The 115,343-nt window shown below is 44.5% G+C and carries 106 protein-coding genes, 22 tRNA genes, 3 rRNA genes, 1 pseudogene and 3 riboswitches (2 of these 135 cut by a window edge); of the genes and pseudogenes, 95 read left to right on the top strand and 37 right to left on the bottom strand.

The features are described 5' to 3' along the window. The 3 genes from nupN to maeL form a co-directional block, all read right to left on the bottom strand. On the bottom strand, positions 1–595 hold the 5' portion of the coding sequence (gene nupN, locus MKX71_RS16220; RefSeq protein ID WP_339231314.1) for a guanosine ABC transporter substrate-binding protein NupN. 485 nt of this gene lie to the left of the window's left edge; the window shows 595 of its 1,080 coding nt (coding positions 1–595); the start codon lies at positions 593–595; its stop codon lies off the left edge, out of view. A gap of 473 nt (positions 596–1,068) precedes the next feature. Further along, a complete protein-coding gene (maeM, locus tag MKX71_RS16215; protein WP_014477821.1) occupies positions 1,069–1,776 on the bottom strand; it encodes a two-component system response regulator MaeM in 708 nt (235 codons plus the stop codon). Next, positions 1,769–3,370 (bottom strand): two-component system sensor histidine kinase MaeL, encoded by a 1,602-nt coding sequence (gene maeL, locus MKX71_RS16210; RefSeq protein ID WP_128738175.1) that lies wholly within the window; start codon positions 3,368–3,370, stop codon positions 1,769–1,771. Before maeL ends, maeM begins: the two co-directional genes overlap by 8 nt. A 177-nt stretch (positions 3,371–3,547) precedes the next feature. Between maeL and MKX71_RS16205 the strand changes: the two genes are divergently transcribed. Next, positions 3,548–4,105 (top strand): YufK family protein, encoded by a 558-nt coding sequence (locus tag MKX71_RS16205; protein ID WP_003228837.1) that lies wholly within the window; start codon positions 3,548–3,550, stop codon positions 4,103–4,105. A 200-nt stretch (positions 4,106–4,305) separates the two neighbouring features. Here MKX71_RS16205 and MKX71_RS16200 read toward each other — a convergent pair whose 3' ends face one another. The 3 genes from MKX71_RS16200 to MKX71_RS16190 all read right to left on the bottom strand — a co-directional run bounded on the left by MKX71_RS16200 (position 4,306) and on the right by MKX71_RS16190 (position 7,885). After that, positions 4,306–4,719 (bottom strand): thiol-disulfide oxidoreductase DCC family protein, encoded by a 414-nt coding sequence (locus MKX71_RS16200; RefSeq protein ID WP_015384506.1) that lies wholly within the window; start codon positions 4,717–4,719, stop codon positions 4,306–4,308. 20 nt (positions 4,720–4,739) lie between these two features. Continuing rightward, a complete protein-coding gene (locus MKX71_RS16195) occupies positions 4,740–6,614 on the bottom strand; it encodes a transglycosylase domain-containing protein (protein ID WP_072175137.1) in 1,875 nt (624 codons plus the stop codon). A gap of 92 nt (positions 6,615–6,706) precedes the next feature. Continuing rightward, positions 6,707–7,885 (bottom strand): multidrug efflux MFS transporter, encoded by a 1,179-nt coding sequence (locus tag MKX71_RS16190; protein WP_072173680.1) that lies wholly within the window; start codon positions 7,883–7,885, stop codon positions 6,707–6,709. On the opposite strand from MKX71_RS16190, the gene MKX71_RS16185 reads away from it, so the two are divergent. Together MKX71_RS16185 and kapD are read left to right on the top strand one after the other, a co-directional pair. Beyond that, positions 7,818–8,021 (top strand): hypothetical protein, encoded by a 204-nt coding sequence (locus tag MKX71_RS16185; protein ID WP_029318498.1) that lies wholly within the window; start codon positions 7,818–7,820, stop codon positions 8,019–8,021. The two genes, MKX71_RS16190 and MKX71_RS16185, sit on opposite strands and share 68 nt — an antisense overlap. Before the next feature lie 75 nt (positions 8,022–8,096). Then, positions 8,097–8,714, top strand: a complete 618-nt coding sequence (kapD, locus tag MKX71_RS16180; RefSeq protein WP_003228846.1) for a 3'-5' exonuclease KapD — start codon at positions 8,097–8,099, stop codon at positions 8,712–8,714. A 26-nt stretch (positions 8,715–8,740) separates the two neighbouring features. Here kapD and kapB read toward each other — a convergent pair whose 3' ends face one another. The 3 genes from kapB to patB all read right to left on the bottom strand — a co-directional run bounded on the left by kapB (position 8,741) and on the right by patB (position 11,749). Continuing rightward, positions 8,741–9,127: a kinase-associated lipoprotein KapB gene (gene kapB, locus MKX71_RS16175; RefSeq protein ID WP_339231313.1), complete on the bottom strand. Its 387-nt coding sequence runs from the start codon at positions 9,125–9,127 to the stop codon at positions 8,741–8,743. A gap of 45 nt (positions 9,128–9,172) precedes the next feature. Then, the gene (gene kinB / locus MKX71_RS16170; RefSeq protein WP_277736665.1) at positions 9,173–10,459 is read right to left on the bottom strand and encodes a sporulation sensor histidine kinase KinB; all 1,287 of its coding nucleotides are present in this window, start codon (positions 10,457–10,459) and stop codon (positions 9,173–9,175) included. 126 nt (positions 10,460–10,585) lie between these two features. Further along, positions 10,586–11,749 carry a cystathionine beta-lyase PatB gene (patB, locus tag MKX71_RS16165; RefSeq protein WP_277736664.1) on the bottom strand — a complete coding sequence of 388 codons (1,164 nt, stop codon included), beginning with the start codon at positions 11,747–11,749 and terminating at the stop codon, positions 10,586–10,588. Between the two features lie 86 nt (positions 11,750–11,835). Between patB and MKX71_RS16160 the strand changes: the two genes are divergently transcribed. After that, on the top strand, positions 11,836–12,096 hold the full coding sequence (locus MKX71_RS16160; protein ID WP_032722422.1) for a YugE family protein: 261 nt from the start codon (positions 11,836–11,838) through the stop codon (positions 12,094–12,096). Positions 12,097–12,121: 25 nt separating this feature from the next. Here the strand turns inward: MKX71_RS16160 and MKX71_RS16155 are convergent, their stop codons facing one another. Further along, positions 12,122–12,943, bottom strand: coding sequence for an alpha/beta hydrolase (locus MKX71_RS16155; protein ID WP_019712492.1), 822 nt, complete (start codon positions 12,941–12,943; stop codon positions 12,122–12,124). A 147-nt stretch (positions 12,944–13,090) separates the two neighbouring features. Here MKX71_RS16155 and MKX71_RS16150 point away from each other — a divergent pair, with 147 nt between their 5' ends. The 3 genes from MKX71_RS16150 to yugI all read left to right on the top strand — a co-directional run bounded on the left by MKX71_RS16150 (position 13,091) and on the right by yugI (position 15,345). Beyond that, complete coding sequence (locus MKX71_RS16150; RefSeq protein WP_009968070.1) at positions 13,091–13,591, top strand: Lrp/AsnC family transcriptional regulator; 501 nt, start codon at positions 13,091–13,093, stop codon at positions 13,589–13,591. Continuing rightward, on the top strand, positions 13,592–14,752 hold the full coding sequence (locus MKX71_RS16145; RefSeq protein WP_003228862.1) for an aminotransferase: 1,161 nt from the start codon (positions 13,592–13,594) through the stop codon (positions 14,750–14,752). A 200-nt stretch (positions 14,753–14,952) separates the two neighbouring features. Next, a complete protein-coding gene (gene yugI / locus MKX71_RS16140; RefSeq protein ID WP_003228864.1) occupies positions 14,953–15,345 on the top strand; it encodes a S1 domain-containing post-transcriptional regulator GSP13 in 393 nt (130 codons plus the stop codon). A gap of 77 nt (positions 15,346–15,422) precedes the next feature. On the opposite strand, the gene MKX71_RS16135 is transcribed toward yugI, so the two are convergent. After that, on the bottom strand, positions 15,423–15,659 hold the full coding sequence (locus MKX71_RS16135) for a DUF378 domain-containing protein (RefSeq protein ID WP_003220771.1): 237 nt from the start codon (positions 15,657–15,659) through the stop codon (positions 15,423–15,425). A gap of 229 nt (positions 15,660–15,888) precedes the next feature. Between MKX71_RS16135 and MKX71_RS16130 the strand changes: the two genes are divergently transcribed. From MKX71_RS16130 to MKX71_RS16110, 5 genes are all read left to right on the top strand, one after another. After that, a complete protein-coding gene (locus tag MKX71_RS16130) occupies positions 15,889–17,052 on the top strand; it encodes an iron-containing alcohol dehydrogenase (protein ID WP_049140572.1) in 1,164 nt (387 codons plus the stop codon). 102 nt (positions 17,053–17,154) lie between these two features. Then, entirely contained in the window at positions 17,155–18,327 is a 1,173-nt protein-coding gene (locus MKX71_RS16125) for an iron-containing alcohol dehydrogenase (RefSeq protein WP_032726782.1), read from the top strand. A gap of 111 nt (positions 18,328–18,438) precedes the next feature. Next, positions 18,439–19,791, top strand: coding sequence for a glucose-6-phosphate isomerase (locus MKX71_RS16120; RefSeq protein WP_003243401.1), 1,353 nt, complete (start codon positions 18,439–18,441; stop codon positions 19,789–19,791). A gap of 58 nt (positions 19,792–19,849) precedes the next feature. Then, positions 19,850–20,221: a hypothetical protein gene (locus tag MKX71_RS16115; protein ID WP_072692815.1), complete on the top strand. Its 372-nt coding sequence runs from the start codon at positions 19,850–19,852 to the stop codon at positions 20,219–20,221. Positions 20,222–20,280: 59 nt separating this feature from the next. Then, entirely contained in the window at positions 20,281–20,685 is a 405-nt protein-coding gene (locus tag MKX71_RS16110; RefSeq protein WP_003228878.1) for a YugN-like family protein, read from the top strand. Here the strand turns inward: MKX71_RS16110 and kbfO are convergent. Further along, positions 20,682–21,668, bottom strand: coding sequence for a potassium channel protein KbfO (kbfO, locus tag MKX71_RS16105; RefSeq protein WP_077671133.1), 987 nt, complete (start codon positions 21,666–21,668; stop codon positions 20,682–20,684). The two genes, MKX71_RS16110 and kbfO, sit on opposite strands and share 4 nt — an antisense overlap. Further along, entirely contained in the window at positions 21,665–21,997 is a 333-nt protein-coding gene (gene mstX / locus MKX71_RS16100; RefSeq protein WP_021480479.1) for a biofilm formation protein MstX, read from the bottom strand. Before mstX ends, kbfO begins: the two co-directional genes overlap by 4 nt. Positions 21,998–22,043: 46 nt before the next feature. Between mstX and MKX71_RS16095 the strand changes: the two genes are divergently transcribed. The 7 genes and pseudogenes from MKX71_RS16095 to MKX71_RS16065 all read left to right on the top strand — a co-directional run bounded on the left by MKX71_RS16095 (position 22,044) and on the right by MKX71_RS16065 (position 27,176). Continuing rightward, positions 22,044–22,307, top strand: a complete 264-nt coding sequence (locus MKX71_RS16095) for a hypothetical protein (RefSeq protein WP_085185954.1) — start codon at positions 22,044–22,046, stop codon at positions 22,305–22,307. A gap of 41 nt (positions 22,308–22,348) precedes the next feature. Beyond that, positions 22,349–23,026, top strand: coding sequence for a zinc metallopeptidase (locus MKX71_RS16090; protein ID WP_003228889.1), 678 nt, complete (start codon positions 22,349–22,351; stop codon positions 23,024–23,026). A 43-nt stretch (positions 23,027–23,069) separates the two neighbouring features. Next, positions 23,070–24,359 carry a hemolysin family protein gene (locus tag MKX71_RS16085; protein ID WP_024571512.1) on the top strand — a complete coding sequence of 430 codons (1,290 nt, stop codon included), beginning with the start codon at positions 23,070–23,072 and terminating at the stop codon, positions 24,357–24,359. Between the two features lie 126 nt (positions 24,360–24,485). Continuing rightward, positions 24,486–26,150 carry an alpha-glucosidase gene (locus MKX71_RS16080; protein ID WP_339231312.1) on the top strand — a complete coding sequence of 555 codons (1,665 nt, stop codon included), beginning with the start codon at positions 24,486–24,488 and terminating at the stop codon, positions 26,148–26,150. Positions 26,151–26,175: 25 nt separating this feature from the next. Continuing rightward, positions 26,176–26,309 (top strand): annotated as a pseudogene (locus tag MKX71_RS16075) (hypothetical protein). Next, positions 26,269–26,667, top strand: coding sequence for a secondary thiamine-phosphate synthase enzyme YjbQ (locus MKX71_RS16070; protein ID WP_227058403.1), 399 nt, complete (start codon positions 26,269–26,271; stop codon positions 26,665–26,667). Before MKX71_RS16075 ends, MKX71_RS16070 begins: the two are co-directional and overlap by 41 nt. A 254-nt stretch (positions 26,668–26,921) precedes the next feature. Further along, positions 26,922–27,176, top strand: coding sequence for a hypothetical protein (locus MKX71_RS16065; protein WP_339231310.1), 255 nt, complete (start codon positions 26,922–26,924; stop codon positions 27,174–27,176). A gap of 13 nt (positions 27,177–27,189) precedes the next feature. Here the strand turns inward: MKX71_RS16065 and MKX71_RS16060 are convergent, their stop codons facing one another. Continuing rightward, positions 27,190–27,927, bottom strand: coding sequence for a protein-glutamine gamma-glutamyltransferase (locus tag MKX71_RS16060; RefSeq protein WP_003228904.1), 738 nt, complete (start codon positions 27,925–27,927; stop codon positions 27,190–27,192). 157 nt (positions 27,928–28,084) lie between these two features. Here MKX71_RS16060 and mcpB point away from each other — a divergent pair, with 157 nt between their 5' ends. The 9 genes from mcpB (at position 28,085) to rhaA (ending at position 42,584) form a co-directional block, all read left to right on the top strand. Next, positions 28,085–30,073 (top strand): methyl-accepting chemotaxis protein McpB, encoded by a 1,989-nt coding sequence (mcpB, locus tag MKX71_RS16055; protein WP_015714604.1) that lies wholly within the window; start codon positions 28,085–28,087, stop codon positions 30,071–30,073. Between the two features lie 176 nt (positions 30,074–30,249). Further along, entirely contained in the window at positions 30,250–32,238 is a 1,989-nt protein-coding gene (tlpA, locus tag MKX71_RS16050) for a methyl-accepting chemotaxis protein TlpA (protein WP_086344247.1), read from the top strand. Between the two features lie 125 nt (positions 32,239–32,363). Further along, entirely contained in the window at positions 32,364–34,349 is a 1,986-nt protein-coding gene (mcpA, locus tag MKX71_RS16045; RefSeq protein WP_029318506.1) for a methyl-accepting chemotaxis protein, read from the top strand. Positions 34,350–34,462: 113 nt separating this feature from the next. Further along, positions 34,463–36,451: a methyl-accepting chemotaxis protein TlpB gene (tlpB, locus tag MKX71_RS16040; protein ID WP_015251357.1), complete on the top strand. Its 1,989-nt coding sequence runs from the start codon at positions 34,463–34,465 to the stop codon at positions 36,449–36,451. Between the two features lie 135 nt (positions 36,452–36,586). Beyond that, positions 36,587–38,656 (top strand): bifunctional rhamnulose-1-phosphate aldolase/short-chain dehydrogenase, encoded by a 2,070-nt coding sequence (locus MKX71_RS16035; protein ID WP_046160782.1) that lies wholly within the window; start codon positions 36,587–36,589, stop codon positions 38,654–38,656. 57 nt (positions 38,657–38,713) lie between these two features. Then, on the top strand, positions 38,714–39,490 hold the full coding sequence (rhaR, locus tag MKX71_RS16030) for a rhamnose catabolism operon transcriptional regulator RhaR (protein ID WP_009968057.1): 777 nt from the start codon (positions 38,714–38,716) through the stop codon (positions 39,488–39,490). A gap of 4 nt (positions 39,491–39,494) precedes the next feature. Then, positions 39,495–40,952: a rhamnulokinase gene (rhaB, locus tag MKX71_RS16025; protein WP_339231308.1), complete on the top strand. Its 1,458-nt coding sequence runs from the start codon at positions 39,495–39,497 to the stop codon at positions 40,950–40,952. Between the two features lie 17 nt (positions 40,953–40,969). Then, positions 40,970–41,284, top strand: a complete 315-nt coding sequence (gene rhaM / locus MKX71_RS16020; RefSeq protein ID WP_264099204.1) for an L-rhamnose mutarotase — start codon at positions 40,970–40,972, stop codon at positions 41,282–41,284. A 25-nt stretch (positions 41,285–41,309) separates the two neighbouring features. Beyond that, on the top strand, positions 41,310–42,584 hold the full coding sequence (gene rhaA, locus MKX71_RS16015) for an L-rhamnose isomerase (protein WP_128993327.1): 1,275 nt from the start codon (positions 41,310–41,312) through the stop codon (positions 42,582–42,584). A gap of 40 nt (positions 42,585–42,624) precedes the next feature. Here the strand turns inward: rhaA and iolU are convergent, their stop codons facing one another. Further along, positions 42,625–43,611 (bottom strand): scyllo-inositol 2-dehydrogenase, encoded by a 987-nt coding sequence (iolU, locus tag MKX71_RS16010; protein WP_003228926.1) that lies wholly within the window; start codon positions 43,609–43,611, stop codon positions 42,625–42,627. A gap of 181 nt (positions 43,612–43,792) precedes the next feature. On the opposite strand from iolU, the gene MKX71_RS16005 reads away from it, so the two are divergent. From MKX71_RS16005 to MKX71_RS15995, 3 genes are all read left to right on the top strand, one after another. Beyond that, complete coding sequence (locus MKX71_RS16005; protein ID WP_014480665.1) at positions 43,793–44,959, top strand: AI-2E family transporter; 1,167 nt, start codon at positions 43,793–43,795, stop codon at positions 44,957–44,959. A gap of 92 nt (positions 44,960–45,051) precedes the next feature. After that, entirely contained in the window at positions 45,052–45,882 is an 831-nt protein-coding gene (locus MKX71_RS16000; RefSeq protein ID WP_014477785.1) for an undecaprenyl-diphosphate phosphatase, read from the top strand. Between the two features lie 106 nt (positions 45,883–45,988). Beyond that, positions 45,989–46,061, top strand: a tRNA-Ala gene (locus tag MKX71_RS15995). A 105-nt stretch (positions 46,062–46,166) separates the two neighbouring features. On the opposite strand, the gene cdoA is transcribed toward MKX71_RS15995, so the two are convergent. After that, positions 46,167–46,652 carry a cysteine dioxygenase gene (cdoA, locus tag MKX71_RS15990; protein WP_015251362.1) on the bottom strand — a complete coding sequence of 162 codons (486 nt, stop codon included), beginning with the start codon at positions 46,650–46,652 and terminating at the stop codon, positions 46,167–46,169. A gap of 518 nt (positions 46,653–47,170) precedes the next feature. On the opposite strand from cdoA, the gene MKX71_RS15985 reads away from it, so the two are divergent. The 3 genes from MKX71_RS15985 to MKX71_RS15975 all read left to right on the top strand — a co-directional run bounded on the left by MKX71_RS15985 (position 47,171) and on the right by MKX71_RS15975 (position 50,087). Next, the gene (locus MKX71_RS15985) at positions 47,171–48,706 is read left to right on the top strand and encodes an MFS transporter (protein WP_339231306.1); all 1,536 of its coding nucleotides are present in this window, start codon (positions 47,171–47,173) and stop codon (positions 48,704–48,706) included. Positions 48,707–48,866: 160 nt separating this feature from the next. Next, positions 48,867–49,715: an exo-glucosaminidase LytG gene (gene lytG, locus MKX71_RS15980; RefSeq protein WP_003228938.1), complete on the top strand. Its 849-nt coding sequence runs from the start codon at positions 48,867–48,869 to the stop codon at positions 49,713–49,715. Positions 49,716–49,823: 108 nt separating this feature from the next. Continuing rightward, entirely contained in the window at positions 49,824–50,087 is a 264-nt protein-coding gene (locus tag MKX71_RS15975; RefSeq protein WP_003222348.1) for a YiaA/YiaB family protein, read from the top strand. A 36-nt stretch (positions 50,088–50,123) separates the two neighbouring features. On the opposite strand, the gene ktrB is transcribed toward MKX71_RS15975, so the two are convergent. The 4 genes from ktrB to gbsR form a co-directional block, all read right to left on the bottom strand. After that, positions 50,124–51,461 (bottom strand): Ktr system potassium transporter KtrB, encoded by a 1,338-nt coding sequence (ktrB, locus tag MKX71_RS15970; RefSeq protein WP_339231305.1) that lies wholly within the window; start codon positions 51,459–51,461, stop codon positions 50,124–50,126. 6 nt (positions 51,462–51,467) lie between these two features. Further along, positions 51,468–52,136: a potassium uptake protein KtrA gene (gene ktrA, locus MKX71_RS15965; RefSeq protein WP_029318513.1), complete on the bottom strand. Its 669-nt coding sequence runs from the start codon at positions 52,134–52,136 to the stop codon at positions 51,468–51,470. Between the two features lie 72 nt (positions 52,137–52,208). Further along, a riboswitch (cyclic di-AMP (ydaO/yuaA leader) is annotated at positions 52,209–52,357 on the bottom strand. Positions 52,358–52,501: 144 nt separating this feature from the next. Then, positions 52,502–53,047, bottom strand: a complete 546-nt coding sequence (bslA, locus tag MKX71_RS15960) for a biofilm surface layer hydrophobin BslA (RefSeq protein ID WP_003243556.1) — start codon at positions 53,045–53,047, stop codon at positions 52,502–52,504. Positions 53,048–53,244: 197 nt separating this feature from the next. Next, a complete protein-coding gene (gbsR, locus tag MKX71_RS15955; RefSeq protein WP_220396894.1) occupies positions 53,245–53,787 on the bottom strand; it encodes a transcriptional regulator GbsR in 543 nt (180 codons plus the stop codon). A 198-nt stretch (positions 53,788–53,985) separates the two neighbouring features. Between gbsR and betB the strand changes: the two genes are divergently transcribed. From betB to MKX71_RS15940, 3 genes are all read left to right on the top strand, one after another. Next, positions 53,986–55,458 (top strand): betaine-aldehyde dehydrogenase, encoded by a 1,473-nt coding sequence (gene betB, locus MKX71_RS15950; RefSeq protein WP_015483611.1) that lies wholly within the window; start codon positions 53,986–53,988, stop codon positions 55,456–55,458. Positions 55,459–55,474: 16 nt separating this feature from the next. Further along, the gene (gene gbsB / locus MKX71_RS15945) at positions 55,475–56,683 is read left to right on the top strand and encodes a choline dehydrogenase (protein WP_003243227.1); all 1,209 of its coding nucleotides are present in this window, start codon (positions 55,475–55,477) and stop codon (positions 56,681–56,683) included. A gap of 87 nt (positions 56,684–56,770) precedes the next feature. Beyond that, positions 56,771–57,349, top strand: coding sequence for an MOSC domain-containing protein (locus MKX71_RS15940; protein ID WP_015251367.1), 579 nt, complete (start codon positions 56,771–56,773; stop codon positions 57,347–57,349). A 5-nt stretch (positions 57,350–57,354) separates the two neighbouring features. On the opposite strand, the gene MKX71_RS15935 is transcribed toward MKX71_RS15940, so the two are convergent. Further along, positions 57,355–57,843: a DinB family protein gene (locus MKX71_RS15935; protein WP_339232049.1), complete on the bottom strand. Its 489-nt coding sequence runs from the start codon at positions 57,841–57,843 to the stop codon at positions 57,355–57,357. Positions 57,844–58,010: 167 nt separating this feature from the next. Between MKX71_RS15935 and MKX71_RS15930 the strand changes: the two genes are divergently transcribed. Genes MKX71_RS15930 through MKX71_RS15920 form a run of 3 tightly spaced genes read left to right on the top strand, consistent with a single transcriptional unit; the run spans position 58,011 to position 60,624 of the window. After that, positions 58,011–58,535: an NfeD family protein gene (locus MKX71_RS15930; RefSeq protein ID WP_029318516.1), complete on the top strand. Its 525-nt coding sequence runs from the start codon at positions 58,011–58,013 to the stop codon at positions 58,533–58,535. Positions 58,536–58,555: 20 nt separating this feature from the next. After that, positions 58,556–60,085 carry a flotillin lipid rafts scaffold protein FloT gene (gene floT / locus MKX71_RS15925; RefSeq protein WP_015384468.1) on the top strand — a complete coding sequence of 510 codons (1,530 nt, stop codon included), beginning with the start codon at positions 58,556–58,558 and terminating at the stop codon, positions 60,083–60,085. Positions 60,086–60,102: 17 nt separating this feature from the next. Further along, positions 60,103–60,624 (top strand): GNAT family N-acetyltransferase, encoded by a 522-nt coding sequence (locus MKX71_RS15920; RefSeq protein ID WP_192857937.1) that lies wholly within the window; start codon positions 60,103–60,105, stop codon positions 60,622–60,624. Between the two features lie 41 nt (positions 60,625–60,665). Here MKX71_RS15920 and thiT read toward each other — a convergent pair whose 3' ends face one another. Then, positions 60,666–61,244 (bottom strand): energy-coupled thiamine transporter ThiT, encoded by a 579-nt coding sequence (gene thiT, locus MKX71_RS15915; protein ID WP_144458965.1) that lies wholly within the window; start codon positions 61,242–61,244, stop codon positions 60,666–60,668. A gap of 99 nt (positions 61,245–61,343) precedes the next feature. Then, positions 61,344–61,445: riboswitch (TPP riboswitch) on the bottom strand. Between the two features lie 464 nt (positions 61,446–61,909). On the opposite strand from thiT, the gene MKX71_RS15910 reads away from it, so the two are divergent. The 29 genes from MKX71_RS15910 to glgP all read left to right on the top strand — a co-directional run bounded on the left by MKX71_RS15910 (position 61,910) and on the right by glgP (position 76,816). Beyond that, positions 61,910–63,459, top strand: a 16S ribosomal RNA gene (locus tag MKX71_RS15910). A gap of 170 nt (positions 63,460–63,629) precedes the next feature. Continuing rightward, positions 63,630–66,557: ribosomal RNA gene (locus MKX71_RS15905) — 23S ribosomal RNA — on the top strand. A gap of 55 nt (positions 66,558–66,612) precedes the next feature. After that, positions 66,613–66,728 (top strand): 5S ribosomal RNA (gene rrf, locus MKX71_RS15900). Together the 16S, 23S and 5S rRNA genes with 21 tRNA genes alongside form the textbook arrangement of a ribosomal RNA operon. A 22-nt stretch (positions 66,729–66,750) precedes the next feature. Beyond that, positions 66,751–66,826, top strand: a tRNA-Val gene (locus MKX71_RS15895). Positions 66,827–66,858: 32 nt separating this feature from the next. Next, positions 66,859–66,934: transfer RNA gene (locus MKX71_RS15890), tRNA-Thr, on the top strand. Positions 66,935–66,971: 37 nt separating this feature from the next. Next, positions 66,972–67,047: transfer RNA gene (locus MKX71_RS15885), tRNA-Lys, on the top strand. Positions 67,048–67,057: 10 nt separating this feature from the next. After that, a tRNA-Leu gene (locus MKX71_RS15880) sits at positions 67,058–67,144 on the top strand. Positions 67,145–67,149: 5 nt separating this feature from the next. After that, positions 67,150–67,224 (top strand) — tRNA-Gly (locus tag MKX71_RS15875). 14 nt (positions 67,225–67,238) lie between these two features. Further along, a tRNA-Leu gene (locus tag MKX71_RS15870) sits at positions 67,239–67,324 on the top strand. A gap of 9 nt (positions 67,325–67,333) precedes the next feature. Then, a tRNA-Arg gene (locus tag MKX71_RS15865) sits at positions 67,334–67,410 on the top strand. Between the two features lie 15 nt (positions 67,411–67,425). After that, a tRNA-Pro gene (locus MKX71_RS15860) sits at positions 67,426–67,502 on the top strand. A 5-nt stretch (positions 67,503–67,507) separates the two neighbouring features. Next, a tRNA-Ala gene (locus MKX71_RS15855) sits at positions 67,508–67,580 on the top strand. Between the two features lie 20 nt (positions 67,581–67,600). Then, positions 67,601–67,677, top strand: a tRNA-Met gene (locus MKX71_RS15850). A 2-nt stretch (positions 67,678–67,679) separates the two neighbouring features. After that, positions 67,680–67,756, top strand: a tRNA-Ile gene (locus tag MKX71_RS15845). Positions 67,757–67,762: 6 nt separating this feature from the next. Next, positions 67,763–67,855, top strand: a tRNA-Ser gene (locus tag MKX71_RS15840). 17 nt (positions 67,856–67,872) lie between these two features. Next, a tRNA-Met gene (locus MKX71_RS15835) sits at positions 67,873–67,949 on the top strand. An 11-nt stretch (positions 67,950–67,960) separates the two neighbouring features. Beyond that, positions 67,961–68,037: transfer RNA gene (locus MKX71_RS15830), tRNA-Asp, on the top strand. 12 nt (positions 68,038–68,049) lie between these two features. Further along, a tRNA-Phe gene (locus MKX71_RS15825) sits at positions 68,050–68,125 on the top strand. Between the two features lie 17 nt (positions 68,126–68,142). Continuing rightward, a tRNA-His gene (locus tag MKX71_RS15820) sits at positions 68,143–68,218 on the top strand. Positions 68,219–68,228: 10 nt separating this feature from the next. Continuing rightward, positions 68,229–68,302, top strand: a tRNA-Gly gene (locus tag MKX71_RS15815). A 15-nt stretch (positions 68,303–68,317) separates the two neighbouring features. After that, a tRNA-Ile gene (locus MKX71_RS15810) sits at positions 68,318–68,394 on the top strand. A gap of 12 nt (positions 68,395–68,406) precedes the next feature. Further along, positions 68,407–68,481: transfer RNA gene (locus MKX71_RS15805), tRNA-Asn, on the top strand. A 3-nt stretch (positions 68,482–68,484) separates the two neighbouring features. Then, a tRNA-Ser gene (locus MKX71_RS15800) sits at positions 68,485–68,575 on the top strand. A 25-nt stretch (positions 68,576–68,600) separates the two neighbouring features. After that, a tRNA-Glu gene (locus MKX71_RS15795) sits at positions 68,601–68,672 on the top strand. Between the two features lie 232 nt (positions 68,673–68,904). Further along, the gene (glgB, locus tag MKX71_RS15790) at positions 68,905–70,788 is read left to right on the top strand and encodes a 1,4-alpha-glucan branching enzyme (RefSeq protein WP_210216127.1); all 1,884 of its coding nucleotides are present in this window, start codon (positions 68,905–68,907) and stop codon (positions 70,786–70,788) included. Continuing rightward, the gene (locus MKX71_RS15785; RefSeq protein ID WP_003229018.1) at positions 70,785–71,927 is read left to right on the top strand and encodes a glucose-1-phosphate adenylyltransferase; all 1,143 of its coding nucleotides are present in this window, start codon (positions 70,785–70,787) and stop codon (positions 71,925–71,927) included. Before glgB ends, MKX71_RS15785 begins: the two co-directional genes overlap by 4 nt. A 23-nt stretch (positions 71,928–71,950) precedes the next feature. Then, a complete protein-coding gene (glgD, locus tag MKX71_RS15780) occupies positions 71,951–72,982 on the top strand; it encodes a glucose-1-phosphate adenylyltransferase subunit GlgD (RefSeq protein ID WP_339231303.1) in 1,032 nt (343 codons plus the stop codon). Beyond that, positions 72,979–74,433, top strand: a complete 1,455-nt coding sequence (gene glgA / locus MKX71_RS15775; RefSeq protein WP_003246015.1) for a glycogen synthase GlgA — start codon at positions 72,979–72,981, stop codon at positions 74,431–74,433. Before glgD ends, glgA begins: the two co-directional genes overlap by 4 nt. Beyond that, the gene (gene glgP / locus MKX71_RS15770; protein WP_033884545.1) at positions 74,420–76,816 is read left to right on the top strand and encodes a glycogen phosphorylase GlgP; all 2,397 of its coding nucleotides are present in this window, start codon (positions 74,420–74,422) and stop codon (positions 76,814–76,816) included. Before glgA ends, glgP begins: the two co-directional genes overlap by 14 nt. Before the next feature lie 30 nt (positions 76,817–76,846). Here the strand turns inward: glgP and MKX71_RS15765 are convergent, their stop codons facing one another. Continuing rightward, positions 76,847–77,314, bottom strand: coding sequence for a TspO/MBR family protein (locus tag MKX71_RS15765; RefSeq protein ID WP_042977507.1), 468 nt, complete (start codon positions 77,312–77,314; stop codon positions 76,847–76,849). A gap of 79 nt (positions 77,315–77,393) precedes the next feature. Then, on the bottom strand, positions 77,394–78,467 hold the full coding sequence (gene cotI / locus MKX71_RS15760) for a spore coat kinase CotI (RefSeq protein ID WP_080265393.1): 1,074 nt from the start codon (positions 78,465–78,467) through the stop codon (positions 77,394–77,396). A 189-nt stretch (positions 78,468–78,656) separates the two neighbouring features. Here cotI and cotSA point away from each other — a divergent pair, with 189 nt between their 5' ends. Genes cotSA through MKX71_RS15745 form a run of 3 tightly spaced genes read left to right on the top strand, consistent with a single transcriptional unit; the run spans position 78,657 to position 81,293 of the window. Continuing rightward, the gene (cotSA, locus tag MKX71_RS15755; protein WP_003229028.1) at positions 78,657–79,790 is read left to right on the top strand and encodes a spore coat protein CotSA; all 1,134 of its coding nucleotides are present in this window, start codon (positions 78,657–78,659) and stop codon (positions 79,788–79,790) included. A gap of 14 nt (positions 79,791–79,804) precedes the next feature. Next, positions 79,805–80,860, top strand: coding sequence for a spore coat putative kinase CotS (gene cotS, locus MKX71_RS15750; protein WP_339231302.1), 1,056 nt, complete (start codon positions 79,805–79,807; stop codon positions 80,858–80,860). Position 80,861: 1 nt separating this feature from the next. After that, a complete protein-coding gene (locus MKX71_RS15745; protein WP_212059402.1) occupies positions 80,862–81,293 on the top strand; it encodes a hypothetical protein in 432 nt (143 codons plus the stop codon). Positions 81,294–81,366: 73 nt separating this feature from the next. Here the strand turns inward: MKX71_RS15745 and MKX71_RS15740 are convergent, their stop codons facing one another. Genes MKX71_RS15740 through MKX71_RS15730 form a run of 3 tightly spaced genes read right to left on the bottom strand, consistent with a single transcriptional unit; the run spans position 81,367 to position 84,826 of the window. Beyond that, positions 81,367–82,590, bottom strand: coding sequence for a glycosyltransferase family 4 protein (locus MKX71_RS15740; RefSeq protein ID WP_033884540.1), 1,224 nt, complete (start codon positions 82,588–82,590; stop codon positions 81,367–81,369). A gap of 2 nt (positions 82,591–82,592) precedes the next feature. Beyond that, positions 82,593–83,543, bottom strand: a complete 951-nt coding sequence (locus tag MKX71_RS15735; RefSeq protein WP_029318306.1) for an NAD-dependent epimerase/dehydratase family protein — start codon at positions 83,541–83,543, stop codon at positions 82,593–82,595. Continuing rightward, positions 83,540–84,826 carry a UDP-glucose/GDP-mannose dehydrogenase family protein gene (locus MKX71_RS15730; protein WP_004398478.1) on the bottom strand — a complete coding sequence of 429 codons (1,287 nt, stop codon included), beginning with the start codon at positions 84,824–84,826 and terminating at the stop codon, positions 83,540–83,542. Before MKX71_RS15730 ends, MKX71_RS15735 begins: the two co-directional genes overlap by 4 nt. Positions 84,827–84,997: 171 nt before the next feature. On the opposite strand from MKX71_RS15730, the gene MKX71_RS15725 reads away from it, so the two are divergent. Continuing rightward, positions 84,998–85,816, top strand: a complete 819-nt coding sequence (locus MKX71_RS15725) for a UTP--glucose-1-phosphate uridylyltransferase (RefSeq protein WP_003229044.1) — start codon at positions 84,998–85,000, stop codon at positions 85,814–85,816. An 8-nt stretch (positions 85,817–85,824) separates the two neighbouring features. Here MKX71_RS15725 and MKX71_RS15720 read toward each other — a convergent pair whose 3' ends face one another. After that, positions 85,825–86,544 carry a yteA family sporulation protein gene (locus MKX71_RS15720; protein ID WP_003229046.1) on the bottom strand — a complete coding sequence of 240 codons (720 nt, stop codon included), beginning with the start codon at positions 86,542–86,544 and terminating at the stop codon, positions 85,825–85,827. 289 nt (positions 86,545–86,833) lie between these two features. Here MKX71_RS15720 and MKX71_RS15715 point away from each other — a divergent pair, with 289 nt between their 5' ends. The 10 genes from MKX71_RS15715 (at position 86,834) to mntD (ending at position 98,474) form a co-directional block, all read left to right on the top strand. Then, positions 86,834–88,249 (top strand): isochorismate synthase MenF, encoded by a 1,416-nt coding sequence (locus MKX71_RS15715; protein WP_339231301.1) that lies wholly within the window; start codon positions 86,834–86,836, stop codon positions 88,247–88,249. Beyond that, complete coding sequence (gene menD / locus MKX71_RS15710) at positions 88,246–89,988, top strand: 2-succinyl-5-enolpyruvyl-6-hydroxy-3-cyclohexene-1-carboxylic-acid synthase (RefSeq protein ID WP_015714576.1); 1,743 nt, start codon at positions 88,246–88,248, stop codon at positions 89,986–89,988. Before MKX71_RS15715 ends, menD begins: the two co-directional genes overlap by 4 nt. Then, positions 89,976–90,800: a 2-succinyl-6-hydroxy-2,4-cyclohexadiene-1-carboxylate synthase gene (menH, locus tag MKX71_RS15705; RefSeq protein WP_339231300.1), complete on the top strand. Its 825-nt coding sequence runs from the start codon at positions 89,976–89,978 to the stop codon at positions 90,798–90,800. Before menD ends, menH begins: the two co-directional genes overlap by 13 nt. 34 nt (positions 90,801–90,834) lie before the next feature. After that, complete coding sequence (gene menB / locus MKX71_RS15700) at positions 90,835–91,650, top strand: 1,4-dihydroxy-2-naphthoyl-CoA synthase (RefSeq protein ID WP_003229054.1); 816 nt, start codon at positions 90,835–90,837, stop codon at positions 91,648–91,650. Positions 91,651–91,740: 90 nt separating this feature from the next. Then, positions 91,741–93,201 carry an o-succinylbenzoate--CoA ligase gene (locus MKX71_RS15695; RefSeq protein WP_134991445.1) on the top strand — a complete coding sequence of 487 codons (1,461 nt, stop codon included), beginning with the start codon at positions 91,741–91,743 and terminating at the stop codon, positions 93,199–93,201. After that, positions 93,198–94,313, top strand: a complete 1,116-nt coding sequence (gene menC / locus MKX71_RS15690; protein ID WP_003229057.1) for an o-succinylbenzoate synthase — start codon at positions 93,198–93,200, stop codon at positions 94,311–94,313. Before MKX71_RS15695 ends, menC begins: the two co-directional genes overlap by 4 nt. 279 nt (positions 94,314–94,592) lie before the next feature. Then, the gene (gene mntA / locus MKX71_RS15685; RefSeq protein ID WP_015251382.1) at positions 94,593–95,513 is read left to right on the top strand and encodes a manganese ABC transporter substrate-binding protein/adhesin MntA; all 921 of its coding nucleotides are present in this window, start codon (positions 94,593–94,595) and stop codon (positions 95,511–95,513) included. Between the two features lie 18 nt (positions 95,514–95,531). Continuing rightward, on the top strand, positions 95,532–96,284 hold the full coding sequence (gene mntB, locus MKX71_RS15680; RefSeq protein WP_339231299.1) for a manganese ABC transporter ATP-binding protein MntB: 753 nt from the start codon (positions 95,532–95,534) through the stop codon (positions 96,282–96,284). 5 nt (positions 96,285–96,289) lie between these two features. Beyond that, positions 96,290–97,597, top strand: coding sequence for a manganese ABC transporter permease MntC (gene mntC, locus MKX71_RS15675; protein WP_032722371.1), 1,308 nt, complete (start codon positions 96,290–96,292; stop codon positions 97,595–97,597). Further along, on the top strand, positions 97,587–98,474 hold the full coding sequence (gene mntD / locus MKX71_RS15670; RefSeq protein WP_069837708.1) for a manganese ABC transporter permease MntD: 888 nt from the start codon (positions 97,587–97,589) through the stop codon (positions 98,472–98,474). The genes mntC and mntD overlap by 11 nt, the downstream gene beginning before the upstream one ends. An 18-nt stretch (positions 98,475–98,492) precedes the next feature. On the opposite strand, the gene MKX71_RS15665 is transcribed toward mntD, so the two are convergent. From MKX71_RS15665 to MKX71_RS15655, 3 genes are read right to left on the bottom strand one after another with little or no spacing between them, the layout of a single operon-like run. After that, positions 98,493–98,651 (bottom strand): DUF1540 domain-containing protein, encoded by a 159-nt coding sequence (locus tag MKX71_RS15665; protein ID WP_003229069.1) that lies wholly within the window; start codon positions 98,649–98,651, stop codon positions 98,493–98,495. A gap of 53 nt (positions 98,652–98,704) precedes the next feature. Then, positions 98,705–99,745 carry a cytochrome d ubiquinol oxidase subunit II gene (locus MKX71_RS15660; protein ID WP_014477746.1) on the bottom strand — a complete coding sequence of 347 codons (1,041 nt, stop codon included), beginning with the start codon at positions 99,743–99,745 and terminating at the stop codon, positions 98,705–98,707. Positions 99,746–99,788: 43 nt separating this feature from the next. Further along, positions 99,789–101,120, bottom strand: coding sequence for a cytochrome ubiquinol oxidase subunit I (locus MKX71_RS15655; protein ID WP_339231298.1), 1,332 nt, complete (start codon positions 101,118–101,120; stop codon positions 99,789–99,791). Between the two features lie 205 nt (positions 101,121–101,325). Here MKX71_RS15655 and MKX71_RS15650 point away from each other — a divergent pair, with 205 nt between their 5' ends. Further along, the gene (locus tag MKX71_RS15650; RefSeq protein ID WP_003219346.1) at positions 101,326–101,574 is read left to right on the top strand and encodes a type B 50S ribosomal protein L31; all 249 of its coding nucleotides are present in this window, start codon (positions 101,326–101,328) and stop codon (positions 101,572–101,574) included. A gap of 93 nt (positions 101,575–101,667) precedes the next feature. Then, a complete protein-coding gene (locus tag MKX71_RS15645) occupies positions 101,668–102,231 on the top strand; it encodes a carbonic anhydrase (RefSeq protein ID WP_014477744.1) in 564 nt (187 codons plus the stop codon). On the opposite strand, the gene yidD is transcribed toward MKX71_RS15645, so the two are convergent. Continuing rightward, on the bottom strand, positions 102,228–102,455 hold the full coding sequence (yidD, locus tag MKX71_RS15640; RefSeq protein ID WP_003229076.1) for a membrane protein insertion efficiency factor YidD: 228 nt from the start codon (positions 102,453–102,455) through the stop codon (positions 102,228–102,230). The genes MKX71_RS15645 and yidD overlap by 4 nt on opposite strands. A 128-nt stretch (positions 102,456–102,583) precedes the next feature. Between yidD and MKX71_RS15635 the strand changes: the two genes are divergently transcribed. Together MKX71_RS15635 and MKX71_RS15630 are read left to right on the top strand one after the other, a co-directional pair. After that, positions 102,584–103,057, top strand: a complete 474-nt coding sequence (locus MKX71_RS15635; protein WP_003219361.1) for an S-ribosylhomocysteine lyase — start codon at positions 102,584–102,586, stop codon at positions 103,055–103,057. 119 nt (positions 103,058–103,176) lie between these two features. Continuing rightward, a complete protein-coding gene (locus tag MKX71_RS15630) occupies positions 103,177–103,614 on the top strand; it encodes a FixH family protein (RefSeq protein WP_014480629.1) in 438 nt (145 codons plus the stop codon). Here the strand turns inward: MKX71_RS15630 and ytzI are convergent. Then, positions 103,608–103,748, bottom strand: coding sequence for a YtzI protein (ytzI, locus tag MKX71_RS15625; RefSeq protein ID WP_003229081.1), 141 nt, complete (start codon positions 103,746–103,748; stop codon positions 103,608–103,610). The two genes, MKX71_RS15630 and ytzI, sit on opposite strands and share 7 nt — an antisense overlap. A 128-nt stretch (positions 103,749–103,876) precedes the next feature. On the opposite strand from ytzI, the gene MKX71_RS15620 reads away from it, so the two are divergent. The 3 genes from MKX71_RS15620 to ytkD all read left to right on the top strand — a co-directional run bounded on the left by MKX71_RS15620 (position 103,877) and on the right by ytkD (position 105,567). Next, on the top strand, positions 103,877–104,314 hold the full coding sequence (locus MKX71_RS15620; protein ID WP_003229083.1) for a Dps family protein: 438 nt from the start codon (positions 103,877–103,879) through the stop codon (positions 104,312–104,314). A 165-nt stretch (positions 104,315–104,479) separates the two neighbouring features. After that, entirely contained in the window at positions 104,480–104,884 is a 405-nt protein-coding gene (locus MKX71_RS15615) for a holin family protein (protein ID WP_042977544.1), read from the top strand. A 206-nt stretch (positions 104,885–105,090) separates the two neighbouring features. Then, positions 105,091–105,567, top strand: a complete 477-nt coding sequence (ytkD, locus tag MKX71_RS15610; RefSeq protein WP_003229087.1) for an RNA deprotection pyrophosphohydrolase — start codon at positions 105,091–105,093, stop codon at positions 105,565–105,567. A gap of 27 nt (positions 105,568–105,594) precedes the next feature. On the opposite strand, the gene MKX71_RS15605 is transcribed toward ytkD, so the two are convergent. The 3 genes from MKX71_RS15605 to MKX71_RS15595 are packed head-to-tail and all read right to left on the bottom strand — an operon-like array spanning position 105,595 to position 108,181. Next, positions 105,595–106,407 (bottom strand): ABC transporter permease, encoded by an 813-nt coding sequence (locus MKX71_RS15605; protein WP_014477740.1) that lies wholly within the window; start codon positions 106,405–106,407, stop codon positions 105,595–105,597. Further along, positions 106,382–107,164, bottom strand: a complete 783-nt coding sequence (locus tag MKX71_RS15600) for an ABC transporter ATP-binding protein (protein ID WP_003229092.1) — start codon at positions 107,162–107,164, stop codon at positions 106,382–106,384. The genes MKX71_RS15605 and MKX71_RS15600 overlap by 26 nt, the downstream gene beginning before the upstream one ends. Before the next feature lie 12 nt (positions 107,165–107,176). After that, complete coding sequence (locus tag MKX71_RS15595) at positions 107,177–108,181, bottom strand: ABC transporter substrate-binding protein (protein ID WP_163131746.1); 1,005 nt, start codon at positions 108,179–108,181, stop codon at positions 107,177–107,179. Between the two features lie 151 nt (positions 108,182–108,332). On the opposite strand from MKX71_RS15595, the gene MKX71_RS15590 reads away from it, so the two are divergent. Next, complete coding sequence (locus MKX71_RS15590) at positions 108,333–109,106, top strand: prolyl oligopeptidase family serine peptidase (RefSeq protein ID WP_339231297.1); 774 nt, start codon at positions 108,333–108,335, stop codon at positions 109,104–109,106. Between the two features lie 51 nt (positions 109,107–109,157). Further along, on the top strand, positions 109,158–109,400 hold the full coding sequence (locus MKX71_RS15585; protein ID WP_004398611.1) for a DUF2584 domain-containing protein: 243 nt from the start codon (positions 109,158–109,160) through the stop codon (positions 109,398–109,400). A gap of 38 nt (positions 109,401–109,438) precedes the next feature. Here the strand turns inward: MKX71_RS15585 and pckA are convergent, their stop codons facing one another. After that, on the bottom strand, positions 109,439–111,022 hold the full coding sequence (pckA, locus tag MKX71_RS15580; protein WP_014480627.1) for a phosphoenolpyruvate carboxykinase (ATP): 1,584 nt from the start codon (positions 111,020–111,022) through the stop codon (positions 109,439–109,441). Between the two features lie 196 nt (positions 111,023–111,218). Beyond that, positions 111,219–111,357, top strand: a riboswitch (SAM riboswitch). Between the two features lie 167 nt (positions 111,358–111,524). Here pckA and metK point away from each other — a divergent pair. From metK to alaP, 3 genes are all read left to right on the top strand, one after another. Continuing rightward, positions 111,525–112,727, top strand: coding sequence for a methionine adenosyltransferase (gene metK / locus MKX71_RS15575; protein WP_003229102.1), 1,203 nt, complete (start codon positions 111,525–111,527; stop codon positions 112,725–112,727). Between the two features lie 149 nt (positions 112,728–112,876). Continuing rightward, positions 112,877–114,775, top strand: a complete 1,899-nt coding sequence (gene asnB / locus MKX71_RS15570) for an asparagine synthase (glutamine-hydrolyzing) (protein WP_004398625.1) — start codon at positions 112,877–112,879, stop codon at positions 114,773–114,775. Positions 114,776–114,910: 135 nt separating this feature from the next. Further along, on the top strand, positions 114,911–115,343 hold the 5' portion of the coding sequence (gene alaP, locus MKX71_RS15565; protein WP_003229105.1) for an alanine permease AlaP. It continues 959 nt past the right edge of the window; 433 of the gene's 1,392 nt are visible here — the first part of the coding sequence; it begins with the start codon at positions 114,911–114,913; the stop codon falls past the right edge of the window.

The following is a 115,343-nucleotide window of genomic DNA, read 5'->3' as shown; positions in this document are numbered from 1 at the left end:
CTACAACGGCTTTAGGGTTAACTGCTTGCACGCCGGCACGGAAGCCGACCTCGAATTTTTTGATTAACTCTGATTCCATGCCGCCTACAAAGCCGATTTTTCCTGATTTGCTTGATAGGGCTGCGGCCACTCCGACGAGAAATGAGCCTTCCTGCTCTTTAAACGTAATACTTGCGACGTTGTCTTTATCGACAACAGCATCTATAATCGCAAAGTTTGTATTTTTGCGCTGGTCAGCAATTTCGCTGATTGAATCCTCCATTAAGTAGCCGACGCCGTAAATTAAGTCAAAATTCTCACGCGCCAATTTATTTAAGTTCGTTGTATAGTCTGCATCTGATTTGGATTGAAGATAGTCGTAACCGTTTTTGCCTTTTTTCAGCCCATTCTCTTTCCCAAAGGCTTGGATGCCTTCCCAGGCTGATTGGTTGAAGGATTTGTCATCCACTCCGCCTACGTCAGTAACCATCGCCACACTGAATTTGTTTTTGCCTTCGCCTGAGCCGTTGCTTTTTTCACTGTTTCCGCATGCTCCTAATATGGTGCTTGCTGCGATCACAAGTGACATCGCCAAGCCGATTTTTCGTTTATTCAAGATATAACCCCCCAGAAAAATTTGGTTCAAAGCTGATCCGGCCAGTCATGTGATGGGCTGTCCTGAACAATTTCTTAGAATCGATAAAATTTTCTGATAATAACAAATGGAATGCGCTGAGACAGTTCTATTCTTCCCTGAATAAGCGTGGTGTGAATATTTCCTTCGAAAGGCGGGGAAGAGAAGGATGCGGAAGGCGTTCCGGGCGGAAAACCGTGACATCGTTTTCTGAAGTAAGACTTATGACTTAGTTTTTCGGGATCAACTTACCAATCATAATTTATCATTTAACTAATAAGAAATAAATAGAATTTCGCATAATTTTTTTAAAAGTATCTATTTTTAGAATTGTTTGCTTAAAAATGTTAAAAGGCCCTTTGTTATTCTTGTATAACTTATCAACAATAGAATCAAGCATCTTGGCAAGAGATATGACAGAAAAACGCACTGCTCAAAGCAAGCAGTGCGTTTTCTTATAGATATTGCTTTATTCCGTTAAGGTTACTGTTGTTGACGTTGTACTGAAACACAGGTCTTCCGATCGTTCCGTACGCCATTTCTACATTCAGAACCTGTATATCTTCAAGAAACTTTAAGTATTTTCGTATGGATACTTGAGAGATTTCTGTGTGCTTTGCCAAGTCTTCTGTCGTAAAAGATTCATTTTCAAATGACTGGATACTGGACCAGATCAGCTTCAGCGTGCTTTTTGTCAGGCCTTTAGGAAGCTGCACTTTTTCTGTTGCTTCTTTCTTTTGAAAAAGCTCGGCGTCCAGTTCTTTTTGGCTCATGTTGCGATGGGTTGAATACACCTTTTGTTTTCGTCTGTAATCAGACAGAGCCGTTTGGAAACGTTCAAATTCAAACGGTTTGATTAAATAATCAACAGCTCCGTACCGAAGTGTTTTCTTGATCACGTCAAGCTCGCTGGCCGCTGAGATGACAATCACGTCAACCGCTTCATTTTGGGCTCTCAATTCCGTCAGCAGTTCCAGCCCGTTTTTTCCCGGCATATAAATATCAAGCAAAATGAGGTCGATATGATGCTCGCCTAAAATGTGCAGAGCGCTTTGAAAGGAAGAAGCGATGCCTTTCAGCTGAAAGCCATCTATTTGGCTTAAGTATCGTTTATTTAATTCACCCACCATGGGGTCATCTTCAACTATTAGTACATTAATCATGATTTTCCTCCTTCGGTTCGTACGGGATGCGAATACTGAATGTCGTTCCTTCATTCTCTTCGCTTGTGAGGATCATTTGGCCTTTTAAATTTTCGATGCTTTGCTGTGTGAAATAAAGGCCGAATCCCCGGTTTTTGCCCTTTGTTGAATAGCCTTGTTCAAATACTTTGGCTTGGTCTTCTTCAGACATGCCTGCTCCAGTATCGGTAATTTCAATATCAAGTATGCTGTTATGGAAGCGCATGGACATGGTGATTTGTTTTTTCGGCATATCGGCAACGGCGTCTAAGCCATTGTTGATGAGATTTCCGATGATTGTAATAAGTTCATGGATGACAGAAGGGTCTGCCGCGTTCGGGATGACGCCGTTGCATTCAATATCAAGATTTGCGCCCTGCTCACGTATAAAGCTTTGCTTTCCGAGCAGAAAACCGGCCAGTACGGAGCTTTTGACATCATTTATAATTTCACTTGTTTCTGATTTTTGCTGAATGGCAATATCTTTAATATAATCTCCAAGATCGTCATACTCTTTCAGCTGGACGAGCCCTAATATCACATGCAGTTTGTTCATAAATTCATGAGACTGCGCTCTCAGTGCGTTTGCATACATTTTAACACCGGATAGCTGTTCAGCTAAATGTTTTACCTCGGTCTTGTCTCGGAATGTCGCAATCGCTCCGACAGTTTGTCCTTTCAGCTGGATAGGAACTTCATTAAACACAAGCTCCAGCCCGTTAATGCGGACGTCTCTGTCTTGAAGGGGTTTTTTTGTCTCAATGACCTTTTTCAAGCGGCTTTTCGGCAAGATGTCATCTACATCCTGATCAATGGGATTTGTGTTGATGCCCATTTTGACGAATAGGCGCTTTGCTTCCGCGTTGGCAAGTTTGATTTTGCCATGTTCATCGACAGCGAGTATTCCTTCCTTCGTCGATTCCAGCATCGCGCTCCGTTCTTCAAGCAGAGTCGCAATTTCATAAGGTTCAAGTCCGTACATGATATTTTTCACTGTACGGGCGACGATAACGGCTCCGATCACACCGACGAAGATGCTGACGCAAATAATAAAGTAAAGCGGCCGTAAGCTATGGCTGATCACTTCATCAATTTCATTTACAGTGATGCCGACCGCGACTGCACCGACTTGTTTTCCATTCTCCGCGTAGACAGGGACGAACGCTCTCTGCGATTTCCCGAGCGTGCCAGAGGCTGTGCTGATATGGACATGCCCTTTTAATACCTCGGACTCATCACCGCCTCTGAATTTTTTTCCGATTTTGCTCGGGTCAGGATGGGTTTTGCGGATACCGTTCATATCCATGACGACAACAAATTCCGTGCCGGTAATTTTCTGAACCCGCTTTGTGTAGCTCTGCAGTTCCTTTTGTTTTTTTCCGCTTTCTAAAGCAGCGGCTGTCATCGGCGCTTCAGCTACCATTTCAGCAGTCTGCAGCGCAGTGGCCTTTTCCTGATCTCTAATTCGTTTGGTGGTTTGGGCACCGACTGTAAAAAACGTAATGAGCAATGCGATTAATACAACGATACAAACAAATATGGTGAGTCTGGTTTGCAGTTTTAATGTTTTTTTCATATAAAACTTCCTTACGTTTTATGATTCCTGCGTACTACTTTACTCTCAAAATGCTGCTTTGTGAAGATTTGGGACCGTAATTCGTAAAAAGGAGAAAAAATGGAATAATTTATCTTGTCAATGTGTTTTAAGTCCTCCATAATAAATGAGGTAGATTATAGAAAGGGACTTTTTTATATGAAAAATACTTATTTGACAGGATATTTTCCGCTGATTGCGATCCTGCTTTTTAGTTCGTCCTTATCCATCTCAACTTCACTTTATGCGTTAAAGATGCTGTCTTCATTTGGAATGTATGATGGAATGCTCGATTATTTTTCAGAGAAAGGAATCAGGCTTGCGTTATTTGCTGCCTTTGCACTTTTATATTTTATGGTTCTGTCCGCTCTGAAATTAATTGCAAATACCGTGACCGAGCTGTCATTGCTGTTTTTTGCTAATGATCCGGAAGGGAACAACCTGAAAAAACTCAGAATGGGTTCCATGATTTATTTGGGCGGCGGGATTTTATCCTTTGTGCTCTTGCAAAATGTCATTTGGATTGTGATCTGGTTTGCGGTCGTCACGCTCGCTTACTTTGTGTTTACCGTGTACCGGATTTATTCGACGCTTTCTCTCATGTCATTAGTCGGATTCATTCTATTGGAACTGCTGTTTTGGTTTACCTTTGTTATCGGTATTCTGTTCATATTTATCAAGCTTTATAATAGCATAATGGCTAGCTTACCTGTGTAGCTAGCCATTTCAGCGTTTGGTGGTCAGATTTGCGCTTCGTGCTCTGTACGCAATGAAACGGCGGTAGATTCTCAGGTTTCCGCCGTTTCACAACTTCAAAAGTTTTCAATCACGCTGAATAGATGACAAAATCCTAAAACGAAGCCGTTTTAGGATTTTGTCAACAATCTGTGATGGCTAGCGTCCTAGCCATTTTTTATTTACGGTAAAAATCTTTTTTTAATAGAAGGGGAGGGGAGCATACATTCATTTTTTTTGCCAAACCACTTATAGCGGTTGTTGGCAATGAAAGAATAGACCATATCTCTGACAGGCTTCGGCACTGCGAAAAACAGGACGAAGAGCCGCCATGGGCCTCGCAGATGCCTGAAAACCTTAATGGCTGCAGTTGACTTTGTGTACACTTGGCCGTCTTCAATAAAGACAAAGCTGTCAAACCGATCAGTCGGAAGCCCGCTTTTTTTCAGCAGGCTCTGTCCTGTTTCCGACTGCAGCGATGTGAAAGAAATCAATCCGTCCGGATCACGTTTAATGATAAACTGCACGGCTCCATTGCATAAATTGCAGACACCGTCAAACAGCAAAACGCGATTTGGAATTTGTTCTGAAGTCACCCCATATCCCCTCCGATCCTTTAATAAGCCGCTTGCAGCGTTCCTTTCCAGATGGAAAGCTGAGGGCTGATGCTGTGAAGATATTCAACGCTGGTCGGTGTATCCTTTCCGACCCAGACACCCATTGTATACGTATCAGTCAGGCCGACAAACCACATATCGTGATAATCATTTGATGTACCGGTTTTACCGCCGATGTAAGGCGCATTGAAATATGCTTTTTTCCCTGTTCCGCTTTTCACAACGGAAGACATCAGTTTTTTCAGCTGCATGTTCGTGCGGACGCTGAATATTTGAGTCGCTTTATCATTCCATTTATAAAGCGTTTTTCCTTTAAGGTCTGTCACCTTTGTAATCGCATGGCTCGGCGTATAGCTTCCGCTGTTGCCGAATGTCGTATAAGCCTTTGTCATCTCAAGAGGCGTCATGCCGTTTGTAAATCCGCCAAGCGCCGCCGGAAGAAGATAGTCACTGTCGACAAGTTTGGCAAAATGATACGGCTCAATATAACTGAATGCCTTTTGGATGCCGACGCGGTCGAGCATTCTAATAGCCGGGGTATTATATGAATTTTTAAACGCCGTATCAAGCGTCACTGTGCCGTAAGTGCGGTTATTGTAGTTTTGCGGACAGTAGTCTTTGCTGCAAAACTTGCTGGCATCAATGGTGCTGCTTGTTGTCGCGCCGGTCTGTTCAATATAAGGGCCGTAATCAAGAAGCGGCTTAATGGATGAACCCGGCTGCCTGTACGCCTGGTAGGCGCGGTTAAAGTCATATTTTTGATAGTTTTTCCCGCCGGATAGAGCGATGATTTGATGCGTCTGGTGATTAATCACAGCCGCTCCGCCCTGTACGTCCGCATACGGGAGCTTGGAATTCATTTGTGCCACAACTTGATTTTGCATGTACGGATCAAGTGCAGTATAAATTTTCACTCCGTCTTTCATCAGCGTGCTGACTCTTGCGGACAGCTCGTTCTCGATCTTTTCTTTTTGTTTTCCTGATGCTTTTTGAAGGCGTTTATCAAAGCCTTCTGATTCAGACACCAGCTGAGTGAATTCATCATTGACGTAGGAAACGTAGTCAGGATATTTGTCTTCTCTTTTTTCAACATCCAGTTTGATTTTTTGTTTTACGGCTTTTTTCAGCTCTTTGTCCGTAATGACCCCGGCATCTTTTAGCCCTTTAAGCAAACGTTCTTGACGGCTTTTCGTGTAGTCAAAATGCTTGAGAGGATCATATAATGTAGGGTTATTAGGTATAGCACAGATAAAAGCCATTTCTCCCACTGTGAGAGATTTCAGCGGTTTGCTGAAATAGAATTGAGCTGCTGAACCGACGCCATAAACACCATTGTTAAAATAAATGGTATTTAAGTAAGCTTCAAGAATTTCATTTTTCGTATATTTTTTCTCCAGCTGATAGGAATACGCGAGCTCTGTCAGCTTGCGGCTGAAGGAGCGTTCGTGGCTCAAATATAAGTTTCTTGAAAGCTGCTGTGTGATGGTGCTGGCACCCTGGTCAATTTTCTTGTCTTTTACGTTAGAAGCAGTAGCCCGCACCATTCCCATAAAGTCAAAGCCTTTATGCTCGTAAAAATGGCGGTCCTCAGATGTTAAGAAAATCTGTTTGACTTCCTCGGGAATCTTGTTAAATGGAACGAGCACACGGTTTTCGTGGTCGCTGACGATTTCCGAGACAAGGGAGCCGTCCCTGTCATACATGTAGCTGTTCTGAACAAGGCTGATATCTTTCAGATTAATATTTTTATCAAGCACCTGATCCAGGGACTTCATTTGTTTTACTTCTTTTCCGGAAGCGATAACTGTAAATGCAAACAATGGGATTATGCAAAGGAGCAAAATCCATCCGATTATTTTTCGTAACATGGTCACTCTCTTTTCTCCTAAATTCTAGCCATATCGTACCATTCTTTTGAGATTACGAGAAGGTTAAATTTAGAAGATTCCTCAGTTTTTTCTCGGAATCAGCTTGCTTTGGCATAAGAATCTTTCCGAAGTTTCTGCATGATCCAAAGCATGCAGGCGCCGGCGAAAAAGAGAAACGCCGTGACGTAAAAGGTGGCCGAAATGGTAAAGTGGCTCGATATGATTCCGCCGAGCAGAGGCCCGAGCACGTTTCCTAAAAAGCGAAAGCTGACATTGTAGCCGAGAACTTCACCTTGAATGCTGCCGGGAGCCTGAACGCGGATCGCTGCCGTAATGCATGGCAGCAAACCGCCCATCGCCATTCCGAATAAAAATCTGAAAACAAGGAGCACGCTGAGTGAGGACGCGAGCGCCTGCGGAATAAAAAAGAAAGAGGCGGCGAGCAAAAGTCCGATTAAAATGCGGCGGTGGCCGTAGCGGTCGCCCAGATCACCCCATTTTCTAGCCAGCAGCAAACTTCCGAGCCCCGTTGCTGAAAATGCCATGCCGGAGAAAAAGGCAAGATTGACAGGTCCGTGCAGCTCATTTACATATAAAGCGAGCAGGGGCTGGATACTGAAATTGCCTGTTTGAATCAGCATGGTTAACAGCATCATGACCCACAGCGCCGGCTGGTGAAAAATATAGGAGAGCACTTCTTTTCTCGAGTAAGACGTACGTTTGGCTGTTTTCTCTGCAAGAGGCTTTTCTTTGACACCAAATAACACGAGAAGAACAGACGAGAAAATCACAAAGGATGTGATAAAAAAGGTATACGTAAAGCCGAAACGATCAGCAAGCATGCCTCCCAAAAGCGGGCCGAACAAGCTTCCGGACACTTGCCCCATTTGCAGCGTGCCAAGCGTTTTGCCGGCTGAGCTCTTCGGAGTCTGTGCCGAAATCATCGCAAGAGATGTTGGGATGAATCCGGTTACAAGACCCATTGCCATACGCAGAAAAAACAATTGGTACACCGATGTAACAAAGCCCATGAAGAAAATGCTGAGGGCAATGCCTGTTCCGGTTGCCATAAGGATTTTCTTATATCCGCGTTTGTCTCCGAACCGTCCCCAAAACGGGGATACCAAAAACGCCATGAGAAATGTAATGCCGAACACATAGCCGCTCCACCTTTGCACAAAGCCGTTTGAAAAAGAGCTGAGCGTCTCAATGTATAAGGAGAGAAAAGGAACGATCATCGTTGTGCTAGCGGAGACAAAAAAGTTCGCCAGCCACACAATGACAAAGTTTTTCTTACGGATAGATATAACATCACCTTCTTATTATTTCGGGTTCCTTACTAATTATAAAGAAACGATTCACAATTTAAAAGAAACGAAGCGGCTGGGAAAATTCATTATTTTTAGAAAATGAAGAAATGTCGAGAAGGGGAATTGATATACTATAAAGATAGCATTTTCTGATCGGAGGAAAGGCAGGTGTAAAAAGGTGACGACAAACAGCTTACTCATTATTGATTTCGAATTTACAATGCCTGATGGAAAGTACAGTCCTCAAAACTTCTTCCCGGAAATCATTGAAGCCGGAATTGTAAAGTCGATTGATGATGAAGTGGTTGAGACGTTTTCTAGCTATGTTAGACCGAAAAAGTTCCCGAAGCTTACGAAACGATGCAAATCATTTTTAAAAATAACCCAAAAACAGGTAGACGAAGGAATGAGATTCGAGGATTTCATCCGTAAACTAAACGAGCTGGATCCTGAGAAAAACAGCACAATTATTACGTGGGGAAACATGGATATGAAAGTGCTGAAGCAAAACTGTATGTTTAACCATATCCCTTTCCCGTTTAAGGGAGAAATGAGAGATTTATCGCTTGAATACAAAAACTTTTTTGGAGACCGGACATTGACGGGTTTATGGAAAGCTGCCGAAGAGTATGGAGATTCCGGAACCGGCACCCATCATAAAGCGCTTGATGATGCTCTTACAGCATATAAACTTTTTAAGCTTGTTGAGCAGGATAAGCAGTATCTCGAAAAGCCAAAACCGCCCACAATCGGCGAGAGAATCGATTTAACCGAACTGTTGAAGCGCGCGACGTAAAAAACCCAATCTTTTGTCAGACTGGGTTATGGCAGGTTAAAATATTCTTTTTCTAAAATGTCCAGATTATGAAGGGAGCGTTTTGCCCACTCCGAACCATCCTCATCCAATTTGGCTCTCAGCTGTGCTGTCGCCTCCCGCAGAGATTCGGTATAATCCGGCACTTCACCGTCATAAGGCTTCACCATATGGTAGGGGATATTGGTCTGTTCACCATGTGCGAGCGCTTTTCTCTCATGAAAAAATGGCACATCCGCCTGTTTTGGATGATGAAGGTCTCCTTGAGCGGGATGGGTAAGAACCGCTTTCACTTTCACTAAATAATGCTGCGGCCTGCAAGCCGTGATTTCTCCTATGTATACACCTGTTTTGTAAAATCCTTTAACGATAGAGCCTGTTTCAAACGTGCTCATCTGTCATCACCTCGCATTTATTCTATTAAAGTTCCAATCGATTTGCTAGTGAGGAAGATCAGCGGGAAGCTTAATGGTCACCGTAGTGCCTTTTTGGAAGCTGCTGTTAAATGAAATGGTCCCGTGATGATGTTCAATAATGGAAAAGGTTACGGTGAGGCCGAGTCCCGTTCCGTTCGTTTTTAAGGAATAATAAGGTTCGCCGAGTTTTTGCATTTGATGGTCTGTCATCCCGACCCCATTGTCTGTGATGTTGATCATGATCGTATGGCCGTTTCTTTTGGCTGATATGTGGATCATCCCCTTACCGTGAGGAACCGCTTCAATACTGTTTTTCATCAGGTTGATGACAGCCTGCTTCAGCTTTGTTGCGTCTCCGTATATCAAAAGGTCCGGTTCTGTTTCAGCCTCGACGGTTACTGACTTGTAATTGGCGTACGACACCATAAGGGAGCTTGTCTCTTTGATAAGGGCAGATAGGTCAAAAACCTCTTTTTCGTATAATTGCTGTTTGGCCATATCGAGATAGTTTGTAATAATGCCTTGCGCCCGGTCAAGCTCTGACAGTACAAGCTTTTTGTAATCTGCACTCGACTTGTTTTGTAAGGTTTCATCATTAAAAAGCAGCTGGACAAACCCGCGGACAACTGTCAGCGGATTCCTGACCTCATGAGCGACGCTCGCTGCCAGTTCACTCACAATCGTCATTTTTTCAGAATGGATAAGCTGTGAGCGCAGGGCGATATTTTCGGCGATGCTTTCGATAATATAGATGCTTAATAGAAGAACACTGGAGCGGAAAAGCCCTGAGACTGCCGCCTCGTAAACGAAAATTCCTGATTTTTGAAAATTTAAAATATTCAAGGCGGAAAGAATCCAGCTTGAGGCGAAAAATAGGAAAATCTCCACGCAGCTGATCAATAAAGACAGCAGCAGTTTTTTCGTTTTGGACATGAATGGCCATTTTTTCTGAAATAAGATTGGGATAATGATAAGAAAAGGCAGCAAAGTGAAAACAAACATTGCGGAAGGTTCGTAAAAAAGCAGTTCAAAACATAGGACAGATGCGGCGACTGTAAGTCCGGAAGCGGTACTAATGTAAAATAAACAAATGATAACGGGAATCATCTGAAGGCCGTATTGTATGTAGTCCATTTCATGAATCGGGAAAATAATGCATAAAACGGAGGCGCCGCAGGCGAAGAGCGTGACCAAACCGCTGTTTATTTTTGGCACAAGAATCGCAGGTTTTCCAAGCCAAAACACTTGGTAAAGAAGAATAGGAAACAAAATAAAGCAGATGTGCAGAAGATAGTCTTTTAGAATTTCCATTCGTGTGAAATCCTTTCGTATAAAATATGAATCTATTATAACACTAAATATTAGAAGTAAAATATAAAATTCCTTTATTAAGAACGCCTTTACAAATGAAGACGTAAAGGCGTTTAACAGCTATATTTACGATAATGCGGCTTTGATGCGGCGCAGGCCGTCCTGCAGGGTTGCAAGAGAGCATCCCGCGTTCAGGCGCATAAATCCTTCTCCGCCAGGCCCGTATTTCGTCCCGGGCTCTAAAATAACTTTTCCTTTTTTTAGCATTCTTTGCTGAAGCTCTGCATCGGACAAGCCGTAAGCGCTGAAGTCGAGCCAAATCAAGTATGATGCATCCGGCTTCATCATTTTGACCTTTGGCAGCTCGGTGCTCAAAAAGGCTTCCGCTTCGTTCATGTTTTTCTCAATGTAAGTGATCAATTCATCAAGCCACGGTCCCCCTTTTGAATACGCGGCTTCGATTGCAGTGACGGCAAATGCGTTCAGTCCGCCTAAACCATTTCGCTGAAGGCTTGCGGAAAACTTGGCGCGCTTCAGGCGATCCGGAATAATGATTGCTGAAGCCTGCAATCCGGCGATATTAAATGTTTTGCTTGGAGCAGCACATGTCACAGAAATATCAGCGAAATCGTCAGAGAGCGAAGCGAACGGCGTGTGTATGTGTCCGTACAGCATTAAATCAGAATGGATTTCATCCGATACAACTGTGACGCCATGCTCAAGGCACAATTCGCCTAGCTTCAGTAAGTCTTCCCGGCCCCATGAACGCCCAGAAGGGTTATGAGGATTGCATAAAATAAACAATGTAACACTTGGGTCACTAAGCTTCGTCTCCAAATCTTCAAAATCCATTGCATATGCGCCGTCTTTTTCTAGCAGCGGATTATGTAAAATGTGCCGGCCGTTTTTCTCCACCATATGGTAAAAAGGCGTATAAACTGGAGGCTGAACAACTACTTGATCGCCCGGCTCCGTAAAAGCTTGTACCGCCATGCTCAAAGCCGTTACAACGCCGGGGCTGAATGTGATGCTTTCCGGATTCACCTTCCAGCCGTGCCTGTTTTGCATCCATCCGCACACAGCATCCCTCGTTTTTTGATCTGGAGTTGTATAACCAAAAATACCGTGGTCAAGACGCTCTTTTAACGCTTCAGTTATCGCTTCTGGCGCGCGAAAATCCATATCCGCCACCCACATCGGGAGTGCGTCTGTCACGCCAAATAATTCGCCTGTTTTGTCCCATTTGACCGATTGGGTGCCAAGGCGTTCTTCTCGTTTATCAAAGTTCATTCTGTTACCCCCTCATGTATGTTTATTCTTCTAAGCTTCACTATGATAAGATAGAACTGCAAATTTTATTATAAGCGGTGATGAATATGGAAGAAAGTCAAGCGGTCAGGGAAATGATTAAGATCATTGCCAAATGGGACCCGTTTAAATATGGAGAAGAGTTTTACGAAACGGAGGCTGTTGATGTCGTGCAGGCAGTCTATGATGAAGACGATCCCGACGTGCTGGCGAAAAGCATTCAGCAAATATTTGAAACTTCTTTTGAACAAACGCTGCCGATCGCCAGCTGCCGGGAAGTGGCTGGCCAGCTTTTATTCATTAAAAACAGCAGCTCCTGCACGCCTTAAAAAAACCGGTTCAGCACCGGTTTTTTTAATTGATAAAATCAGCAATGTGTTCAGAAACAAGTTCAGGCCGTTCTTCAGGCACCAGATGTCCGGTCTGGCCAAGTGAGTACAGCACGGAATTAGGCAAATCTGCGTGCAGCCGTTTACCGATCTCCATTGGGACAATTCGATCCTCCTCGCCCCAAATCAATAGAGCAGGCTTGTTCATTTTCTTCAATTGCTCGGGTTCTAAATCTCCTTCTCTGTGGCGGATAAACCTTGTCATGGCTTTGAAAATCTGCTCGTCCTGAAACGGTCTGCCATAGCCGTCGATCATCTCCTCATCAATCAGCGATTTGTCATGCACCACATTTAATAAATTTTTCATCACGCCTTCTTTCGAGAGCCAGCGTTTGATGTAAAGATGAAAATACGGGATATGGGTCCCGAAAATGATCGTCGGGTGTGAACGTTTTAAATACCCTGAACTGCAAAGCAGCACAACCTTTGAAAAAAGCTCAGGTTTTTGGAGAGCAGCAGACAGCGATATCTGCCCGCCCATAGAATGCCCGACAAGCACAGCCTGTTTCACTTGCAAGTGCTCCAAAATCCCAATGACAAGCTTAGCAAGGTTTTGATAGGTATAGATAAACGTTCTTGATTTTTCAGATTGGCCGAAAGGAGGCAAATCAAGCGCGATGATGTCGTACTTGTCCCGAAGGAGAGGAATTACTTTTCTGAAGCTGAATGCAGATGATAAAAAACCGTGTACGCAGACCAGCGTTTGCCTGCCGGGATTTTGATAATGTTCGTAGTATACATTGACTCCATCGACCATAAACCGCCTTATTGGTGAAACCGCCTCCATTCTGTGTCACTCCCTTTTTTTGATGGTTGTATTATGCCCTGAAATTGTAAATTCTAGCGGAAGTTTCTCCTCGTTTTTTCTTAGCATTCGTCAAAAAACGTGATATAATGTCATGAGATTTCTTGACATTGCAAAGGTGTGAATCAAATGAAATTGACAGAAAAAGAAACAGAAATATTAGAAATTTTAGACGAAAACAGCCGCGCCGATTTAGAAACAATCGCAAAGATGGCGGGCATCCCTGTAAATGAAGTAAAAACAATTATTGACAAACTGGAGAAAGAAAAGGTTATTATCGATTATTCCGCTATGATTGATTGGCGAAAAGTAGACGGACATGAGGGCGTTACGGCCATGATCGACGTCAAAGTAACGCCGAAGCGGGGCGTCGGTTTTGATGAAGTGGCGGAACGGATTTACCGATTCCAAGAGGTTGAATCAGTTTACCTGATGTCAGGCGTATACGATTTGTCTGTCGTGATTCGCGGCAATTCGATGTCTGACGTAGCGCGTTTTGTTTCGGATAAACTGTCAACGCTTGATTCAGTTGTATCTACGACAACCCATTTTATCCTGAAAAAATACAAGCATGACGGCAAAGTGTTTGAAACAGGAGACGACGACAAAAGAATCGTGGTGTCACCGTAAATGACTTCGTATTTATCAGACTATGTACAACAAATAAAACCATCCGGCATCCGCAAATTCTTTGATTTGGCGGCAACGATGGAAGGCGTCATTTCTTTAGGCGTCGGCGAGCCTGATTTTGTTACCGCGTGGAATGTCCGCGAAGCAAGCATTCTCTCTCTTGAACAAGGATATACGTCATACACGGCCAATGCAGGTTTATACTCATTGCGGGAGGAAATCAGCCGTTATTTGAGCAACAGGTTTGATCTTAGCTACTCGCCAGATAATGAGCTGATTGTGACAGTGGGGGCAAGTCAGGCTTTGGATATTGCGATCCGCGCCATTGTGAATCCAGGTGAGGAAGTCATCATTCCTGAGCCGTGTTTTGTGGCGTATGATGCGCTTGTTTCTTTGGCAGGCGGTATCCCGGTTCACGTTCATACAACGGCAGACAAAGGATTTAAAGCAACGGCTGCTGATTTTGAAGCGGCAGTCACTGAAAAAACAAAGGCCATTCTCATCTGCTCACCATCGAATCCGACAGGTTCGGTTTATTCGAAGGAAGAGCTGAATGAGATTGCTGAGTTTGCCAAAAAACATGATGTCATCGTCTTAGCCGACGAGATCTACGCGGAGCTGACATATGATGAGGAATTTACAAGTATAGCGGCATTACCGGGAATGAAGGAACGGACGGTAGTCATCTCAGGCTTTTCAAAAGCATTTGCAATGACGGGCTGGAGGCTCGGTTTTGCCGCGGCACCATCCTTGCTTCGGGATGCCATGCTTAAAATTCATCAATATGCGATGATGTGTGCGCCCGCAATGGCGCAGTTTGCCGCCCTTGAAGGCCTGAAGAACGGCATGGAAGACGTAGAAAAAATGAAAAAAAGCTATCGAAGAAGACGGAATCTGTTTGTAGAATCGCTCAATGAAATCGGTCTCAGCTGTCATCATCCGGGCGGCGCTTTCTATGCTTTTCCATCTATTAAAAGCACGGGAATGAGTTCAGAACAGTTTGCCGAGGAGCTACTGACGCAGGAAAAAGTGGCAGTTGTTCCTGGAAGTGTGTTTGGTCCGAGCGGTGAGGGATATATCCGTTGTTCATACGCAACCTCGATTGAACAGCTTCAAGAAGCGTTAGTCAGAATGAAACGCTTCCTGCACAAAACAACATAAAAAAAGATACGAACCTTTTGTTCGCATCCAATAAAAGGGGGGAATACTAGAAAGCCTTTGGTATTTTCAGTTTACCCCCTTTTTGCTGTGTATAAACCTGATTTTTTATAAAAAGTTTTCTTTGCGGAAATAAGACATGTGTGATATAATTTTAAATTGCGTATAAACAGATATTTAATTTAACTTAGGAGTTGTTATGAATGGCAGCAAAATTTGAAGTGGGCAGTGTTTACACTGGTAAAGTTACAGGATTACAAGCGTATGGTGCGTTTGTTGCATTAGATGAAGAAACTCAAGGTTTAGTACACATTTCTGAAGTGACTCATGGTTTCGTAAAAGATATCAACGAGCACCTTTCAGTTGGCGACGAAGTACAAGTAAAAGTACTTGCTGTTGATGAAGAAAAAGGCAAAATCAGCCTTTCAATTCGTGCGACACAAGCTGCGCCTGAGAAAAAAGAAAGCAAACCAAGAAAACCTAAAGCTGCTCAAGTAAGCGAAGAAGCTTCTACACCACAAGGTTTCAACACATTAAAAGATAAGCTTGAAGAGTGGATCGAAATGTCCAACCGCAAAGACCTTATCAAAAAATAAGCATGAAAAAAGCACCGGACAGGAATGTTCGGTGCTTTTGATTTCATGCAAAATCCTATTTCAGCGTGATTGATATCCTATCGCATTTCAGGATTTGCTGCTTCTTCACGTGATCTTTCCTCGTTTGGCTTAAATAGCAGACCGAGGTTGATTAAGCCGGCGATTCCGACAAGTCCGTAAATGATTCGGGAAAGAGCTGACCCTTGGCCGCCGAAGATAGCCGCTACTAAGTCAAATTGGAAAAATCCGATCAGTCCCCAGTTAATGGCGCCAATGATGGTTAATACAAGACAAATTCTTTGAATGGTACTCATGTTTTGCAACCTCCTCCATGAATTATTAAAACAGTTATAGATTGTGACATATTGGAGAATCTATACATGCATTCTCCATATGAGGGAAGCTGGCCTGCCCTCGCTTATATCAGCTTCTTTCCCAGCGACATGCAAAATAAAACCATCTGGTATGCTGACCGGTGAGAGCTGATTGCTTTACATGTGGTGAGGACATTCTGCATAATAAAAAATCTAAGGAGGAGATGTCATGCAAAACTTTACATACTGGAATCCGACCAAATTAATTTTCGGGCGCGGCGAAGTGGAAAGACTTCCAGAGGAACTCAAACCTTACGGAAAAAACGTATTGCTTGTGTACGGAGGCGGCAGCATTAAACGCAGCGGCCTGTATGATCAAGTGATTGACCAGCTGAATAAAGCCGGAGCGACCGTGCATGAATTAGCAGGTGTGGAACCGAATCCTCGTGTGTCGACTGTTAATAAAGGTGTTGCCATCTGTAAAGAACAAAACATTGATTTCTTGCTGGCTGTCGGAGGCGGAAGCGTAATCGACTGTACAAAAGCGATTGCCGCAGGAGCGAAGTATGATGGTGATGCGTGGGATATCGTTACGAAAAAGCATCAGCCAAAAGATGCTTTGCCATTCGGAACGGTATTGACTCTCGCTGCAACTGGTTCAGAAATGAACTCAGGATCTGTTATTACAAACTGGGAAACAAAAGAAAAATACGGCTGGGGCAGCCCGCTCGTATTCCCTAAATTCTCGATTCTTGATCCGGTGAATACATTCACCGTACCTAAAAACCACACGATCTACGGGATGGTTGACATGATGAGCCACGTATTCGAACAATACTTCCATCATGTATCAAACACGCCGTATCAGGACCGCATGTGTGAATCACTTTTGCGTACAGTCATTGAAACAGCGCCTAAGCTGATCAATGATCTCGAAAATTACGAATTGCGTGAGACGATCCTGTACACAGGAACAATCGCATTAAACGGCATGCTTTCTATGGGGGCAAGAGGGGATTGGGCTACTCATAATATTGAACATGCAGTATCAGCCGTTTATGATATTCCGCATGCCGGCGGACTGGCAATTTTGTTCCCGAACTGGATGAGACACACATTGTCTGAAAACCCTGCCCGCATGAAACAGCTTGCAGTTCGCGTGTTTGATGTTGAAGAAGCAGGTAAAACGGATGAAGAAATTGCCCTTGAAGGTATCGATAAGCTGTCCGCATTCTGGACAAGCCTTGGCGCTCCGAACCGTCTTGCTGATTATGATATTAATGATGAGCAGCTTGACACAATTGCTGACAAGGCAATGGCTAACGGTACATTCGGCCAATTTAAATCACTCAACAAAGAAGATGTGCTGTCAATTTTGAAAGCATCTCTATAAAAAAAGGGGAAATAGCCGTTTGGCTGCTTCCCTTTTTCTTTTTGTCAACTTATGTTACAATGGAAAATCTGTTTTTTACCAGCATCATTTGGAGGTTTTACTATGGAAAATTTCACTTATTATAATCCGACAAAGCTGATTTTTGGAAAAGGTCAGCTTGAACAATTAAGAAAAGAATTCAAACGATACGGCAAGAATGTACTGCTTGTTTACGGGGGCGGCAGCATTAAACGCAACGGCCTTTATGATCAAGTCACAGGCATTTTAAAAGAAGAGGGCGCTGTTGTTCATGAGCTGTCAGGTGTAGAGCCGAACCCGCGTCTTGCAACAGTGGAAAAAGGCATAGGCCTTTGCAGAGAGCATAACATTGATTTTCTGCTTGCTGTCGGCGGAGGCAGTGTGATTGACTGTACAAAGGCAATTGCAGCTGGCGTCAAATACGATGGCGACGCTTGGGATATTTTCAGCAAAAAAGTAACAGCGGAGGATGCGCTGCCGTTTGGCACTGTTTTAACGCTTGCTGCGACAGGCTCTGAAATGAACCCTGATTCCGTGATTACAAACTGGGAAACAAACGAGAAATTTGTATGGGGCAGCAATGTGACTCATCCGCGTTTCTCTATTTTAGACCCTGAAAATACGTTCACCGTTCCAGAAAATCAAACAGTATACGGCATGGTTGACATGATGAGCCACGTATTCGAACAATACTTCCATAATGTTGAAAACACGCCGCTTCAGGATAGAATGTGCTTTGCTGTTTTGCAGACGGTCATCGAAACAGCTCCTAAGCTTCTTGAAGATCTGGAAAACTACGAGCTTCGTGAAACGATTTTGTATGCTGGTACAATCGCATTAAACGGCACGCTCCAAATGGGCTACTTTGGTGACTGGGCTTCTCATACAATGGAACACGCTGTTTCAGCTGTATATGATATTCCGCACGCGGGCGGTTTGGCGATACTGTTCCCAAACTGGATGAGATACACGCTTGATACAAATGTAGGCCGTTTTAAAAACCTTATGCTCAACATGTTTGACATTGATACTGAAGGCAAAACAGATAAAGAAATTGCGCTTGAAGGAATCGATAAACTGTCTGCGTTCTGGACAAGCCTCGGTGCACCTTCCCGTCTTGCTGATTACAATATTGGAGAAGAAAAGCTTGAGCTGATTGCTGATATCGCAGCCAAGGAAATGGAACACGGCGGCTTCGGCAACTTCCAAAAATTGAACAAAGATGACGTGCTTGCCATCCTTCGCGCGTCTCTATAAACTCAAAGGGCGGAATCCAGTCATTCCGCCCTTTCTTCTTGACTTGATTTCACAGATAAGTTCATATAAAGTGAAAGATGAAAACATTATACCGTTATGGAGGGACAAGCAATGACGCATGTACGCTTTGACTACTCAAAAGCGTTGACTTTCTTCAACGAACATGAACTTACATATCTGCGGGACTTTGTAAAAACAGCACACCATAATATCCATGAAAAAACAGGCGCGGGCAGCGATTTTCTAGGCTGGGTGGACCTCCCTGAACATTATGATAAAGAAGAATTCGCGCGCATCAAAAAAAGCGCGGAAAAAATCAAATCTGACTCTGATGTCTTGCTTGTTGTCGGCATCGGCGGTTCTTATCTAGGAGCGCGGGCAGCGATTGAAGCGCTGAATCACGCGTTTTATAACACTTTGCCAAAAGCAAAACGCGGCAATCCGCAAGTCATTTTTATCGGGAACAACATCAGTTCATCTTATATGAGAGACGTCATGGATCTTCTTGAAGATGTTGACTTCTCTATTAATGTGATTTCTAAATCAGGTACGACAACTGAACCTGCAATCGCTTTCCGTATTTTCCGCAAGCTTCTTGAAGAGAAATACGGTAAAGAAGAAGCGAAAGCGCGGATTTATGCAACAACTGATAAAGAGCGCGGCGCATTAAAAACGCTTTCTAACGAAGAAGGCTTCGAATCATTTGTTATTCCTGACGATGTCGGCGGCCGTTATTCAGTTTTAACAGCTGTAGGTCTCTTGCCGATTGCTGTCAGCGGCGTCAACATTGATGACATGATGAAAGGCGCCCTGGATGCGAGCAAAGATTTTGCAACATCTGAACTGGAAGATAACCCAGCATACCAATATGCGGTTGTTCGCAATGTCCTTTATAATAAGGGCAAAACAATTGAAATGCTCATCAACTACGAACCGGCGCTTCAATACTTTGCGGAATGGTGGAAGCAGCTGTTCGGAGAAAGCGAAGGGAAAGATGAGAAGGGCATTTATCCTTCTTCAGCGAACTATTCAACAGATCTTCATTCTTTAGGCCAGTATGTACAAGAAGGCCGCAGAGATTTATTCGAAACGGTCCTGAACGTAGAGAAACCTAAACATGAACTGACAATTGAGGAAGCGGATAACGATCTTGACGGCTTGAACTATTTAGCCGGTAAAACTGTTGATTTCGTTAACAAAAAAGCATTCCAAGGTACAATGCTTGCCCATACAGACGGAAATGTTCCGAACTTAATCGTTAACATTCCTGAGCTGAATGCATATACTTTTGGATACCTTGTATATTTCTTCGAAAAAGCCTGCGCGATGAGCGGTTACCTCCTTGGCGTCAATCCGTTTGACCAGCCTGGTGTAGAAGCGTATAAAGTCAATATGTTTGCGTTACTCGGCAAACCTGGCTTTGAAGAGAAAAAAGCAGAGCTTGAAAAACGTCTGGAAGATTAATGTGAGAAAGCTGACTGGCATTTGCCGGTCGGCTTTTTATAAAATCAGAAAGGTGCTGATGTTCATGAAACAATTGGTTAAACATCTCATCATTGCCGGTTTTTCTGCAGCTATTTTAAGTTTCCTTATCTCCTTTGATGCCGTGTATACAGAGTTTTCTTCAAGCTTTGGCGGCACGCTTTCACATTTTTTCATCCACGCCTTTCTTCTCATTGGTTTGCCGCTTGCCCTTTTTACCGATGCGGTACATCGGATTTTGCATTTAAAACGAACCCATACTCTTTTCACTAAATTAGGACTCTATGCAACGGTTGTTTATGTGTCTTGGGATTCAGCTGTATGGCTTGCAGCGGCAATGGCTGTTTACTTATTAATTGAATGCGCTTTCTTTTCTGTTGGCCGCGCGAAAGAAACAACGATTTCCATGTAGGCGCCTCTGAATGAAGTCTTGTTCGGCGGGACAGGATAAGTGAAAAAAGGGGCATTCTGATGATACCAATACCTTCCGCGATAGATGGGCAGTCTTTTCTGCTTCAAGAACTGGAACAAGTGATGAAGCCGCTCGGTTATGTGATAAACGGCGGCTGGGAATACGATCATGGCTACTTTGATTATAAAATTGATGATAGAGACGGCTATTTATTTTTAAGAATTCCCGTCAATGCGGTACAGGGCAGTCTCGATGAACGAGGGGCGGCCGTCCGGATCGGAACGCCGTTTATGCTGAGACAGGTGTTTCAGGCGGATGTTGACGATCACGCCGAGGGAGGGCCTTTCCAATCACTGTTTAATCAATTTTCCGAACCGGAAAGGCGGGACGCGGAAATTGATCCGGCATTTTTGGATATCGGCGCCTCTCTCGTGAAAGAATTGGAGGATGTTCTGTTACACTAGATGGCAAGGAATTGATCTGTTTCGAGCACCTTGTATGTAAGAGGAGGGGAAAGCATCGGCCCCTCCTCTTTTTGTACGCCTATAATTGTTGTGTTGTGATCAAGGAAATAGAGAACACAGGTTTTGTAAGCCGCTCCCTTTAGTTCGTCAGGAACAGCAAGAAGCTCCACATGCTGATCAAGTGTCAGCTTGATTCCGTTCTGCTGTTTAGACGGCCGTAACTTGACTTGGTAATGCTGCAGCATCGCCCGGCTGATAAATTCTGAAGTTCCGATGATTTGGTTTGCACCTGCCCGCTCCGCATTGGTGACAAAACGGTCAGTCAAAATCTCGACGATGCAGTAAGCAAGGGGATTAAGCCCTTTAACAGATAAAAGAGTCAGCACTGACAGCATATCAGCATCAGTTTCACTTTTATACTGATCGGCAGTAATCATCACTGATTCCGCTTCAGTAATATTGGCCCGTTTCAGTGTCCCATCATCGGCAGCGTGCCCGCGTATGAAATGAACGTTTTCAATAAGCGGGCCTTCTGTTAAGGATTCATCGATTAGTACGACCGTTTTGGAAGGGGCGGCAAGCTGAAGGTCCTTCAAAAGCCGGTTTGTTTTTTCATTCCACCCGATCAGAATGATGTGGTCCCGGCCTTTGTAAGCAACTTTTCCTTCGATGTAGCGATGCTGTCTGCTGAATGCGGCCGCTGATAACGTAGCGAAATATGCTGTGACAAAGCTTGCTCCGCTCAAAATCAGCAGTATTCCGGCTGCCTGTCCCAGCGGCGTGTGCGGCACATAGTCTCCATAACCGACTGTCGAAACCGTAACGACAGCCCACCAAATGCCTTCGAATACCGAAGTGAACTGCTTAGGCTCAAGTATATAAATGATTTGGCCGAACAAAAGAATCAGACATAAAATAATAACCCCGATTCGGATAAATAACGGCCACCTGAGCCATGAAATAAATATCCGATTTGATTTCATTCTTTTTCTCCTTCTTCAGATACTGAGATGGATAAAATCTGTTTAATAATTGTATTTAATTTTTCATTTAGCTTTTCCTGGCCGTACTTATCTCGGGCCTGCTTCATTAACTCGGCTGTATCATCATCAAGCTGAATAAGCGGTTCATCAATTTCCGATTCATTATACAGCTGGATAAACGCGTCCAGTCCTTCATTCATTCGGTCGATTGCTGTGCTCAGCTGTTCCTTTTCCTCACTCGTCACTTTCATAGCTTCCATCACACCCGTGCTTTTTTCTAACAGTATGTCCCACTTCCGGTGATGTTTTTCAAAAAATGTACAAAACATATAAAACCGGATTTCTCCATAAACTAAAACAAAAAGGATGAAAAAGATGACGATCTTTCAAAGAACGATCGTGGTTTTGATCGGTACACAGCTGGCGGCATCCGCGGTGATTTTGTTTATTTTCGATTTGAATTCATATAATCACTTTTCCGGCAGCTTCTCCTGGTTTTATTTTCTGAAAGAACTGGCCGGCGGTTTCGCCTTTTATTTGTTTTCAGCAGGCCTGTTCTTTTTGCTGATTGGATTCTGTGCTCCAAGCCGGAAGAAAAAGCGCATTTCTGTACACGGGAAAGAAAACTCATTAAAATAATCGTAATAGAGAAATGATCATGGAAAAAGGATGATGAAAAAATGCTGTTTATATTTTTAACAATAGCCGCATTGGGATTGTCGTTTTGGGCACAATTTAAAGTAAAGAGCAACTTTGAAAAATATTCAAAAGTGGAAGCCTCAAGCGGACGTACAGGGGCAGAAACGGCAAGACGGATTTTAGATATAAACGGTCTTTACGACGTGCCGGTCGAACCGGTAAGAGGCACTTTAACAGACCATTACGACCCGACAAGACGGGTGGTGCGTTTATCTGAGCCGGTCTATTACGGCCGCTCAATTTCCGCCATATCCGTAGCTTCCCATGAAGTCGGACATGCCTTGCAGCATCAGGAGTCATATGGTGCGCTTGTGCTGAGACATAAAATCTTCCCAGTCGTGAATTTTGCATCCGGTGTAGCTCCTTTGCTTTTCTTAGGAGGCATGCTTCTCGGCAGCCTGAATTTGATCGGGCTTGGCATCATACTGTTTTCAGCGGCAGTCTTTTTCCAGCTGATTACATTGCCTGTCGAATTCAATGCAAGTTCACGCGCCAAGCAGATTATTGTGTCAGAAGGATTCATCCGAAACAATGAAGAAAATGGGGTAAATAAAGTGCTGAGCGCTGCTGCCTTAACGTATGTGGCCGCCGCCCTGGTTTCCCTGTTTGAACTACTTCGTTTTGTGATGATTTTCTTAAACGGTCGTGATGAGAATTAACGTTAAGGAGGTGGCCCCTTACCATTTATGGTAAGGGCTTTTTTTGCTTATTTTACAATTGATCGCCATTTTTGTTTTGATTGGCATTACGGCTGTTTTCGTTGCAGCGGAATTTGCGATCGTCAAAATCAGAGGTTCAAAAATCAATCAGCTCATCGAAAGCGGTGACAGCCGAGCGCTAGCCGCACATAAAATCATCTCCAATCTTGACGAGTATTTATCAGCCTGCCAGCTCGGGATTACGATTACTGCCCTCGGCCTTGGATGGCTTGGTGAACCTACATTTGAACGTTTTCTTCATCCCTTATTTACAATGACAGGCATGCCGGAACCGTTTAACCACATTGTCACATTTGTAGTTGCATTTATCATCGTCACTTTTTTGCATGTGGTGATGGGGGAGCTTGCTCCGAAAACGGTTTCTATTCAAAAAGCTGAAGCTGTAAGCTTATGGATTGCAAAGCCGCTGATCTGGTTTTATAAAATCACGTACCCGTTTATTAAAGCATTAAACGGCTCTGCAAGTTTTCTTGTGAAATTGTTTGGCTTTCATTCAGTAAAGGAGCATCAGGTTGTCATCAGCGAGGAGGAACTAAGACTGATCCTTTCAGAAAGCTATGAAAAGGGAGAAATTAATCAGTCTGAATTCCGTTATGTAAATAAGATTTTTGAATTTGACAACCGGGTAGCGAGAGAGATTATGATTCCGCGGACAGAAATTGCGGTTATCTCTCTGGAGCAGTCGCTTGAAGAGGCAATTCATCACATCATTAATGAACGGTATACACGCTACCCTGTCATCAAAGATGACAAGGATCATATTTTAGGGATCATCAACAGCAAAGATATGTTTAAAGCTTATTTTCTCGGCCAGCCGATAAAGCTGGAGCAAATCATGAGGCCCGTTATCAGGGTCATTGAAAGTATTCCTGTTCAGCAGCTTTTAATCCGCATGCAGAAGGAGCGGATTCACATGGCGATTCTTGTCGATGAATACGGGGGAACGGCGGGGCTTGTCACTGTAGAGGATATTATCGAGGAAATCGTCGGGGAAATCCGCGATGAGTATGATCAGGATGAAACACCGCACATCCTGAAAAAGGGCGAGCACCATTATGTGATGGATGGAAAAGCGCTAATAGACGAAGTGAATGACCTTCTCGACATTGCGATTGAAAATGAAGAAATTGATACGATTGCAGGCTGGCTTCTAACGCAAAAAATGGAGCTGAAAGCAGGGGATGTGATACACGCGGAGGGCTGTGAATTTAAAATCCTCGACGCCGAAGATCACCACATCCGTTTTGTAGAAATAAAAAAAACTGATTTTTGATAAAAAACAGCCGGGGAACAAACGGCTGTTTTTTGTGTCATCAAGTCATTTCTTAAAAAGCAATGCTGTAAAGACCTTTTTCTACATAGGATATATAAGAACGGTACACTGGGAAGGAGTGGCTGTATGAAAAAGGCTTGGTGGAAGGAAGCCGTAGTTTACCAAATTTACCCCCGCAGTTTTAAAGATTCAAATGGCGACGGAATCGGGGATATTCAAGGAATCAGAACCAAGCTTTCTTACATAAAAGAGCTGGGCGCTGACGTCATATGGATTTGCCCGCTGTATGATTCACCGAATGCCGATAATGGCTATGATATCAGGGATTATCAAAACATATTAAGCGAGTTTGGCACGATGGAAGATTTTGATGAGCTGCTTGGTGACATTCATGATCTGGATATGAAGCTGATTATGGATCTCGTTGTGAACCACACAAGCGACGAACATCCATGGTTCATAGAATCCCGTTCATCCATACACTCGGAAAAGCGCGACTGGTATATTTGGAAAGACGGCAAAAACGGAAAAACGCCCAACAATTGGGAAAGCATTTTCGGCGGGCCGGCTTGGGAGTATGATCAAAAGACAAGCCAGTATTATCTGCACCTTTTTGATAAAAAACAGCCTGATTTGAATTGGGAAAATGAAAAGGTGAGGAATGCCGTTTATGACATGATCAATTGGTGGCTTGATAAAGGAATTGACGGATTTCGGGTGGATGCCATTACGCATATTAAGAAAAAAGAAGGGTTTCCTGACATGCCGAATCCAAAGGGACTGGACTATGTCCCTTCCTTTCCTTATTATATGAATGCTGACGGCATTATGGATTTGTTAACAGAACTGAAGGAAAACACGTTTTCCCGCTATCCGATTATGACAGTTGGTGAAGCAAACGGCGTCGCTGCAAAAGAAGCAGCTGATTGGGCTGGAGAAAAAAACGGCATATTCAGCATGATTTTTCAATTTGAGCATCTCGGCCTGTGGGATGTAGAGATCAATGAAAGTATTGATATCGTTGCATTTAAACGAATTTCAACTGACTGGCAGGACAGTCTGGAAGGGATCGGCTGGAATGCTTTGTTTATGGAGAATCACGACCAGCCCCGTTCAGTTTCTGTGTGGGGAGACGACGGAGTGTACCTGAAAGAAAGTGCAAAAGCGCTTTCCGCTGTTTATTTTCTCATGAAAGGCACACCGTTTATTTATCAGGGACAGGAACTCGGGATGACGAACGTGGCTTTTCCATCTATTGATGACTATGATGATGTCGCAATGAAACGCCTGTATGAAACAAAAACGGCGAAAGGCACATCACACGAGGATGTGATGAAGATTGTCTGGAAAAAGGGAAGAGACAATTCAAGAACGCCGATGCAATGGAATGCAGGTCCATACGCCGGATTTTCTGAGGCCAAACCGTGGATCGGAATCAATGAGAATTACAAATGGCTGAATGCCGAGGCGCAAAAAAATGATAAAACATCCGTTTACCATTTTTACAAAAGCTTGATCAAGCTGCGCCAAACATATGATGTTTTTATTAACGGGACATACGAGCTCATTTTATCGGAAGATCAGCAAATCTTTGCATATCTTCGGAAAAACGAGAGCCATACTGCACTGATTGTGGCCAATCTGACAGGAACACCGGCGTTGTTCAAGCACTCTGGCTTGCCATTGTCATCAGATGCACTCGTCTTGTCAAATATTGAAGCAGAGCCGCACAAGCATATGACATCAGCACTCTTAAAGCCGTATGAAGCAAGAATATATCTATGGCGCTAAACTCCAGCCTTAGACTGGAGTTTTTTTGTTTTATAGGGTTTAAGAGAGCGGTTTAACAGGAAAAAAAGAACACAGAACGAATTAAGCGATGAGAGCGGACAAACGGAAGGAGAAACAAATGCTGAAAACACTGCAAATCCAAACAACCAAACGAGATGAAATGATTGATATCACCCGGGAGGTGGAAGCGTTTCTTCAAGAAACAGGTATAACGAGCGGCGCAGCGCTGATTTACTGTCCGCATACGACTGCGGGCATTACAATTAATGAAAATGCCGATCCGGACGTCAAAAAAGATATGCTCAGAAGGTTTGATGAGGTATATCCGTGGGAACATGAGCTGGACCGCCATATGGAGGGCAATACAGCTGCACACATGAAGTCGAGTACGGTCGGAGCTTCACAGCATGTCATTGTGGAAAACGGCCGGCTCATTCTTGGAACGTGGCAGGGCATTTATTTCTGTGAATTTGACGGCCCTCGCACCCGGACATGCTATATCAAAATGATGGGATAATAGGCTGTTTTTTTGACAAAAGCATGATCGCTGAACAAACGCCGATAGCCGGAGGGCTTGTCACACCCGCCCCGGCTGCCGCTTTATCGAATGAAGGCGCGCTTGGCATTCGGCTATCTCAGTCACGACATGCTCGAAAAGCTAATCCCTATGTGAAATAAAAAAAGGAAAGCCTTGCATGAGGGATAGTTAATCAATGGATGTAAACGTACCGAGCTTTGCCGAACGTAACTTGATAAACTGAGGTGACAGATATGAACATTCTTCAATATTCTTATAAAAAAAGAGGGAAAATTGAGTTTGTATTTGAAGGCTGGCCTCACTCAAAAGTTACAATGGCTCCTATCAAAGGCTACTATTTTGTCCGCTTTATCAAATGGAGCAGCCAGGATCCAATCGTAACAAGAAATGACCTTGAAAAAATGGAGTGGGCTGCGAACCAATATCTTGGCACAGCCCCCTTCTATCGAAAACGAAAGACATTTGAAACCCCATCGTCCCGAAAATAGGCGATGGGGCTTTTTAGCGGACGATGCGGAAAAGAGACGGAACATCCAGTCTGGTCGCCTGTGACAGAAGGTAGGCTGACTGTAAGGCTCCTTTTTTCCTAAAAGAATTCAGCTTATCAATAATTTGCTTTCCGTTTAAGATTCCAAGACCATGGGCAAAATATTTATCTTCCCCCAGTAAAATCACATTTTCGCCTCTCCATTGCGCCTTTTGCGGATCAAATTCAGGATTCTTAAAATACAAACAATCTCCAAGGAAAAAGTGGTGTCCTGTTTCCGTATAGATCGGCAATTTCTCATAATGCCAGTCATATAAAATAATTCTGTCAAAGCTGGCATTGAATTTATCTTCACCGATTGTATCGATTAAGGCCAAGTAATAAATGATAACGATTGCGGTTGCGCATTCAAACGCATAAAACGGGCCGTTCTCTGCAATGTCCCGAATCGCTTTTGAAGGCGGCATTCTGTATTTCAGCTCCAAGGCGCCCTCCGGTGAAACCCTCCAATACGTTGTATTCCCGTATGTTTTTAAAAAAGTGGCAAACTTCGCCCCGCTTTTGTGCAGCGTCTTTGCCGCTGCTACAATATTCATCCGCAGTTTAAGCTCAAACATCAGTTCAGCAATTGAATGATAATCAAACTGAACAGGCGTCTCAATCATCTCTTTTAACAGCGGATTCAGATTTTGATCAATCTGCCAATTTTCAATATCCTGGGGACGGAGCAATTGTCCTGATACAATAATCATGTTAAGCCCCCCTTGTTTTTTATAAGATATGCAAAGAGCTTGGGCAATGAAAGTTAAAAAGGCAGAAGACAGCCAAAAAGAACTTCTTCCATTTTTTATTTTAAAACTTTTTTAAGCAGCCGATATATACTGTATCAAACCTGAAGGAGCAAGTGACATGAAGACTTTTATCAATTGGCTGAAGAAACCGTCTATTTCAAAGAAATTAATCGTCTCATTTATTGCGATTCTCATTATCCCTATTCTTATATTAGAATTTAGCTCTTACCGAAGCGCCAGCGGAAAGCTGGATCAGGAAATTATGGGAAATGCGAAAAACAGTGTCGATACATTTAATACAACTGTTACAAATGATCTGGGAGAAAAAGCGAAAGCAGTCACCTTTTTCAGTGAATCTCTTAAAAGATCCGCATTCAAAGGGAAATCGAATCAAGAAGAGATCAAAGCTAAATTTTCACAATATGTATCTATTAATCAAGGAGTAGCCAGAATTTATGGGGGCGCAGATAACGGCACTTATGTACAAGCGCCAAAAGAAAAATTGCCGGAAGGATACGACCCGAGACAACGCCCTTGGTACCAGGATGCGATGAAGGCCGGCGGTGAAATTGTCGTGACAGATCCTTACGTGGCTGCGAGTGACGGAAGCATGGTCATTACCATTGCACAGGAGCTGAAGGACGGATCTGGCGTTGTCGCCATGGATATTACCATTGATAAATTGTTAGAACAAATGAAACAAATCAAGGTCGGAAAAGAAGGTTATGCTTTCATTGCAACAAAAAACAAAACCTATGTCGCTCACAAGAACCATAAGGCTGGAGAAAAGCTTTCAGGCGACTGGGTAGCCAAAATGTATGCGAATGACAGCGGTGAACTCCAGTATACTCTTAATAACGAAGATAAAAAGATGACCTATACTACAAACGAACTGACTGGTTGGAAAATAGCCGGCACAATGTATATGGATGAAATTAAGGATGCCTCAAAGTCTGTGCTGACAACAGGAATGATTGTGCTGATTGCTTCCATTGTGGCAGGCGGAATTTTAATTCTGTTTATCGTTCGTTCGATTACAAAACCGTTAAAACGTCTTGTTCAATCATCGAAAACGATCAGCAGGGGGGATCTGACCGAAACGATCGAAATTCATTCAAAGGATGAGCTTGGGGAGCTTGGGGAAAGCTTCAATGAAATGGGACAATCTCTCCGCTCTCTGATCAGCGCTATTCAGGACTCGGTGAACAATGTGGCCGCATCTTCCGAACAGCTTACCGCATCTGCCGGGCAGACGAGTAAAGCCACCGAGCATATTACGATGGCGATTGAGCAGTTCTCAAACGGAAACGAGGAGCAAAGCGAAAAGGTTGAATCCAGCTCTCATCAGCTGAACTTAATGAATGAAGGACTCCAGCAAGTCTCACAAACATCGTCAGATATTACAAAGGCATCTATCCAATCAACGGAAATCGCCGGAACGGGTGAGAAGTTTGTGCAGCAGACAGTCGGACAAATGAACTCGATTAATCAATCTGTTCAGCAGGCTGAAGCTGTTGTCAAAGGCTTAGAAGGAAAATCAAAAGACATCACAAGCATTTTGAGAGTCATCAACGGAATCGCTGACCAAACAAATCTGCTTGCACTAAACGCAGCCATTGAAGCGGCGCGTGCCGGAGAGTCAGGACGCGGCTTCTCTGTCGTAGCGGAGGAAGTGCGCAAGCTGGCTGTCCAATCAGCCGATTCAGCGAAAGAAATCGAAAAGCTGATCCAAGAAATCGTCGCAGAAATCGAAACCTCTCTTCACATGTTTAAAGAGGTCAATCAGGAAGTACAGTCCGGACTTGTTGTCACAGACAATACAAAAGAAAGCTTCCAGAGCATTTTCAGCATGACAAACGAAATCGCGGGCAAGCTGCAGACGATGAATTCCACCGTCGAGCAGCTGTCAGACCGTTCACAGCATGTTTCAGCAGCAGTCAGCGGCATTGCAGACGTGTCGAAAGAAAGCTCGGCAAGCATCCAGGACATTGCCGCATCAGCTGAAGAACAGCTTGCTTCCATGGAAGAAATCAGTTCCTCAGCGACGACTCTTGCGCAGATGGCAGAAGAGCTTCGCGATCTGACGAAACAATTTAAAATCGAGTAAAAACCGAAAAACAGCGCTATCAAAGCGCTGTTTTTTTATATGGTAAACAATAATAAAGTCCTAGTTTAACAGGTGAATTTAGAACTATTTTTCATTTTTTCCTCCATTTTCAATGTAATTTAAAGGAAGATCCGCCGATATAATTTGTAAATTATTGAAAGAAGGTTCAAAAGGAAATGAAAAAAACACTCACCACTATTCGCAGATCATCAATTGCAAGGAGACTTATTATTTCTTTCCTGCTGATCTTAATTGTTCCGATAACCGCCCTTTCGGTTAGCGCTTATCAATCAGCAGTTGCCTCACTTGATGTACAGATGACGCAAAGCGCAAAGGAAAATGTTCAGATATTAGATCACATCATTGATGATAAAATCAGTACGACTGAAAAAAGCCTCGCGTATTTCAGCGATTGGGCTACAGCAGAAAAATTTCAGGATAAAAAGAAAACAGAGCTGAAACAGGAATTTAAACAATTTATCCAAATGAATGATAATGTCGCTGCGGTATTTTCAAGCGGCAAAGACGGGGAATTCACACGTTATCCGTACGCTGACATGCCAAGTGACTTTAATGCTTTGGAACGAGATTGGTACAAAGAAGCAATGGCCAATAAAGGCAAAACAATTGTCACTGAGCCTTATGAATCGATTTCATCAGGAAAAATGGTCGTCACCATCGCCCGTCAAACGGTGGATGGGTCAGGCGTTGTCGCCATTGATATGAAAATTGATGACTTAGTCACTACCGCGAAAGGAATCAATATCGGAAAAGAAGGCTATGCTTTTATTTTGAGCCAAAACAAGAAAGTCATCGCCTACTCCGGAGAAAAAGCGGGAACAGAGCTAAAAGGGGACTGGGTTGATAAGCTCTACAAGGATAAAAGCGGGGACTTTGAATATACGTACAAAGGCAAAAAGAAAAAAATGGCATTTGCAACAAGCGAAACAACAGGCTGGAAAATCAGCGGCACGATGTATGCAAACGAGATTCACGATGCTGCAAGCAGGGTTCTGATCATGGCTTCAATCGTTCTGGCGATTGCCATCGCAGCTGGAATGACGGCGATTTATTTTGTGATTCGATCCATCACAAAGCCATTGAGACGCATTGTCGCATCCGCTGAAAAAATTAGTGAAGGCGATCTAACCGAAACGATTGAAATCAATTCAAAAGATGAACTCGGCGTTCTGAGCGAGAGCTTCAATCATATGGCACACTCGCTTCGCTCGCTCATTCACGGGATCAAAGACTCAGTAGAACACGTTGCCTCATCGTCTGAAGAGCTGACTGCATCGGCAGACCAGACAAGCAGAGCCACTGAGCACATTACGATGGCTATCGAGCAATTTTCAAACGGCAGTGAAAGCCAAAGCGAGAAAATAGAAACGACAACCGAACAAATTAATGAAATGAATGACGGATTGGCAGAGCTGGCGCGGGCTGCAGCAGTGATTACAGAAACATCCGCAGATTCAACCGAAGTGTCAAGCAAGGGGGAGACACTCGTCCAGAAAACAGCCGGCCAAATGAACACAATTGACCATTCCGTAAAAGCAGCGGAACAAGTGGTGAAAGGGCTGGAGATCAAATCAAAGGATATCACGAATATTTTGCGTGTCATCAACGGCATTGCGGATCAAACCAATCTTTTGGCTTTAAATGCCGCCATTGAAGCGGCCAGAGCGGGTGAATATGGCCGGGGCTTCTCAGTCGTCGCTGAGGAAGTGAGAAAGCTCGCGGTACAGTCGGCTGACTCGGCAAAAGAAATTGAATCGCTGATCAGTGAAATAGTAAAAGAAATTCACACATCACTGAACGTGCTTCAGTCCGTAAACAAAGAAGTTGAAACAGGGCTTGTCATGACGGATGAAACTAAACAGAGCTTCAAACATATATCGCAAATGACCAATCAAATTGCTTCCGAGCTGCAAAACATGAATGCGACGGTTGAGGAGCTGTCAGCGGGAGCTCAAGAAATTTCCGCAGCTTCAAATGATATCACAGCCATTTCTAAGGAAAGCTCGGATGGCATCCAAGATATTGCTGCTTCAGCTGAGGAACAGCTGGCATCCATGGAGGAGATTAGTTCATCTGCACTGACGCTTGAAAGAATGTCTGAAGAACTCCGTGATCTGACAAAACAATTTAAAGTAGATAAATAATAGGTCTAAAATACTATTTATTTATGGGAAATTAGTTACTTTTGTTAAATTTCTTCTTTTTTGCTGTATATATTTACCCATTTCCAACCGATATGAAGGGTAGCATAAAAAAGGAGAAATGAATGATGAAAAAAATACTCCAACTCATAAAACAAAGATCAATTACACGGAAGCTTCTCGTTTCCTTTCTGTCGATCCTCATCATACCGGTTGTTATATTGGCGATCTTTGCGTATCAATCGGCTAGCAGCTCACTCGACAGACAGATGATGGGGAGCGCATTGGAAAATGTACAGCAATTAAACGAAATCATTAACACCAGCATCGGCGAAAAAGAAAACAGTGCTGATTATTTCAGCGAATGGCTGACAAAAGAGAAATACAATGCAAAAAGCAATGCAAGCATTGCAGAGAAATTCTCACAATATATCAGCATTAACAAGGATGTAGAATCCATTTATACAAGCGACACAAAAGGGCACTTTACCCGTTACCCGGATCTCCCGATGCCGAGCGGCTACAATCCGGTTGAGCGCGACTGGTACAAAAAAGCGGTTGCGAATAAAGGAAAAGTCGTTGTGACAGATCCTTATAAAACCGCGTCGACAAATACGATGGTTGTGACAATCGCCCAGCAGACAAAAGATGGTTCAGGCGTTATCGCAATCAACATGACGATTGAAAATCTGCTGAAAACAACCAAAAAAGTCAACATCGGCACACAAGGCTACGCATTTATCATGACGAAGGACAAAAAAGTTGTCGCACACCCGAATGAAAAATCAGGAACTGAATTAAAAGGCGACTGGCTCGATAAGATGTTGAGTGCTGATAAAGGCGATTTTCAATACACCATGGATGGCGATAAGAAAAAAATGGCCTTTGACACAAACAAGTTGACGGGATGGAAGATCGGCGGCACCATGTATTTGGATGAAATCCATGAGGCAGCCCAGCCTGTCCTACACCTTGCTTTAATTGTCTTGGCCGCAGCTATTATCATAGGGATTATCGTCATGACTTTGATCATTCGGTCGATTACAACACCGCTGAAACAGCTTGTCGGTTCCTCTAAGCGGATCAGCGAGGGAGATTTGACGGAAACCATTGATATCCGTTCAAAAGATGAATTGGGAGAGCTCGGCAAAAGCTTTAACAATATGGCGTCGTCACTTCGTTCTCTCATACACGCCATCCAGGATTCGGTAGATAATGTTGCCGCTTCCTCTGAGGAGCTCACTGCATCAGCTGCGCAAACGAGCAAGGCAACAGAGCACATTACATTGGCGATTGAACAATTTTCTAACGGCAATGAAAAACAAAACGAAAACATTGAAACGGCAGCAGAGCACATTTATCAAATGAATGACGGGTTGACGAATATGGCTCAAGCTTCTGAAGTGATCACTGATTCATCTGTTCAATCGACAGAAATTGCAAGTGAAGGCGGCAAGCTTGTTCACCAAACCGTCGGCCAAATGAACGTCATTGACAAGTCCGTTAAAGAAGCGGAGCAAGTTGTACGCGGATTGGAAACGAAATCGAAAGACATTACAAACATTTTGCGTGTGATCAACGGCATCGCAGACCAGACGAACCTGCTTGCCTTAAACGCAGCAATTGAAGCAGCGCGCGCAGGCGAGTACGGCCGCGGCTTCTCCGTTGTAGCGGAAGAAGTAAGAAAACTGGCAGTACAGTCAGCAGATTCAGCAAAAGAGATTGAAGGATTAATCATCGAAATTGTGAAGGAAATCAATACATCTCTCGGCATGTTCCAATCTGTCAATCAAGAGGTGCAGACAGGACTTGACATCACAGATAAAACAGAAATGAGCTTCAAACGCATTTCTGAAATGACGAACCAAATCGCCGGCGAACTGCAAAATATGAGTGCGACGGTTCAGCAGCTTTCTGCCAGCTCCGAAGAAGTTTCGGGAGCGTCTGAGCACATTGCATCGATTTCAAAAGAAAGTTCAGCGCATATACAAGATATCGCGGCGTCAGCCGAAGAGCAGCTTGCTTCCATGGAAGAAATCAGCTCGTCTGCAGAGACCCTTTCGTCTATGGCGGAAGAGCTTCGCGATATGACCAAACGATTCAAAATCGAATAATAAGCCTTAACACCCAAGCTTGTTACGCTTGGGTGTTTTTTTTAGTTTTTTTATTAAACCTTTTATCCTAGTTTGACGATATTAGATTTATCTTAAAGGAGGAGTCAACAAGAATGGGAAAATTCATACATTGGATCAAACAGCCATCGATCAGCAAACCGCTAATCGCTGCGTTTCTGGCAGTGCTTATTTTGCCGGTTGGGGTTTTAGCATATTTCAGTTATCAATCAGCTTGGAACGCGTTAGACAGAGAGCTCATAAACAGTGCGAAGGGAAATGTTGAAGAACTAAACAGTACGCTGCAAAATAAATTAGAAGATAAAGTAAAAGCAATAGATTATTATAGTGAGACAGTCGATAAAGACATATTGCTAGGCAAAAACAAAACATTACTGAAAGAGAAATTTAAGCAGTACACGACACTTAACGACGATGTAGGCGCAATCTATGCTGCTTCAGAAGATAAGAAGCTTTATAAATATCCGGATAGCGGTGTTCCGAAAGGTTTTGATCCGACAGGACGTGACTGGTACAAACAGGCGGTTGCGGAAAAAGGACAAGCTGTTTTCTCAGAACCGTATACTGATGAAGCGACAGGAGATATCGTTGTCACAATTTCAAAACAATTAAAAGACGGTTCAGGGGTTATAGCGCTTGATTTAAACCTGGATGAAGTGCTTACTGCATCACAAAGAATCAAAATCGGTAAAGAAGGCTTTGCATTTATTACAACTGGCAACAAAAAATATATCGCTCATCCGACCATTAAGCCGGGGACAACCGGTTCCGGCGATTGGACAAACCAAGTATATTCCAAAAAAGAAGGCTCATTTGAATATACATTCGAAGGCAAAGAAAAGAAAATGGCCTTTACGACAAATAAATTGACTGGCTGGAAAATCGCAGGCACATATTTTGTCAGTGAATTGCAAGATGCTTCAAGCCCGGTGCTGAACACTGCGGTTATCATTCTATGCGTGTCAATTGTAATCGGCGGCATACTCATTCTCTATATTATCCGTGCCATCACCAAGCCGTTAAGAAAACTTGTCTCAACGTCTGCAAAAATCAGCAGCGGAGATCTCACAGAAGTCATTGACATTCACTCGAAAAACGAGTTTGGCCAGCTTGGCGAAAGCTTTAATGAAATGTCTGCATCATTGCGTTCTGTAATCGGCGTTATTCAAACGTCTGTAGAAAACGTTGCTTCATCTTCTGAGGAGCTGACGGCAAGCGCAGCCCAAACGAGCAAGGCAACTGAGCATATTACACTTGCCATCGAACAGTTCTCAGATGGCAACGAGGCACAAAGCGAGAAACTGGAAACAAGCTCAAATCATCTTTCTCAAATGAACGAGGGGATTTCAAAAGTGGCTCAGGCCTCTTCAACCATTACGAAATCATCGATTCAGTCCTCTGAGGCAGCGGGCAGCGGAGAAAAGCTGGTGGAGCATACAGTCGGCCAGATGAAAACAATTGACCAATCCGTTCAAAAAGCGGAAGCGGTTGTGAAGGGCCTTGAAACAAAATCGCAAGATATCACAAGCATCTTGAATGTGATTAATGGCATTGCTGATCAAACCAACCTGCTTGCATTAAATGCTGCGATTGAGGCGGCAAGAGCGGGAGAATACGGAAGAGGTTTCTCAGTAGTTGCGGAAGAGGTTAGAAAACTTGCTGTACAATCAGCAGACTCCGCCAAGGAAATTGAAGGATTAATTCAAGAGATTGTCAGGGAAATCAGCACCTCACTTTCAATGTTCCAATCCGTGAATCATGAAGTGAAAGAAGGCTTGCAGATTACGGATCAAACAGCGGAAAGCTTTAAACAAATCTATGAGATGACAACCCAAATTTCCGGCGAATTGCAAAACTTGAACGCGACGGTTGAACAACTGTCAGCCGGATCACAGGAAGTGTCAAGTGCTGTTGAAGATATTTCTGCAGTGGCGAAAGAAAGCTCAGCAGGCATTCAGGATATCGCAGCTTCGGCGGAAGAACAGCTTGCGTCCATGGAAGAAATCAGCTCTTCAGCGGAAACGTTGGCAAACATGGCGGAAGAACTTCAGGACATTACGAAGAAATTTAAAATAGAATCATAATGAAACAAGAAAGCGGCATATCTGCTGCTTTCTTTTTTGTTAAAAGCAAAAATAAACAAAAACAATTCAAAAACAAACAGAAATCATATATAATGAAAACGGATACAAATAAAAGGGGATGGAGGAATATCAAATATGGCGAAACATATATGGGATTCAGAGCGAGCTGCACGGCTGCCTAAAGGTGTAGAGGAATTGGTGTACAGGTCCAATCTGATCGGGTCAGACCGCACTGTCTGCAACTGGGGCGGGGGGAATACATCTATGAAAACAACGGAAAAGGATTTTAGAGGCCGTGAAATAGAAGTCATGTGGGTAAAAGGAAGCGGTTCGGATTTGGCAACAATGAAAGCGCATAACTTTACCGGTTTGAAATTAGATGATATCCGCCCGCTGATTAAAAGGGACCAAATGCCAGATGAAGAAATGGTAGACTACCTGTCTCATTGTATGATAGACAGCAAACATCCCCGCCCTTCAATTGAAACGCTATTACACGCTTTTCTGCCATACAAACATGTTGACCATACCCATCCAGATGCGATTATCAGCATATGCTGTGCGGATAATGGAAAACAAATCGCTGAAGACATTTACGGAAATCGGTTTGTATGGGTGCCATACGTCCGTCCTGGATTTACTTTGTCTAAAATGATCGCTGAAGGCGTAGCAAACAATCCCCACGCCGAGCTTATATTAATGGAGAAACACGGCTTAGTCACTTGGGGAGAGACGTCTGAAACATGTTATCAAAAAACGATATCCATCATTCAAGAAGCCGAGCAGTATGTTAACGATCGTATCAATCAGCATGAGGTATTCGGAGGCAAAAGGTATCAGCCGCTGCCGGAGGATAAAAGAAAACAAATCTTGGCAGGCATCATGCCTGTGATCAGAGGAGCAGTAAGTGAAGAAAAGAAAATGATCCTTTCCTATGATGATCATGACGATGTCTTGGAATTTGTAAACAGTGTCCAAGCGCCAGCACTTTCGCAAATCGGTGCGGCATGCCCGGATCACCTTGTTCACACAAAACGGGTTCCGCTGTACATTGATTGGAATCCGGAAACTCAAGATGTGCACAAGCTTGCAGATCTGATCAAGTCAGGAGTCGAGACCTTTACATCAGAGTATCAGGCTTACTTTACACGAAATCAGCAGGATGGGGATCAAATCTTTGAATCCTCCCCACGGGTGATATTGATTCCGGGAATCGGAATGGTGAATACAGGAAAAAGTTATGCCATGTCTAAAGTAAGCGGGGCTTTATATCGGAGGGCCATCGCCGTGATGAAAGGAGCAACCGCTCTGGGGCAATTTGTTTCTTTACATGAAAATGAATCCTACCATGTCGAATATTGGCCGCTCGAACTATATAAACTCACGCTGGCCCCGCCGGAAGCAGAATTTTCCCGAAAAGTAGCGTTGATAACTGGAGGAGCCGGCGGAATCGGCAGTGCAGCATGCCGCCGATTTGCAGCTGAGGGAGGGCACGTGATCGTAGCTGATCTGAATATAGAAGGTGCACAGAAAATTGCCGGGGAAATAAACGATGCATACGGAGAAGGACGGGCAATGGCTGTCAAAATGGATGTGACAAAGGAGGAAGACGTACAATCAGCTTTTGAACGAGCGGCGCTTGCTTACGGCGGCATTGATATCGTCGTCAATAATGCCGGGCTGGCCACATCAAGCCCATTTGACGAAACAAGTCTAAAAGAATGGAATCTTAATATGAATGTTTTAGGAACAGGCTATTTCCTTGTAGCCCGTGAAGCGTTTAAACAGATGAAACACCAAAATAGAGGCGGAAGCATGGTATTTGTCGGATCGAAAAATTCGGTTTATGCGGGCAAAAACGCCTCTGCCTACAGCTCGGTTAAGGCGCTTGAAACCCATTTAGCAAGATGCATTGCTGCAGAAGGCGGAGAATTCGGCATTAGGGTCAACTCTGTTTTGCCTGATGCGGTTCTTCAAGGATCGGCAATCTGGGGTTCAAGCTGGCGGGAGGAACGAGCCGCGGCGTACGGGATTGAACCGGATCAGCTGGAGGAACATTACCGGAAACGGACAGCATTGCTCGTCAATATTTACCCGGAGGATATTGCCGAAGCCATTGCATTCTTCGCTTCTTCCAAAGCCGAAAAAACAACGGGCTGCATGATCACGGTAGACGGCGGCGTCCCTGCTGCTTTTACGCGTTAGAAATATGCTATGATAAAAAATATAAGACGGACTACGATATGAGGAAGGGCGTTACCGATGCTAGTAGCAGAACGGCAGCAAAAAATAGTGGAAATAGTAAATATGCGTTCAAGCATCCGCGTTTCCGAATTAAGTGACATATTTTCAGTCACAGAGGAAACCATTCGGCGTGATCTTGAAAAGCTTGAAAAAGAACATAAACTGAGCCGGAGCCACGGAGGAGCGGTCAGTATTCAGCAGAAGGAATCAGAAATTCATTTTTCTGAACGGGAAATTACGAATGTCATCGAAAAAAAAGCCATCGCTCACGAAGCGGCCAAATATGTAAAAAGCGGAGACCGAATCATTCTCGATGCAAGCACAACTGCCTGGTACATGGCGAAAATACTCCCTGACATTGAGCTCACCGTGATTACAAACTCAATGAAAGCAGCTATTGAACTCAGCAATAAAGAAAACATATCAGTCATTTCAACAGGCGGCATTTTGCTGGAAAAATCATTATCGTTTGCCGGCCCGTTAGCAGAGCGTTCACTTGAGACCTATCATGTCAATAAAACCTTTCTGTCATGTAAGGGATTTGACGTACACAACGGGATGAGTGATTCAAATGAGTGGCAGGCGCTGCTCAAAAAACGGATGATCGAAAGGTCGGACCAGACCATTTTGATGGCCGATTCAAGCAAATGGGGGAACCGCGAGTTTTCACATATTGCCTCGCTGCAAGATGTCAGCCGCCTTATTACGGATTCTGGACTTGATCCGGCATCGGTAAAAGCTCTTGAGGACAAAAAGGTGAAGGTGACAGCTGTTCCTCTTTCGAAGAGAGGGTGAAAGGATGATTTATACTGCCATTGATATAGGCGCATCAAGCGGGAGAATCATGGTAGGTGAACTGAATGAAGGGAAGCTTGACATACAAGAGATTCACAGGTTCGCTAACGGTTTCAGTCAAAGAGACGGGCATTGCTTATGGGATATTGATCATTTGCTAAAACAAATCCTGCAAGGACTGCAAAAAGTAAAGACGCTTGGGTATGAACACTGCACCGTAGGCATTGATACTTGGGCAGTTGATTATGTCTTACTGGACGAAAAAGGCGATCGGTTGCGGGAAGCAATCTCCTACCGTGATAGAAGAACAGATCACACAATAGACAAACTGGAACATACCCTCTCAAAAGCCGCAATTTATCAAAAAACAGGAATACAATTTCAGCCTTTCAACACGATCTATCAATTGTTTGAAGAAGACCGTGAGCTGCTGAAAAAGACAGACAAAATTATGATGATTCCTGATTATTTAGGCTATTGTTTAACCGGAAAAGCTGTAACGGAAATCACAAACGTGTCCACAACACAGCTTTTAAACGTCTCAACGGGAAATCTTGATCCTGAATTGCTTGAAGCCGTGTCTGTTCTGGAACAGCAATTTGCGCCGCTGACTGAACCGGGGTGTGAACTCGGGAAGCTAAGAAATGAGTGGTTCCCGGATTATGATCTCCCGGCGTGCAAGGTGATGACAGTCGCAACACATGATACGGCCTCGGCCGTCATTGCGGCGCCAGGCGTACATGATGGCTGGGCGTATATCAGCAGCGGAACATGGTCGTTAATCGGGGTTGAAAACAAAACACCGATAATAACTGATCTTGCTTTAGAAAACAACTATACAAATGAACGCGGCGCAAACAACACCATTCGCTTTCTCAAAAACATTATCGGCATGTGGGTGATACAAGAAGTCAGACAACAGTTACAAGCAGATTACTCTTTCCAGCAGCTTGCAGAAGAAGCCAAAAAAACAGAACCATTCCAGCAATTTATAAACTTAAATGATAAACGTTTCCTGAATCCAGAAAACATGATAAAGGAAATACAACATTATTGCAGACAAACCCGCCAAAAGACTCCTCGCACTGCAGGCGAACTTGCCTGCTGCATCTACAGCAATTTAGCCATCATCTATGCGATAGCCATCAAAGAGCTCGAAACAATCACAGAAAAACCGATCGAGCAATTTCATATCATCGGCGGCGGAGCCCGGAATGATTTCTTAAATCAATTAACGGCAGACATGAGTGGAAAAGCGGTATATGCAGGGCCGATAGAGGCAACTGCCACCGGAAATCTTTTGATGCAAATGATTGCTGCCAAAGAAGTCAAAGACATAAAAGAAGCCCGGCAAGTCGTCAGAAATTCCTTTCCGATCAAAGTGTTTACACCTAAAGACATTGACAGAAGCACGATCATTCAGTCATTTCAGCAAACTGTTTTGAAAGCGCTATCTAAATGATGAAGAGGTGAAAAAGTTTGAAAAGAAAAGCCAGTATCATGTTTGTCCATCAAGACAAGTACGAAGAATACAAACAGCGGCATGATGACATTTGGCCTGAGATGGCAGAAGCACTCAAAGCTCATGGAGCACACCATTATTCCATTTTTCTAGACGAGGAAACAGGCAGGCTTTTTGCATATTTAGAAATAGAGGATGAAGAGAAATGGAGAAAGATGGCGGACACGGAAGTTTGCCGAAGATGGTGGAAATCGATGGCGCCATTAATGAAAACAAATTCGGATTTCAGTCCTGTTGCGATAGATCTAAAGGAAGTTTTTTATTTGGATTAAAAAACTGATAAAGGGAGAGAGCCGTATGACCATAAAAGCCAATTATGACAGTGCAAAACAGGCATATGAAAAATGGGGAATTGATGTTGAAGAGGCGCTTCGGCAATTAGAGCAAGTGCCCATTTCGATCCACTGCTGGCAGGGTGACGACATTGGAGGCTTTGAAGTAAATAAGGGCGAGCTTTCAGGCGGAATTGACGTGACCGGCAATTATCCCGGAAAAGCGCAAACTCCTGAAGAATTAAGAAAAGATTTGGAGAAGGCTCTTTCTCTCATTCCTGGAAAGCACCGCGTAAACCTGCATGCGATATACGCAGAAACAAACAGGGAAGCGGTAGAACGTGACGAATTGAAGCCGCAGCATTTTGAAAACTGGGTGAAATGGGCAAAAAACCTTGGTCTCGGTTTAGATTTTAATCCAACCTTGTTTTCGCATGAGAAAGCGGCTGACGGACTCACCCTTTCACACCCTGATCCAGATATCAGAGAATTTTGGATCAGGCATTGCATCGCTTGCCGCCGTATCGGGGAATACTTCGGGAAAGAATTAGGAACACCTTGCTTGACGAATATTTGGATTCCCGACGGCTATAAGGATATCCCGAGTGATAGGCTGACACCGCGTAAAAGACTAAAAGAATCACTGGATCGGATCTTCGCAGAGGAGATCAGTGAACAACACAATCTTGATTCAATCGAGAGCAAGCTGTTCGGGCTTGGCTCCGAATCATATGTTGTCGGATCTCATGAATTTTATTTAGCTTATGCTTTGACGAACCATAAGCTTTGTTTACTTGATACAGGCCATTTCCATCCGACTGAGACGGTATCGAACAAAATCTCGTCGATGCTGCTTTACACAGACAAGCTTGCCTTGCACGTATCGCGGCCTGTTCGTTGGGATAGCGACCATGTAGTGGTTTTGGATGATGAATTGAGAGAAATCGCTCTTGAAATTGTACGAAATCATGCTCTTGAGAAGGTCGCCATCGGTCTGGATTTTTTCGATGCCAGCATTAACCGTGTAGCCGCCTGGACTATCGGAACGAGAAATATGATCAAAGCTTTATTGTATGCCCTGCTTCTCCCGAACGGATATTTAAAACAATTGCAGGAAGAGGGCCGCTATACAGAAAGGCTGGCCCTGATGGAGGAATTCAAAACATATCCTTTCGGAGCCATCTGGGATTCCTACTGTGAGCAAATGGGCGTTCCGGTAAAAGAAGCATGGCTTCATGACATCAAAGAATATGAACAACAGGTGCTTTTAAAAAGGAAGGCGTCTTCTCCGATTGTCTAATAAAAAATCCGCCGCGGCATTTGCACGCGGGCGGATTTTTTTAAGCTTGATCAGCAGGGTATACAATCCCCATTTGCTTTCTTGCTTCTTCCATAATCTTTGCAGTGGTCAAAGACCGTTCAAATGTATTTTCTTCAGATTCCAGCTTATTCTCTTTTATGAGCGTGACAAATTCTTCTGCTTCATAGAACATCGCCGGTTTAGGATCAGGGATCGCGATGTTTTCAAGGCGGCCGTCCCGGTAGCGGATTTCAACACGTTCAGGCCGGTGAATCGTATCGATTACAATCGTCCCGTCTTCACCCTGGATTTCAGCCGGGGCATAGGAAGTAGAGATTTTGGAATGCATCAGAACAGCTTCGAACCCGTCGTAAGACAGAATGACAGTTCCTTCTCCGTCCACTCCGGAGGATAAAGCATATCCGTTTGCTTTTACATCCTTCGGCGCGCCAAACAACACAACAGCCGGATAAATACAATAGACGCCAATATCCATTAATGACCCATTGGAAAGCTCAGGCTGAAACGCATTCAAAACAGTTCCGCTTCTGAACGCGTCATATCGTGAGGAATACTGGCAGTAGCTTGCGGTAAATCTGCGGACAGTGCCGATTTTATGCAGGTGTTTTTTCAGCTCTTTGAAATTCGGCAGGAAAGTGGTCTTCATTGCTTCCATGAGAACAACGCCGTTTGCCTTAGCCGCTGAGATCATCTCTTCTGTTTCTTTTGTATTCGAAGCAAACGGCTTCTCACAAAGCACATGCTTGCCATGGTTCATAAAGAGAACGGCTTGTTCCTTGTGAAGAGCGTTCGGGCTCGCTATGTATACGGCATCAAAGCAATCGCTCGCCGCCATTTCCTGAAGGTCTGAGAAGGCATGCGCAGCGTTGTGTTTAGCAGCAAACTCGCCAGCGCGTTCAGCCGATCTTGAATAAACAGCAGTCAGCTGAAAATCTTCGATATCCGCTGCTGACTCAAGAAAGCGGTCTGTAATCCAGTTGGTTCCTATTATTGCAAAACGTATCACTCGTATCGCTCCTTTTGTATGATATAGCTAAATTATAGCTTAAAAAGAATAAAATCACATGATAGATATAAATAGAATGTTAAAACCGTGAAAGCTTTTCCAGCAATTAACGGTTTTTATTTTTCATTATAGGGACGATAGTGTACAATTTAATTAAACTATGTATGACGGAGGAACGATAGTGGAGACGTTGCAAACATGGAGCGGCAGATTCAAGCGATTCTTCTTGGACAATAAGTTTGTTTTATTTTTGCTTGTGCTGCTGCTGATTGGTTTAAATATTCTAGTATTTACAAAAACATCATTTATTTTCACCCCGATTATTGTTTTGCTCAAAACGATATCACTTCCGATTATTTTGACAGGCATTGTTTTTTATCTGTTAAACCCGGTCGTCGATTTCCTTGAGAGAAGAAGAATAAGAAGAATCTATTCTATATTGCTGCTATATCTATTGGTTATCGGGCTGATCACGATCACAATCGTGTCGATCATTCCCTTCTTAAAAGAACAAATTATGAGTTTAATCGACAACATCCCAAGATATGTGGATATCGTTGAAAATCAGACGAAACAGCTGATCGGCAGCAACTTCGTCAATCAGGCCCAGCAAACGACGAACATCAATATATCTGATCTCGCAACAAAGGTTTCAGATCAGGCAGCGACAATTGTGAACAGTACCTTTACCGGCGTTGGGAATTTTATCGGCGCCCTGACTGAGATTATCATTTCAATCGTTACGGTTCCGTTTATCCTTTTCTATTTGTTAAAGGACGGAAAAAAATTGCCGGTCTACATACTGAAGTTTGTTCCGACGCAATTGAAAGAACAGACATACACAGTCTTAAGCGAAATGAATCATCGGTTAAGCTCTTATATCAGAGGCCAGATCATTGTCAGCTTCTGTATCGGGTTTTTGCTGTTTATCGGTTATTTGATTATCGGGCTGGATTATGCTTCATTGCTTGCAGTCATTGCGGCTTGCACAAGCATCGTTCCATATTTAGGGCCAACGATTGCCATTACGCCTGCGATTATCATTGCCATAGTGACATCGCCGCTCATGCTGCTTAAGCTGGTGATCGTTTGGACGATTGTTCAGCTGATTGAAGGGAAGCTGATCTCTCCGCAAATTATGGGAAAAAACCTTCACATCCATCCGATTACGATTATTTTTCTGCTGTTAACAGCCGGCAAGCTGTTCGGCGTTGTTGGAATCATTCTTGCGATTCCCGGCTATGCGGTTGCCAAAGTCATTACGACACATTTATTTGACTGGTTTAAAATGCGGTCACATTTATACGATGAAGAAAAAAATGAAAATACGCCGGGGCATAAAGTGTGATTTTCGTTTATAGTTATATAAGACGGGCTTTCCATTTATGGGAAGCTCCCGTTATGTAAAAAAATAAATGTCTAATGGGGAGAATCAAAATCATGACTCTATGGGAATTGTTTGTAGCCGCCATTTTAGGAATCGTAGAAGGATTAACAGAGTACGCGCCGGTTTCTTCGACAGGACATATGATTATAGTAGACGACATCTGGCTTAAATCAAGTAATCTGATGTCAGAAGAAGCTGCTAACTCATTCAAGGTGGTTATTCAGCTAGGCTCCATTTTAGCAGTAGCTATCGTGTTTAAAGACCGAATTTTAAATTTACTGGGCTTGAAAAAAAATATTACAAGCGACCAGGAGCAGGGACATAAATTAAGCATTGCCCAAATTGCCGTCGGACTCGTGCCTGCAGCTGTTCTCGGCTTTTTGTTTGAAGATTACATTGATGAATATTTATTTTCCGTTAAAACTGTGGCCATCGGTTTAATTGCCGGGGCAATCCTCATGCTTTTTGCTGACTGGGTCAATAAACGGAAAACAGCGACAGACACACTCGACCGCATTTCCTATAAACAGGCGATAGCCGTCGGCTTATTCCAATGTCTTGCCCTTTGGCCGGGTTTCTCGCGTTCGGGTTCAACCATTTCCGGCGGTGTTATTCTCGGATTAAACCACCGAGCTGCAGCCGACTTTACGTTTATTATGGCGATGCCGATCATGATGGGAGCCAGCTTTCTAAGCCTCGTGAAGCATTGGGACAGCTTAAGCTCGGATCTGATGCCATTTTTCATCGTCGGCTTTATCTGTGCCTTTGTTGTCGCACTGTTTGTCGTCCGTTTCTTCTTAAGGCTGATTAACAAAATCAAACTTGTCCCATTTGCAATCTATCGAATTATTCTCGGTGTGATTTTACTTTTGATCATGATGTAAGTCGAAAATAAGGCTCTTTTACGAGCCTTATTTTTTCTGTCAATTCAAGAGGAAACAGCTTGTTTTTCAAAATAAAATCATCTATAATAAACATGACATTACATACGGGGCCATAGCTCAGCTGGGAGAGCGCTACGCTGGCAGCGTAGAGGTCAGGGGTTCGAGCCCCCTTGGCTCCATACCTTTAAACCCTTATTCTATAAGGGTTTTTTTGTTTTGAGGAAAAGATTCATTCTCTGAATCCTCCAGTTGAGCGAAGTCAAAGTGAGCAGTTTATCTGTCAATCATGAATTTTCCAATACCTCCTTTTGTTCCTCAAAGACCGTCATGTCTTCCAAAGGAGGGGAGTAGACATGAAGAGACACCATTCGTTCGGATGTGGGATTAGACATTTTGTGAATTAAACCTTTGGTTGAAATAAGGCATTCTCCTTCGTGGACAAAGTATGAATTGGAGAGTTCTGCGTGTTCGCCGGCTGAGCGATAAATAGAATTAAGAAGCTTTCCTTCTAACACCATTGCACAACCAATGGATTGACCATGATCGTGGACTGTTGTCTCCTTGTTTGGCGGAATGTTAATCACGATAATTTCCAATTCATTATTTCGATAGATGGCATTTCGGCCGTAAGCGTACTGGTCTGGTTCCTTAATATACGGTTGACTCAATTTTGCTGCGTTTGGAATTTGTTTTAAAGACGTTGCTAAATCTTTAACCGATGGATTTTTCAAGCCGCCAAAAATGTCTTGGATACACTCATACAGTTCCATTCGTTTTTGCCTCCCGGAATATTTAAAATTTCCTTACATTGGTATTTCATAGGTTAATTCATGGTATTTACCCATATACAATTTAGAGGCGGCAAACGCCCAGTGAACACAAAAAAATGTGCGGCCAAAATGTTGTCTTATCACCAACTTATTCGAGTTTATTAGTTGGAATAGTGGATTGAAAGGGTTAAAACGGCCTGCTTTAATTCGCTTGAGGGAACGAGCAGGGCTCCATAAGTGCAGTTCTAGGCCCCTTGGCTCCAAAACACAATATCGGGGAAAAGCTTTCAGACTTTTTATGTTGTGCTTGAAATTTACTCCATTGACAAAACACAATCGATTTGAAATAATATTTGATTATATGCTCATTCATTCACATAATTATAATAAAATAATATCATTTCCCCTGAAAGGGAGAATATTAGACTGAAAGCTAATGGTATGCAAAATCTATTAGCTTCTTTTGGTTTCAAAAAATGATGTGTTTCGCATGTATTCATATAGGAAGGAATGACAACATGAAGACAAAACACTATTGGGTGATTTCTTTGCTCGCCGTCTTAGCGGTCGGGCCGGGATTGATGTCTAACACGGCATTGTCGTCAGTTCAAGGCCTTGTTCAGAAAGCGGTTGGAACAAGTGGCTTCACATCAGTAAATCCAATATTGATCGGCAATATGGCCTTTGCCTTATTAGTTCCGGCAGGACCGCTGCTGAGGAAAAAATTCGGTGCTCGTCCCCTCTATCTGGCTTCATTACCTGTCTTTATACTAGGTTCACTGCTCATCGCATGTTCAAGCGATGTTGCATGGATGGCGGCAGGACGCTTTTTACAGGGAGCGGCAACAGGTGTCATGCTGATGATTATGATTCCAATGCTTGTACTGTCATTCCCGATTGAACGCAGGAATTATGCACTGCTTGTGCTGATCGGGGGATTCTATGGTTCTGTTATCATCGGCACAATCCTGGGAACCATTGCAACAAGCTGCGGGCATTGGAGATGGCTGTTTTTCATCTTTGGCACCTTGTCCCTGATCGGTGTCGCGGTGAGCTATTTCTTTCTCCATGACGAACATCACGGAGCGGCGGATCAAGAACAGCCGCTTGATCGTGCGGGAATTCTTTTATCTGTTTTCCTTGCCGCAGCCTCAGCGGTTTCATTCATTTTTCTGCAAAAATGGGGGCTGTCATCGGGTTATGTATGGATTGGTTTCGGGGTGACGTTATGTTTGCTCATTGGTCTATTGATTGTGGAATATAAAGTGAAAAACCCATTCATATCTATTAAACTGATGCTGCTGCCAAAACCGGTGCTTGGCTTATTGATCATAGCTGCAGGGACGATAACGGTAGCTGTCAGCCTGTCTGCTTTTCAAGGCTTGCTCCGTCAAATGTATGATATTTCTCAGGAGCATCTCATTCTTTTAAACTTGACTCTTTTAATCGGAGTGGCGATCGCGGCCATTTTGAGCACTCTGTTTTATGATAAAGTCGGACCAGGGATGCTCGGTATTATCGGCGGACTCATTCTCGTCTTTGTGAATTTTCAATGGCTGCATATGCAGGATCGATCATCTCTTTATATGTTCGCGGCACTGTTTATCATGCTTGCAGCGGGAACAGGCCTGACAGTCGCCGCAGGGCTGATGGGAGCTGCCATGGGAGGCCCGCTGCCTGATTTGGTCAAGAGAATGACAGCTGTTCAGTTTTTAAGATTGTTTGTCTATATGGGAGTTCCTATTCTCATCGGCTTTTTCACGAAAAAAGATGCTGCCAGACAAAGCGGTTCGGTACAGGATTCTATGATGACTGCTTATCATGATCTCTTCTTCATTTCTTTTATCCTTAGCGTGCTGCTCGTCTGCCTGTCATTTTGTATGAATGCCACTGGAATGGGGCACAAGCTGGCACATAAACCACATGATAAAGCGAAAACAGCTCCGGAAAAACCGGCCGTTTCAGCAGAAGGTTTGTCGAAGGCAACTGTCAAATCATATAAAGTAATAAATGATACGGAATATCGGAATGCACTCAGAAATTTACAAAAATAGAAACATGGTAAAAACCTTTTCATTGAGCGAAAAGGTTTTTATTTTGCAATCTTTTCCCAACTTTATCCCTAAAGAATTGAAAAATATTAGAAGTGCAAGTAAAATTCTAAAAGGTAGATTCTTTTACATTCGTAATCTTTTAATTCGAAGGAAGGTTTTCATGGCCCGTAAAAAACTTAAAAAACGTAAACTCTTGATTTCACTATTTTTCCTTGTATCGATTCCGCTAGCTCTGTTTGTTTTAGCGACAACTTTATCAAAACCGATTGAAATATCCAAAGAAACTGAAGAAATCGATGAACAGCAAGTATTTATAGACAGTCTGTCCGGACATGCCCAAATTTTGTATGAAAAATACCATGTTCTCCCCAGCATCACAATTGCTCAGGCCATTCTCGAATCGGACTGGGGGAACAGTGAACTGGCTGCTAAGGCCAACAACCTTTTTGGCGTAAAAGGGAATTATAAAGGCCATCATGTCACGATGGAAACGGACGAAGTTGAAAAAGGGAAAAGAAAAACCATTCGCGCGAAGTTTCGAAAATACAGCACGTTTTTTGAATCTATGGATGATCATGCCCAATTGTTCGTCCGTGGCACATCGTGGAATAAAAAGAAGTATAAACCGGTGCTTGAGGCAGGGAATTATAAGGAAGCGGCAACCGCCCTGCAAACATCAGGATATGCTACAGATCCTGACTACGCTGACAAAATCAGCGCTATTGTGGAAAAATACGATTTAGATGAGTACGATGAGGTAAATCCATCCCTCAAATCTGTGGATTTAAACGCCTCTATTAAAGACAGTGCCGTTCAAGACGTATGGTCCAAGCCTTCTACTGATGATCGGTCCATAAGGCTTACCTCTGCCCAATCTTACGTCGGCAAAGACATAAAGGTTGTGTCTAAAAAACAGAAAGGCCAGTCTGTATGGTACCAATTCCAAATCAATGATAAACTTATCGGCTGGATTGATGATTCAGCTGTTGAAATAAAGGAGGCAACCTAAGCCCTTTTTACTGGTATTTTTAAATCTTTGTTCCATTACGGGGAATTTGAGGTATAATATTCCACGGAAGTTATCACTTTTTAACTATGCTTTCGGGAGGGAACAAAGGTGCAGAAATATAGACGCAGAAACACGGTTGCCTTTACAGTATTAGCTTATTTTACTTTTTTTGCGGGAGTATTTTTGTTTAGTATCGGACTCTATAATGCTGATAACCTGGAACTCAATGAAAAAGGTTATTACATCGCTGTTATGATACTTGTAGCAGTTGGTGCGATTCTTACACAAAAAGTGACCCGTGATAATGCGGAGGATAACGAAATCATCGCGGAACAGGAAAAAAGACAAAATCAATCTCATATCGAATCATAAAAAAATCCGGCGACTGCACGCCGGATTTTTTTGATATCACCCTGTAAACACTTCGCCATCAGGGTAACGGATATTTGATTGCTCTGTTTTTGCGAATGAAAACACGAACGTTAAAGGACCAATTCTTCCGATAAACATGATGACAATAATGATACACTTGCCAGCTGTTGTCAGTACAGGAGTAAGCCCCATCGTAAGGCCGACAGTTCCGAATGCGGAAAAGGTTTCAAACACAATTTGAAGAAATGGCGCTTGTTCTGTGATCGTCAGGGCGAAAATCCCTAAAAACACGATGAACAAACTGGTGACGCTCACAGCTAAAGCTTTAATGATAATCGGATATTTGATGGAACGGCGGAAAATAACCGTTTCTTTTTTACCTCTCAAGTAAGCAATAACAGATGTTAAAATCACGATGAACGTAGTCAGCTTAATGCCGCTCGCCGTTGATGCGCTTCCTGCTCCGATAAACATCAATAATAAAGTAAATACAATTGTTCCTTCTCTCATGCTTCCAAAATCTAGAGAATTGAAGCCTGCGGTTCTCGGCGTCACTGCCTGAAAATAGGACGCCCACAGTTTATCCACTATATGCAGGTGGCCGAGCGTGCCGGGGTTGCTGTATTCTAAAATAAAGACCGTAAGCATAGCAATCGCATTCAACATCAGCGTTCCTGTAAGCATGAGCTTTGTATGTAAAGAAAAAGCTTTAAAACGCCGATTTTTCATCACATCAAACAGAACCGTAAATCCGATCCCTCCTGTAATAAATAAGAAAGTAATCACGAGGTTTACTGTAGGATCGCCAACGTAGCTCATCAAATTATCAGGCCACAGCGAAAACCCGGCATTGTTAAAAGCAGAAATTGCGTGAAACAAACTTGCAAACAAGCCGGATGACCAGCCGTACTGAGGTACAAGCCGGATGGATAAAATGAGTGCTGCTATCAATTCAATACTGATCGAAAACAGAAACAGGACTTTGACAAGGCCAATGACACCGCCGATTGTCGGCTGGTTTAAGGCTTCCTGGACGAGCATTCGTTCTTTTAAGCCGATTTTTTTTCCTAATATCATGACGATCAAGACCGCAAATGTCATAAATCCAAGCCCGCCAATCTGAATCAGCCCCATAATAACTGTTTGCCCGAATACCGTAAATTGAGTACCGGTATCGACAACAGCAAGCCCTGTAACAGTTGTAGCGGAAGCCGCAGTAAAAAGGGCATCTATCCATGACAATGGCTTCGTAGTGGAAATCGGAAGCATTAATAGGACAGCCCCGATGATAATGGTAAGGAAAAAACCAATGGCAAGCACTTGAGGCGGTGTAAACCGAACCCATTTGATCACTTTATCCCTTTGAAGTGTCACTTTTGTCTACATCCCTTCGTTTTCAAAACGTTTAATATCCTTTTTGTGGCCCATGATCACCAGGCAATCTTGCTCGTGAATGATGTCTTCAGGCGCGGGGGAAAGACAGATATCTCCATGATGTTTAATGGCCAGGATCGTGCAGCCGTACTTTGCTCTTACATTCAGGTCAATAATCGATTTTGAATCAAGCTTGCGCGTAGCCAGCAGCTCGACAATACTGTATTCATCAGATAGATCAATGTAATTCAAAACATTTTCGTCTGAAAGGCTTTGTGCGATTTTAACTCCCATATCTTTTTCAGGATGAATAATGCGGTCAGCGCCTATTTTTTCAAGCACCTTGTGATGATAATAGTTTTGAGCCTTCACCCAAATATTTGGAACATCAAGCTCCTTTAATAATAGGGTGGTCAGCGTACTCGCTTGAATATTTGCTCCGATGGCAACAATCACATATTCAAAATTGCGTATTCCTAATGAAAGCAATTCGTTTTCTTCGGTGGCGTTGGCAATTACCGCATGAGTGGCGTAAGAAGCATATGCATTGACCTTTTCTTCGTTGATATCAACCGCAAGGACCTCATGCCCCATTCTATGAAGTTCTTTACAAATGCTGCCGCCAAATCGGCCCAGCCCGATCACGGCAAATTGCTTATTTTTAATTCTTCCCAATGTTCATATCTCCCTTAGTGAATTAACGTTTTTTAAGCAAAAAAGACCATTGCAAAGAATGGCCGATAATAGACCTCCTCTCTGTATACGCCTACGAGGTTAGCTGTCGGATTAGGGATTCAGAGTACCCCCTCTTACTTAGTAAGATTCACCCCAAGGCTGTTAATAAAACAGCCAATCGTTGGTTCCCCCGTTCGTGTTTGATTAAGCGGTAAAAGAGACTGTATGAAATTGAACACTCAAGAATTTACTCCTGTTTCTAGTGTTTGTCAATTTAAATTTTAAACCAGAAAAAAGATAACGGGAATTAGAGAAAAAGGGGAGGGTAAAACGCAAAAAAGACCGGCGTTAACCGGTCTTTTACATTAGTTGCAACCGCAAGGCTGAGTCGGAGGAGTGCTGCGCTTAGCCACGTCAATGCTGGCTTCTGCGTAAAATTTATTTCCGATGCTTAATGATTTATTCTCCGCACGGAAAGTATATGTACCAGCGGCAGGAAGTGTTTTGTTATTCAGTTTTAATTTGAATTCGCCAGCTCCTAACAAATCAAGTGCCAAAGGAACTCTTACTGTTTTCCCGTTATTGAGGATCTGTGTTGTACGCAAGGCATTTCCGTTCAATGTGTCTTTCGTGTTTGCAGTAAATCCGCTTGGCAATGTAAACTCCATAACGCCAAGGCTGAGAAGCGTGTTTGGACGGTAAGTCAATTCGATATCTGAGAAAGACCATTCCGTTTTGCTGGCGCCAGTGATTGTTGCGAACAATGAAGCTGTAGACTGTGTTCTCATAGTAGATTCAGTATGAGCTTTAGTTGATGTAGATTCAGCCGCGAAAGAAGCTGTAGGTGCAGAAACGAGTAACCCGAGACTTAATGCACTAATTGCCAAAGAAGATAATAATTTGCGTTTCATAACAAAATTCCCCCTAAAAAATGATAAATTAAACAGGCCTGCCCGCTTTTCACCTCCTCTGAAAGGCCAAATACAAATTTTACCTACATAAAATTACCATCAAATATTTTGGAAGTAAATGGGGTGTTTTTCCCGTATTTTTCAAATTTGTAGTAGTTACATCAAAAAAACGCCTGCTTTCCCAGGCGTTTTCTGCTTTACTTTGTTTCGATCGGTATAAATTTAAAAATTTCTCCGGTCTGCACCGATTCAGCAAGCCGTTTCAGCCAGTCATAGTAAGCTTTAGAGCTTTCCAGCTGATCATATAACAGCAGTGCTTCATTTTTGATATCCTCATCGAGATCTTCCTTGCATAAAACCTTTTGTAAATCAGCTTGAGCTTCCTCGATCGCTGCTACATTCACTTGAACCTCCCGCTCCCATTTAGGTGGAAAGAAATTTGTGAAAAATTTAAAGAAATCCTTCTCAGCCACAAATGTATGCTTACGGATGCCCCGGTGAAATGTTTTTTTCACTACATTTAAGTCTTGAAGCTTTTTGACGCCTGTGCTCATGCTTGGTTTGCTCATTTGCAACTCCTCACGCATTTCGTCAAGCGTCATCTCATCCCTCATATACATCGTCCCATATAAAATCCCGACACTGCGGGTAATTCCGTAAAGATCCATCGTTTCAGCAATGGAGTCAATAACAAGATCCCGAGCCTGTTCTATAGCTGCAAATTCTGGATTTTCATCCATACTGACCCTCTTTTCCTTTAGAAAATTAAATTCGTTAAGTTATTTCTTTATGTTCTTTATCTTAACGAAACATGAGGAAAAGTCAAAAAGAAAAATCAAAATGGGACTTTGACAGTTTAAAAACCATATGTTAGATTAAGGTTGTTAAAAACATTAAATTTTTATTTAACAAACTTTATTTACGTCAAGGAGGCTTATATGAGTCAAACATTATTCATTGACGGAGAATGGATCAGTGCCGAAAAAGAACAGATCCGCAGTATTATCAATCCATTTAATCAAGAAGAAATTGCAACTGTAAGCGAGGGAGGGCGAGAGGACGCCATCAAAGCAATCGCAGCCGCACGCAGAGCATTTGACAAAGGAGAATGGTCATCGCTATCCGGGCTTGAACGCGGAAAAATTGTTCTGAAAATTGCGGAATTAATCAGACGCGATCTTGAGGAGCTGGCTGAGCTTGAATCTCTTGATACAGGAAAAACACTCGAAGAAAGCAAGGCCGATATGGACGATATCGCCAATGTTTTTCAATATTACGCCGGCTTGGCAGACAAAGATGGAGGAGAGATCATTTCATCTCCGATTCCTGATTCAGAAAGCAAAATTATTAGAGAGCCAATCGGGGTTTGCGGCCAGATCACTCCATGGAATTATCCGCTCCTTCAAGCGAGCTGGAAAATCGCCCCTGCACTGGCTGCAGGAAACACAATCGTCATGAAGCCGAGTGAGATTACGCCGCTGACGACAATCAAAGTCTTTAAGCTGATGGAAGAAGCCGGTGTACCAAAAGGTGTCGCAAATCTTGTCCTTGGACCGGGAGCCACAGTGGGCGACGAGCTTGCCGTAAACAAAGACGTCGATTTGATTTCGTTTACGGGCGGAATTGAAACAGGCAAAAAAATCATGCGGGCGGCAAGCGGAAACGTCAAAAAAATCGCCCTTGAACTTGGCGGGAAAAACCCAAATATTGTTTTCAAGGACGCGGATTTAGAAGTTGCGGTTGATCAGGCCTTAAACGCTGTATTTTTCCACGCCGGCCAAGTATGCTCTGCAGGTTCCCGCTTGCTTGTTGAGGACGCCATTCATGATCAATTTTTGGCGGAGCTGGTCAAACGGGCAAAACGCATAAAACTCGGAAATGGTTTTCATGCTGAGACAGAAAGCGGTCCGCTTATTTCGGCGGAGCACAGGGCAAAGGTAGAAAAATATGTAGAGATCGGAATAGAGGAAGGCGCGAAGCTGGAGACAGGAGGCAAACGCCCGGAAGATCCTGCGCTTCAAAACGGCTTTTTCTATGAACCTACTATTTTCTCAAACTGTAATTCTGACATGAGAATCGTTCAGGAAGAGGTTTTCGGTCCTGTATTGACAGTCGAAACCTTCAGCTCTGAAGAAGAGGTAATCGAGCTTGCGAATGATACCATCTATGGCTTGGCTGGAGCGGTATGGTCAAAAGATATTGAAAAGTGCGAACGGGTAGCAGCCCGCTTGAGAATGGGAACCGTTTGGATCAACGATTTTCATCCGTACTTTGCACAAGCGCCATGGGGCGGATATAAGCAATCCGGGTTCGGACGCGAGCTTGGAAAAATAGGCCTTGAAGAATACACAGAAGTCAAACATGTATACCGTAATACAAAACCGGCAGCGGTTAACTGGTTCAATTCATAAGAGGGGGAGATTGATGATGACATTAAATATGAAGGTAGAAAGCATGCAGAAATTCCACACATTTGAAATTCCGACTGTGATTAAGCATGGAATCGGAGCCATCAAGCATACGGGTGAGGAAGTAGCTGCACTGGGCGTTTCAAAAGCGCTCCTTGTCACAGACCCAGGGATTTATAAAGCCGGTGTTGCTGATCCTGTAATCGAATCACTTAAAGAAGCAGGCATTGAAGTGGTGCTCTTTAATAAAGTTGAGCCAAACCCGCCTGTCCGTCTGGTGAATGAAGGATCTGAGCTTTACAAAAAAGAGAACTGTAATGGTTTGGTGGCAGTCGGAGGCGGAAGCTCCATGGATACAGCAAAAGCAATCGGAGTAGAAGCGACTCACGAAGGAAGCGTGCTTGATTATGAAGCGGCAGATGGGAAAAAACCGCTGGAAAACCGCATTCCTCCGCTGACGACAATTCCCACTACAGCTGGAACAGGATCAGAAGTAACCCAATGGGCGGTTATCACAGATGAAGAAAGAGAATTCAAATTCAACACGGGCGGTCCGCTGATTGCAGCGCACTTGACAATCATTGATCCTGAGCTTCATGTTTCAATGCCTCCGCATGTAACAGCTATGACAGGAATTGATGCGCTCGCCCATGCCATTGAGTGCTATACAATGAAATTTGCACAGCCAATCACGGATGCGGTTGCCTTAATGGCGATTGAGTATGCCGCTCATTACATCAAGAGGGCATTTGCTGATGGAGAGGATCTGGAAGCAAGGTACGGAATGGCGCAGGCTGCGATGCTTGCCGGTCTTTCTTACGGAAGTGAATCAGCGGGCGCTGCTCATGCGATGAGCCAAACGCTTGGCGGTATTATCCCAGTCGCTCACGGCCAATGTGTAGCGGCGATGATGGGCCCTGTCATGGAATACAACTGGAAGGGCTATCCTGAGAAGTTTGCGCGTATTGCGAAAGCGTTCGGTATTGATACAAGCAAGATGACAACAGAAGAAGCTGCGAAAGCATCTGTCAATTGGATGTATGATCTGGTCGAAGATTTAGAAGTGCCGACTTTAGAAGAGCAGGGAGTATCACCTGATATGATTGAACGCTTGTCTAAAGAAGCAATGAAAGATCCGCAAACCTTCGGAAACCCTAGAGATTTAAATGAAAAAGCATACAACTGGATCTACAAGCGCTGCTTTAACCTTACGCCTAAAACGGTATAAACAAAATCCCGCTCCTTTACAGAGCGGGATTTTTTGGGATAATGAAGCATAGGTGGAAATTTTGGATAAGAAAGAAGGTGCCAGCTGATGTGGAAGCGGATGACTGCAAAAGCGGAAGGCTTATATATCGCAGATACAGAAAGCTTCGTAACAAAGCAAATGGACAAGCTTGATTTTGATTATGGCGGCATCCCCGGCGACTTGCATTTTGGCCTGACCAAAAAAGCGGGAGCCAGAGAACCAATGTTTTCAAGAGGGACTGAAATTTTCAACCGCAGACAAATTTCAATTGTTTCAATAGAGGAATGCAACGAAATCGCTTTAAAAATGGGAGTGCCGAGAATTTTGCCGGAATGGCTCGGGGCGAATGTGGCAGTCAGCGGTATGCCAGATCTTACTTCATTAAAAGAAGGAAGCCGGATTATTTTTCCGAGCGGAGCGGCTCTGCTGTGTGAGGGCGAAAATGATCCGTGTATCCAGCCGGGAGAAGTCATTCAGTCTTATTATCCGGACCAACCGAAGCTGGCGTCGGCTTTCGTCCGCCACGCACTGGGCATTAGAGGGATTGTCTGTATTGTGGAGAGACCTGGTGCTGTTTACACAGGTGATGAAATAGAAGTTCATTCCTATCAGCGAAAAGTCAAACGAAAAGCAGAAAGGGTCTGATTAAATCAGGCCCTTTCTATCTTTTCTTTAATTTCTTTCATTTGGCTGAGGTGCCGTTTTTCATGATGGCCGATAAAATCGATCCACTGTCTGACAGTCAGCTCTTGAAACACGGGATGCGGAAGCACTCTTTCAAAATCTTCTTCTTTCAGAGAGGCAATCGCAGCAGTCAGCTGCTCTCTTACCACATCAAGCTCAAGTTTCATTTGGCTGCCTGAAATAAAATCATGCGCAGGCTCAAGATGACTCGGGGCTTTCCGTTTATTATTTCTGTCCTGTGCTACCTCAAGCGGTTTTTCTTCAATTTCTTTAATCGGAGCGTCCTTTACACGTTCCTTCAACATTTTTTGTGCGGTCATATCGATTTTTTTCAAATGGTCAAGAACTTCCCGTATGCTCCATTCTTCAGCAGAAGGCTTTTGGTTCAGCTTTTCGTCAGAAAGTCCTTTCAATTCGTTCCACGTTTCTAATCTGGCTTCATTAAAGATACTCATCATATCTCCTCCTAAAATGACATTACCATATATATAAGCAATTATCATTTATAAAGCACTTCAAATGGGTTATTTGTCTTAAAATTTTGAAACTTTTCCCGGGGTGTCTCGTATAAATGGTAACGGCAGCCGTTCATCAATGCATTGATGAAGAAAGGATGAGGAAATTGGAGTTATTTGGAGTACCTATACAAACAATTTATCTTTATATGCTTATTATTGCGGGCAGCCTTACGCTGTTATTCCTGTTTTTCGGAGATGTATTTGCGGGGCTGCCAGAAGGCATTCCGTTTCTTAATCCGACATTAGTGCTCTCATTTTTCACATGTTTTTCAGCGGGCGGATATATAGGTGAACTCGTATTGCCTCTGTCAAGCTTGCTGATTGCGCTTTTATCTTGCATCCTTTCGATCATGCTGGTGGTATTGCTTCACATCTTTGTACTGGTACCATTATCATCTGCAGAAGAATCATTGGCATATAGAGAAGATGATCTCAGAGGAAGACTCGGTAAAGTGATTACAGCTGTTCCGGTTGACGGGTTTGGTGAAGTGGTCATAGAAGGGATAGGCGGGACCATTTCAAAGTCAGCGGTCAGTTTTGATAATCAGCAGATCAGTTACGGGACAACGGTGTTAGTCGTAGATATTAACAACGGAGTTCTTTCGGTTACTCCGCATGAACCCATTTAACATAAAAGGAGGAATTTGATATGACAATGCCGATTATAATGATCATCGGAGTTGTATTCTTTTTATTAATTGCACTAATAGCTGTGTTTATTACGAAGTATCGTACAGCAGGGCCTGATGAAGCGTTAATTGTAACAGGGAGCTATCTGGGTAATAAAAATGTTCATGTCGATGAAGGCGGCAACCGTATTAAAATCGTCCGCGGCGGAGGAACCTTTGTCCTTCCCGTCTTCCAGCAGGCAGAGCCGCTAAGCCTATTATCAAGCAAACTCGATGTTTCGACACCTGAAGTCTATACAGAACAAGGAGTGCCAGTAATGGCCGATGGAACTGCGATTATTAAAATCGGCGGTTCTATAGGAGAAATCGCTACAGCGGCTGAACAATTTTTAGGGAAATCAAAAGACGACCGTGAGCAGGAAGCGCGGGAGGTTTTAGAAGGCCACCTTCGTTCCATTCTCGGCTCAATGACAGTAGAAGAAATCTATAAAAACAGAGAAAAATTCTCTCAAGAGGTGCAGCGTGTCGCTTCACAGGATCTCGCGAAAATGGGGCTTGTAATCGTCTCGTTTACCATTAAAGATGTTCGTGATAAAAACGGTTATCTTGAATCATTAGGGAAACCGAGAATTGCCCAAGTAAAACGCGATGCTGATATCGCAACAGCAGAGGCTGATAAAGAAACCCGAATTAAACGGGCAGAAGCCGATAAAGACGCAAAAAAATCAGAACTTGAACGGGCGACGGAAATCGCTGAAGCTGAAAAACTCAATCAGCTCAAAATGGCTGAATTCCGCAGAGAACAAGATACGGCAAAAGCGAATGCCGACCAGGCATATGATTTAGAGACTGCCAGAGCGCGCCAGCAAGTCACAGAGCAGGAAATGCAGGTTAAAATTATCGAACGCCAAAAACAAATAGAACTAGAAGAAAAAGAAATTCTTCGCCGTGAACGTCAATACGACTCAGAGGTAAAGAAAAAAGCCGATGCAGACCGTTATTCTGTTGAGCAGTCCGCAGCAGCTGAGAAAGCCAAACAGCTCGCGGAAGCCGATGCCAAGAAGTACAGTATTGAAGCAATGGCAAAGGCTGAGGCGGAAAAAGTAAGAATTGACGGGCTAGCAAAAGCAGAAGCGGAAAAAGCGAAAGGAGAGACAGAGGCAGAGGTTATCCGCCTGAAAGGTCTTGCAGAAGCGGAAGCAAAAGAGAAAATTGCGGCTGCCTTTGAACAGTACGGGCAGGCGGCGATTTTCGATATGATTGTCAAAATGCTTCCGGAATACGCGAAACAAGCAGCGGCACCTCTTTCAAATATTGATAAAATCACCGTTGTCGATACAGGAGGAAGCGGTGAATCAAGCGGAGCAAACAAAGTAACCAGCTATGCGACGAACTTAATGTCAAGTCTGCAAGAAAGTTTAAAAGCATCCTCAGGAATTGATGTAAAAGAAATGCTTGAGAACTTTTCAGGAAAAGGAAACGTAAAACAAAGCATTAATGAATTAACAAATGAAATCAAAGAAGCCAAAACGATCCAAAAATCAGAGTAAGGAAAGGGCAGAACCGTATGGTAACTGTACGTGAAGCAAAGTTAGAGGATATAAAGGACATTGCAAAAGTGCATGTAGACAGCTGGAGGACAACATACCACGAAATTATCCCGATTGATTATTTAAACAGCCTGAACTATAAGGAATTTGAAGACAAATGGAAAAGTCGCTCGTTAAAAGGAGTATTTGTTGCTCAGGACGAAATGGGTTCAGTATTCGGCTTTGCTTCATTTGGACCTATTCGCTCTGAACAAGAAGGCTATGACGGCGAGTTATACGCTATTTATCTTGTGGAAGAGCGCCAGCGGCAAGGTGCAGGCAGGGCGCTCTTAGCAAAAGGAGCGGAGTATTTGCTTCAACATGGGTTTTCAAGTATGTTTGTTTGGGTTATTGAGCAGAATCCCTCGATTATATTTTATCAGGCCTATTCACCTGAAAGAGTAGCGGAGGACAACTTTGAAATTGCCGGAGTAAGGCTGAAAGAAGTAGGTCTTGGCTGGCCGGATCTTTCAGCTTTAAAAACACTTCTTAACAGATAACGAACAATCCCCCAGCAGAATTCGCTGGGGGATTGTTACTTTTACGCTTTGTCACTTTTAAGCAGACGGGGTGCTGTCATAAATAATAAACATAGGACAATTGCACAAATAATGAATGAAGGAACCATGTAAGTCGCATTATAAGTTAAAGAATAAATCCATACCGGTGTTCCTTTTGGAGCAAAGCTGCCGAAAAACACAGCTCCTGAAATGACATGCGCGGCATAGCGCAGCAAACTGCCGATAAAAACTGCGCTGACCACTGAAACAATCAATTTCCCTTTTGTTTTTGATACAGCAGCATTACGGACAGAAGAAGCGAAACAGCCGCTTATGCCGATTGCTGCGAAAGCGACAATGTAATCTAACAATAGCTGTACAAGATGTTGAGCAAACAAGTTTCCGATTGCTATTTGTATTAGACCTGTCAACAAACCTGTAGTAAGACCTGCTTTGACACCCCAGCGAAACGAAATTAAAAAGATCGGAATCATCATGATGGAGACCGAGCCTCCTTGAGGCATGCTAAGAAACATTCCTGAGACAATGTCTAAAATAACGGCTGCCGCTGTCATAATGGCAATTTCAATAAGGCGAACCAGTTGCTTAGATTGATTCATATCTATCTCCTTCCATTGACAGACAACCAAAAGGACAACAAAAAAGCAGCACGCGGAAGGATGAGAAAAGTTCCACGCACTGCTTTACGATCTGCAATTCATTTGACTTTGCCACATCCCTACGCCAGCGTTAACTAACAGGTTCAAAGGGTCAGAACGATACCGCTCACTCTCAGCTTTAATGCTCCCCTTGTGGTCATCAGTATTTAGTTCGTTTCTACTATACAAGAAAACGAAAAAAACAACAAGATCACATGACTGATGTATATGTTCTTTTAAGAAAGTTATATGATACACACGCTTTAGAAATCATGGCGAGGATTATAGTTTATTTGTTTTATAGATTTTTTTAAAAAACTATTGCAATAAATAAATACAGGTGTTATATTATTAAACGTCGCTGATGCACAGCGGACACAAACTAGATGCTTCAAAACAACTTGAAAAAAGTTGTTGACAAAAAAGAAGCTGAATGTTATATTAGTAAAGCTGCTTCATTGAGAAGTAACGAAATGATCTTTGAAAACTAAACAAGACAAAACGTACCTGTTAATTCATTTTTATAAATCGCACAGCAATGTGCGTAGTCAGTCAAACTGGGGCCTGCACGACGCAGGTCACACAGGTGTCGCCGCGGGATGCGGTGAACTTAACCTGTGATCCATTTATCGGAGAGTTTGATCCTGGCTCAGGACGAACGCTGGCGGCGTGCCTAATACATGCAAGTCGAGCGGACAGATGGGAGCTTGCTCCCTGATGTTAGCGGCGGACGGGTGAGTAACACGTGGGTAACCTGCCTGTAAGACTGGGATAACTCCGGGAAACCGGGGCTAATACCGGATGGTTGTTTGAACCGCATGGTTCAAACATAAAAGGTGGCTTCGGCTACCACTTACAGATGGACCCGCGGCGCATTAGCTAGTTGGTGAGGTAACGGCTCACCAAGGCAACGATGCGTAGCCGACCTGAGAGGGTGATCGGCCACACTGGGACTGAGACACGGCCCAGACTCCTACGGGAGGCAGCAGTAGGGAATCTTCCGCAATGGACGAAAGTCTGACGGAGCAACGCCGCGTGAGTGATGAAGGTTTTCGGATCGTAAAGCTCTGTTGTTAGGGAAGAACAAGTACCGTTCGAATAGGGCGGTACCTTGACGGTACCTAACCAGAAAGCCACGGCTAACTACGTGCCAGCAGCCGCGGTAATACGTAGGTGGCAAGCGTTGTCCGGAATTATTGGGCGTAAAGGGCTCGCAGGCGGTTTCTTAAGTCTGATGTGAAAGCCCCCGGCTCAACCGGGGAGGGTCATTGGAAACTGGGGAACTTGAGTGCAGAAGAGGAGAGTGGAATTCCACGTGTAGCGGTGAAATGCGTAGAGATGTGGAGGAACACCAGTGGCGAAGGCGACTCTCTGGTCTGTAACTGACGCTGAGGAGCGAAAGCGTGGGGAGCGAACAGGATTAGATACCCTGGTAGTCCACGCCGTAAACGATGAGTGCTAAGTGTTAGGGGGTTTCCGCCCCTTAGTGCTGCAGCTAACGCATTAAGCACTCCGCCTGGGGAGTACGGTCGCAAGACTGAAACTCAAAGGAATTGACGGGGGCCCGCACAAGCGGTGGAGCATGTGGTTTAATTCGAAGCAACGCGAAGAACCTTACCAGGTCTTGACATCCTCTGACAATCCTAGAGATAGGACGTCCCCTTCGGGGGCAGAGTGACAGGTGGTGCATGGTTGTCGTCAGCTCGTGTCGTGAGATGTTGGGTTAAGTCCCGCAACGAGCGCAACCCTTGATCTTAGTTGCCAGCATTCAGTTGGGCACTCTAAGGTGACTGCCGGTGACAAACCGGAGGAAGGTGGGGATGACGTCAAATCATCATGCCCCTTATGACCTGGGCTACACACGTGCTACAATGGACAGAACAAAGGGCAGCGAAACCGCGAGGTTAAGCCAATCCCACAAATCTGTTCTCAGTTCGGATCGCAGTCTGCAACTCGACTGCGTGAAGCTGGAATCGCTAGTAATCGCGGATCAGCATGCCGCGGTGAATACGTTCCCGGGCCTTGTACACACCGCCCGTCACACCACGAGAGTTTGTAACACCCGAAGTCGGTGAGGTAACCTTTTAGGAGCCAGCCGCCGAAGGTGGGACAGATGATTGGGGTGAAGTCGTAACAAGGTAGCCGTATCGGAAGGTGCGGCTGGATCACCTCCTTTCTAAGGATATTATACGGAATATAAGACCTTGGGTCTTATAAACAGAACGTTCCCTGTCTTGTTTAGTTTTGAAGGATCATTCCTTCGAAACGTGTTCTTTGAAAACTAGATAACAGTAGACATCACATTCAATTAGTAACACAAGATATCACATAGTGATTCTTTTTAACGGTTAAGTTAGAAAGGGCGCACGGTGGATGCCTTGGCACTAGGAGCCGATGAAGGACGGGACGAACACCGATATGCTTCGGGGAGCTGTAAGCAAGCTTTGATCCGGAGATTTCCGAATGGGGAAACCCACCACTCGTAATGGAGTGGTATCCATATCTGAATTCATAGGATATGAGAAGGCAGACCCGGGGAACTGAAACATCTAAGTACCCGGAGGAAGAGAAAGCAAATGCGATTCCCTGAGTAGCGGCGAGCGAAACGGGATTAGCCCAAACCAAGAGGCTTGCCTCTTGGGGTTGTAGGACACTCTGTACGGAGTTACAAAAGAACGAGGTAGATGAAGAGGTCTGGAAAGGCCCGCCATAGGAGGTAACAGCCCTGTAGTCAAAACTTCGTTCTCTCCTGAGTGGATCCTGAGTACGGCGGAACACGTGAAATTCCGTCGGAATCCGGGAGGACCATCTCCCAAGGCTAAATACTCCCTAGTGACCGATAGTGAACCAGTACCGTGAGGGAAAGGTGAAAAGCACCCCGGAAGGGGAGTGAAAGAGATCCTGAAACCGTGTGCCTACAAGTAGTCAGAGCCCGTTAACGGGTGATGGCGTGCCTTTTGTAGAATGAACCGGCGAGTTACGATCCCGTGCAAGGTTAAGCAGAAGATGCGGAGCCGCAGCGAAAGCGAGTCTGAATAGGGCGCATGAGTACGTGGTCGTAGACCCGAAACCAGGTGATCTACCCATGTCCAGGGTGAAGTTCAGGTAACACTGAATGGAGGCCCGAACCCACGCACGTTGAAAAGTGCGGGGATGAGGTGTGGGTAGGGGTGAAATGCCAATCGAACCTGGAGATAGCTGGTTCTCTCCGAAATAGCTTTAGGGCTAGCCTCAAGGTAAGAGTCTTGGAGGTAGAGCACTGATTGGACTAGGGGCCCCTACCGGGTTACCGAATTCAGTCAAACTCCGAATGCCAATGACTTATCCTTGGGAGTCAGACTGCGAGTGATAAGATCCGTAGTCGAAAGGGAAACAGCCCAGACCGCCAGCTAAGGTCCCAAAGTATACGTTAAGTGGAAAAGGATGTGGAGTTGCTTAGACAACCAGGATGTTGGCTTAGAAGCAGCCACCATTTAAAGAGTGCGTAATAGCTCACTGGTCGAGTGACTCTGCGCCGAAAATGTACCGGGGCTAAACGTATCACCGAAGCTGCGGACTGTTCTTCGAACAGTGGTAGGAGAGCGTTCTAAGGGCTGTGAAGCCAGACCGGAAGGACTGGTGGAGCGCTTAGAAGTGAGAATGCCGGTATGAGTAGCGAAAGAGGGGTGAGAATCCCCTCCACCGAATGCCTAAGGTTTCCTGAGGAAGGCTCGTCCGCTCAGGGTTAGTCGGGACCTAAGCCGAGGCCGAAAGGCGTAGGCGATGGACAACAGGTTGATATTCCTGTACCACCTCCTCACCATTTGAGCAATGGGGGGACGCAGGAGGATAGGGTAAGCGCGGTATTGGATATCCGCGTCCAAGCAGTTAGGCTGGGAAATAGGCAAATCCGTTTCCCATAAGGCTGAGCTGTGATGGCGAGCGAAATATAGTAGCGAAGTTCCTGATTCCACACTGCCAAGAAAAGCCTCTAGCGAGGTGAGAGGTGCCCGTACCGCAAACCGACACAGGTAGGCGAGGAGAGAATCCTAAGGTGATCGAGAGAACTCTCGTTAAGGAACTCGGCAAAATGACCCCGTAACTTCGGGAGAAGGGGTGCTCTGTTAGGGTGCAAGCCCGAGAGAGCCGCAGTGAATAGGCCCAGGCGACTGTTTAGCAAAAACACAGGTCTCTGCGAAGCCGTAAGGCGAAGTATAGGGGCTGACGCCTGCCCGGTGCTGGAAGGTTAAGAGGAGCGCTTAGCGTAAGCGAAGGTGCGAATTGAAGCCCCAGTAAACGGCGGCCGTAACTATAACGGTCCTAAGGTAGCGAAATTCCTTGTCGGGTAAGTTCCGACCCGCACGAAAGGCGCAACGATCTGGGCACTGTCTCAACGAGAGACTCGGTGAAATTATAGTACCTGTGAAGATGCAGGTTACCCGCGACAGGACGGAAAGACCCCGTGGAGCTTTACTGCAGCCTGATATTGAATGTTGGTACAGCTTGTACAGGATAGGTAGGAGCCTTGGAAACCGGAGCGCCAGCTTCGGTGGAGGCATCGGTGGGATACTACCCTGGCTGTATTGACCTTCTAACCCGCCGCCCTTATCGGGCGGGGAGACAGTGTCAGGTGGGCAGTTTGACTGGGGCGGTCGCCTCCTAAAAGGTAACGGAGGCGCCCAAAGGTTCCCTCAGAATGGTTGGAAATCATTCGCAGAGTGTAAAGGCACAAGGGAGCTTGACTGCGAGACCTACAAGTCGAGCAGGGACGAAAGTCGGGCTTAGTGATCCGGTGGTTCCGCATGGAAGGGCCATCGCTCAACGGATAAAAGCTACCCCGGGGATAACAGGCTTATCTCCCCCAAGAGTCCACATCGACGGGGAGGTTTGGCACCTCGATGTCGGCTCATCGCATCCTGGGGCTGTAGTCGGTCCCAAGGGTTGGGCTGTTCGCCCATTAAAGCGGTACGCGAGCTGGGTTCAGAACGTCGTGAGACAGTTCGGTCCCTATCCGTCGCGGGCGCAGGAAATTTGAGAGGAGCTGTCCTTAGTACGAGAGGACCGGGATGGACGCACCGCTGGTGTACCAGTTGTTCTGCCAAGGGCATCGCTGGGTAGCTATGTGCGGACGGGATAAGTGCTGAAAGCATCTAAGCATGAAGCCCCCCTCAAGATGAGATTTCCCATTCCGCAAGGAAGTAAGATCCCTGAAAGATGATCAGGTTGATAGGTCTGAGGTGGAAGTGTGGCGACACATGGAGCTGACAGATACTAATCGATCGAGGACTTAACCATATTTTTGAATGATGTCACACCTGTTATCTAGTTTTGAGAGAACACTCTCAATTTGTTTGGTGGCGATAGCGAAGAGGTCACACCCGTTCCCATACCGAACACGGAAGTTAAGCTCTTCAGCGCCGATGGTAGTCGGGGGTTTCCCCCTGTGAGAGTAGGACGCCGCCAAGCAATTGCACGTTAGTGCAAGTATGGAGGATTAGCTCAGCTGGGAGAGCATCTGCCTTACAAGCAGAGGGTCGGCGGTTCGAGCCCGTCATCCTCCACCATTTTTCATTATACATATCGGTTTTACATATATGCCGGTGTAGCTCAATTGGTAGAGCAACTGACTTGTAATCAGTAGGTTGGGGGTTCAAGTCCTCTTGCCGGCACCACTTTTATATGATATAATATTCAAGTCTCTTGTAAGAAGAGCCATTAGCTCAGTTGGTAGAGCATCTGACTTTTAATCAGAGGGTCGAAGGTTCGAGTCCTTCATGGCTCACCATTTACATGTTGCGGATGTGGCGGAATTGGCAGACGCGCTAGAATCAGGCTCTAGTGTCTTTACAGACGTGGGGGTTCAAGTCCCTTCATCCGCACCATTTCTGCGGAAGTAGTTCAGTGGTAGAACACCACCTTGCCAAGGTGGGGGTCGCGGGTTCGAATCCCGTCTTCCGCTCCAACTATACCATCCACGCCGGGGTGGTGGAATTGGCAGACACACAGGACTTAAAATCCTGCGGTAGGTGACTACCGTGCCGGTTCAAGTCCGGCCCTCGGCATTAAGTTTTGCGCCCGTAGCTCAATTGGATAGAGCGTTTGACTACGGATCAAAAGGTTAGGGGTTCGACTCCTCTCGGGCGCGCCATGATCTATATGAAATCGGGAAGTAGCTCAGCTTGGTAGAGCACATGGTTTGGGACCATGGGGTCGCAGGTTCGAATCCTGTCTTCCCGACCATTCTTGGGGCCTTAGCTCAGCTGGGAGAGCGCCTGCTTTGCACGCAGGAGGTCAGCGGTTCGATCCCGCTAGGCTCCACTTGATTTCTAAAAATATTTGGCGGTGTAGCTCAGCTGGCTAGAGCGTACGGTTCATACCCGTGAGGTCGGGGGTTCGATCCCCTCCGCCGCTACCAATGGACCTTTAGCTCAGTTGGTTAGAGCAGACGGCTCATAACCGTCCGGTCGTAGGTTCGAGTCCTACAAGGTCCACCACTATACGGAGGAATACCCAAGTCTGGCTGAAGGGATCGGTCTTGAAAACCGACAGGGGTGTCAAAGCCCGCGGGGGTTCGAATCCCTCTTCCTCCGCCATACATATTCCTAATCATCGCGGGGTGGAGCAGTTCGGTAGCTCGTCGGGCTCATAACCCGAAGGTCGCAGGTTCAAATCCTGCCCCCGCAACCAAATTTTAAAATGGTCCGGTAGTTCAGTTGGTTAGAATGCCTGCCTGTCACGCAGGAGGTCGCGGGTTCGAGTCCCGTCCGGACCGCCATTTAATTACTTAGGCTCGGTAGCTCAGTTGGTAGAGCAACGGACTGAAAATCCGTGTGTCGGCGGTTCGATTCCGTCCCGAGCCACCATTTATCAATATATTTTGGCGGTTGTGGCGAAGTGGTTAACGCACCAGATTGTGGCTCTGGCATTCGTGGGTTCGATTCCCATCAATCGCCCCAAATAAAAATTGCGGGTGTAGTTTAGTGGTAAAACCTCAGCCTTCCAAGCTGATGTCGTGGGTTCGATTCCCATCACCCGCTCCATTTCTATATCGTCATGGGCCTGTAGCTCAGCTGGTTAGAGCGCACGCCTGATAAGCGTGAGGTCGATGGTTCGAGTCCATTCAGGCCCACCATGACTTTTGTATTCCACAGTAGCTCAGTGGTAGAGCTATCGGCTGTTAACCGATCGGTCGCAGGTTCGAATCCTGCCTGTGGAGCCAAATGGAGAAGTACTCAAGTGGCTGAAGAGGCGCCCCTGCTAAGGGTGTAGGTCGTGTAAGCGGCGCGAGGGTTCAAATCCCTCCTTCTCCGCCATATGATTACAGATATCATAATTATCGGCCCGTTGGTCAAGCGGTTAAGACACCGCCCTTTCACGGCGGTAACACGGGTTCGAATCCCGTACGGGTCATCCAGAAGCCTTGCATATCCTGCAAGGTTTTTTTGTTTTTATAAATCATGATATGTCTTAGATTTTGTTCTTTATTTTAAAAACAGACTACAAAAATCTCCATATATTTCGTTTTTCTTCAGAAAATGAAGTTAATTGTCTATAAGTATAAGCGCTTTCAGGAAAGGGCTTTTTTTTATTTCTTCGAATAAATACTATAAATGAAAACTATGATGTCAGAAAGGATGATTACATGGCCGCTGCCAGCCCGACAGCACATGATGTTTATCTTTTTCACGAAGGCAGTCTGTTTAAAAGCTATCAGCTGTTTGGCTCGCATTACCGCGAGCTGAATGGCAAAAGCGGATATGAATTCTGTGTGTGGGCGCCTCATGCGTCGGAAGTACGAGTGGCTGGAGATTTTAACAGCTGGTCTGGAGAAGAGCATGTGATGCACAGAGTGAATGATAATGGCATTTGGACGTTATTTATTCCAGGTATAGGAGAAAAGGAACGATATAAATATGAAATCGTGACGAATAACGGTGAGATCAGGCTGAAGGCAGATCCATACGCTATTTATTCAGAAGTCAGACCAAACACAGCGTCACTTACTTACAATTTGGAAGGGTATAGCTGGCAAGATCAAAAATGGCAAAAGAAACAGAAGGCTAAGACGCTGTATGAAAAACCTGTTTTCATTTATGAACTGCATCTTGGGTCTTGGAAGAAACATTCTGATGGCAGGCATTATTCCTATAAAGAAATAAGTCAGACGCTTATCCCTTATATCAAGGAGCATGGGTTTACCCATATTGAACTGCTTCCGGTGTATGAGCATCCATATGATCGTTCATGGGGGTACCAAGGAACGGGGTATTACAGCCCGACAAGCAGGTTTGGCACGCCGCATGATCTGATGAAGTTTGTTGATGAATGTCATCAACAAAATATCGGAGTCATTTTGGATTGGGTCCCCGGACATTTTTGTAAAGATGCACATGGCCTTTATATGTTTGATGGAGAACCGCTTTATGAATACAAAGAAGAACGTGATCGGGAGAACTGGTTATGGGGCACGGCAAACTTTGACCTGGGAAAACCGGAAGTTCATAGTTTTTTAATTTCGAATGCGTTGTACTGGGCGGAATTCTATCATATAGATGGATTTAGGGTTGATGCAGTGGCTAATATCCTGTATTGGCCAAATCAGGATGAACGCCACACGAATCCATATGCTGTTGATTTTTTAAAAAAACTCAATCAAACCATGAGAGAGACATATCCCCATGTGATGATGATTGCAGAAGATTCTACAGAATGGCCTCAAGTGACAGGTGCCGTTGAGGAAGGGGGGCTTGGTTTTCATTATAAATGGAATATGGGATGGATGAATGACGTACTGAAATACATGGAGACGCCGCCCGAAGAAAGGCGGCATTGTCATCAGCTTATCTCTTTTTCATTACTATATGCGTTTAGTGAACATTTTGTATTGCCGTTTTCTCATGATGAAGTCGTATACGGAAAAAAATCACTTCTCAATAAAATGCCTGGCGACTACTGGCAGAAATTTGCCCAGTATCGGCTTTTGCTGGGCTATATGACAGTGCATCCCGGAAAGAAATTGATCTTTATGGGATCAGAGTTTGCTCAATTTGATGAATGGAAAGATACAGAACAGCTTGATTGGTTTTTGGACTCCTTCCCCATGCATCAGAAAGCCAGCGTTTTTACGCAAGATCTTCTCCGCTTTTACCAAAAAAGCAAAATCCTTTATGAGCATGACCATCGTGCACAATCGTTTGAATGGATTGATGTCCATAATGACGAACAATCAATCTTTTCTTTTATTCGTTATGGCAAAAAGCACGGTGAGGCGCTTGTCATCATTTGTAATTTTACACCCGTGGTCTATCATCAATATGATGTTGGAGTTCCTTTTTTTACTCAATACATTGAAGTGCTTAACAGTGACAGTGAAACATATGGAGGCTCAGGGCAAATCAACAAAAAGCCGTTATCGGCTAAAAAGGGAGCACTTCATCATAAACCGTGTTATATCACGATGACCATCCCCCCTTACGGCATCTCGATTTTACGGGCGGTTAAAAAAAGAGGAGAGATAAAAAGATGAAAAAACAATGTGTAGCCATGCTCCTTGCCGGCGGGAAGGGCAGCCGTCTCAGCGGATTAACAAAAAATATGGCCAAACCGGCTGTATCTTTCGGGGGAAAATACAGGATTATTGATTTTACCCTAAGCAACTGTTCTAATTCAGGCATAGACACAGTCGGGATTTTAACGCAATATCAGCCGCTTGAGCTGAATTCCTATATTGGGATCGGCAGTGCATGGGACCTGGATAGATATAATGGAGGCGTGACGGTTTTACCCCCTTATGCCGAGTCATCAGAAGTCAAATGGTATAAAGGGACGGCAAGCGCCATTTATGAAAATCTCAATTATTTGAATCAGTATGATCCTGAGTATGTACTGATTTTATCAGGAGATCACATATACAAGATGGACTACGGCAAAATGCTTGATTATCACATTGAAAAGAAAGCAGATGTGACCATCTCTGTCATCGAAGTGGGCTGGGAGGAAGCAAGCCGGTTCGGCATCATGAAGGCCAATCCAGATGGGACGATCACACATTTTGATGAAAAGCCCAAATTCCCTAAGAGCAATCTTGCCTCAATGGGAATTTATATATTCAATTGGCCGCTTTTGAAACAGTATCTTGAGATGGACGATCAAAACCCTTATTCTAGCCACGACTTCGGCAAAGACATTATTCCTCTGCTTTTGGAAGAGAAAAAGAAGCTTTCTGCTTATCCGTTCAAGGGATATTGGAAGGATGTCGGAACGGTGCAGAGCTTGTGGGAAGCCAATATGGATTTGTTAAAAGAGGACTCGGAGCTGAAGCTGTTTGAACGCAAATGGAAAATTTACTCCGTCAATCCAAATCAGCCTCCGCAATTTATTTCATCTGATGCGCAGGTTCAAGATTCGCTTGTGAACGAAGGTTGTGTTGTATATGGAAATGTGTCTCACTCCGTTCTTTTTCAAGGTGTGACTGTTGGTAAGCATACGACTGTTACATCATCCGTCATAATGCCGGATGTGACGATTGGGGAGCATGTAGTCATTGAAAATGCCATTGTTCCTAATGGGATGGTGCTGCCGGATGGCGCAGTGATTCGCTCCGAAAAAGACATTGAAGAGGTGCTGCTCGTTTCAGAGGAATTTGTAGAAAAAGAATTGATTTAATTACTGAAGAGGGGGCAGAGTCAGTGTTCAATAATCAAATGTTAGGTGTTATAGATGAAACCACATATAAGCATTCTCTTCAGGATTTAACAGCAAAGCGGTCGCTCGGGGCGATCCCTTTTGTCGGCAGGTACCGACTGATTGATTTTATGCTTTCCAACATGGTGAATGCGGATATTAGGAGTGTTGCAATTTTTCCGAAGTATCGTTACCGTTCGCTCATGGATCACCTTGGGGCGGGTAAGGAATGGGATTTGCACCGGAAAAAGGACGGCCTCTTTTTTTTCCCGTCTCCCCATCTTCATCACGAATACGATGAATTCGGTTCCTTTCGCCAGTTTTCGGACCATCTAGATTACTTCCACAGAAGCACGCAGCAATATGCTGTTATCTCCAACAGCCATACCGTATGCAACATTCAATTTCAATATGTGCTGAAACGCCATCAGGAGGTTGGCTGCGACGTCACCGAGGTATTTCAGGACGGCCAGTCGCTGCAAATCTATATCATGTCAACAACGCTTTTAAAGGATCTGATCTACGGACATAGCGAAAAAGGCTATAAAACCATTCAGGAGGCTGTTGAAAAGGAATCTTCCGCCCTGACCATTTGCCCTTATGAATATTCAGGTTATGCCGCTGTCATTGATTCGGTGGAAAAATATTATACCCACAGTATGGAGCTCATTCAGCCTCGTTTTTGGCAGCAGGTGTTTTTGCCGCAGCAGCCGATCTATACAAAAGTGAAGGATGAGCCGCCTACGAAATACGGAAAGCACAGCACTGTCAAAAATTCTTTGGTGGCAAACGGCTGTGTGCTTGAAGGAGAGGTTGAAAACTGCATTTTGTTCAGGGCGGTTCATGTCGGAAAGGGTACGAAGCTGAAAAACTGTATTATTATGCAAAAAACGCAGATTGGAGAGGATTGTCTTCTTGAGCAGGTCATTTCGGATAAGGATGTTAAAATCGGCAAGGCGACGGAAGCTGTAGGAACAGCTGAGCAGCCGCTTGTATTAAGAAAAGGTTTGGTGCAAGGAGAGCTGATGAATTCTTGAAGATATTATTTGCTGTGTCAGAATGCACCCCATTTGTGAAATCAGGAGGTCTTGCCGATGTAGCAGGTGCTCTGCCAAAGGCGCTTGCGCGATTAGGCAATGAGGTAGCTGTGATGCTGCCGAAGTACAGCCAAATACCTGAACCGTGGAAAAAGCGTATGAAAAAACAGGCTGAGTGTACCGTAGCTGTCGGCTGGCGGCAGCAATATTGCGGAATTGAACATATGGCAGAGAATGATGTGAATTATTACTTCATCGACAATGAGTACTATTTCAACAGGGATTCGTTGTACGGGCATTATGATGACGGTGAGCGGTTTGCCTTTTTTTCAAGAGCTGTGCTGGAGGCTGCCAAAGTTGTGAATGTTCAAGCCGATATTGTTCATACTCACGATTGGCATACAGCGATGGTCAATTATTTGCTGAAAGAGGAGTACAGAAAACATCCTTTTTATGAACGGATGAAAAGCGTGCTCACGATCCACAACCTGCAGTTTCAAGGCATATTCCCTCCTGATGTCACACATGACTTGCTGGGTCTTGAGATGGATCATTTTCATTATGAAAGGTTAGAATGCAACGGATTTGTTAATTTTATGAAAGCGGGCATCATTGCGGCTGATCATGTGACAACTGTGAGCCCCACTTACAGAAATGAAATCATGACGCCGTATTATGGTGAGCAGTTGGAACAGGTTTTGCAATATAGGGAAGATGATGTAACCGGCATATTAAATGGCATTGATGATACGTTCTATCAGCCGAAAAGCGACCCTTATATAGAGGCGCAATACGATTCAGGGGATCTTGCATGCAAGCTGGAAAACAAAACGAAGCTTCAGCAGCGGATGGGGCTTCCAGAGAAAAACGATATTCCGCTGATCAGTATGGTGACAAGGCTCACTAAACAAAAGGGGCTTGATCTTGTCCGCAGAATTATGCACGAACTTCTTGAGGAGCAAGACATACAGCTGGTTGTGCTAGGCACAGGAGAACGTGAATTTGAAGATTATTTCCGGTATGCAGAATTTGCTTTTCATGAGAAGTGCCGGGCTTATATCGGGTTTGATGAGCCGCTAGCCCATCAAATTTATGCGGGCTCTGATATGTTTTTGATGCCGTCGAAATTTGAGCCGTGCGGTTTGGGGCAGCTCATTGCGCTTCAATATGGCGCCATTCCGATTGTCAGGGAAACGGGCGGTCTTTACGACACTGTCCGTGCCTATCAGGAGGAAGAGGGAACGGGCAATGGCTTTACGTTTTCCGCCTTTAATGCGCATGATCTGAAATTTACGATAGAAAGGGCGCTGTCGTTTTATTGCCAACAGGATGTATGGAAGAGCATCGTGAAGACCGCTATGAATGCAGATTACAGCTGGGGGAAGTCGGCTAAAGAGTATCAGCGTATTTTCGAGCAGGTGACAAGGAGTGGACGGGATGTTCTCGAGTAAAGAACGCTTTGCAGACTTATTTTTAAAGCGTCTGGAAATGACGTGCGGAAAAAGCTTTAAAGATTCTGCCAAGCTGGATCAATATAAAACGTTGGGCAATATGGTCAGAGAGTATATCAGCGCTGATTGGATCGAGACGAATGAAAAAAGCAGATCAAATTCCGGGAAGCAGACATATTATTTATCAATCGAATTTCTGCTCGGTCAGCTACTTGAGCAAAACTTAATGAATCTTGGTGTTCGTGATGTTGTAGAAGCTGGTTTAAAGGAAATCGGCATCAATTTAGAGGAGATCCTTCAGATAGAGAACGATGCAGGTCTCGGCAATGGCGGACTTGGGCGCTTGGCCGCTTGCTTTTTAGATTCGCTTGCTTCGTTGAACCTGCCTGGGCACGGCATGGGCATACGTTATAAGCATGGTTTGTTTGAGCAAAAAATTGTAGACGGGCATCAGGTGGAGCTGCCTGAGCAATGGCTGAAAAACGGGAACGTATGGGAAGTAAGGAATGCGGATCAAGCAGTGGACGTGCCGTTTTGGGGCGAAGTCCATATGACAGAAAAAAGCGGGCGCCTGCATTTTCGCCACGAACAAGCGACAATTGTTACCGCTGTTCCTTATGATATCCCGATTATCGGCTATGAAACAGGCACTGTCAACACGTTAAGGCTTTGGAACGCTGAGCCCTATGCGCATTATCACGGCGGTAATATTTTGTCTTATAAGCGAGAAACAGAAGCGGTTTCTGAATTCTTATATCCCGATGACACCCATGATGAGGGGAAAATTTTACGGCTGAAGCAGCAGTATTTTTTAGTATGCGCAAGCTTAAAAAGCATTGTGAACAATTACCGAAAAACACATAAATCTTTATCCGGCCTGCATAAAAAAGTGAGCATTCATATTAATGACACTCACCCTGCGCTTGCGGTGCCTGAGCTGATGCGGATTTTGCTCGATGAAGAGAACATGAGCTGGGAAGAAGCTTGGCATATCACTGTACATACGATTTCTTATACAAATCATACAACATTGTCAGAAGCGCTCGAGAAATGGCCGATTCATTTGTTTAAGCCGCTGCTCCCGCGAATGTACATGATTATTGAAGAGATCAATGAGAGGTTTTGCCGCGCAGTTTGGGAAAAGTATCCGGGAGACTGGAAAAGGATAGAGGACATGGCGATTACAGCGCATGGTGTTGTCAAAATGGCTCATCTGGCCATAGTAGGCAGTTACAGTGTAAATGGCGTTGCAAAAATACATTCCGATATATTAATGGAAAGGGAGATGCGCGACTTTCACTTGCTGTTTCCGAATCGTTTTAACAATAAGACGAATGGAATTGCCCACAGGCGCTGGCTGTTAAAAGCGAATCCAGGCTTGTCTGCCATCATTACAGAGGCGATCGGCGATGAATGGGTCAAACAGCCGGAATCACTGATCCGTTTAGAACCGTACGCCACTGATCCTGCATTTATTGAACAGTTTCAAAACAACAAAAGCAAGAAAAAACAAGAGCTTGCCGATTTGATTTTTTGCACGGCCGGGGTGGTTGTGAACCCTGACAGCATATTCGACGTACAGGTGAAACGGCTTCATGCATATAAACGGCAGCTGCTGAATGTTCTTCACATTATGTATTTGTATAACCGCCTCAAGGAGGACGCCGGGTTTTCAATCTACCCGCAAACCTTTATTTTCGGGGCAAAGGCTTCACCAAGCTATTATTATGCCAAGAAAATCATTAAGCTGATCCATTCTGTCGCAGAAAAAGTCAATTATGATCCGGCAGTCAAACAGCTGATCAAAGTTGTTTTTTTAGAAAATTATAGAGTTTCTATGGCTGAGCGAATTTTTCCGGCATCAGACGTAAGTGAGCAAATTTCAACCGCAAGCAAGGAAGCGTCTGGTACAGGGAATATGAAGTTTATGATGAACGGGGCTTTGACGATCGGCACGCATGACGGCGCAAATATCGAGATCCTTGAGCGGGTGGGCCCTGATTGTATTTACACGTTCGGCTTAAAGGCGGATGAAGTTCTATCGTATCAGGAAAACGGCGGCTATAGATCGAGGGAATATTATCAGCATGACAGAAGAATCAGGCAGGTAGCGGATCAGTTGATCAATGGTTTTTTTGAAGGAGAGGCAGATGAATTTGAATCGATCTTTGACTCGCTGCTTCCGCATAATGATGAGTATTTTGTGCTGAAGGATTTCAGCTCATATGCAGATGCACAGGAGCGAATTCAAGCTGATTATCGGGAGCGAAGGAAATGGTCTGAGCGTTCGATTGTAAACATTGCTCATTCTGGATATTTCTCCAGCGACCGCACGATCCGGGAATATGCGAAGGACATTTGGGGCATCAAGCCGATGATGTGAAAAAGCCGCTGTATAAGCGGCTTTTTTTGTTCACAGATTCATTGAATTGATTGTAAAGGATAAGAACGTTGCAAATGCACTCCATAAAAAATAAGGCAAAAGAAGATAGCTTGCGGCTCTGCTGTATTTTTTGGCAATGATCAGTAATATGATTGCTGTGATGGCGACAAGCAGGCAGTCAAGCGATGCAGCCAGCAGATTTTTTTGCGTAAATTGGAAATAGCTGAAGGCTTGATTGAGCACGTAATTTATCAAAAGTGTAAACCAAAAGCTTTTCGCACCTTTAAATGAAAACGCAGCATATACAATGGCTGCTGAAAGGGAGATCATGGCAAACAGGATGGCCCAAATGATGCCGATCGCAGTTCCGCTTGGCGTCCAGTCCGGTTTTTTCAATGAATTGTACCATTCTTGGTCCACAGGAAACAGGTAGCCTGCGGCTGAAAACAGCGCATATGTAATCACAAAAACGGCTAAAGCGCCGACAATCTTTTTCATATTTGCAACCTCCGCATGTATTTAATTACCCTTTATCTTATAAAGATCAAACCCCCGATATGCGGGGGAAATGATGGTCTTAAATAAGCTGCCGCAATGCGTTTGCTTTAATGCGTTCATATTCAAAAGCTGATTCTAATTCTTCCTTCGGTAAAGCAGACTTGCGGACGTATTTTTCGCGAATGACATCGTAAAGCTCGTAAGGAAACAGCATATCAATAAACATGACTTGTTTTTGTTCTTCAGTTAATGGGGCTCTGGATTCGTATGCGTTCAGCATGACATTAAATGTTTCTTCATCCCAAACGCCCGTCGTATCCAAAAGCGGAATAATCATTTTGCGCAAATCGCGAATAGGCAGATCAAATGAAACGGTATCTAAGTCAATGACCCAAATCTGTTCATTTTCCCCTAAGAGTGTATTTCCGGTTCCGTAATCCTGGTGGCAAAGGTTAGGGCTTTTTTTCAGCTGTTCAGTCCATGGAACATAGGTCGACTGCAAAAGCCGGTCTTTGATGCGCAGCCCGTCTTCAATAAAGCCATCTATCTCCTGAAGATAAAGCTGTGAGAAAGGATCTTCTTTTTCCGCCTCCGCCATCAGCTTCCACGTTTCCATCTGTTTGCATCGTTTCGTGTAGTGATTCGGCCAGCGACCTAATTTGGTAAATACGGGAACGCCATTTGGCGGCTGATATCCGACGGAAGCTGTATGAAAATCAGCAAGGCCTTTCATGATAAACTCCAAGTCCTGCTTTACAGTCAGCTCAAACGGCCTTCCTTCGATCCAGTCATATACGACAAATAGAAATGAGCCGTGCTTGGAATATAGGCTGCCTTTTTTGTTTGGGAGTATGCCAGGAACATTCATGCCTTTTTTTGCTAAATAGTCCTGCGCGAAAATGGAAAACAACGCTTTCTTTTCTGGCCTGTGTATTCGTTTTAGACAAACCGCGCCGGAGTCTGTGTGGACCTTCCAGACAAGCGCCATCTGGTTTCCCTGAATGACGTCTATTTTTTCAGCCTGCACATCCCATCCTTGAAGCACATTTTCAGCCAGCTCCGTTAATTTTTTTGCATCTTCTGCTGATAAAGGAAGCTCTGATGAATTCCCCTCCTCAATGACTTCATGGTTTTCTGCCATTAAAGGACACATCCTTACCTGTTTTACTCCTACCTTATGAATCAAAAGGAAAAAATGATTGAGTTATTTGACTATATTTAATAGATGAATCTGGTTGTTTACCCGTTTTGTTTTTAGGGCAGTCCCATTCCGCACAAGTTGGTTGTTCAGCCGTATCATGATTCTAACTAGTTAAAAATCATGCAGGAATGGAGGCTATGTATGAAAATAGCACTGATCGCCACAGAGAAGCTTCCTGTCCCATCGGTTCGAGGAGGCGCCATTCAAATCTACCTAGAAGCGGTTGCCCCTTTAATTGCCAAAAAACATGAGGTGACTGTGTTTTCTATTAAAGATCCGAATCTCGCTGATAGAGAGAAGGTAGACGGTGTCCATTATGTGCATTTGGATGAAGACCGTTATGAAGAAGCCGTTGGAGCAGAGCTGAAAAAGAGCCGTTTTGATCTTGTGCATGTTTGTAATCGCCCAAGCTGGGTTCCGAAATTGAAGAAACAGGCGCCGGATGCTGTTTTTATTTTGAGCGTTCACAATGAAATGTTCGCTTACGATAAAATCAGCCAGGCGGAAGGCGAGATTTGCATCGACTCCGTAGCGCAGATTGTTACGGTCAGCGATTATATCGGACAGACGATCACAAGCCGTTTTCCGTCAGCACGATCAAAAACAAAAACGGTGTATTCCGGTGTGGATTTAAAAACGTACCACCCTCGCTGGACGAATGAAGGGCAGCGGGCTCGCGAAGAGATGCGAAGCGAGCTGGGGCTTCACGGCAAAAAAATCGTCTTGTTTGTCGGCCGGCTTAGCAAAGTCAAAGGCCCGCACATATTATTGCAGGCTTTGCCGGACATCATTGAGGAGCACCCCGATGTCATGATGGTGTTTATCGGGTCAAAATGGTTCGGAGATAATGAATTAAATAACTATGTCAAACATCTTCATACCCTTGGTGCGATGCAAAAGGATCATGTCACATTTATTCAATTTGTGAAGCCAAAGGACATTCCGCGCCTTTATACCATGTCAGATGTATTTGTATGCTCTTCACAATGGCAGGAGCCTTTAGCAAGGGTGCATTATGAAGCGATGGCTGCGGGACTTCCTATTATTACAAGCAATCGGGGAGGCAATCCAGAGGTCATAGAGGAAGGGAAAAACGGCTACATCATTCATGACTTTGAAAATCCTAAACAATATGCCGAACGTATCAATGATTTGCTGAGCAGCTCGGAAAAGCGGGAACGGCTTGGAAAATACAGCCGCCGTGAGGCAGAAAGCAATTTTGGCTGGCAGAGGGTGGCTGAAAATCTGCTCAGCGTCTATGAAAAGAACAGATAGAAGGGGTGAACAGAGTGTACCAAAAAGAGCATGAAGAACAGATTGTGTCCGAAATTCTCAGTTATTATCCGTTTCATATCGACCATGTGGCGCTGAAATCGAACAAAAGCGGGCGCAAAATCTGGGAAGTCGAAACTGATCATGTCCCAAAGCTGCTAAAAGAAGCGCAAATGAAACCGGAGCGGATGCTTTTTATCACTCAGGCACACGCCCATTTACAAGAGAAAGGGCTGCCGATAGCGCCGATTCATCAAACAAAAAATGGCGGTAGCTGCTTGGGCACGGATCAGGTTTCTTACAGCTTATATGACAAAGTGACAGGAAAAGAAATGATTTACTATGATGCAGAGCAAATGAAAAAAGTCATGTCATTTGCCGGCCATTTTCATCATGCCTCAAAAGGATATGTTTGCACAGATGAAAGCAAGAAGAGAAGCAGGCTGGGAAAATGGCACAAATTGTACCGTTGGAAGCTGCAGGAACTTGAAGGGAATATGCAGATCGCAGCATCCTATCCTGATGACGTATTTTCGCAAACTTTCTTAAAACATGCTGATAAAATGCTGGCAAGAGGAAAAGAAGCTCTCAGAGCGCTTGATGACTCAGAATACGAAACCTGGACAAAAGAGACGCTCGAGCATGGCGGATTCTGTTTTCAGGATTTTACATTGGCACGTTTGACTGAGATCGAAGGGGAGCCTTTTTTAAAGGAGCTTCACTCGATTACCTACGATTTGCCGTCAAGAGACCTTCGTATTCTGCTGAATAAAGTGATGGTTAAGCTTTCTGTATGGGATACTGATTTCATGGTTGCACTGCTTGCGTCCTACGACGCAGTGTATCCGCTCACAGAAAAACAGTACGAGGTACTTTGGATTGATCTCGCGTTTCCGCATTTGTTCTGTGCAATCGGGCACAAATATTATTTGAAGCAAAAGAAAACGTGGTCAGATGAGAAATATAACTGGGCGCTGCAAAACATGATTTCTGTTGAAGAATCTAAAGATTCGTTTTTGGATAAACTGCCGGAACTGTATAAAAAGATAAAAGCCTATCGGGAGGCGAATTGACATGAGGTCATCGAGACAAAAAGCCTCTATTTCTAAACTGGATCTCGACCAATTCGTATTTACACCGCCTGGACCGATGGGATGGCAGGCTCATGACTCAACCTCAGCTGAGAAGGAAGAAGAGGAGAAGCATTTAGATGTGGGCAGCATTCGAGAGCTCCCTCACATCAATGCACCGAAAGAATATCAAGAAGAAACGAAGGAAAAGGAAACAGATCACAAAATCGTCGATGATGAAGAAGAAACGAAATTCGAAACCACTCTGGAGCCTGAGGAGGAGCGTGATTCGAAACGCTCAGCGCCCCCATATGAAGAAGAGGATGAAGATGAAGAACCAGACTTAGCGGAAGAAGCTAAAGTGGAAATCATCATTCTTCCAAGTGAATCTAAACCAGCTCCATGGTTTTCTCAAACTGTAAAGCGCAAGGCATAAAGTCACATTTATGCCTTTTTTTAAGTTCTCTGCAGCGAAAAAACAGCCCGTTTTGCAACACGAGCTGTAGGTTTTATGTTTTTGCTTTCACAAAAAGCTGATTGATAGATGATAAATCAAAATTTTGCGTCAGAAAAGGCGGCGGAAATTGTTTGTTTTTCGGAGTGAGAACGGATTGGTAAACAGTATTGAGCCTTTTGGCCGCATGGGTAAAGGTAAATAAAGCTTCTACATGCTGTCGGGCGTTTTTTGTCATTTTGCTCATTAATTCTTGATCTGTAAAGGCTCTGTCAATTGCTTTTGCAAATGAAGAAGGTTTGTTGTATCTGTCGATGACAAGGCCGGTGACTTCGTCTTTTACGACTTCACCGTTTCCGCCCCGATTTGTGGTAATTAAGGGCGTGCCGGCCGCCATTGCTTCATAATTCACACGGGCGAGGGGTTCGTTCCACTGAGAGCTGCACACAAATACATCTGCCATCAGAAAAAGGTTTGGGATGTCGTCTGCGGGAATGAATTTTGTAAAGATTATGTGGTCTCTGTATGGCAGCGCCAGCGTGCGCAGATAGGTTACATATTGGTTTTGGCTGTCATCGCTGAACCACTTCCCGCCTGCTATGACCAATACAGCATCAGGGTGCTGCTGCAAAATCCTTCTCATGCTGTGAATGAGAAGGTGAGGTCCTTTTGTTGGGCTTAAGCGGCCGGCGAATAAAATAACTTTTTTATCTTCAATACCGTATTTTTTCCGGTATGTTTTTCTGACAGCCGAGCCTTTCATCGTCCAGACGGGCGGATAAGAGTTTAAATCAACGCCGGAATACACAACTTTTGTGATGTCCTCGGCTTCAGGGAAACGTTCAATGACGGTTTGTTTAATAAATTCGCTCACAGTTGTGATCATGGAGACATTGTCGAGTACTTCTTTTCCTTGCGCGAAGGTCATCTTTTTTTCAGAAAACATTTCGTTATGCAGGCTCAGAACGATCTTGCTGTTTGGTGAGGCTTTTTTATATAAAGAGACATTTAAAGGCCTGTTGAACACATGAATGAGGTCAAAGGAAGAGGCTCGCAGCTCTTCGGCTACCGCCTCGCGGTAATGTTCTTTTGGCAGATGGATATAATGTACGCCGTCTTTTGTTTCTCTTTTTGGAAGCGCTGGATCTTCTATTGAAAAAATGGTCAGGTCGTACCTGCTGCTGAAATAGGGCGTGACACCGTCAATCATCATTTGAATAGCGCCGCCGCGTACTGCGGGCGCCGGCAGCTTTTCTGTACAGATAAAGGCAAGCTTCATTTTTATTCCCCCTGATACAGCGACGATAAATAGGCGATTTCGTTGGTCAAGCCATCCTTTAAGGATGTGGCGGGATCATAATGCAAGAGCTGTTTTGCTTTTGAAATATCCGCCCACGTGTTGCTCGGTTCCCCTGCTATTTTGTCCGAAAAGTGCAGTGTTGCTTTTCTCCCGGAAATATCCTCAATGAGGGAGACAACTTTTAAGACTGAGGCACGCTCTGCGCCGCCGATATTTACTGTTTCACCAATAAGGTGGGGTTTCCCAAGAACAGCGGTGATGCCTTTGACACAGTCGCTGATATAAGTGAAATCTCTTGACTGCTGCCCATCACCGAAGATGGTAAGCGGCTTTTGCTGAAGGTGCTGCTTAATGAGCCGGTGAAAAGCCATATCCGGCCGCTGTCTTGGCCCGTATACGGTAAAAAAACGGAGAATCACAATTGGAATGCCAAAGCTCTGTTTATACACATGGCAAAGCTTTTCTCCCGTAAGCTTTGTTACCCCGTACGGAGATAAAGGAGAAAGCGACGTGTTTTCGCTGACTTTTCCTTGTTTTTCGCCATAGACGGAAGAGGTGGATGCAAAGACGAACGTTTGAATAGAATGTTCCCGGCACGCCTCGAGGAGCCTTTGGAGCGCTTGGATATTATGTGCGGCATATGGGTGAAAATGATTGCCCCAGCTTGAGCGGACACCCGGTATGGCCGCCAAATGAAAGATGACGTCCACTCCTTCCAGTAAGGGAGCAAGATCGGCTGTCAGCAGATTTTCCTTTATGAACGTAAATCGCTTTTCCGGCAGCAGGTTTTTAAGGTTTTTTAATTTCAAGGAAAATGGAGTAGGACCGATAAAGTCATCGATTCCGATAACGTTATGTTTCTTATCTTTTAGTAATTCTTCGCAGAGGTGGGAGCCGATAAAGCCAGCTGCTCCTGTGACGAGTATTTTCATGGACGGCCAACTCCCGTACAGATCAGGCCGCAAGCCTCGATCAGTTCTTTTTTTAGTACGTTGCGTCCGTCAATCACAAGACGCCCTTTCATGATATCTGCAGCCTTTTTCCAATCAAACGCTAAAAACTCAGACCATTCTGTCGCCAAAAATAAAAAGTCACTCTCTTCGATCGCATCAAAAGCTTGAGAATGCTGAGTTACATGTTGCCGCAAATGTTCTGGAAGTACAGCTTCAGGATCATATGCATGAACATCACATCCCAGCTCCGCCAGCCTTTCCATCAGTCTGACAGCCTGAGAATTCCGGATGTCATCAGTATTCGGTTTGAAGGAAATGCCGAGTACAGCCGCTTTCTTGCCTTGAAGTGTTTCGAAGAATGACTGTATTTTTTTGATATACAGGCCAAGCTGGGTGTCATTAATGTGCTGCACGGCCCGGAGCAGGAAGGTCTCCGTGTTTTTTTCCTGGGCAGCAAATTGCAGCGCCTGCAGATCCTTTGGAAAACAAGAGCCTCCGTATCCGATGCCTGCCTGCAAAAAGTGCTTCCCGATCCTTGGGTCTAGACCGATAGCGCGGGAAATATCTGAGATATCTGATTGATAGGCTTCACATATGCGGGCCATTTCGTTAATAAACGAAATTTTGGCCGCTAAAAAGAAATTGTTGGCATATTTGATCAGCTCTGCTCCCGCTAAGCTTGTAACGATAAAAGGGGTATCAATGTGTTTGTAAATGGATTTGACGATGGCTGCCGATACGTGATCTTCTTCCTGAACACCGATGACTGTTTTGTCAGGATGCAGCATGTCATATAAGGCATTGCCTTCCCGCAGAAACTCCGGATTGGATACGATATTAAAGAGGTTTTTAGACACTCCGGAGGCAATCAGCTGTTTTGCTATGTTTTCATTTGTCCCGGGCGGAACAGTGCTTTTCGTAATAATGGTTTTATACGATCGGATCGCCTCGCTTAAATCACCGATGACGGACTGCAGGGCTTTCGTATCAGCTGATCCGTCCGAACGCGGCGGAGTTCCGACTGCGATAAAAATAACGGGACATTCCTCCATGCTCGATTTCACTTCAGAAGAAAACGAGAGATTGCCGCAACGAAGTATTGCATCTGAAAGCCCAGGCTCGTAAAAGGGAATGACTCCTTTTTTCAGCTGCCCGATTTTTTTGACGTCTTTGTCTGTGCATATCATGTCATGTCCGATGGATGCCAGTGCCGCTGATAGGGTTAAACCGACATACCCGGCGCCAACCACACAAATTTTCATCACCTGAGCTCCTTTACAAGATTACTGGTCATATATCAATATCCTATTAAAAAAGGGCTGGTTCGTGATTCCGCTTTCTGCCCAGTTGCTTCCGCCTAATTTCAGATGTACAAACATCGGGATGCGCTCTTGGAATATCATGTAATAAACATGAGCTGAGGGGAAAATACCATGATAAAAAAAGCAATCATTCCTGCAGGCGGATTCGGCACGAGAAATCTGCCGGTGACGAAGGTGATTCCGAAAGAAATGTTTCCGGTAGGATCTAAGCCTGTGATTCATTATCTTGTTGAAGAATTAAAGGAGTCAGGCATTGAGGACATTTTGATGGTTGTATCGAGCCATAAAAATCTGATTGTCGACTATTTTGATTCCTCTTTGGCACTTGAGGCTTTTTTGGCCTCTAAGAATAAACTGCATTTACTTAGAGAGCATCCCATTCCGGATATACGGATTCACTATGTGCGGCAGCCTTATGCAAAGGGTCTTGGCGACGCCATTTCTTTCGGAAAGCAATTTGCAGGCGGAGAGCCTTTTGCCGTCGTTTTGCCAGATGATCTGATTTTTTCCGCCAATCAGCCGGCTTTGGGGCAGCTGATTGAAGCATATACGAAATATCAGTCCAGTGTAATCGGCTTAAAAGAAACAAAAACGGAGGATTTACATCATTACGGGGTGATAAAAGGGGAGCCTGTTGAAAAAGGGCTTTATCGCATACAGGATATTGTGGAAAAGCCTAAACAAAACCCTCCGTCTCATTTTGCAGCAGCAGGGCGTTATATTTTCACACCGGATATTTTTAATGAGCTGGAGGCATTAGAAGCTGACAGCGGAGGAGAAGTGCAGGTAACGGATGCGATAAAAGCTTCGCTCGGGGCATGTACCGTATACGGGAAATTGCTAGAGGGCGAGCGGTATGACATCGGCCTGCAAAAGGATTATCTGAAGCTGATTTACGATATGCTGAAAACGGAAAAGAACCCCCAATAATCGGGGGTTCAATCAGCGTGGAGATCGCCGAATGTGGTCATGATTCCCTCTTCGTCAAGTTCTTCTTCATAGCGCTCATGGGCTCTGCTTTGATAAACGGTAATTTCTTTCCCAGTGATATCTGTAGCGATGAAATTTTCGTAAGACTCCGTATTGCCGATATTCTCTTCGGCATTCATCGTCATATCATCATAGCTGAGCGGAGGGTTTTCCATATCCTGCGGCGTTTGTGAGTTCCCATATTTTTCGACATCCTGATAGGAATCCTCACTGTCATATGGCGCTCTGATTTCTTCATCATCATCAAATTCAAATTGCCCGAATGGTGTTTCTTCTTCAATCGGACGGTCTTTGGAAACCACGTCCTGTGACGAATACTCCGCGAGGGTTGTGGCAGTCGGAAGCGCTTCAAGTCGTTCGAAAGGGATTTCCTTTCCGCTGACTTCACAAATGCCATACGTACCGTTTTCTATCGCCTTCAATGAATGCTCAATGTCCCGAAGGTGCTCTCTCTCATGCAAGTCTAGAGCGATGTCTTTCTCACGCTCGTAAAGTTCTGTCGCCTGATCGCCGGGATGGTTGTCGTATGCCGAAAGCTCACCCCACGAATCATAAGGAAAGGCTGAGTTAAGCTGAAAATGATCATTGTCTTTGAAACGGTTTAAGATATCTTTTTTCGTTTGTTCCAGTTCATTTTTTAAATGCTGAAGCTGTTCTTTCGTAAGCAATGTGATCGCCTCGTTTCTCTGTGATGCATACCTTTAGTATGAACAGATCGCCTGAGAACTTTCATAAATGGCGGGTGGAGGAATATAGGAGGTTTTCCTTTTATGGTAAGCGGATACAACCTTTGCTATCAGTGGAGAAAGAAATTTAAGCTTTGTTTCTTTTTCATTTCTGAAATTAGGTTTATAATAGGTAAGGCAGGCCATTTGGACTGCATGATCTGTGTTTGACACAAAGGAGACACAGGTGTATGGTATTAAAAGCATTTTAAGGATTATGGAGGAATGTCTCATGGTGACAACGGTGCAGCGTACGTTCCGAAAGGAAGTTCTACATGCATTACATAAAGCCAAAGAAGTCAACCATGCTGTCTTAATAAGCTATTCGAGACAAATCGAGTCTCTTGACCCTCTATCATTTTTCAATTACGGAGCAAAAAAATATACAGGCAATCGATTTTTTTGGTCAGATCCTGAAAGTGAATTGACAATAGTCGGTCTTGGCAAAGAAGCGGTTTTCCAAACAAATCAAAAAAACAGCGAGCGGTATCGTGAGGTTTTTGAACAATGGGAGCGCTTTAAAAAGACGGCTTTTCATATTTATGAAGAAGAAAAGCTGCAGCATTCTGCAGTGGGACCTTTGTTATTCGGAGGATTTTCTTTTGACCCTTGCGAAGAAAGAGGTTCACAATGGGACCATTTCTCGGAAGGGGATTTCTTTGTGCCTGCGCTTATGCTGACGATGACTGCTGAAGGCCCGTTCTTAACAGTTAACAGATGGGTAAGCGGAGGAGAAGACGCAGAAGCTGTTTTAGAAGGTTTAAAAGCTTTTGCGGCGGAATTTATGGTTCCCGATTTCAAGCAAGAAGATCAGGCTGTGATTGCAGCAGCCGAAGAGCTGGATAAGGATGATTGGCTGAAAGCAATCGAAACGGCCACAAGCCAAATTAAAGAGAAACAATATGATAAGGTTGTTCTTGCCCGAGAGCTGCTGCTCACGTTTGACGGTCCAATCCAAATTGAACCGGTGCTTAAAACGCTTCTGGACGATCAGCAGACAAGCTATGTTTTTGCAATTGAACAAGAAGGCAAAACCTTTGTCGGCGCGTCTCCGGAAAGACTGATCAAAAGAGACGGCGGCACTGTCATGTCTTCCTGTCTGGCAGGCTCCATTAAACGAGGCTTGAATGAAGAAGACGACCGCCGGATAGGCCTTGAATTATTAAACGATGAGAAAAACCTGCTTGAGCATGATATTGTGGTAGGTATGATTCATAATGCTTTTGTATCAAGCTGTTCAGAGGTTGAAAAGCCTGATGGACCTGTTTTGTACAAAACAAAAAGCGTTCAGCACCTGTTTACGCCGATTGTCGGACAGCTGCGCGAGTCTGCTTCAATTTTTGACTTAATTGAGAAGCTGCATCCCACTCCGGCGCTCGGGGGAGCACCTCAGGAAAAAGCTGTTGACGTGATCAGAGAGATTGAACCGATGTCTCGCGGCTGGTATGCTGCCCCTATCGGCTGGATTGACAGCCAGGATAACGGGGAATTCGCGGTAGCCATTCGTTCAGGGCTGATCGAAGGAAGCACTGCAAGGCTGTTTGCCGGGTGCGGTATTGTGGAAGACTCGGAACCAATCTCGGAATATGAAGAAACACAGATTAAATTGAAGCCGATGATCTCTGCATTAGGAGGTGAGAGGCGTTGACAGTCAACCCGATTACTCATTACATCGGAAGTTTTATTGATGAATTCGCCCTTTCCGGAATTACGGACGCCGTCGTTTGTCCGGGCTCAAGATCTACACCGCTGGCTGTTCTTTGTGCTGCGCATCCCGATATCAGCGTCCATGTCCAAATTGATGAAAGATCTGCCGGGTTTTTTGCCTTAGGTTTGGCAAAAGCGAAGCAGCGTCCCGTACTATTGATCTGTACATCTGGAACAGCCGCGGCCAACTTTTATCCGGCTGTGGTTGAAGCCCATTATTCAAGGGTGCCTATTATTGTGTTAACTGCTGATCGGCCTCATGAGCTGCGCGAAGTAGGCGCACCGCAGGCTATTAATCAGCACTTCTTATTCGGTAACTTTGTTAAGTTTTTCACAGACTCTGCTCTTCCTGAAGAGTCTCCGCAAATGCTGAGATACATCCGAACGCTGGCAAGCCGCGCTGCCGGAGAAGCACAAAAGCGCCCGATGGGGCCTGTCCATGTGAATGTGCCGCTGCGCGAACCGCTGATGCCGGATCTTTCAGATGAGCCGTTTGGAAGAATGAGAACAGGCCGTCATGTGTCTGTGAAAACGGGTACGCAGTCTGTTGACCGAGAGTCCCTGTCTGATGTGGCTGAGATGCTCGCAGAGGCTGAAAAAGGAATGATCGTCTGCGGGGAGCTCCATAGTGATGCGGATAAGGAAAACATTATTGCGCTGTCAAAAGCGCTTCAGTATCCAATTTTAGCGGATCCGCTGTCTAATCTGCGGAATGGTGTTCATGATAAAAGCACTGTTATTGATGCGTATGATTCGTTTTTAAAAGATGATGAGCTGAAGCGGAAACTTCGTCCTGATGTTGTCATTCGGTTTGGACCGATGCCTGTTTCAAAACCGGTTTTCTTATGGCTTAAGGATGATCCTGCGATTCAGCAAATAGTGATTGACGAGGATGGAGGGTGGAGAGACCCGACACAGGCAAGCGCGCATATGATTCATTGTAATGCGTCTGTTTTTGCTGAGGAGATCATGGGAGGCCTTACTGCTGCTGCCAGATCCTCAGAGTGGCTGGAAAAGTGGCAGTTTGTCAATGGGCGGTTCCGCGAGCATCTGCAAACAATCAGCAGTGAAGATGTTTCGTTTGAAGGCAATCTCTATCGAATCCTTCAGCATCTTGTGCCTGAAAACAGCTCGCTGTTTGTGGGAAACAGCATGCCGATCAGGGATGTTGATACGTTTTTCGAAAAGCAGGACCGCCCTTTCCGGATTTATTCAAACCGGGGAGCAAACGGGATAGACGGTGTCGTCTCCTCTGCCATGGGGGTATGTGAAGGAACAAAAGCGCCTGTTACCCTTGTGATTGGAGATTTATCTTTTTATCACGATTTAAACGGCTTGCTGGCGGCCAAAAAGCTGGGTATTCCACTTACTGTGATTCTTGTCAATAATGACGGGGGAGGGATTTTCTCCTTTTTGCCGCAGGCTTCTGAGAAGACACACTTTGAAGATTTGTTCGGCACACCGACAGGGCTCGATTTCAAGCATGCCGCTGCACTTTACGGCGGAACGTATTCATGCCCGGCTTCTTGGGATGAATTCAAAACAGCTTACGCGCCGCAGGCAGACAAGCCCGGACTCCATTTGATTGAAATCAAAACGGATCGCCAATCAAGAGTCCAGCTTCATCGCGATATGCTGAATGAGGCTGTGCGGGAAGTGAAAAAACAATGGGAACTGTAAACATAACGGTATCAGATGGTGTCCGATATGCAGTGGCAGACGAGGGACCGAATGCTTCCGAAGCCGTCGTCTGTCTGCACGGGTTTACCGGCAGCAAACAATCATGGACTTTTCTTGATGAAATGCTGCCTGATTCCCGTTTGATCAAAATTGATTGTTTAGGGCATGGGGAAACCGATGCCCCGCTGAATGGGAAAAGATACAGCACAAGCCGGCAAGTTTCTGACCTTGCCGAGATTTTTGATCAATTAAAACTTCACAAAGTGAAATTGATTGGGTATTCTATGGGAGGAAGGCTTGCTTACTCTTTCGCGATGACATATCCCGAGCGGGTATCGGCACTTGTGCTTGAAAGCACGACGCCGGGGCTCAAAACACTTGGGGAACGGCGGGAACGAATCATGCGGGACCGGAAGCTTGCTGATTTTATTTTACGAGACGGGCTCAAAGCGTTTGTTGCGTATTGGGAGAATATCCCTTTGTTTTCATCTCAGCAGAGGCTGGCTGAAGATATTCGGCACAGGATACGATCGGGCCGTCTGCGGAACAATAAGATTGGGCTTGCGAACAGTTTAACCGGCATGGGCACCGGTTCACAGCCTTCCTTGTGGAGCCGTGTAGAGAAAATAGATGTTCCTGTGCTTCTTATCTGCGGGGAGTGGGACGAAAAATTTTGCGCCATCAATCAAGAGGTGCATAAGATGCTTCCTTCTAGTAGAATAGAGATTGTTCCAAAAGCAGGACATACGGTCCATGTGGAACAGCCGCGATTGTTTGGTAAAATAGTGAGTGAGTTTTTGACAAGCATCTGACTCATTCACATAGAGAATAAAAGGAGGTCATCATATGGCTGAATGGAAAACAAAACGGACATACGATGAGATATTGTATGAAACGTATAATGGCATTGCAAAAATAACAATCAACCGACCTGAGGTACATAATGCGTTTACCCCTAAAACGGTTGCTGAAATGATTGATGCGTTTGCTGACGCAAGAGACGACCAAAACGTTGGGGTTATCGTGCTTGCCGGTGCAGGGGACAAGGCATTTTGTTCTGGCGGAGACCAAAAAGTGCGCGGCCACGGTGGATATGTAGGAGACGACCAGATCCCGCGTCTTAACGTATTGGATCTTCAGCGTTTAATCCGCGTCATCCCGAAACCGGTTGTTGCGATGGTGTCCGGATATGCGATCGGCGGAGGCCATGTGCTTCACATCGTATGTGACTTGACAATTGCTGCGGACAACGCAATTTTTGGACAAACAGGCCCTAAAGTGGGAAGCTTCGATGCAGGTTACGGTTCTGGCTACCTGGCTCGAATTGTAGGACATAAAAAAGCACGTGAAATCTGGTACCTATGCCGTCAGTACAACGCACAGGAAGCACTGGACATGGGTCTTGTCAACACAGTCGTTCCTTTGGAACAGCTTGAAGAAGAAACGATTAAATGGTGTGAAGAAATGCTTGAAAAAAGCCCGACCGCACTGCGCTTTCTTAAAGCTGCGTTTAACGCGGACACAGACGGACTTGCTGGAATTCAGCAGTTTGCAGGGGATGCTACCCTTCTTTACTACACAACAGATGAAGCAAAAGAAGGCCGTGATTCCTTTAAGGAAAAACGCAAACCTGATTTCGGACAGTTCCCTCGTTTTCCGTGATCAGCAATACCTAGTAAACCAACAGCTTGAGACTTTGCGGTCCAAGCTGTTTTCTTTTCAATACAGACATTTTACCTCGGAGATGATGACATGCTGACAGAACAGCCCAACTGGCTCATGCAGCGGGCACAGCTGACACCTGAGAGAATCGCTCTCATCTATGAAGACCAAACCGTGACATTTGCAGAATTGTTTGCCGCGTCTAAACGAATGGCGGAACAGCTTGCCGCTCATTCGGTTCGGAAAGGGGATACTGCAGCTATTTTGCTCCAAAACCGTGCAGAAATGGTATACGCTGTTCACGCTTGTTTTTTGCTTGGTGTTAAGGCGGTGCTTTTGAATACGAAGCTGTCAACACATGAAAGGCTGTTTCAGCTGGAGGATTCGGGATCCGGCTTTTTATTGACAGATTCAAGCTTTGAGAAGAAAGAATATGAACACATCGTTCAAACGATTGATGTGGATGAACTGATGAAAGAAGCAGCAGAGGAAATTGAGATCGAGGCTTATATGCAAATGGATGCAACGGCAACGCTGATGTATACGTCGGGTACGACAGGAAAGCCCAAGGGAGTTCAGCAAACGTTCGGAAACCACTATTTCAGTGCGGTGTCGTCCGCGCTTAATTTGGGTATAACAGAACAAGACCGCTGGCTTATCGCATTGCCGCTCTTTCATATCAGCGGATTGTCCGCATTATTTAAATCTGTGATCTATGGAATGACTGTCGTGCTTCACCAGCGTTTTTCCGTAAGCGATGTGCTGAATTCTATCAACAGGCATGAAGTGACAATGATATCTGCGGTGCAGACTATGCTGGCCAGTCTTTTGGAAGAAACAAGCCGCTGCCCTGAATCCATCAGATGCATTCTTCTCGGCGGCGGCCCTGCACCTCTGCCATTGCTTGAGGAATGCCGTGAGAAAGGATTCCCTGTCTTTCAGTCATATGGAATGACAGAAACATGCTCACAAATTGTTACCCTGTCGCCGGAATTCAGTATGGAAAAGCTCGGATCTGCGGGGAAACCGCTGTTTTCATGTGAAATCAAAATAGAGCGGGACGGACAGGTATGTGAACCGTATGAACACGGTGAAATCATGGTCAAAGGCCCGAATGTCATGAAAAGCTATTTTAACCGGGAGAGCGCAAACGAAGCCTCCTTTCAAAATGGCTGGCTGAAAACAGGTGATCTTGGTTATTTGGACAATGAAGGCTTTTTATATGTATTAGACAGACGTTCAGATCTGATCATATCCGGCGGAGAAAACATTTATCCGGCCGAAGTGGAGTCAGTACTGCTTTCACACCCCGCTGTGGCCGAAGCCGGGGTTTCAGGGGCTGAGGACAAAAAATGGGGGAAAGTGCCTCACGCCTATCTTGTCCTTCACAAGCCTGTGAGCGCAGGAGAATTGACTGACTACTGCAAAGAACGCTTGGCGAAGTATAAAATTCCGGCAAAATTCTTTGTGCTTGACCGCCTGCCGCGCAATGCGTCTAATAAGCTCTTGCGAAATCAGCTGAAGGATGCGCGTAAAGGAGAACTGCTATGATCGAAATAGAAAAAATCACGCTTTACCATTTGAGCATGAACTTAAAGAAACCGTTTAAAAACAGTATCGAAACGCTTCAAGAGCGTAAATTTCTGATCGTGGAAGCCATTGATACATCAGGTGTCACAGGCTGGGGAGAAGTTTCCGCTTTCTCTTCGCCTTGGTACACCGAGGAAACCATTGGAACATGTTTGCATATGCTAAAAGATTTTTTTATCCCAAATGTCGTCGGCCGTGAATTCAATCACCCTTCAGAAGTGCCGGACAGCCTGGCGCGGTATAAAGGAAACCGGATGGCAAAAGCGGGACTTGAATCGGCTGTATGGGATATTTATGCCAAAAAGAAGGGCGTATCCCTTGCTGAGGCATTGGGCGGAACAAGAGATAAAGTCCCTGCCGGGGTGGTAGTCGGCCTGGCGCCTCTTGACGATATGCTGAAGGAAATTGAGAGCTATCAAAAAGAAGGTTATCAAAGAATAAAAATTAAAATTCAGCCTGGGCAGGATGTGGAATTGGTCAAGGCCATCCGCAGCCGATTCCCAAACATCCCGCTTATGGCCGATGCCAATTCCTCTTACGAACTGAAGGATATCAGCCGTTTAAAGGAGCTTGATGACTATCATTTAATGATGATTGAGCAGCCGCTCCAAGCTGACGATATCGTTGACCACCGCCACCTGCAGAAACATTTGAAAACGGCCATTTGCCTTGATGAGAGCATTTGTTCAGTTGATGATGCGAGACGGGCGATTGAGCTAGGAAGCTGCAAAATTATTAATATAAAACCTTCTCGTGTCGGCGGCTTAACAGAAGCCTTAAAAATTCATGATTTATGCAAAGAGCATCATATGCAGGTTTGGTGCGGAGGAATGCTGGAAACAGGCATATCAAGAGCGCAGAACGTGGCGCTTGCTTCACTGCCTCAATTCACAATACCTGGCGATATATCTTCATCCTCACGCTATTGGGATGAAGATATTGTAACTCCTGATATTCGTATTGATAATGGATTTATTTCTGTGTCAAAACAGCCTGGTTTAGGGGTTGAGGTAAACCAAGATATTATGCGAAAATATGTGACCAAAATGGATGTTTTCACACAGCATGGTTAAGAAAAAAGCATTTTGCTATTTTGAATAAATGACACTGTGCTGTTACAGTAAAAGTGTTCGTTGAATACATCCCTTCTCGTTTGGACCGGCTGCTGACCCAGCCGGTTTTTTTATGTAAATCAGCTTGACAAAAATGGCCAAACGCGATAATTTTGCATAAGGGAAACTTTTTGTCCTGTGTAAATAAAACATGCTTTTGGCTAATTTAATGTCACATGTCTAAGAACTGACAACATAAGATAAAACAATCGGACATTGATGGCAAAGAGGAGGAGAAATATGAGACAAGGGCTGATGGCAGCAGTACTTTTTGCGACCTTTGCTTTAACGGGATGCGGAACGGATTCAGCCGGAAAAAGCGCTGATCAGCAATTACAAGTGACAGCGACAACATCTCAAATTGCCGATGCAGCAGAAAACATCGGAGGTAAGCATGTAAAAGTCACCTCTTTAATGGGACCGGGGGTTGATCCGCACCTTTACAAAGCTTCCCAAGGTGACACGAAAAAATTAATGTCTGCCGATGTTGTTCTGTACAGCGGGTTGCATTTGGAAGGGAAAATGGAGGATGTCCTCCAAAAAATCGGCGAACAAAAACAATCGGCGGCAGTAGCTGAGGCCATTCCGAAAAATAAGCTTATTCCCGCGGGGGAAGGCAAGACGTTTGATCCCCACGTCTGGTTCAGCATTCCGTTATGGATCTATGCGGTGGATGAAATTGAAGCGCAATTCAGCAAAGCAATGCCTCAGCACGCAGATGCCTTTCGGAAAAATGCCAAAGAGTACAAAGAATATTTGCAATATTTAGATAAGTGGTCGCGTAAGGAGATCGCACATATTCCGGAGAAAAGCCGTGTGCTTGTGACTGCTCATGATGCGTTTGCGTACTTTGGGAATGAGTATGGATTTAAGGTAAAAGGCCTGCAGGGACTCAGCACAGATTCGGACTATGGATTAAGGGATGTTCAGGAGCTGGTTGATCTTCTGACAGAAAAACAAATAAAAGCTGTGTTCGTAGAAAGCAGTGTATCTGAAAAATCAATCAATGCAGTGGTGGAAGGCGCTAAAGAAAAAGGCCATACAGTCACAATCGGCGGTCAGCTTTATTCGGATGCCATGGGTGAAAAGGGCACAAAAGAAGGCACATACGAAGGAATGTTCCGCCACAATATCAACACGATTACTAAAGCGCTTAAATAAAGAAAAGAGGTGGAGGATATGTTCCCTGTTGAGCTTGATAATGTGACGGTTGCTTATCATAAAAAGCCTGTACTGCAGGACATTTCGCTGCAGGTGCCTGAAGGAAAACTTATTGGCATTATCGGCCCAAACGGCGCGGGAAAATCAACCTTGATCAAAACGATTCTCGGTCTTGTGCCCCGTACTTCCGGAGACATCTCTATTTACGGCAAAGACTATAAGGATCAGCGGACCAGAATCGGATATGTTCCGCAGCGCGGCTCGGTTGACTGGGATTTCCCCACAAGCGCGCTCGATGTCGTCCTAATGGGAAGATACGGGAGAATCGGTTTATTAAAGAGGCCAAAGAAAGCGGATGTGGAGTTGGCGAAGGCCGCATTAACAAAAGTCGGGATGCTTGATTATGCAAAGAGGCAAATCAGCCAGCTGTCAGGCGGACAGCAGCAGCGGGTGTTTCTTGCCCGGGCACTCTGCCAGAACGCTGACATTTATTTTATGGATGAACCGTTTGCAGGTGTCGATGCAGCGACGGAGCGCGCGATTATGACGCTGTTGGCAGAACTCAAAGAAAAAGGAAAAACCGTGCTTGTCGTCCATCATGATCTGCAGACCGCCGAGGATTATTTCGATTGGATCTTACTGCTTCATTTAAGAAAAATCGCTTTCGGACCAGCGGAAAACGTTTTTACGATCGAAAACCTGCAAAAAACATATGGAGGAAGGCTTACGTTTTTAAAAGATAAAGTGCTGGCAGAAGGACATAAGGAGTGAGCGCAATGTTTGAAAGTTTGTGGCTGCAGCTTCAGCATCCGAATACACAGTGGGTGCTGGCCGGTACGCTTTTGCTCGGGACGGCAAGCGGTGTTTTGGGCAGCTTTGTGCTGCTGAGAAAGCAAAGTTTAATCGGCGATGCGATGGCCCATTCAGCTCTGCCGGGAGTGTGTCTCGCTTTTCTGTTCACCGGGCAAAAATCACTGCCTTTCTTTTTGCTGGGGGCAGCGCTCGCCGGACTGCTCGGAACGTTTTGTATTCAGCTGATTCCTCGGCTTTCAAAAACAAAGGAGGACTCGGCGATCGGGATTGTTCTTTCTGTGTTTTTTGGCGTCGGGATCATTCTGCTGACATATATTCAGCAACAGGGGGCGGGAAGCCAAAGCGGGCTTGATTCTTTTTTATTCGGCCAGGCTGCTTCATTGGTCAGGCAGGATATCATCCTTATTGCAGGGATATCCGCTGTTCTACTGCTCCTATGTATTGTTTTCTTTAAGGAATTTACATTGATTACTTTTGATCTCGCGTTTGCAAAGGGATTAGGAATCCCGGTGCGTTTTTTAAACGGGCTTTTGGCTTGTCTGATTGTCTGTGCTGTCGTCATTGGGCTTCAGACTGTTGGTGTGATATTAATGGCGGCTATGCTGATTACACCTGCCATAACCGCGAGATATTGGACCGAACGGTTAACCGGGATGATCGTCATTGCCGGGATTACAGGCGGGGTCAGCGGCGCGGCCGGAACCCTGCTTAGCACCACGATGAAGGGAATGGCGACAGGGCCATTAATGATCTTATCTGCAACGCTGCTCTTTCTTGTTTCAATGATTTGCGCGCCTAAGCGGGGATTGGCTGCTAAAGCCATAAGGCTGATGAGGCTGCGGCGCAGAACAAGCAGGGAGCAAGTGCTTTTGGCGATTTATGAACAGTATGAAAAGAATAATCTTTGTGTAACTGTTGAAAGTGTAAGAAAGAAAAGACGCCTATCCCCTTCATTATGCCTTAAGGCATTAAATGACTTGGAACAAGAGAGGTGCATTGAGCGTATCGAAAATGGGATTTGGCAAATCACAAGCAAAGGGATAGAAAAAGGCTATCACACAGCTTTGAAGCAGCGGATGTATGAAGTGTATCTCATGCATGAAATGGAACTTACCAATATAGAATCCGATCAGGACTACTTTGACCCGGACCGTTTACCGAGAGAAACGAGAGAGCGGCTTTATTCACTCTTAAAGCTGTATGGACGGATGCCTGAGCTTCGAAAAGCGTCTCATGATGCCGAGAAGGGACAGATCGCAAATGAGTTTTGAAGCATGGATTATAGCTACCGGTGTATTAGTCGGTGTAAGCTGCGGATTGATAGGCACATTTCTTGTGCTGAGAAGCATGGCGATGCTGGCCGACGCAATCAGTCATACAGTGTTGCTTGGCATTGTCGGCGCTTTTCTAGTGACGGGAAGTCTCGATGGGATTTATATGTTTATTGGCGCAGCCGCAACCGGTCTGTTAACGGCTTTCTTGGTTCAGCTTCTTCATAGCAAGGGGGTTCAATCAGATGCTGCCATAGGAGTTGTGTTTACATCCTTATTTGCAATCGGGGTTATTTTGCTTTCTGTGTATGGAGCGAATGTCCATCTCGATATTGAGCACTCGTTAATGGGAGAAATCGCTTTTGTGCCGTGGAATACGATGACGGTATTCGGGGTTGATATTGGGCCGAAAGCGTTTTGGATGCTTGCATCTGTTCTGGTTTTAAACGTAGTGTTGATCAGTGTGTGCTATAAGGAGTTTAAAATCGCTTCGTTTGATCCTCAAATGGCTTTAGCCTTGGGAATACCGGTTTTGCTCATTCATTACGTGCAAATGGGCATGCTGTCCCTGACGACTGTTGCTTCCTTTGATTCGGTGGGTGCTGTATTGGTTGTGGCCATGCTGATTGTTCCGCCTGCTGCGGCACATTTGCTGACAGACCGGCTTCTTTATATGCTGATTCTCAGCGCGTTGATTGGCGGGCTGTCGGCGGTCATGGGCTATTTCTTCGCAACGTGGCTTAATGTTTCGATTTCAGGAGCGATGGCAGCTATGACAGGTGTATGTTATGCAAGCGCCTTTTTGTTTTCACCTGCAAACGGGGTCATGACTAAAAAGTTGAGAACACTCAACATGCAAAAAGAAAGAGCTGGCTGACGCAGCTCTTTCTTTTAATTACAAATCATGCGGCTTAAACGTTTTGCAGTCTGTTTCCCGGCTGTTTTCAGCCGTTTCACCAGTATGGCTGACAACATAAATGGCATCAGCGGTGCATTTGTTACCTTTGCCCCAATAAGAACAGTTGTTGACCTCACATAGAATTTTCTGCTCCATGCCATCCCCTCCTTATAAAGGTTCTGGATTAGTATAGCCGGCTGGCTTGCCCTCTATTCCTCCTGGCGGATATAGCGTTTATCTCGCATAAACATTTTCCAGAAGAAATAAAAGCCCGGAAATAGAATGATAAATGCAACGATATAAGTCGCAAACAGCGCCCTGAACGTTGCTGGCTCTGTGAAGCCTGACATGACTGTCACATCAGGATAAATCATATACGGAAGATGCGCCCGCCCGTACGCGTAGCTTGCGAGAAAATACTGTATCCCAATCGCGACAAGTGCAAGCCGCGGTTTTCCAATGTTTTGCCCAAAGCTCTTATTAGGCAGAAAAAGGGCGATTCCAGCAATGACAAATGTAATAAACGATGCAATAATCCAAGTAAAATCATTCAGCATTCCGCTGTACAGCCAGTTAGCTTCATTCCGCATTGTCACCATGATGCATACAGCAAACAACAGTGAAATCGGGCCGGTAATCAGGGCGCTTTTTCTGTAGGCTCGGTACGCATCCTGTTCCTCTGCCACATTTGAAACATCTGCAAGCAGCAGCGAGGACAAAAATAAGGTGCTTAAAATCGCAAACCCGATAAATGAATAGGCGTTGGGGCTTGAAAAGATTTTAGACATATTTAAGTTATAGATTCCATCCGTTTTTTCTATAAACCCTCCGTGTGTCACAGGAAGCACCAAAATTAAAATAGCAGGAATGATAAAGCCGGAGATGCCGGAAATATATCTTAGCGTTTTCCGCTCCTTTGCTGTATTTGAAAAAACGAGAAATCCGCTTCGAATCGCTAAAAGCAGCAAAATCATGCTTCCGGGAATTAATAAAACGGTTCCGAGCACAAATGTCGCGCCGGGGAAAAAACTGAAAAGCGCCACGACGATGGCCACAATAAAGACATTTGTGACCTCCCAAGTAGGGGACAAAAAGCGATTCGCAATATCGGTGGCCTTCATATGCTCCTTGTTTAAATAGATCATAGACCAAAATCCCGCTCCAAAATCCATTGTCGCCATGACGGCGTAAATAAACACAAAGCCCCAGATAATTGAGATGGCGATCAGAGCGTCAGTTGAAATCTCCATTTGTACGATCTTCCTTCCATTTGGTTTCCTGTTTGCGGAGCCATTACGACTCCGCTGTATTTAAATCTTCGTCAACCGGGTGCTTGCGGAAATAATACAGCAGCACGTAGACGACAGCTGCGCCTAACACGGCATAAACAAATGTGAAAAATAAGAACAGCACCCCGATCGAGCCAGTCGTTGTTACGACATCTGACGTTTTCAGCAGATGATAGATGACCCAAGGCTGCCTCCCCGTACATGCGAAAATCCAGCCGAATTCAATGCCGATGAGACTAAAAGGGCCTGCTGTCATGAAAATGACCAAAAGCCACGTTGGGAAACGGTCTTTCTTGAGCACCTTTCTCCAGACCACACCGATAATGGAATAAAGAATAAGCAGCATGCCTACACCCACCATCGCATTAAACAGCGTGTGAATGAAAAGCGGCGGCCATTCATCTCTAGGAAATGCATTCAATCCCTTTACAACAGTGTCAAAACGGTTCGCTGCCAAAAAGCTTAAAGCCCATGGAATCTCGATAGCCCATTTTACTTTTTCTTCATTCGGGTCGGTAAAACCGCCGATAGCGAGCGGGGCGTGGGATCTTGTTTCAAATAGGCCTTCCGCACCGGCTAATTTTTCGGGCTGGTATTCGTACAGCATCTGTGCAGATTCGTGTCCGTTCAAAGCGGTCAGCAATGAAAAAATACCGCCGATCGTCAGTGCGAGCAAAAGGGCTTTCCGGTGAAAGCGATAGACCTTTTCCTTTTCCCTCGTTCGGATCATTTTATACGCCGCAACAGAAGCCACGATAAACGCACCGGTCATAAACGCGGACAGCACGACATGGCCGGCAGTGATAAAAAAGCTAGGATTAAAAAACGCAGCCCACGGGTCAACATCTGTAATTTTTCCGTTTAAAATTTTAAAACCGGCGGGCGTACCTTCAAAAGCGTGAACATTCGTGATCAGAACAGCGGATGCTGCTGCCCCGACTAACACAAAGAAAACAGCAACAATCCTCATTGCAGGTGACAAACGGTCTGCAGCGTATACATAAATCGACATGAATAGGGCTTCAACAAAAAAAGCATAGATTTCAATTTGAAATGGCAGGGACATCACCCGGCCGATGACTTCCATAAATCCCGGCCATAAAAGCGCGAGCTGAGTGCCCGCGATCGTTCCGGTCGGTATGGCGACCCCCAGCAAAACGGCTTGTGCTTTCGTCCATCTTTTCGCCATGATCGCATAATGGTCATCTTTCGTTTTTTGATAGATCAATTCCGCCACTAAAATCATGAGCGGCAGACCGACTCCAAGTGTTGCGAAAATGATATGAAAGCCCATCGTCGTGCCAAAAAGGCTTCTGGCCAAAACTAAATCATCCACAATCGTAAACCACCTTTCCAAAAAGACGTTCTGTATGTATTTTGGGTTTATTATTTGCTTCCTCGGTTAGATTATTCTTCCTATTCTTAAATGCCATGAGGTTTACGATGTGAAAACAGAGGGAAGGATGTAAGAAGATTGACAAAACGTTTGTGACGTTATAAAATAAAACGTAATTATTACGATTTATTGAAAGGAGATACCCATGAAAGAAGGAATTCATCCGAAGAACCACAAAGTGATATTTCAGGATGTCAACAGCGGCTACCGTTTTCTCAGCACCTCTACGAAAACATCTAATGAAACAGCAGAGTGGGAAGACGGAAACACATATCCTGTCATTAAAGTAGAAGTAAGCTCTGACACGCATCCGTTTTATACTGGCCGCCAGAAATTCAATGAAAAAGGCGGACGAGTTGAGCAGTTCAAAAAACGCTATAACATGGGGAAATAAGGCAGACCAGAGGGTTTGTCTTTTTTTATTATGACGAATAAACAAGGGTTGTGATATATTGAAGAGTAAAAAGAATAGAAAGGGACAACGAACATGAGTCTTCTAAATGATATTCTCGAATTTAACAAGACATTTACTGAGCAAAGAGAGTATGAAAAGTATCAAACATCAAAATTTCCAGATAAAAAAATGGCGATTCTTTCTTGCATGGACACTCGTCTGGTTGAACTGCTGCCGCATGCGATGAATTTGCGAAACGGTGATGTGAAAATCATTAAAAGTGCCGGTGCGCTTGTGACACACCCATTCGGAAGCATCATGAGAAGTTTACTCGTCGCAGTGTACGAGCTGAATGCAGATGAGGTGTGTGTGATCGGGCATCACGATTGCGGCATGAGCAAAATCAGCAGCAAAAGCATGCTTGAAAAAATCAAAGCAAGAGGGATTCCGGAAGAACGCATCGAAACAATAAAGTACTCCGGTGTAGACTTTGATCAATGGTTTAAAAGCTTTGATTCAGTGGAAGCGAGTGTGAAAGACAGCGTAGATGTTATTAAACATCACCCGCTGTTCCCTGAAAACGTTCCGGTCCATGGCTTAGTCATTGATCCTAAAACCGGAAAACTGGATCTTATCGTAAACGGTTATAACAATTAATGTTTTTGTTTCTTTTCAGGAACGGGATCGACTCCTCCCGGATGGAACGGGTGGCATTTCAAAATCCGTTTGATTGTCAGCCATCCGCCTTTTAAAGCGCCATGTGTTTTAATCGCTTCGATTCCATATTGGGAACAGGTCGGATAAAAGCGGCACGTTGGCGGTGTCAGGGGCGAGATGAATTTTTGATATCCTCTGATCAGAGCGATGAATAGGGTTTTCATGTTTCTTCAGCAACCTTTCTGATGCAAGTATAAGAAAAAAAACACAGATTGAAAAGTTAATCAATAATTCTTATCGGAAAAGTATGTTATAATGAAATTACATTTTTAAAAAAGGGGAGAGTGCCATTATGCCTTCAGTAGAAAGTTTTGAGCTTGATCATAATGCAGTTGTTGCTCCATATGTAAGACATTGCGGCGTGCATAAAGTGGGAACAGACGGCGTTGTCAATAAATTTGACATTCGTTTTTGCCAGCCAAATAAACAGGCGATGAAGCCTGACACCATTCACACACTCGAGCATTTGCTCGCGTTTACGATTCGTTCTCACGCTGAGAAATACGATCATTTTGATATCATTGATATTTCTCCAATGGGCTGCCAGACAGGCTATTATCTAGTTGTGAGCGGAGAGCCGACATCAGCGGAAATCGTTGATCTGCTTGAAGACACAATGAAGGAAGCGGTAGAGATTACAGAAATACCAGCTGCGAATGAAAAGCAGTGCGGCCAAGCGAAGCTTCATGATCTGGAAGGCGCTAAACGTTTAATGCGTTTCTGGCTTTCACAGGATAAAGAAGAATTGCTAAAAGTATTTGGCTAAAATAGAAAGGACCTTTTTGCGCATAAGCAAAAAGGTCTTTTTTGTGACGTCTCATATTTTGTGTACCATTTGCTGTAAGCGTTTGCTACTATTTAGGTAAACGATGAAAGGGTGATGGCATGAAAAAGATGTTGGTTGTTCTGCTTTTTTCTGCTTTTTTGCTTAACGGGTGCGGATCTGGTGAAAGCAAAGCAAATACAGCTGAGACGCCCGAGGTTTTGGATGTCAAGCTGACCGGGCCTGAAAAAGTAAATCCCGGAGAAAGCGCTGCTTATGAAGCAGCCGTATCATATGGTGATGAAGCTGTGACGGATGCCGATGAAGTAGAGTTTGAAGTATGGAAAGAAGGGGAAAAAGACGCAAGCCAAATGTTTAAGGCGAAACAAGAAAAAGGCGTATACCGATTGGAAACGACGTTTAAGGAAGATGGTGTATACACTGTCCAATCCCATGTCACAGCAAAAAAACAGCATAGCATGCCGACCTTAAAAGTCCAAGTCGGAGACGCCGATGCTGCCAGCAATCAGTCAGAAGAGGAGCATTCACATCATCATTGATTGTGTGAATCAGAGTGATTTTCTTGTGGTGGATCAATGGTATGCTTTACATTATAGGCTTTTACAGTCGTCCAAATGGTTACAAGCAAAACAGCCAGCACAATCAAAATACTTATCGTAATGAGAAGCGTCATGACATTCCACCTCCCGTTTTTTAACAATTGTAGCATAATAGAAGAAATCGTGACAGATAAGGGTAAAAAAGAGGTTTTAGCGTACGATATTAAGGGTATACATAGTCATATAACAAGGAGGAGATACCATGTCAGAACAATTGATTCAAGCAGTGAACAAACAAGTAGCCAACTGGACGGTCATGTATGTGAAACTACATAATTATCACTGGTATGTGAAAGGAAAAGATTTCTTCACTCTTCATGAAAAGTTTGAGGAGCTGTACAACGAAACAGCAACTTATATTGATGACTTAGCAGAACGTCTTTTGGCGCTGAACGGAAAACCGATTGCAACAATGAAGGAATCCTTAGAAACGGCTTCTGTCAAAGAAGCGGCTGGAAATGAAACAGCTGAACAAATGGTTCAAAGCGTATATGATGATTTCACAGTCATCGCGGAAGAGCTGAAAAACGGCATGGATTTAGCTGATGAAGTCGGTGACGAAACAACAGGGGACATGCTTCTTGCGATCCATCAAAATATTGAAAAACATAACTGGATGCTAAAAGCTTACCTAGGTTAAGTTCAAAAATAGAACGGTCGGATGTCTTAAAAAAGACGTCCGGCTTTTCTTTTTGTATCTGAAAAATAGGCGACAACCAGTCCATTTTTCTGAAAAATCCAATCCGTTCGGCTTGTTTTCCATAGAATATCGTAAGGCCGTTTCTGTGAAAGGATGTTGGGATAAATGGATAGAGACTTTGGCATCTTTTCGTTAATAGCAGTCAGCGTTTCAGCAGCGGGTTTTTTCTTTGGAGGTTTTCAGTATTCATTTCTGATTTTGCTCTCTCTTATGGCAATTGAATTTATCAGTACGACTTTGAAGGAAACCATTATTCACAAACTGTCATTTAAAAAGGTATTTGCCCGGCTTGTCAAAAAATTAGTCACGCTGGCTCTGATCTCTGTATGCCACTTTTTTGATCAGCTGCTGAATACACAGGGATCAATTCGTGACTTGGCTATTATGTTTTATATTCTTTATGAATCTGTGCAAATTGTTGTGACAGCCAGCTCTCTTGGCATACCGGTTCCTCAGATGCTTGTCGATCTTTTAGAAACGTTAAAAAATAAATTTAAGCGCAAACCGTAACTTTTCCCTGTTCGCGGGTCATAATAAAGCCCAGAGCGTCGGTCGCACTTTCCGGCAAAAGTATCGCAAAAAAACTGTACGAGCTAGTCTGCATGCAGAACCTGACGGCGTGCTGGGTCCCTTATTTTTTGATAAAAGGCTTCCGAAGAAACGTAACTGTGGTATGATGTATGGAAGATAGCTAGGAACGGATTTGAGGGATAAACATGTACGAGTTTAAAGATTATTATCAGAATACTGTTCAGCTTTCCTTTGACGATCAGCCTTTCTCGGACAGCCCGAAGCATGTCTGGGTGATTTGCCGTTTTGGCGGTAAATGGCTTTTAACAGAACATGAGGACAGAGGCTATGAGTTTCCAGGCGGGAAAGTAGAGCCGATGGAGTGCGCAGAAGAGGCTGCGCTCCGGGAAGTAAAGGAAGAGACGGGCGCGAGAGTCAAAAGCCTCAAGTATCTCGGACAGTATAAAGTTCTCGGAAAAGAAAAAGTGATTGTAAAAAATATATATTTTGCAGATATAGAAAAGCTTGAAAAGCAGGCTGATTACTTTGAAACGAAAGGCCCGGTTTTGTTTCACGAGCTTCCGGAGAACCTTTCCCGCAATAAAAAATTCAGCTTTATTATGAAGGATTCCGTACTTCCGATCAGCTTGAAAAAACTGAAAGAATCTGGATGGATTGAATAAAAAAACCCGGCACATATGCCGGGTTTTTTATGTCCTCCCCTTCGTCCATTTCTTTTCCAGCAGCTCGACGCCCTGATACATCAGAGTGGCGAAGATGGCGATGATCAGCAGGCTTAAGAAGACGAGTGTAAAATTGAAGACTTGGAATCCGTAAATAATCATATATCCTAATCCGACCTTCGAAACGAGGAATTCCCCTACAATGACGCCAACCCATGATAAACCGACGTTCACTTTTAGTGTTGAAATAATCGCGGGGGAAGATGCAGGCAGTATGACTTCTTTAAAAATAACCCACTTTTTTGCGCCGAATGTTTTCATGACTTTCGTATAGTTTTCGTCGACCTCTTGGAAGGCGGTGTAGACAACGATGGTTGTGATAATGACGCTGATGATGGCTCCCATCGCAATGATGCTGATAAAACTGGGACCGAGCGCGACAATCAGGATCGGGCCTAGGGCCACTTTCGGCATTGCATTCAAAATCACAAGATACGGATCTAAAATTCTGGCAAGTCGGTTAGACCACCATAACAAAGCGGCGAGGCACGTGCCCATAAACGTCCCAAGCAAAAAGCCAAGCACCGTTTCAAATAAAGTGACGCCGATGTGTGACAGTAAAGAACCGTCACCAAGTTTCTCCAGCAATAATCGCCACACAGCTGAGGGAGAGCTGAAGATCAGCGGATCGATCCAGCCCTGCCTGCTGGAGGTTTCCCAGCCCGAGAAAAAGAGAATAAATATGGCAAGCTGAAAGGAATGGACCTTCCACTTTTCCTTTTTCTGTTTGAATTGATACTGCTCGTGAAGCAGATCAATGGTTTCTTTGCTGTTTCTCAAGAGAATTCAGCTCCTTCCATATCGTTTGAAACAGTGTCTGGAAGGAAGGTTCCTGACGGGCGTCAAAAGGCAACATTGCGGCCAATTCCTTAGGAATGGTAAAAATCTGATGGATGGTGCCCGGCTGATTTGAAAATAAAAAGATCGTATCGCTCATCGCTATCGCTTCCCCTATATCATGAGTGACAAGCACTGCTGTTTTTTGATATTCCTTTAATGTGCGGAATACCAGGTTTTCTAAAGACAGCTTTGTCTGAAAATCAAGCGCGGAAAATGGCTCATCCAGCAAAAGCAGACTAGGGTTAGGCGCAAGTGTTCTTGCAAGCGCAGCCCGCTGGCGCATCCCGCCTGACAGCTCTTTCGGATATTTTTTCTCCACATCTATGAGGCCGAACTCCGGCAATAGACCGAGTGCAGCGGCTTTGCTTTCTTCTGTCAGCGTGTCGGCGATTTTTAAACCGAGAAGCACATTTTCCTCGATAGATTTCCAGGGAAATAAGTAATCCTGCTGAAGCATATAGCCAATATTATGTTCTTTTTGATTCGGCTCACGGCCTTCAATCAGAACTCTGCCTTCTGATGGCTCAATCAAACCGGCAATAATGGAAAGCAGTGTTGTTTTTCCGCAGCCGCTTGGGCCGAGAAATGAGATGAAATCACCTTTTTCGGCATCGAAATGAATATCCCGCACAGCCGTTGTTTTTTCTTTAATAGAAAAATAAGTATGGGTTACATGGTCGACATGTAAGAAAGACATAGATGGCGCCTCCTATTTCTCCGAGGTGACTTTTTCAGCAATTTCTTTATTTACAAGCTGATTGTATGGAATGTGCTTCGGCAGTTCTCCCGATTGATCCATAATGGTTTGGAGAAGCTCCCATTCTTTTTCGTTAAGCAGAGGGTCTGGCGAATATGAATGCTGTTTTTTATAGCGTTCAATGGATGTTTCGATGACGTCTGGGTCGGTATCATCAAATTCATCTTTAATGGCATCTGTGATGTCCTTCGCAGAATGATTTTCAACCCACTGCTGTGCCTTATAAATGGCTTTTGTAAACTTGACGGCTGTGTCTTCATTTTTCTTCAAATAGCTTTTTTTCGCCATAAAAGTCGTATAAGGAACCTCTCCTGATTCTTCTCCGAATGAAGCAACGATATGGCCGATGCCTTTTTTCTCAAAGAGAGAAGCCTGCGGTTCAAAGAGCTGTACATACTCACCGGTTCCAGAAGCAAACGCATTGGCAATATTGGCGAAGTCTATGTTCTGGATGAGGTCTATATCCTTATGCGGGTCAATCTTATGTTTGTTCAGCACATACTCGCCGACCATTTGCGGCATGCCGCCTTTTCGCTGGCCGAGAAACGTTTTTCCTTTCAGCTGATCCCAGTCGAAGTGTTCAACATCTTCTCTCGCGACAAGAAACGTTCCGTCTGTCTGAGTCAGCTGGGCGAAATTAATGACGGGATCTTTAGCCCCTTGCGCTTCGACATAAATAGATGTTTCTGACCCGACAAGCGCGATGTCGGAGCCGTTGGAAAGAAGCGATGTCATCGTTTTGTCTCCGCCCCAGGTCGTATTCACATCGACATCAAGCCCTTCTTCCTTAAAAAAACCTTTAGACTCAGCAACATATAAAGGTGCGTAAAAAATTGAATGGGTCACTTCAGCTACTTTGACTTTGGTGAGCGTTTCTTCCTGCTTGCAAGCCGCCAGGGCGATCATCAGAAAGATACTGCCGACACAGGCGAAGCCCAGCCTTAACCATCTGTTCACATAGACAACCTCCTTATTTCGCATCAAGTTAATATCCTTTTTTGCTTTACATATCGTATGATGGGTATAAAAATGTGTGAATGCCTAACCAGGTTCTCCGGATGTAATTTTGGAGTAAGGAAAGCATATAGAAAAAAAGGAGGCGGCTGTTTTGATTGTAGAGAAAAGAAGATTTCCGTCGCCAAGCCAGCATGTGCGTTTGTATACGATCTGCTATCTGTCAAATGGATTACGGGTTAAGGGGCTTCTGGCTGAGCCGGCGGAACCGGGACAATATGACGGATTTTTATATTTGCGCGGCGGGATTAAAAGCGTGGGCATGGTTCGGCCGGGCCGGATTATCCAGTTTGCATCCCAAGGGTTTGTGGTGTTTGCTCCTTTTTACAGAGGAAATCAAGGAGGAGAAGGCAATGAGGATTTTGCAGGAGAAGACAGGGAGGATGCATTTTCTGCTTTTCGCCTGCTTCAGCAGCACCCAAATGTCAAGAAGGATAGAATCCACATCTTCGGTTTTTCCCGCGGCGGAATTATGGGAATGCTCACTGCGATCGAAATGGGCGGGCAGGCAGCTTCATTTGTTTCCTGGGGAGGCGTCAGTGATATGATTCTTACATACGAGGAGCGGCAGGATTTGCGGCGAATGATGAAAAGAGTCATCGGCGGAACACCGAAAAAGGTGCCTGAGGAATATCAATGGAGGACACCGTTTGACCAAGTAAACAAAATTCAGGTTCCCGTGCTGTTAATCCATGGAGAAAAAGACCAAAATGTTTCAATTCAGCATTCCTATTTATTTGAAGAGAAGCTAAAACAACTGCATAAGCCGGTGGAGACGTGGTACTACAGTACATTCACACATTATTTCCCGCCAAAAGAAAACCGGCGTATCGTGCGGCAGCTCACACAATGGATGAAAAACCGCTGACAGTGAAATATGTTATGATAAAGAAAAAAGAGAACGAAAGGGGATTTCACTTTGGGAATGCCTGTTGAATTTAATACACTGATTGTGACAAAAGGAAAAGAAGTTCGCATAGATGAAAATATATTCACGTTAGAGAAGGACGGATACCGAGTATATCCGATGGAGATTCCAATGGATGTACGCAAAACAAAGTTTGGCGAAAAGTCAGGCACAGCTGAAGTGCAGAAGCTTCAATGGGAAGAAGGCCGGACCATCATTACATACAAGCTGACTTCTTTGCATTCCGTCAATTAAAACAAGCCAAGAGCATAATTGCTCTTGGCTTTTGTTTTTTATACGAGAGGGCCGCCTGCCTGGGCGATGGCATCGGTATGTGCGAACTTTTTAAAGTTCTCTTTGAATTCATTTGCAAGGTAGACTGCTTTTTCTTTGTATTCTTCCTTGTTGGTCCACGTGTTTTCAGGCTGAAGGATATGATCAGGAACGCCAGGAACATGGGCCGGAATGTGCAGGCCGAAAATATCGTCAGTTATCATTTCAGCATCCTCTAATTTGCCTTCAATCGCTGCTTTGACCATTGCTCTAGTGTAAGAAAGCTTCATTCGTTCGCCTGTGCCGTAGCCGCCCCCGGTCCATCCGGTATTGACTAAGAAAACGTCTGCGCCGTGTTCATCGATCTTTTTGCCGAGCATTTCAGCATAGACGTGAGCAGGAAGCGGCAGGAACGGTGAGCCGAAGCATGTAGAAAACGTCGTTTCAGGAGACGTGACACCACGTTCGGTTCCGGCAAGCTTACTCGTGTAACCGCTCAAGAAATGGTACATCGCCTGCTCCTTCGTCAGTTTGCTGATCGGCGGCAGGACTCCGAAGGCATCAGCCGTCAAAAATACAATTGCTGACGGATGGCCGGCCATGCTTGGAGTCACGATGTTGTCAATCATATGAATCGGGTAAGCTGCCCGCGTGTTTTCAGTATAGAAGGAATCATCATAATTGGCTTCGCGTGTATCTTCATCCACAACGACATTTTCGAGAACAGACCCGAAGCGGATCGCGTTAAAGATTTGCGGCTCCTTTTCCTCGCTTAAATGAATGCACTTAGCGTAGCACCCGCCTTCAATATTAAAGACGCCTGTATCAGACCAGCCATGTTCATCGTCACCGATCAGCTTGCGGTCAGCATCTGCCGACAGGGTGGTCTTGCCTGTTCCTGACAGTCCGAAGAAAAGGGCGACATCGCCTTTTTCACCGACATTGGCGGAGCAGTGCATAGATAAAATATCTCTTTCAGGCAGCAGGAAATTCATAATGGAGAAAATGGACTTCTTCATTTCACCGGCATACTCAGTTCCGCCGATTAAAATTGTCCGCTTTTCGAAAGAGACAATAATAAACGTTTCGGAATGAGTGCCGTCTGTTTTTGGATCCGCTTTGAAGTGCGGAGCAGAAAGAATGGTGAACGGCTGCTCAACTGTTTTCTTATCATTTCCTTCCGGACGGATAAACAGCTGCCGCGCAAATAAATTGTGCCATGCGAACTCATTTACGACAGTGATCGGCAGCCTGTATTTCTCGTCTGCTCCGGCAAATCCTTCGAAAACAAACAGTTCATCTCGCTCCTTTAAATAGCTGACAACTTTCGTGTACAGCCGCTCAAACGCTTCTTCTGAAATCGGCTGATTCACCGGGCCCCAATCGATCTTATTTTTCGTGCTTTCTTCCTCCACGATGAATTTATCTTTAGGTGAGCGTCCTGTGTAAGCGCCTGTTGTCGCGCGAACAGCACCTGTGGATGTTAAAATGCCTTCGTTTCGGGAGAGGACTTTTTCTGTTAGCTGTGCTGCTGATAAATTATGACGCACATTTGGACATGTTAATAAGGCTTGTAAATCAGCGGTCAAATCAACTGAGTTCATATGAAACCTTCCTTTATCGTTTTTTGTGTTTTGCTAATTGTGAATTAGTATAACATATATTTTCAAATAGTCTATACTATTTATTGTTTTTTGTGTGTGCATTTCCATTGTTTTCCCTCAATATAGGTGCCTATTTCTTCTGAATCATATTGACATTGCAAACCCTTTTACGATAAGATATTTCATTGAGCGGATACTCTTATCCCGAGCTGGCGGAGGGACAGGCCCTATGAAGCCCAGCAACCGGTTTCTCTGTTATTTATTATGTTCAACTGAGTGAGACAACCAAGGTGCTAACCTGTTGCAAGGTTGTATGATTCCTTGAGCGATAAGAGTGAAAGGCACAAAGACCAAACCCTTTCCTCGATGGAAAAGGTTTTTTTATTTCATAAATATGCCAATTAACATTCTCTAATATAACTGTACATTGTATAAGAGGGAGCGAGTTCCGTATCATATATACAAGGTCTTTCGGGAGGCCTTGTGCAGGAGGAAGCAAATCATGAGTAAAAATCGTCGTTTATTTACATCAGAATCTGTTACGGAGGGGCATCCGGATAAAATCTGTGACCAGATTTCTGACAGCATTTTAGATGAAATTTTAAAGAAAGACCCTAACGCGCGTGTTGCTTGTGAAACATCTGTGACAACAGGTTTGGTTCTTGTAAGCGGAGAGATCACAACTTCTACGTATGTTGACATTCCGAAAACGGTTCGCCAAACCATTAAAGAAATCGGATACACACGTGCAAAATACGGATTTGATGCGGAAACTTGTGCGGTTTTAACATCAATTGATGAGCAGTCTGCTGATATCGCGATGGGCGTAGACCAAGCGCTTGAAGCCCGTGAAGGCACAATGAGCGACGAAGAAATTGAAGCGATTGGTGCGGGTGACCAAGGATTAATGTTCGGTTATGCGTGCAACGAAACGAAAGAGCTTATGCCTCTTCCAATTTCACTTGCCCATAAATTAGCCCGCCGCCTAAGTGAAGTCCGTAAAGAAGATATTCTTCCGTACCTTCGCCCTGACGGCAAAACACAGGTAACGGTTGAGTACGATGAAAATAACAAACCAGTCCGCATTGACGCGATTGTTATTTCAACTCAGCATCATCCTGAAATTACACTTGAGCAAATTCAGCGCAACATTAAAGAACATGTAATCAATCCGGTTGTTCCTGAAGAGCTGATTGATGAAGAAACAAAATATTTCATCAACCCTACAGGACGTTTCGTAATCGGAGGCCCTCAAGGGGATGCGGGACTTACAGGACGCAAAATCATCGTTGATACGTACGGCGGCTATGCACGCCACGGCGGAGGCGCGTTCTCAGGTAAGGACGCGACGAAGGTAGACCGTTCTGCAGCTTATGCGGCAAGATACGTTGCGAAAAACATCGTTGCGGCTGAGCTTGCTGATTCTTGCGAAGTACAGCTTGCTTACGCGATCGGTGTTGCACAGCCTGTGTCAATCTCAATCAACACATTCGGTTCCGGAAAAGCTTCTGAGGAAAAACTGATTGAAGTTGTTCGCAATAACTTTGATTTACGACCTGCCGGCATTATCAAAATGCTTGATTTGCGCCGTCCGATCTACAAACAAACTGCTGCGTACGGCCACTTTGGACGTCACGATGTTGACCTTCCATGGGAGCGCACAGACAAAGCGGAGCAGCTGCGTAAAGAAGCGTTAGGAGAATAATTTTATAGCCGCTTACTGGTTAAGCGGCTTTCCCTTTTTTATCGTTGTATTCATGTTTATTTTTTTACATAACTGTGAAACCAAATACTATTCACAGCGTCTATAAATAGGGGTTCAATGATGACAATTTTAATTATGGAGGCAATACTATGTGTGGATTTGTCGGGGTTTTTAACAAGCATCCGTTAGCTCAAACCGCTGATCAAGAAGAACTAATCAAACAAATGAACCAAATGATCGTTCACCGCGGTCCTGACAGTGATGGATATTTCCATGATGAGCACGTCGGCTTCGGATTCAGACGGCTCAGCATTATTGATGTAGAAAATGGCGGACAGCCTTTATCATATGAAGATGAAACATATTGGATTATCTTTAACGGAGAAATCTATAACTATATTGAACTGAGAGAAGAGCTTGAAGCAAAGGGGTACACATTCAACACGGATTCGGACACAGAGGTTCTTCTTGCGACTTACCGTCACTATAAAGAAGAAGCGGCGTCCAAACTGCGCGGTATGTTTGCCTTTCTGATTTGGAATAAAAACGATCATGTGCTTTATGGGGCAAGAGATCCATTCGGCATTAAACCGTTGTACTACACAACGATCAATGATCAGGTTTATTTTGCCTCAGAGAGAAAAAGTTTAATGGTTGCTCAGAATGATATTGAAATAGATAAAGAGGCATTGCAGCAGTACATGTCTTTCCAATTTGTTCCTGAACCAAGCACGCTTGATGCCCATGTGAAAAAAGTAGAGCCGGGTTCACAATTCACAATCCGCCCGGACGGCGATATCACATTCAAAACGTATTTCAAAGCGAACTTCAAGCCGGTTCAGACTGAAGAAGACAAGCTTGTGAAAGAAGTCCGAGACGCGATCTATGACTCTGTAAACGTTCATATGAGAAGTGACGTTCCTGTCGGTTCGTTTCTGTCTGGCGGGATTGATTCTTCCTTTATTGTGTCTGTTGCGAAGGAATTTCATCCAAGCTTAAAAACATTCTCTGTCGGCTTTGAACAGCAGGGCTTCAGTGAGGTTGATGTAGCGAAAGAAACTGCAGCGGCGCTGGGCATCGAAAATATCAGCAAAGTCATTTCGCCTGAGGAATACATGAATGAGCTTCCGAAGATCGTATGGCATTTTGATGACCCGCTTGCTGATCCGGCAGCGATTCCGTTGTACTTTGTTGCAAAAGAAGCGAAAAAACATGTAACGGTTGCTTTATCAGGTGAAGGAGCGGATGAGCTCTTCGGCGGATATAACATTTACCGTGAACCGCTTTCGCTTAAACCGTTTGAACGGATTCCGTCCGGCTTGAAAAAGATGCTTCTGCACGTTGCTGCCGTTATGCCTGAAGGTATGAGAGGAAAGAGCCTGCTTGAGCGCGGCTGTACTCCGCTTCAGGATCGTTATATCGGTAACGCGAAAATCTTTGAAGAGTCTGTCAAAAAGCAGCTGTTGAAGCATTATAATCCGAACCTTTCATATCGCGATGTGACGAAGACTTACTTTACAGAAAGCAGCTCGTACAGCGATATCAACAAAATGCAGTATGTCGATATCCACACTTGGATGCGCGGCGACATTTTGTTAAAGGCGGATAAAATGACGATGGCGAATTCTTTGGAACTGCGTGTGCCGTTCTTGGATAAAGTCGTATTCGACGTCGCTTCAAAAATTCCTGATGAGCTGAAAACGAAGAACGGCACGACGAAGTATCTTCTTCGCAAAGCCGCTGAAGGAATTGTGCCTGAGCACGTATTAAACCGCAAAAAGCTTGGTTTCCCTGTACCGATCCGTCATTGGCTGAAAAACGAAATGAACGAATGGGTGCGGAATATTATTCAGGAAAGCCAAACGGATGCTTATATCCATAAGGATTATGTCCTTCAGCTTCTTGAAGACCATTGTGCGGACAAGGCTGATAACAGCCGTAAAATTTGGACTGTGCTAATCTTTATGATCTGGCACAGCATCAATATTGAAAAACGGTATATGCCTGAAGAGCTGAGCCATCAGCCTAAAGAAGTCATCTTTGTGTAACAGACAACAAGGCTTTCGAGTAGTCGAAAGCCTTGTTGTTATCCTTTTATTTCTCCATCATCATTGGTTTACCCAATTCATACGAAATATTCAGAAAAATGATTTAATGAATTTTTTTCTAGGGGAGAAGAAAGCATGCAAAAACAAAAACAAGAGCTGCACCGCGGACTCGAAGAAAGGCATATTTCTTTAATGTCTTTAGGAGCTGCAATAGGAGTAGGGTTGTTCCTCGGCTCCGCATCAGCTATTCAATTAGCAGGGCCTGGTATTTTGGTAGCGTATGCCGCAAGCGGCCTGGTCATGTTTTTTATTATGAGAGCGCTTGGGGAAATGGCCATTCAAAAACCGGTCGCAGGCTCCTTCAGCAGGTATGCGCGTGATTATTTGGGACCGCTTGCAGGCTATTTAACAGGGTGGAACTACTGGTTTTTATGGGTTGTCACCTGTATGGCCGAAATTACTGCTGTCGGCATCTATATGGGGTTCTGGTTTCCTGACGTGCCAAACTGGATTTGGGCATTATCGGCACTGGTCATTATGACGGGTGTTAATTTCCTGGCTGTCAAAG

The organism is Bacillus sp. FSL M8-0071, assembly GCF_037975455.1.
Lineage (GTDB): Bacteria > Bacillota > Bacilli > Bacillales > Bacillaceae > Bacillus > Bacillus subtilis.
This window is presented reverse-complemented; position numbering and strand designations above follow the sequence as displayed.

What these genes read in the sequence shown, in the direction of transcription:
- MKX71_RS15635 (WP_003219361.1), top strand. Translation starts at nt 102,584, where the DNA reads ATGCCTTCAGTAGAAAGTTTTGAGCTTGATCATAATGCAGTTGTTGCT.
- lytG (WP_003228938.1), top strand. Translation starts at nt 48,867, where the DNA reads ATGGCCCGTAAAAAACTTAAAAAACGTAAACTCTTGATTTCACTATTT.
- MKX71_RS16135 (WP_003220771.1), bottom strand. Translation starts at nt 15,659, where the DNA reads ATGAGTACCATTCAAAGAATTTGTCTTGTATTAACCATCATTGGCGCC.
- patB (WP_277736664.1), bottom strand. Translation starts at nt 11,749, where the DNA reads ATGAACTTTGATAAACGAGAAGAACGCCTTGGCACCCAATCGGTCAAA.
- maeM (WP_014477821.1), bottom strand. Translation starts at nt 1,776, where the DNA reads ATGATTAATGTACTAATAGTTGAAGATGACCCCATGGTGGGTGAATTA.
- MKX71_RS15730 (WP_004398478.1), bottom strand. Translation starts at nt 84,826, where the DNA reads ATGAAAATTTGTGTGGTTGGCGCCGGGTATGTCGGTTTAACCCTATCA.
- rhaB (WP_339231308.1), top strand. Translation starts at nt 39,495, where the DNA reads ATGATTTATACTGCCATTGATATAGGCGCATCAAGCGGGAGAATCATG.
- tlpA (WP_086344247.1), top strand. Translation starts at nt 30,250, where the DNA reads ATGAAAAAAACACTCACCACTATTCGCAGATCATCAATTGCAAGGAGA.
- MKX71_RS16150 (WP_009968070.1), top strand. Translation starts at nt 13,091, where the DNA reads ATGAAATTGACAGAAAAAGAAACAGAAATATTAGAAATTTTAGACGAA.
- menC (WP_003229057.1), top strand. Translation starts at nt 93,198, where the DNA reads ATGATCGAAATAGAAAAAATCACGCTTTACCATTTGAGCATGAACTTA.
- MKX71_RS16115 (WP_072692815.1), top strand. Translation starts at nt 19,850, where the DNA reads ATGTTCATGAAACAATTGGTTAAACATCTCATCATTGCCGGTTTTTCT.
- menH (WP_339231300.1), top strand. Translation starts at nt 89,976, where the DNA reads ATGGGAACTGTAAACATAACGGTATCAGATGGTGTCCGATATGCAGTG.
- kbfO (WP_077671133.1), bottom strand. Translation starts at nt 21,668, where the DNA reads ATGAAATCAAATCGGATATTTATTTCATGGCTCAGGTGGCCGTTATTT.
- metK (WP_003229102.1), top strand. Translation starts at nt 111,525, where the DNA reads ATGAGTAAAAATCGTCGTTTATTTACATCAGAATCTGTTACGGAGGGG.
- MKX71_RS15645 (WP_014477744.1), top strand. Translation starts at nt 101,668, where the DNA reads ATGAGTCTTCTAAATGATATTCTCGAATTTAACAAGACATTTACTGAG.
- MKX71_RS15785 (WP_003229018.1), top strand. Translation starts at nt 70,785, where the DNA reads ATGAAAAAACAATGTGTAGCCATGCTCCTTGCCGGCGGGAAGGGCAGC.
- floT (WP_015384468.1), top strand. Translation starts at nt 58,556, where the DNA reads ATGACAATGCCGATTATAATGATCATCGGAGTTGTATTCTTTTTATTA.
- MKX71_RS16065 (WP_339231310.1), top strand. Translation starts at nt 26,922, where the DNA reads ATGAACATTCTTCAATATTCTTATAAAAAAAGAGGGAAAATTGAGTTT.
- MKX71_RS16185 (WP_029318498.1), top strand. Translation starts at nt 7,818, where the DNA reads ATGTATAAGGAGAGAAAAGGAACGATCATCGTTGTGCTAGCGGAGACA.
- MKX71_RS16145 (WP_003228862.1), top strand. Translation starts at nt 13,592, where the DNA reads ATGACTTCGTATTTATCAGACTATGTACAACAAATAAAACCATCCGGC.
- MKX71_RS15615 (WP_042977544.1), top strand. Translation starts at nt 104,480, where the DNA reads ATGGATAGAGACTTTGGCATCTTTTCGTTAATAGCAGTCAGCGTTTCA.
- gbsR (WP_220396894.1), bottom strand. Translation starts at nt 53,787, where the DNA reads ATGGATGAAAATCCAGAATTTGCAGCTATAGAACAGGCTCGGGATCTT.
- MKX71_RS16070 (WP_227058403.1), top strand. Translation starts at nt 26,269, where the DNA reads ATGCTGAAAACACTGCAAATCCAAACAACCAAACGAGATGAAATGATT.
- pckA (WP_014480627.1), bottom strand. Translation starts at nt 111,022, where the DNA reads ATGAACTCAGTTGATTTGACCGCTGATTTACAAGCCTTATTAACATGT.
- mcpA (WP_029318506.1), top strand. Translation starts at nt 32,364, where the DNA reads ATGAAAAAAATACTCCAACTCATAAAACAAAGATCAATTACACGGAAG.
- glgB (WP_210216127.1), top strand. Translation starts at nt 68,905, where the DNA reads ATGGCCGCTGCCAGCCCGACAGCACATGATGTTTATCTTTTTCACGAA.
- yugI (WP_003228864.1), top strand. Translation starts at nt 14,953, where the DNA reads ATGGCAGCAAAATTTGAAGTGGGCAGTGTTTACACTGGTAAAGTTACA.
- MKX71_RS16120 (WP_003243401.1), top strand. Translation starts at nt 18,439, where the DNA reads ATGACGCATGTACGCTTTGACTACTCAAAAGCGTTGACTTTCTTCAAC.
- mntC (WP_032722371.1), top strand. Translation starts at nt 96,290, where the DNA reads ATGTTTGAAAGTTTGTGGCTGCAGCTTCAGCATCCGAATACACAGTGG.
- bslA (WP_003243556.1), bottom strand. Translation starts at nt 53,047, where the DNA reads ATGAAACGCAAATTATTATCTTCTTTGGCAATTAGTGCATTAAGTCTC.
- MKX71_RS15985 (WP_339231306.1), top strand. Translation starts at nt 47,171, where the DNA reads ATGAAGACAAAACACTATTGGGTGATTTCTTTGCTCGCCGTCTTAGCG.
- MKX71_RS15695 (WP_134991445.1), top strand. Translation starts at nt 91,741, where the DNA reads ATGCTGACAGAACAGCCCAACTGGCTCATGCAGCGGGCACAGCTGACA.
- MKX71_RS15620 (WP_003229083.1), top strand. Translation starts at nt 103,877, where the DNA reads ATGTCAGAACAATTGATTCAAGCAGTGAACAAACAAGTAGCCAACTGG.
- mntA (WP_015251382.1), top strand. Translation starts at nt 94,593, where the DNA reads ATGAGACAAGGGCTGATGGCAGCAGTACTTTTTGCGACCTTTGCTTTA.
- mstX (WP_021480479.1), bottom strand. Translation starts at nt 21,997, where the DNA reads ATGTTTTGTACATTTTTTGAAAAACATCACCGGAAGTGGGACATACTG.
- mntB (WP_339231299.1), top strand. Translation starts at nt 95,532, where the DNA reads ATGTTCCCTGTTGAGCTTGATAATGTGACGGTTGCTTATCATAAAAAG.
- ytzI (WP_003229081.1), bottom strand. Translation starts at nt 103,748, where the DNA reads ATGACGCTTCTCATTACGATAAGTATTTTGATTGTGCTGGCTGTTTTG.
- MKX71_RS15630 (WP_014480629.1), top strand. Translation starts at nt 103,177, where the DNA reads ATGAAAAAGATGTTGGTTGTTCTGCTTTTTTCTGCTTTTTTGCTTAAC.
- MKX71_RS16130 (WP_049140572.1), top strand. Translation starts at nt 15,889, where the DNA reads ATGCAAAACTTTACATACTGGAATCCGACCAAATTAATTTTCGGGCGC.
- MKX71_RS15665 (WP_003229069.1), bottom strand. Translation starts at nt 98,651, where the DNA reads ATGGAGCAGAAAATTCTATGTGAGGTCAACAACTGTTCTTATTGGGGC.
- kapB (WP_339231313.1), bottom strand. Translation starts at nt 9,127, where the DNA reads ATGAGCACGTTTGAAACAGGCTCTATCGTTAAAGGATTTTACAAAACA.
- MKX71_RS16090 (WP_003228889.1), top strand. Translation starts at nt 22,349, where the DNA reads ATGCTGTTTATATTTTTAACAATAGCCGCATTGGGATTGTCGTTTTGG.
- MKX71_RS16205 (WP_003228837.1), top strand. Translation starts at nt 3,548, where the DNA reads ATGAAAAATACTTATTTGACAGGATATTTTCCGCTGATTGCGATCCTG.
- thiT (WP_144458965.1), bottom strand. Translation starts at nt 61,244, where the DNA reads ATGAATCAATCTAAGCAACTGGTTCGCCTTATTGAAATTGCCATTATG.
- MKX71_RS16035 (WP_046160782.1), top strand. Translation starts at nt 36,587, where the DNA reads ATGGCGAAACATATATGGGATTCAGAGCGAGCTGCACGGCTGCCTAAA.
- rhaR (WP_009968057.1), top strand. Translation starts at nt 38,714, where the DNA reads ATGCTAGTAGCAGAACGGCAGCAAAAAATAGTGGAAATAGTAAATATG.
- MKX71_RS15740 (WP_033884540.1), bottom strand. Translation starts at nt 82,590, where the DNA reads ATGAAGCTTGCCTTTATCTGTACAGAAAAGCTGCCGGCGCCCGCAGTA.
- MKX71_RS16095 (WP_085185954.1), top strand. Translation starts at nt 22,044, where the DNA reads ATGACGATCTTTCAAAGAACGATCGTGGTTTTGATCGGTACACAGCTG.
- MKX71_RS16080 (WP_339231312.1), top strand. Translation starts at nt 24,486, where the DNA reads ATGAAAAAGGCTTGGTGGAAGGAAGCCGTAGTTTACCAAATTTACCCC.
- cdoA (WP_015251362.1), bottom strand. Translation starts at nt 46,652, where the DNA reads ATGGAACTGTATGAGTGTATCCAAGACATTTTTGGCGGCTTGAAAAAT.
- cotI (WP_080265393.1), bottom strand. Translation starts at nt 78,467, where the DNA reads ATGTGTCCTTTAATGGCAGAAAACCATGAAGTCATTGAGGAGGGGAAT.
- MKX71_RS16060 (WP_003228904.1), bottom strand. Translation starts at nt 27,927, where the DNA reads ATGATTATTGTATCAGGACAATTGCTCCGTCCCCAGGATATTGAAAAT.
- yidD (WP_003229076.1), bottom strand. Translation starts at nt 102,455, where the DNA reads ATGAAAACCCTATTCATCGCTCTGATCAGAGGATATCAAAAATTCATC.
- rhaA (WP_128993327.1), top strand. Translation starts at nt 41,310, where the DNA reads ATGACCATAAAAGCCAATTATGACAGTGCAAAACAGGCATATGAAAAA.
- MKX71_RS16110 (WP_003228878.1), top strand. Translation starts at nt 20,281, where the DNA reads ATGATACCAATACCTTCCGCGATAGATGGGCAGTCTTTTCTGCTTCAA.
- MKX71_RS16000 (WP_014477785.1), top strand. Translation starts at nt 45,052, where the DNA reads ATGACTCTATGGGAATTGTTTGTAGCCGCCATTTTAGGAATCGTAGAA.
- maeL (WP_128738175.1), bottom strand. Translation starts at nt 3,370, where the DNA reads ATGAAAAAAACATTAAAACTGCAAACCAGACTCACCATATTTGTTTGT.
- MKX71_RS15765 (WP_042977507.1), bottom strand. Translation starts at nt 77,314, where the DNA reads ATGAAAAAGATTGTCGGCGCTTTAGCCGTTTTTGTGATTACATATGCG.
- mntD (WP_069837708.1), top strand. Translation starts at nt 97,587, where the DNA reads ATGAGTTTTGAAGCATGGATTATAGCTACCGGTGTATTAGTCGGTGTA.
- ytkD (WP_003229087.1), top strand. Translation starts at nt 105,091, where the DNA reads ATGTACGAGTTTAAAGATTATTATCAGAATACTGTTCAGCTTTCCTTT.
- gbsB (WP_003243227.1), top strand. Translation starts at nt 55,475, where the DNA reads ATGACATTAAATATGAAGGTAGAAAGCATGCAGAAATTCCACACATTT.
- MKX71_RS15660 (WP_014477746.1), bottom strand. Translation starts at nt 99,745, where the DNA reads ATGGAGATTTCAACTGACGCTCTGATCGCCATCTCAATTATCTGGGGC.
- MKX71_RS15940 (WP_015251367.1), top strand. Translation starts at nt 56,771, where the DNA reads ATGTGGAAGCGGATGACTGCAAAAGCGGAAGGCTTATATATCGCAGAT.
- glgP (WP_033884545.1), top strand. Translation starts at nt 74,420, where the DNA reads ATGTTCTCGAGTAAAGAACGCTTTGCAGACTTATTTTTAAAGCGTCTG.
- MKX71_RS15935 (WP_339232049.1), bottom strand. Translation starts at nt 57,843, where the DNA reads ATGAGTATCTTTAATGAAGCCAGATTAGAAACGTGGAACGAATTGAAA.
- MKX71_RS15715 (WP_339231301.1), top strand. Translation starts at nt 86,834, where the DNA reads ATGGTGACAACGGTGCAGCGTACGTTCCGAAAGGAAGTTCTACATGCA.
- cotSA (WP_003229028.1), top strand. Translation starts at nt 78,657, where the DNA reads ATGAAAATAGCACTGATCGCCACAGAGAAGCTTCCTGTCCCATCGGTT.
- menB (WP_003229054.1), top strand. Translation starts at nt 90,835, where the DNA reads ATGGCTGAATGGAAAACAAAACGGACATACGATGAGATATTGTATGAA.
- MKX71_RS16155 (WP_019712492.1), bottom strand. Translation starts at nt 12,943, where the DNA reads ATGGAGGCGGTTTCACCAATAAGGCGGTTTATGGTCGATGGAGTCAAT.
- MKX71_RS16160 (WP_032722422.1), top strand. Translation starts at nt 11,836, where the DNA reads ATGGAAGAAAGTCAAGCGGTCAGGGAAATGATTAAGATCATTGCCAAA.
- kinB (WP_277736665.1), bottom strand. Translation starts at nt 10,459, where the DNA reads ATGGAAATTCTAAAAGACTATCTTCTGCACATCTGCTTTATTTTGTTT.
- MKX71_RS15735 (WP_029318306.1), bottom strand. Translation starts at nt 83,543, where the DNA reads ATGAAAATACTCGTCACAGGAGCAGCTGGCTTTATCGGCTCCCACCTC.
- MKX71_RS15745 (WP_212059402.1), top strand. Translation starts at nt 80,862, where the DNA reads ATGAGGTCATCGAGACAAAAAGCCTCTATTTCTAAACTGGATCTCGAC.
- asnB (WP_004398625.1), top strand. Translation starts at nt 112,877, where the DNA reads ATGTGTGGATTTGTCGGGGTTTTTAACAAGCATCCGTTAGCTCAAACC.
- MKX71_RS15920 (WP_192857937.1), top strand. Translation starts at nt 60,103, where the DNA reads ATGGTAACTGTACGTGAAGCAAAGTTAGAGGATATAAAGGACATTGCA.
- MKX71_RS15650 (WP_003219346.1), top strand. Translation starts at nt 101,326, where the DNA reads ATGAAAGAAGGAATTCATCCGAAGAACCACAAAGTGATATTTCAGGAT.
- mcpB (WP_015714604.1), top strand. Translation starts at nt 28,085, where the DNA reads ATGAAGACTTTTATCAATTGGCTGAAGAAACCGTCTATTTCAAAGAAA.
- betB (WP_015483611.1), top strand. Translation starts at nt 53,986, where the DNA reads ATGAGTCAAACATTATTCATTGACGGAGAATGGATCAGTGCCGAAAAA.
- MKX71_RS15725 (WP_003229044.1), top strand. Translation starts at nt 84,998, where the DNA reads ATGATAAAAAAAGCAATCATTCCTGCAGGCGGATTCGGCACGAGAAAT.
- MKX71_RS15600 (WP_003229092.1), bottom strand. Translation starts at nt 107,164, where the DNA reads ATGTCTTTCTTACATGTCGACCATGTAACCCATACTTATTTTTCTATT.
- MKX71_RS16125 (WP_032726782.1), top strand. Translation starts at nt 17,155, where the DNA reads ATGGAAAATTTCACTTATTATAATCCGACAAAGCTGATTTTTGGAAAA.
- tlpB (WP_015251357.1), top strand. Translation starts at nt 34,463, where the DNA reads ATGGGAAAATTCATACATTGGATCAAACAGCCATCGATCAGCAAACCG.